Origin of the sequence: Marinoscillum pacificum, from assembly GCF_024714495.1 — a bacterium.
In the GTDB taxonomy this organism is placed as follows: domain Bacteria; phylum Bacteroidota; class Bacteroidia; order Cytophagales; family Cyclobacteriaceae; genus Marinoscillum; species Marinoscillum pacificum.
Genome location: NZ_JAMZMJ010000007.1, coordinates 115,343 through 230,685, shown reverse-complemented (window position 1 = coordinate 230,685; position 115,343 = coordinate 115,343). Strand labels below are relative to the sequence as shown.

80 protein-coding genes and 1 riboswitch (2 of these 81 running past the window's edge) are annotated in these 115,343 nt (G+C 38.0%); of the genes, 35 read left to right on the top strand and 45 right to left on the bottom strand.

Annotation, left to right across the window (positions count from 1 at the left end; translation table 11 throughout):
• The 3 genes from NXS00_RS17220 to NXS00_RS17210 form a co-directional block, all read left to right on the top strand.
• Window positions 1-1,309, top strand: the 3' portion of a protein-coding gene (locus NXS00_RS17220; protein WP_258100493.1) for an NAD(P)/FAD-dependent oxidoreductase. 251 nt of this gene lie to the left of the window's left edge; 1,309 of the gene's 1,560 nt are visible here — the last part of the coding sequence; its start codon lies beyond the left edge, outside the window; it ends in the stop codon at window positions 1,307-1,309.
• A gap of 119 nt (window positions 1,310-1,428) precedes the next feature.
• Window positions 1,429-1,638, top strand: coding sequence for a hypothetical protein (locus tag NXS00_RS17215; protein ID WP_258100492.1), 210 nt, complete (start codon window positions 1,429-1,431; stop codon window positions 1,636-1,638).
• 136 nt (window positions 1,639-1,774) lie between these two features.
• Entirely contained in the window at window positions 1,775-2,182 is a 408-nt protein-coding gene (locus tag NXS00_RS17210; RefSeq protein WP_258100491.1) for a SiaC family regulatory phosphoprotein, read from the top strand.
• A 4-nt stretch (window positions 2,183-2,186) separates the two neighbouring features.
• Here the strand turns inward: NXS00_RS17210 and trhA are convergent, their stop codons facing one another.
• The 4 genes from trhA to NXS00_RS17190 all read right to left on the bottom strand — a co-directional run bounded on the left by trhA (window position 2,187) and on the right by NXS00_RS17190 (window position 10,254).
• Window positions 2,187-2,828: a PAQR family membrane homeostasis protein TrhA gene (gene trhA / locus NXS00_RS17205; RefSeq protein ID WP_258100490.1), complete on the bottom strand. Its 642-nt coding sequence runs from the start codon at window positions 2,826-2,828 to the stop codon at window positions 2,187-2,189.
• Window positions 2,829-2,878: 50 nt separating this feature from the next.
• Complete coding sequence (locus NXS00_RS17200; protein WP_258100489.1) at window positions 2,879-4,033, bottom strand: MFS transporter; 1,155 nt, start codon at window positions 4,031-4,033, stop codon at window positions 2,879-2,881.
• A gap of 144 nt (window positions 4,034-4,177) precedes the next feature.
• Window positions 4,178-5,095, bottom strand: a complete 918-nt coding sequence (locus NXS00_RS17195) for a HEAT repeat domain-containing protein (protein WP_258100488.1) — start codon at window positions 5,093-5,095, stop codon at window positions 4,178-4,180.
• Window positions 5,096-5,097: 2 nt separating this feature from the next.
• The gene (locus NXS00_RS17190; RefSeq protein ID WP_258100487.1) at window positions 5,098-10,254 is read right to left on the bottom strand and encodes a coiled-coil domain-containing protein; all 5,157 of its coding nucleotides are present in this window, start codon (window positions 10,252-10,254) and stop codon (window positions 5,098-5,100) included.
• Between the two features lie 95 nt (window positions 10,255-10,349).
• Between NXS00_RS17190 and NXS00_RS17185 the strand changes: the two genes are divergently transcribed.
• Window positions 10,350-10,484: a hypothetical protein gene (locus NXS00_RS17185; RefSeq protein WP_258100486.1), complete on the top strand. Its 135-nt coding sequence runs from the start codon at window positions 10,350-10,352 to the stop codon at window positions 10,482-10,484.
• A gap of 37 nt (window positions 10,485-10,521) precedes the next feature.
• Here the strand turns inward: NXS00_RS17185 and NXS00_RS17180 are convergent, their stop codons facing one another.
• From NXS00_RS17180 to NXS00_RS17150, 7 genes are all read right to left on the bottom strand, one after another.
• The gene (locus NXS00_RS17180) at window positions 10,522-12,228 is read right to left on the bottom strand and encodes a hypothetical protein (protein ID WP_258100485.1); all 1,707 of its coding nucleotides are present in this window, start codon (window positions 12,226-12,228) and stop codon (window positions 10,522-10,524) included.
• Complete coding sequence (locus tag NXS00_RS17175) at window positions 12,225-13,658, bottom strand: PorP/SprF family type IX secretion system membrane protein (RefSeq protein ID WP_258100484.1); 1,434 nt, start codon at window positions 13,656-13,658, stop codon at window positions 12,225-12,227. Before NXS00_RS17175 ends, NXS00_RS17180 begins: the two co-directional genes overlap by 4 nt.
• Window position 13,659: 1 nt before the next feature.
• Complete coding sequence (locus tag NXS00_RS17170) at window positions 13,660-19,770, bottom strand: PKD domain-containing protein (protein WP_258100483.1); 6,111 nt, start codon at window positions 19,768-19,770, stop codon at window positions 13,660-13,662.
• A 59-nt stretch (window positions 19,771-19,829) separates the two neighbouring features.
• A complete protein-coding gene (locus tag NXS00_RS17165; RefSeq protein ID WP_258100482.1) occupies window positions 19,830-20,924 on the bottom strand; it encodes a zinc-dependent metalloprotease in 1,095 nt (364 codons plus the stop codon).
• Window positions 20,921-30,898, bottom strand: coding sequence for a PKD domain-containing protein (locus NXS00_RS17160; RefSeq protein ID WP_258100481.1), 9,978 nt, complete (start codon window positions 30,896-30,898; stop codon window positions 20,921-20,923). Before NXS00_RS17160 ends, NXS00_RS17165 begins: the two co-directional genes overlap by 4 nt.
• A 39-nt stretch (window positions 30,899-30,937) precedes the next feature.
• On the bottom strand, window positions 30,938-33,001 hold the full coding sequence (locus NXS00_RS17155) for a fibronectin type III domain-containing protein (protein WP_258100480.1): 2,064 nt from the start codon (window positions 32,999-33,001) through the stop codon (window positions 30,938-30,940).
• A gap of 195 nt (window positions 33,002-33,196) precedes the next feature.
• On the bottom strand, window positions 33,197-35,710 hold the full coding sequence (locus NXS00_RS17150) for a triple tyrosine motif-containing protein (RefSeq protein WP_258100479.1): 2,514 nt from the start codon (window positions 35,708-35,710) through the stop codon (window positions 33,197-33,199).
• 196 nt (window positions 35,711-35,906) lie between these two features.
• On the opposite strand from NXS00_RS17150, the gene NXS00_RS17145 reads away from it, so the two are divergent.
• From NXS00_RS17145 to NXS00_RS17125, 5 genes are all read left to right on the top strand, one after another.
• Window positions 35,907-36,458, top strand: coding sequence for an RNA polymerase sigma factor (locus NXS00_RS17145; protein ID WP_258100478.1), 552 nt, complete (start codon window positions 35,907-35,909; stop codon window positions 36,456-36,458).
• Window positions 36,459-37,943 carry a hypothetical protein gene (locus tag NXS00_RS17140; RefSeq protein ID WP_258100477.1) on the top strand — a complete coding sequence of 495 codons (1,485 nt, stop codon included), beginning with the start codon at window positions 36,459-36,461 and terminating at the stop codon, window positions 37,941-37,943.
• A 541-nt stretch (window positions 37,944-38,484) separates the two neighbouring features.
• Window positions 38,485-39,255, top strand: coding sequence for a SprB repeat-containing protein (locus NXS00_RS17135; protein ID WP_258100476.1), 771 nt, complete (start codon window positions 38,485-38,487; stop codon window positions 39,253-39,255).
• Window positions 39,256-39,275: 20 nt separating this feature from the next.
• Window positions 39,276-39,818: a YceI family protein gene (locus NXS00_RS17130; protein WP_258100475.1), complete on the top strand. Its 543-nt coding sequence runs from the start codon at window positions 39,276-39,278 to the stop codon at window positions 39,816-39,818.
• Window positions 39,819-39,825: 7 nt separating this feature from the next.
• Entirely contained in the window at window positions 39,826-40,698 is an 873-nt protein-coding gene (locus NXS00_RS17125) for a DUF5777 family beta-barrel protein (RefSeq protein WP_258100474.1), read from the top strand.
• Window positions 40,699-40,825: 127 nt separating this feature from the next.
• Here the strand turns inward: NXS00_RS17125 and NXS00_RS17120 are convergent, their stop codons facing one another.
• The 3 genes from NXS00_RS17120 to NXS00_RS17110 form a co-directional block, all read right to left on the bottom strand.
• On the bottom strand, window positions 40,826-49,441 hold the full coding sequence (locus NXS00_RS17120) for a T9SS type A sorting domain-containing protein (RefSeq protein ID WP_258100473.1): 8,616 nt from the start codon (window positions 49,439-49,441) through the stop codon (window positions 40,826-40,828).
• A 432-nt stretch (window positions 49,442-49,873) separates the two neighbouring features.
• Window positions 49,874-53,260 carry a BspA family leucine-rich repeat surface protein gene (locus NXS00_RS17115; protein ID WP_258100472.1) on the bottom strand — a complete coding sequence of 1,129 codons (3,387 nt, stop codon included), beginning with the start codon at window positions 53,258-53,260 and terminating at the stop codon, window positions 49,874-49,876.
• Between the two features lie 208 nt (window positions 53,261-53,468).
• A complete protein-coding gene (locus tag NXS00_RS17110) occupies window positions 53,469-54,743 on the bottom strand; it encodes a UDP-N-acetylmuramoyl-tripeptide--D-alanyl-D-alanine ligase (RefSeq protein WP_258100471.1) in 1,275 nt (424 codons plus the stop codon).
• Window positions 54,744-54,774: 31 nt separating this feature from the next.
• Between NXS00_RS17110 and NXS00_RS17105 the strand changes: the two genes are divergently transcribed.
• On the top strand, window positions 54,775-55,158 hold the full coding sequence (locus NXS00_RS17105) for a hypothetical protein (protein WP_258100470.1): 384 nt from the start codon (window positions 54,775-54,777) through the stop codon (window positions 55,156-55,158).
• 27 nt (window positions 55,159-55,185) lie between these two features.
• On the opposite strand, the gene NXS00_RS17100 is transcribed toward NXS00_RS17105, so the two are convergent.
• From NXS00_RS17100 to NXS00_RS17085, 4 genes are read right to left on the bottom strand one after another with little or no spacing between them, the layout of a single operon-like run.
• Window positions 55,186-55,977, bottom strand: coding sequence for an amidohydrolase (locus NXS00_RS17100; RefSeq protein WP_308709349.1), 792 nt, complete (start codon window positions 55,975-55,977; stop codon window positions 55,186-55,188).
• Window positions 55,974-56,522 (bottom strand): peptide deformylase, encoded by a 549-nt coding sequence (def, locus tag NXS00_RS17095; protein WP_258100469.1) that lies wholly within the window; start codon window positions 56,520-56,522, stop codon window positions 55,974-55,976. Before def ends, NXS00_RS17100 begins: the two co-directional genes overlap by 4 nt.
• Window positions 56,519-56,932, bottom strand: coding sequence for a Holliday junction resolvase RuvX (gene ruvX, locus NXS00_RS17090; protein WP_258100468.1), 414 nt, complete (start codon window positions 56,930-56,932; stop codon window positions 56,519-56,521). Before ruvX ends, def begins: the two co-directional genes overlap by 4 nt.
• Complete coding sequence (locus NXS00_RS17085; protein WP_258100467.1) at window positions 56,932-57,648, bottom strand: hemerythrin domain-containing protein; 717 nt, start codon at window positions 57,646-57,648, stop codon at window positions 56,932-56,934. Before NXS00_RS17085 ends, ruvX begins: the two co-directional genes overlap by 1 nt.
• An 82-nt stretch (window positions 57,649-57,730) precedes the next feature.
• Between NXS00_RS17085 and NXS00_RS17080 the strand changes: the two genes are divergently transcribed.
• From NXS00_RS17080 to NXS00_RS17065, 4 genes are all read left to right on the top strand, one after another.
• The gene (locus tag NXS00_RS17080) at window positions 57,731-59,404 is read left to right on the top strand and encodes a S41 family peptidase (protein ID WP_258100466.1); all 1,674 of its coding nucleotides are present in this window, start codon (window positions 57,731-57,733) and stop codon (window positions 59,402-59,404) included.
• A 15-nt stretch (window positions 59,405-59,419) separates the two neighbouring features.
• Window positions 59,420-60,580, top strand: coding sequence for a homogentisate 1,2-dioxygenase (locus tag NXS00_RS17075; RefSeq protein ID WP_258100465.1), 1,161 nt, complete (start codon window positions 59,420-59,422; stop codon window positions 60,578-60,580).
• Window positions 60,581-60,747: 167 nt separating this feature from the next.
• Window positions 60,748-61,344 (top strand): outer membrane beta-barrel protein, encoded by a 597-nt coding sequence (locus tag NXS00_RS17070; RefSeq protein ID WP_258100464.1) that lies wholly within the window; start codon window positions 60,748-60,750, stop codon window positions 61,342-61,344.
• A gap of 26 nt (window positions 61,345-61,370) precedes the next feature.
• Window positions 61,371-62,486 (top strand): DUF2911 domain-containing protein, encoded by a 1,116-nt coding sequence (locus NXS00_RS17065; RefSeq protein ID WP_258100463.1) that lies wholly within the window; start codon window positions 61,371-61,373, stop codon window positions 62,484-62,486.
• Window positions 62,487-62,489: 3 nt separating this feature from the next.
• On the opposite strand, the gene NXS00_RS17060 is transcribed toward NXS00_RS17065, so the two are convergent.
• On the bottom strand, window positions 62,490-63,494 hold the full coding sequence (locus tag NXS00_RS17060; RefSeq protein ID WP_258100462.1) for a helix-turn-helix domain-containing protein: 1,005 nt from the start codon (window positions 63,492-63,494) through the stop codon (window positions 62,490-62,492).
• 152 nt (window positions 63,495-63,646) lie between these two features.
• Here NXS00_RS17060 and NXS00_RS17055 point away from each other — a divergent pair, with 152 nt between their 5' ends.
• The gene (locus NXS00_RS17055) at window positions 63,647-64,780 is read left to right on the top strand and encodes an MBL fold metallo-hydrolase (RefSeq protein WP_258100461.1); all 1,134 of its coding nucleotides are present in this window, start codon (window positions 63,647-63,649) and stop codon (window positions 64,778-64,780) included.
• Here NXS00_RS17055 and NXS00_RS17050 read toward each other — a convergent pair.
• Window positions 64,777-66,615, bottom strand: coding sequence for a glycosyltransferase (locus NXS00_RS17050; RefSeq protein WP_258100460.1), 1,839 nt, complete (start codon window positions 66,613-66,615; stop codon window positions 64,777-64,779). The genes NXS00_RS17055 and NXS00_RS17050 overlap by 4 nt on opposite strands.
• 489 nt (window positions 66,616-67,104) lie before the next feature.
• Here NXS00_RS17050 and NXS00_RS17045 point away from each other — a divergent pair, with 489 nt between their 5' ends.
• Window positions 67,105-68,016 (top strand): hypothetical protein, encoded by a 912-nt coding sequence (locus NXS00_RS17045; RefSeq protein ID WP_258100459.1) that lies wholly within the window; start codon window positions 67,105-67,107, stop codon window positions 68,014-68,016.
• A gap of 68 nt (window positions 68,017-68,084) precedes the next feature.
• Here NXS00_RS17045 and NXS00_RS17040 read toward each other — a convergent pair whose 3' ends face one another.
• Entirely contained in the window at window positions 68,085-68,972 is an 888-nt protein-coding gene (locus tag NXS00_RS17040) for a DMT family transporter (RefSeq protein WP_258100458.1), read from the bottom strand.
• A gap of 13 nt (window positions 68,973-68,985) precedes the next feature.
• Complete coding sequence (gene dusB / locus NXS00_RS17035; protein ID WP_258100457.1) at window positions 68,986-69,978, bottom strand: tRNA dihydrouridine synthase DusB; 993 nt, start codon at window positions 69,976-69,978, stop codon at window positions 68,986-68,988.
• Window positions 69,979-70,016: 38 nt separating this feature from the next.
• Between dusB and NXS00_RS17030 the strand changes: the two genes are divergently transcribed.
• The 6 genes from NXS00_RS17030 (at window position 70,017) to NXS00_RS17005 (ending at window position 74,641) form a co-directional block, all read left to right on the top strand.
• Window positions 70,017-70,961: a CPBP family intramembrane glutamic endopeptidase gene (locus NXS00_RS17030; protein WP_258100456.1), complete on the top strand. Its 945-nt coding sequence runs from the start codon at window positions 70,017-70,019 to the stop codon at window positions 70,959-70,961.
• Complete coding sequence (locus NXS00_RS17025) at window positions 70,954-71,160, top strand: hypothetical protein (RefSeq protein WP_258100455.1); 207 nt, start codon at window positions 70,954-70,956, stop codon at window positions 71,158-71,160. Before NXS00_RS17030 ends, NXS00_RS17025 begins: the two co-directional genes overlap by 8 nt.
• Window positions 71,153-71,971, top strand: a complete 819-nt coding sequence (locus tag NXS00_RS17020; protein ID WP_258100454.1) for a phosphatidate cytidylyltransferase — start codon at window positions 71,153-71,155, stop codon at window positions 71,969-71,971. Before NXS00_RS17025 ends, NXS00_RS17020 begins: the two co-directional genes overlap by 8 nt.
• A gap of 150 nt (window positions 71,972-72,121) precedes the next feature.
• A complete protein-coding gene (locus NXS00_RS17015) occupies window positions 72,122-73,396 on the top strand; it encodes a Glu/Leu/Phe/Val family dehydrogenase (protein ID WP_258100453.1) in 1,275 nt (424 codons plus the stop codon).
• A 2-nt stretch (window positions 73,397-73,398) separates the two neighbouring features.
• Complete coding sequence (locus NXS00_RS17010) at window positions 73,399-74,055, top strand: phosphatidylserine decarboxylase family protein (RefSeq protein ID WP_258100452.1); 657 nt, start codon at window positions 73,399-73,401, stop codon at window positions 74,053-74,055.
• A gap of 109 nt (window positions 74,056-74,164) precedes the next feature.
• Window positions 74,165-74,641, top strand: a complete 477-nt coding sequence (locus tag NXS00_RS17005) for an RDD family protein (RefSeq protein ID WP_258100451.1) — start codon at window positions 74,165-74,167, stop codon at window positions 74,639-74,641.
• Between the two features lie 2 nt (window positions 74,642-74,643).
• Here the strand turns inward: NXS00_RS17005 and msrC are convergent, their stop codons facing one another.
• Together msrC and ribD are read right to left on the bottom strand one after the other, a co-directional pair.
• A complete protein-coding gene (gene msrC / locus NXS00_RS17000; protein WP_258100450.1) occupies window positions 74,644-75,123 on the bottom strand; it encodes a free L-methionine (R)-S-oxide reductase MsrC in 480 nt (159 codons plus the stop codon).
• On the bottom strand, window positions 75,116-76,138 hold the full coding sequence (ribD, locus tag NXS00_RS16995) for a bifunctional diaminohydroxyphosphoribosylaminopyrimidine deaminase/5-amino-6-(5-phosphoribosylamino)uracil reductase RibD (RefSeq protein ID WP_258100449.1): 1,023 nt from the start codon (window positions 76,136-76,138) through the stop codon (window positions 75,116-75,118). The genes msrC and ribD overlap by 8 nt, the downstream gene beginning before the upstream one ends.
• A 43-nt stretch (window positions 76,139-76,181) precedes the next feature.
• On the opposite strand from ribD, the gene prmC reads away from it, so the two are divergent.
• Window positions 76,182-77,024 (top strand): peptide chain release factor N(5)-glutamine methyltransferase, encoded by an 843-nt coding sequence (prmC, locus tag NXS00_RS16990; protein WP_258100448.1) that lies wholly within the window; start codon window positions 76,182-76,184, stop codon window positions 77,022-77,024.
• Here the strand turns inward: prmC and NXS00_RS16985 are convergent.
• Both NXS00_RS16985 and NXS00_RS16980 read right to left on the bottom strand, forming a co-directional pair.
• Window positions 77,021-78,463: an energy transducer TonB gene (locus NXS00_RS16985; RefSeq protein ID WP_258100447.1), complete on the bottom strand. Its 1,443-nt coding sequence runs from the start codon at window positions 78,461-78,463 to the stop codon at window positions 77,021-77,023. The two genes, prmC and NXS00_RS16985, sit on opposite strands and share 4 nt — an antisense overlap.
• Complete coding sequence (locus NXS00_RS16980; protein WP_258100446.1) at window positions 78,453-79,022, bottom strand: RNA polymerase sigma factor; 570 nt, start codon at window positions 79,020-79,022, stop codon at window positions 78,453-78,455. Before NXS00_RS16980 ends, NXS00_RS16985 begins: the two co-directional genes overlap by 11 nt.
• 115 nt (window positions 79,023-79,137) lie before the next feature.
• On the opposite strand from NXS00_RS16980, the gene NXS00_RS16975 reads away from it, so the two are divergent.
• On the top strand, window positions 79,138-80,985 hold the full coding sequence (locus NXS00_RS16975) for a YfbK domain-containing protein (protein ID WP_258100445.1): 1,848 nt from the start codon (window positions 79,138-79,140) through the stop codon (window positions 80,983-80,985).
• Between the two features lies 1 nt (window position 80,986).
• Here the strand turns inward: NXS00_RS16975 and NXS00_RS16970 are convergent, their stop codons facing one another.
• Complete coding sequence (locus tag NXS00_RS16970; RefSeq protein WP_258100444.1) at window positions 80,987-81,610, bottom strand: hypothetical protein; 624 nt, start codon at window positions 81,608-81,610, stop codon at window positions 80,987-80,989.
• Between the two features lie 86 nt (window positions 81,611-81,696).
• On the opposite strand from NXS00_RS16970, the gene NXS00_RS16965 reads away from it, so the two are divergent.
• A complete protein-coding gene (locus NXS00_RS16965; protein ID WP_258100443.1) occupies window positions 81,697-82,269 on the top strand; it encodes a DUF4136 domain-containing protein in 573 nt (190 codons plus the stop codon).
• A 44-nt stretch (window positions 82,270-82,313) separates the two neighbouring features.
• Here the strand turns inward: NXS00_RS16965 and NXS00_RS16960 are convergent, their stop codons facing one another.
• The 3 genes from NXS00_RS16960 to pnuC all read right to left on the bottom strand — a co-directional run bounded on the left by NXS00_RS16960 (window position 82,314) and on the right by pnuC (window position 86,091).
• Entirely contained in the window at window positions 82,314-84,776 is a 2,463-nt protein-coding gene (locus tag NXS00_RS16960; RefSeq protein WP_258100442.1) for a TonB-dependent receptor, read from the bottom strand.
• A gap of 67 nt (window positions 84,777-84,843) precedes the next feature.
• Window positions 84,844-84,958: riboswitch (TPP riboswitch) on the bottom strand.
• 13 nt (window positions 84,959-84,971) lie between these two features.
• Window positions 84,972-85,490, bottom strand: a complete 519-nt coding sequence (locus NXS00_RS16955; protein WP_258100441.1) for an AAA family ATPase — start codon at window positions 85,488-85,490, stop codon at window positions 84,972-84,974.
• On the bottom strand, window positions 85,483-86,091 hold the full coding sequence (pnuC, locus tag NXS00_RS16950) for a nicotinamide riboside transporter PnuC (RefSeq protein WP_258100440.1): 609 nt from the start codon (window positions 86,089-86,091) through the stop codon (window positions 85,483-85,485). The genes NXS00_RS16955 and pnuC overlap by 8 nt, the downstream gene beginning before the upstream one ends.
• 87 nt (window positions 86,092-86,178) lie before the next feature.
• Here pnuC and guaB point away from each other — a divergent pair, with 87 nt between their 5' ends.
• The 7 genes from guaB to NXS00_RS16915 all read left to right on the top strand — a co-directional run bounded on the left by guaB (window position 86,179) and on the right by NXS00_RS16915 (window position 93,692).
• Window positions 86,179-87,645, top strand: a complete 1,467-nt coding sequence (gene guaB / locus NXS00_RS16945) for an IMP dehydrogenase (RefSeq protein ID WP_258100439.1) — start codon at window positions 86,179-86,181, stop codon at window positions 87,643-87,645.
• A 127-nt stretch (window positions 87,646-87,772) separates the two neighbouring features.
• A complete protein-coding gene (locus tag NXS00_RS16940) occupies window positions 87,773-89,818 on the top strand; it encodes a GAF domain-containing SpoIIE family protein phosphatase (protein WP_258100438.1) in 2,046 nt (681 codons plus the stop codon).
• A gap of 4 nt (window positions 89,819-89,822) precedes the next feature.
• The gene (locus tag NXS00_RS16935) at window positions 89,823-90,164 is read left to right on the top strand and encodes an STAS domain-containing protein (protein ID WP_258100437.1); all 342 of its coding nucleotides are present in this window, start codon (window positions 89,823-89,825) and stop codon (window positions 90,162-90,164) included.
• Window positions 90,154-90,570 carry an ATP-binding protein gene (locus NXS00_RS16930; protein ID WP_258100436.1) on the top strand — a complete coding sequence of 139 codons (417 nt, stop codon included), beginning with the start codon at window positions 90,154-90,156 and terminating at the stop codon, window positions 90,568-90,570. The genes NXS00_RS16935 and NXS00_RS16930 overlap by 11 nt, the downstream gene beginning before the upstream one ends.
• Window positions 90,567-91,421 (top strand): peptidyl-prolyl cis-trans isomerase, encoded by an 855-nt coding sequence (locus NXS00_RS16925; RefSeq protein WP_258100435.1) that lies wholly within the window; start codon window positions 90,567-90,569, stop codon window positions 91,419-91,421. The genes NXS00_RS16930 and NXS00_RS16925 overlap by 4 nt, the downstream gene beginning before the upstream one ends.
• Window positions 91,402-92,721: a peptidylprolyl isomerase gene (locus tag NXS00_RS16920; protein ID WP_258100434.1), complete on the top strand. Its 1,320-nt coding sequence runs from the start codon at window positions 91,402-91,404 to the stop codon at window positions 92,719-92,721. The genes NXS00_RS16925 and NXS00_RS16920 overlap by 20 nt, the downstream gene beginning before the upstream one ends.
• A gap of 5 nt (window positions 92,722-92,726) precedes the next feature.
• Window positions 92,727-93,692, top strand: coding sequence for an AAA family ATPase (locus NXS00_RS16915; RefSeq protein WP_258100433.1), 966 nt, complete (start codon window positions 92,727-92,729; stop codon window positions 93,690-93,692).
• 14 nt (window positions 93,693-93,706) lie between these two features.
• Here the strand turns inward: NXS00_RS16915 and pheS are convergent, their stop codons facing one another.
• On the bottom strand, window positions 93,707-94,717 hold the full coding sequence (pheS, locus tag NXS00_RS16910) for a phenylalanine--tRNA ligase subunit alpha (RefSeq protein WP_258100432.1): 1,011 nt from the start codon (window positions 94,715-94,717) through the stop codon (window positions 93,707-93,709).
• Window positions 94,718-94,776: 59 nt separating this feature from the next.
• Window positions 94,777-95,868, bottom strand: coding sequence for a glycosyltransferase family 4 protein (locus NXS00_RS16905; protein WP_258100431.1), 1,092 nt, complete (start codon window positions 95,866-95,868; stop codon window positions 94,777-94,779).
• A gap of 171 nt (window positions 95,869-96,039) precedes the next feature.
• On the opposite strand from NXS00_RS16905, the gene xrtX reads away from it, so the two are divergent.
• Both xrtX and NXS00_RS16895 read left to right on the top strand, forming a co-directional pair.
• Window positions 96,040-96,597 (top strand): exosortase X, encoded by a 558-nt coding sequence (xrtX, locus tag NXS00_RS16900; RefSeq protein ID WP_258100430.1) that lies wholly within the window; start codon window positions 96,040-96,042, stop codon window positions 96,595-96,597.
• Window positions 96,590-97,075, top strand: coding sequence for a hypothetical protein (locus NXS00_RS16895; protein ID WP_258100429.1), 486 nt, complete (start codon window positions 96,590-96,592; stop codon window positions 97,073-97,075). The genes xrtX and NXS00_RS16895 overlap by 8 nt, the downstream gene beginning before the upstream one ends.
• Window position 97,076: 1 nt before the next feature.
• Here the strand turns inward: NXS00_RS16895 and NXS00_RS16890 are convergent, their stop codons facing one another.
• The 4 genes from NXS00_RS16890 to NXS00_RS16875 all read right to left on the bottom strand — a co-directional run bounded on the left by NXS00_RS16890 (window position 97,077) and on the right by NXS00_RS16875 (window position 101,542).
• Entirely contained in the window at window positions 97,077-98,462 is a 1,386-nt protein-coding gene (locus NXS00_RS16890) for an undecaprenyl-phosphate glucose phosphotransferase (protein ID WP_258100428.1), read from the bottom strand.
• A gap of 214 nt (window positions 98,463-98,676) precedes the next feature.
• Entirely contained in the window at window positions 98,677-99,636 is a 960-nt protein-coding gene (locus tag NXS00_RS16885; protein ID WP_258100427.1) for an NAD-dependent epimerase/dehydratase family protein, read from the bottom strand.
• Window positions 99,633-100,421, bottom strand: coding sequence for a glycosyltransferase family 2 protein (locus NXS00_RS16880; protein ID WP_258100426.1), 789 nt, complete (start codon window positions 100,419-100,421; stop codon window positions 99,633-99,635). Before NXS00_RS16880 ends, NXS00_RS16885 begins: the two co-directional genes overlap by 4 nt.
• Window positions 100,418-101,542, bottom strand: coding sequence for a glycosyltransferase family 4 protein (locus tag NXS00_RS16875; RefSeq protein WP_258100425.1), 1,125 nt, complete (start codon window positions 101,540-101,542; stop codon window positions 100,418-100,420). The genes NXS00_RS16880 and NXS00_RS16875 overlap by 4 nt, the downstream gene beginning before the upstream one ends.
• A gap of 151 nt (window positions 101,543-101,693) precedes the next feature.
• On the opposite strand from NXS00_RS16875, the gene NXS00_RS16870 reads away from it, so the two are divergent.
• Window positions 101,694-102,848, top strand: a complete 1,155-nt coding sequence (locus tag NXS00_RS16870) for a T9SS type A sorting domain-containing protein (protein WP_258100424.1) — start codon at window positions 101,694-101,696, stop codon at window positions 102,846-102,848.
• 8 nt (window positions 102,849-102,856) lie between these two features.
• On the opposite strand, the gene NXS00_RS16865 is transcribed toward NXS00_RS16870, so the two are convergent.
• The 9 genes from NXS00_RS16865 to NXS00_RS16825 form a co-directional block, all read right to left on the bottom strand.
• Window positions 102,857-104,164 carry an O-antigen ligase family protein gene (locus tag NXS00_RS16865; protein WP_258100423.1) on the bottom strand — a complete coding sequence of 436 codons (1,308 nt, stop codon included), beginning with the start codon at window positions 104,162-104,164 and terminating at the stop codon, window positions 102,857-102,859.
• The gene (locus tag NXS00_RS16860) at window positions 104,164-105,345 is read right to left on the bottom strand and encodes a glycosyltransferase family 4 protein (RefSeq protein ID WP_258100422.1); all 1,182 of its coding nucleotides are present in this window, start codon (window positions 105,343-105,345) and stop codon (window positions 104,164-104,166) included. The genes NXS00_RS16865 and NXS00_RS16860 overlap by 1 nt, the downstream gene beginning before the upstream one ends.
• A 15-nt stretch (window positions 105,346-105,360) precedes the next feature.
• Window positions 105,361-106,428: a glycosyltransferase gene (locus NXS00_RS16855; RefSeq protein WP_258100421.1), complete on the bottom strand. Its 1,068-nt coding sequence runs from the start codon at window positions 106,426-106,428 to the stop codon at window positions 105,361-105,363.
• A 16-nt stretch (window positions 106,429-106,444) separates the two neighbouring features.
• A complete protein-coding gene (locus NXS00_RS16850) occupies window positions 106,445-107,554 on the bottom strand; it encodes a polysaccharide pyruvyl transferase family protein (protein ID WP_258100420.1) in 1,110 nt (369 codons plus the stop codon).
• Window positions 107,555-107,676: 122 nt separating this feature from the next.
• A complete protein-coding gene (locus NXS00_RS16845; protein WP_258100419.1) occupies window positions 107,677-108,525 on the bottom strand; it encodes an SDR family NAD(P)-dependent oxidoreductase in 849 nt (282 codons plus the stop codon).
• 17 nt (window positions 108,526-108,542) lie between these two features.
• On the bottom strand, window positions 108,543-110,024 hold the full coding sequence (locus tag NXS00_RS16840) for a lipopolysaccharide biosynthesis protein (RefSeq protein WP_258100418.1): 1,482 nt from the start codon (window positions 110,022-110,024) through the stop codon (window positions 108,543-108,545).
• A gap of 74 nt (window positions 110,025-110,098) precedes the next feature.
• Window positions 110,099-111,838: a 2-succinyl-5-enolpyruvyl-6-hydroxy-3-cyclohexene-1-carboxylic-acid synthase gene (gene menD, locus NXS00_RS16835; RefSeq protein WP_258100417.1), complete on the bottom strand. Its 1,740-nt coding sequence runs from the start codon at window positions 111,836-111,838 to the stop codon at window positions 110,099-110,101.
• A gap of 38 nt (window positions 111,839-111,876) precedes the next feature.
• On the bottom strand, window positions 111,877-112,941 hold the full coding sequence (locus NXS00_RS16830; RefSeq protein WP_258100416.1) for a Wzz/FepE/Etk N-terminal domain-containing protein: 1,065 nt from the start codon (window positions 112,939-112,941) through the stop codon (window positions 111,877-111,879).
• A gap of 2 nt (window positions 112,942-112,943) precedes the next feature.
• Window positions 112,944-115,343: the 3' portion of an SLBB domain-containing protein gene (locus NXS00_RS16825; RefSeq protein ID WP_258100415.1), read on the bottom strand. Its footprint extends 102 nt past the window's final position; 2,400 of the gene's 2,502 nt are visible here — the last part of the coding sequence; the start codon falls outside the window, past its right edge — the gene reads right to left on this strand; the stop codon is at window positions 112,944-112,946.

Sequence of the window (115,343 nt, the reverse complement as noted above, 5' to 3'; positions counted from 1 at the left end):
CATTGTAGGAGCAGGTCCTGCGGGTTTATTCGCAGCGCTAAGAGCCATAGAGCTCGGTTTTAGACCGATAGTACTCGAACGAGGCAAAGATGTACAGGCCAGGAGAAGAGACCTTGCCGCAGTTAACAAAGAACATACGGTAAATCCAGACAGTAATTACTGTTTCGGAGAGGGTGGAGCAGGCACGTATTCTGATGGCAAATTATATACGCGTTCTAAAAAACGTGGAAGCGTCAGACGCATATTTGAAATTATGGTAGCCCACGGAGCCACCGAAGAAATTCTTGTAGATGCTCATCCTCATATTGGCACGAATAAACTTCCTAAACTAGTCGCTGCTTTGCGAGAAGCTATCATTGAATCTGGAGGAGAAGTACTTTTTGACAGCAGAGTTACAGATTTCATCATAGAAGGCAACCAAATGAAAGGTGTTGTGCTGGCTGACGGGACTAAACTTACAGGAGTAGCTACCATCCTCGCCACGGGACATTCGGCTAGAGACATATTTCACTTATTAGACAGAAATAACATCTTAATCGAAGCGAAGCCTTTCGCATTAGGCGTGAGAATTGAACATCCGCAGCAAGTAATAGACCAAATTCAATACCATTGTGAAGATCGTGGACCTTACCTTCCTGCTTCTTCTTATAGTTTGGTCAGCCAAACTCAGTTCAAGAATGTAGAACGCGGTGTATTTAGTTTTTGCATGTGTCCTGGAGGATTTATCGTTCCTGCAGCAACAGCCCCAGGAGAAGTAGTGGTCAATGGAATGAGTCCCTCAAGAAGAAATAGCAAATTCGCTAATTCAGGCATTGTGGTAGCTGTTGAACTTGAAGACATCAAGGAATATGCTAAACACGGTCAATTAAGCGCTATGGAGTTCCAGGCGGCAGTAGAAAGGAATGCCTGGAAATTTGGTGGAGAGACTCAAGTCGCTCCTGCACAGCGTTTGGTTGATTTTGTAGATGGAAAGACCTCTTCCTCTTTGAATGAAACCTCCTATCAACCAGGGCTTAATTCAGTGAAAATGGATGAAGTGTTGCCAGAATTCATCGCAAATCGACTAAAACAAGGTTTTAAGGCGTTTGGCAATAAAATGAGAGGCTACCTGACCAATGAAGCTCAAATCATTGGGGTAGAAAGCAGAACCTCCTCTCCAGTACGTATTCCTCGAGACTCAGAGACCTACCAGCATCCACAATTAAAAGGATTATATCCATGCGGAGAAGGTGCAGGCTATGCAGGAGGTATTGCCTCCGCAGCGATGGATGGTGAAAAAGTGATGGAAGCAGTTGTGCGGAATATATGAAGTAATCACCAATCATCTCTCAGAGTTTCACCTATTTAATAAACATGGTGAAATGCTCATGTATTGAAATTGAGGCTTCTCTAATTTTGTTAAATCCATCAACAATAATTTTTTAACTTATGCTTGGTGAGTCATTTTTTAGCGAAGGAGACGAAGTAATCGTCAAAAGTGCAAGACATCCTATCCCGATGATTATCAGACAAATATACCTGAATCAAAACGACAACTCTGTCAAATACAAGTGTTCATGGGAGTTATTTGATGGACGTATTAGCAATACGATATATGATGAATCGGAATTAGAAACTCTAAAGAACTCAACTATCTAACCCCCTCCCCAAAACTGGGTACTCCTTTTAATTAACCATTACGCGTTACCCTTAATTTACCATTTTACGTATTCCTCGCTTATACAAGCAACTTATCATAACCAACTTTGCATCATCAAATTAACAAAGATTGGATATGACTACTTCATTTGGCAATTTCACTGACTCACAGCAATCAGCCAGTTGGGATGACACCAAAAAGACACCATTTATAGTTTACAACAAAATACACAGTAAACTATCTATTAAAGGGCATTCATTTTTAGAAAATGCTGACTCCTATTACCAGCCTTTTATCAGTCTTATTTACCATGACCTTACAGAAAAGGGTGCCGCCACGGTGGAACTTCAATTTGAAAGCTTTGGTCCAAAAACAGCCAAAGTATTGTTCAAATTCTTTGAGAACCTGCGCTACTTCAAAGTGAGAAAAAAGGCTGCAAGAATTATCTGGAAATATGAAGCTGGAGATGACAACTTAATGGAAATGGGCGAAGCATTCTCCGATCTTTTTGATCTTGACTTTGAATTGAGAGAAGTCGACTAATCTACTACCACAAGAAAAAGAAAATTGCCACAAAGTGTGAAATGCTTCCTAATAGCACCCATAAGTGAAATATCGCATGGTTGAATTTCAATCGGTCCATTAGGTAAAACACAGCACCAATCGTGTAACTCACTCCTCCAATTATTAAAAAAGACAGTGCTCCTGTACTCAATTGTTCATAAAGCGGCTTAGCAGCTAAGATGGCGATCCAGCCCATGGCAACATAACCAATTGTTGAAATCAGGTTAAATCTTCCTGTAAAGAAAACTTTCAATACCACTCCAATAGCAGCAAGTCCCCAGGTGATCCCAAATAAGGTCCATCCTACCCATCCATTTAAGGTGACTAAGCAAAACGGCGTATAGGTACCTGCTATTAGCAGATAGATCGCCGAGTGATCGAAGATATTCAGTCGTCTTCTGAGGTTTCTACTTTTTGCGGAATGGTACAATGTAGATGCCAGATACAATATCACCAGTGTGGCACCAAACACAGAAAAACTGACAATGTGCCAAACGGAACCGTATATAGAAGCAAAAACTACCAACAAAGCAAGTCCTGCTACACTTAAAATCAATCCAATGAGGTGAGTCACCACATTCATGATTTCCTCTCCTCTTTTATAGTAAGTAATCGAATTAGCCATATGCACAGTTAACGATAATCGTCTGCAAATGGTGCGTCAACTGATTTAGATCATGAAGATTTTTTCCAAATCCATAGCACAACAAACTGTACAACTATCAGCGGAAGTGTTAAAAGCAACAATGTCTCCCAGCCAAGTGCATATACTACCCACCCTGCACTCAATCCGGCAACAGCTTGTGTGGAGAAAATAATCAATTCATTAATTCCCTGGACCTTATAGCGTTCGGCTGGTTTGTACACGGTCGGCAATAGGGCTGTTCCTCCCACAAATAGGAAATTCCAACCCAAGCCCAGCAATAATAGAGCTCCAAAATAATGATGGAAAGCATGCCCTGAATAAGCTATGGCCACGCAAATAATATAAATCACCAGCCCAACGATCATCATTCGAGCAATACCCAATTTCTTAATCAGCCAACCAGTAATAATGGAAGGCAAAAACATTGCTACTATATGGCTTTGAATGGTCCACTTGGTATCTGAGAGACTATGCCCATCCATCACGTGCATGCTTACAGGTGTAGCCGTCATGATAAAGGACATCACAGCATAGCCAACCGTTGCACCAAGTACGGCTACCCAAAAGGCAGGATTCTTACTAATCTCTTTGAGTGAACGTGCGCTTCCTTCCTGGGTGGAATTGTCTACAAGTGTATTCTGATAAGCTAACAACACGATAAATCCTAACCCAAACAATACAGCAAGCATCACATAGGAGCCCACAAACTGCTGAGGCATCCAGTCTTTACCAAGCAATGCCACTTCCGGTCCAAGAAAGGCAGCCACTATTCCACCCAGCAATACAAAAGAGGCAGCCTTAGGCAGTAGTTCTTCTGATACGCTTTCCATCGCTGCAAAACGAAACTGAAGCAAAGCCGCACTATTGAAACCAAGTAAAAACGTACATCCTACAAAGAAGTAGAAATGCTCCAGAGAAATGGCATAAGCTGCCAACAAAGCAATAACAATGGAATATAGGGCTATGGCCAAAAAAGAAGCCTTTCGACCGATCTTCTTCATCAACATGGTGACAGGAACCGTTGAAAGTGCGGTACCCACCACGATACTTGCTACCGGCAGTGTCGCCAATTTCTCATTGGGTGCCAACTGGCTACCAACCAATCCTCCCACAAACACATTGAGGGAGTTCATAGACATCATAAGTGCTTGCGCAACTGTTAGGATCCAGACGTTCTTATGCATCTGGTAAAAGTAGATAGAGTCTTGAAATTAAGTGTACAAAAATAGCCAGCATGAAGACACACTGGCTTTATAAATACTTTTAGTGTTAATAACTACTTGTCTGGATTCTAGCCAACCTAAATATCATATGATATTAATGGATCTTTATAGAATTTGATAATTAGGATTAACAGCAAACCATTCTCTTGCAGTCTCGAGTGCTTTTCGATAATTATTCGTTTCTATATCTCCACTTGCACCAATTGTCAGAGGAAAATCAACAATATGAGGCGTTATATATTCTAGAATTCTATAGGCACAATTAATAGCCCTAGTTTGGTCCGGATCAGCTGGTTCACAGTTCTTTTCCTCTTTATTCAGTTCTTCAACCAGATAATCATATAATTCTTTTTGATTAGTATAAATCAATCCTGGTACGATGTTGTAAACCACATCGCTATCAACCTGAAGGTTGCTAACCTTATTTTTTACTTTAGTAATGGCACTCTGATCTCCCAATCTCGCCAACGCAAGGTATGTAGCCCAACGAATTTTAGGCGAATTTCCTGGTTGCGAAAAATTCCGTAAAGATTCAATTGCTGATTGTTCTCCCATCCTACCAACCAATTCAATTAGAACTTCCTTATTTGACACTTCTTGATTCAGCAATTGAATTAATCGCTGTTTTTGAGGATTGGTGAATAGATCAGGATCCAAATCGTTCATATTATCTAAGGTAATACTTTGAATTTCAAATGATGAGTCCTCTAAACCCTTAAATTGAATTCCCAGAATACGTTGTTTTTCTATTTTTTCATCAAAAACCCGATGAAGAACATCTAGTGATTGAAAGCCTAATCGTCTTATGATAACCAGTGTATCACTTAAACTTCGGTCTATTGCAGGTAGAACTCTATCCAGGTTCTTTTCACCTCTCAACAGTTCATAAGGTAACGATGGAATTTCCCCTTTTATGGCCTTTGGTCTCGCTTCCTCGACGTACTTACCAAAAGCTTTATCAAAGGACTGGGCCTGTGAAATATAAGAGATAAATATTATCAGTAAAAAACATAAGTATCTCATAGCTACATGTTCATTTCAAAGTTTTTATTAAACCCAAAGTTCAAGAAAAGTATCTTAATTCTTCCCTCTACTTTTCCATAGAGAACGGTTGGTTGCGGATTAAACCTCATGATAGCGTCAGCTGCTATATAAATATCAGCTAAAGTGACGGACCCACTCTTTAAAGCCGTTTTGTAAGATAAGTAGATTTTAGCCCATAACTCCAACCAGACACCGGCTTCCATGATCATGAAATCAGGGCTATGCTGAATTAATGCTTGTATACCAATAGCAGCACCCGCATCGAATACCAATCCTACTTTGGCGATACCCACATTGAGATCTATACTGGTATAGAAAATAAACTCTAAGCCCAGCCCAAGAAATGCTGTATTCTGGTTAATATCCAGCCAACCTGTTGGTCCAAAACCAGCGCATGCTATAATGAAACGAATCTTTTCTTCTTTACTACCAACGGCAACACGCCAAGCTCCTGGCCTGGTATCAACAAGTAAGCTTCCACTAGCACATAGCGTTCCTGTCTTATTAACTTCTGCAGCTGCATATCCGAAGAAATGCCTTTCAGCTGAGTTATAACTAAGTGTCAAAGTTGCTTTTATTACCGCTTTATCATCAATAGCATTAACCTGGGGATTGGTACTGATAAACTGAGCATTTCCATCAAAATCCCAGGTATAATCGCCTGTAGCAAAGGTGCTCATAGCAGCATCCACTTCCAGACGCATCTTAGTACCTTTTTTTGGTCCAAACATGATCAGATGTAGAAATGCTCCATAATTCACATTTGCATCTGGCGTTAGTTCACCAAAACCTTCTGCAGACATGTGATGATAGATTCTACCCCGTAGAGCCATTATCTCTAGCGGCCCTAATTTCAAACCATCAGGTGGAGGAGCATTGTTATCATCCATTCCAGCTTTACCTACATTAGACATATCTGTAGTAGGCTCTGATTCATTAGAAGGCTCTGTCGCAGTAGCAGCTCCTCCAACCTCTGCCATCCAATAACTCAAACCATCTTTACGACCGTTGATATATGCTAAAGTTATGGTGAATTGATTCGGTTTTTTAATGAATGCCTCAACGTCACCTGCAAATCCGTCGCCATATATTGGATGATCTTTCATAAAATGAATCAATCCATTAATTTCTAGCACGTTAGATCGCACTTTAATTGGTATTGGATCAAACAACAATTCCTTCGGATTTCCTTTCGCCAAGGCCTTCAATCCTGCTGCAGCAAAATCTACAGGTACTTCAACCCCTATTTCATCCCCTAGGGCATTGTTAGCAAATTCTTCAAACTTCTGTGCAGCCGCATCTGCGACTGCTGATGTAATGGCCTCCTTAGCCCCTTGTGCAATTCTTGCTGAGATTCTTTTAGGATCTATATTCCCTATCGCATCTTGTCCTAAACTCTTGATGGTTTCCAGCATCTTATCCGCATCTACCTTTGACGCCACTTCTTCCCCAAGATTCTTGAATTCATCCTTGAAGCCATCTAATACTTCATTCATGATCTCTTTCGGGTCAAGATCACCACTTAAAGCACCCATTGCTACTGACTTTGCAGTGTTATCTACCAATCTATGAGCCCGTTCAGAAATACTTGTAGAAATGAATCCAGTTACAGGAAATACCACATTTTCATTGACCGAGTTGGTGACAGAACTCATCACTTCATTAACTACAGCTCTTTTCGTCGTAACTGCAATCTCTCCCACTATCGCAGCAATATTTGGTGCCTTATCTGATAACGAAGCAATGACCTGGTTAGCGGCATTATCGACTACTGTACCAACTGCGGTTTCGACAAGGTTTTCAACCTCATCAGTCAAACTCGATGCTGTATTAATAATTCTGTTATTGATAGCAAGCGTCACACTATCCACCTGCTTTAAAACCGGATCAGCAAGAGATGCCAATTGCTCAGCTGCAAATTCATCACCAAAACCTTTGAGCTTATCTATTATAATCTGGAGCTCTTCAACTTCATCTTCTATTTTTTCAATACCATCAATAATGGCTTGAATTTTTGCGTATTTCTCGTTGTAATCAGCATCTGTTTTAGCAATAAATGGAAGAGCGTCCTGTAACGTCTTCAAATAGAAAATCACCTCTTCTTTTACGCTAGCATAATCTATTTTTGGTTGATCTTCATCTGTTTCATTAATCAGTTCTTCGGCTTCATATTGCTGACCTCCTATGCTTGAAGCTGCCGCAGTTAGAGCGTCTGAGGTAACACTCTCTAAAGCCGCTTCCTCTTCCTCAAGCTGACTATTTAAATCTTGTTCTAGAGAAGCCAATTCTTCTTCAATCTGAGCCAACCCAGATTGCGCAGAACCAAGATCAACCGCACCCTGTACTTTAGCTGGCTCATAGCTTTCGTCAAGAGAAGAATTTTTAACAAGGCTATACAAGTTAAAAGCTGGAGCACCTTCATCTCCACTCACATCTTCGCCCATCACTACCTTGCCAGAGATGGCAATTCCGTATTGATCTTTATTACGTCCAGCACTTAAAGCATCGATGGTAACCGGAAAATCCTTGAACTTTGTTTGAATCTGTTCGGCAAGCGCTACAATTCCTTCAGGAGTAAAAAATCCAATGGAATAATTACCCCATACCATAAAATTAGGTACTGATTTAAAGGAAATGTCCAACGAAGGCCATTCCAAATCAAGGGTCATACGAATACTTTCCTTATCTACAATTTCCGATTTCAAAATAGATACGTTCAATTTCAAATCTCCTCCTTCTGGATTATGAGTGAAATCTGTACCCGTCAAGTTGGAAATTGTCCCTGGCCTAAACCCTTTATCATGTACCTGAACTTCAAAATCAAAAGGTATGGATTGATCTACTATTGGAACTATTATAGAACCCTCTAGCATACTGTTATCCTGCACGTGATTATTGTGTATATCTAATGTTAGATTAGTATACTCAGCAGGAAAAGTATTGAAATATGCTTCTGATCCACTAAAGTCAATTGATGCATTGAATTCAAGACCTTGAACATCAATCCAGCTCTCAGATGTCGAAGACTGATTATGAGTCATCGTTCTATCAAATGGAGAATCAACAGCCAGTTGATCGTCCTTATCAAAGTCATTGTTAAATTTGATTTTAGATTCTACTAAATAGATACCTTTCCAATAAACATCAGCAGATTTCTTTCCAGGTGATTCATTATCTGATAAGTCAATTATTCCTATTTGTGGATGAATTTCTATACCTGCATTTTCAAAGGCCAAAATTGGCTGTGTAATGGCTGTATTAATGATGGATAATTGTTCTGCATCAGTAAAAGCCCAGGTTGAAGAACCTCCAGAAATAGATTTAATCATCTCGGGAGCGATCAGGGTACCATTAATTGAAAAATCAAACTTGTCTTGATTAATAAATACTTTACTTGACTTAGATAGTTTCAGTGTAAAATTAGACGGATCAAAAAGGTCATAACTCAAGTCCTCCAAATCAACATTTCCAAACACTCTAAAACCATTAAAAGAGAGCCACTTTTTCTGGCTTTTCACATAGGTTAAATTGCCCTCCTCCACAGCAAAAGGAACATCCCATTTGAAATATCCTTTGACCTGCATGCCGTCCTTGTCCAACTTGAACTCATCATATAGGAATTCACCAGAACCATTGTCTTCAAAACGAGCAGCAAGTGGGTATGAACGTTGAGGTATCTCTGTAATGATATTGCCTGATTTCAAATAATAAAGACCAGATCTTTCTTCAACTTTAAGATGTTCAAACTCCACTTCATACCAGTCATCGTCACTATCAGACAGTTGTACTCTTCCTCCCCCTGACAAGTCATTTAAGTCTTTATTTGATATAAAATCAACTAATACTTTATAGTTTCCTGCATAAAAGGCCTCTACCAAACTGGGACCAAAAAAAGTAGACACATCACTTTTTGCCACCTCAACATCATTTGCAAATGCTTTGACTTGCCAGGCATATTTCTGCTCAATGTCAAGCTTATCTAACAAACTTGATTGCTCAATACCGATTAGAATTCCAGTTTTTGTGGACCTTTTCCATACTGGATTGGCAATAATCGCTGATTCAGGATCCTCATTCTCCCCTATTTCCTTTACTATCAACTCATAGTCAATGGCATAATTTGGAACCCAATTACTTGGTCTACTCCATCTCACTCTTTGTGTCATTCCTCTCCTAAAACCTGCATCATAATCAGGAAACAGAGGCCTAATTTTTCCACCAACAGGATATCCATAATGAAAATAGCAGAACTCACTATATCCATTATTTTTAAAATAACTCCGTCCGTTCTCATCAACCGCTTGAATCCGGTAGATATAGGTTTTACCTAGGTCCAACAGGGGTTCTGAAGGACCATAGCTCAATGTTGTGTTAGTAACTATTCCTGATTGATATACCTGTAAAGCCTGTCCATTGGCCACTGCACTAAGTGGATTCGCTGTAGGGTCCAGCATCTCCCATATTGTCAATTGAAATTCAGGAATAGACCCTCTTGGTGTTCTGGTATTGTACAATTGCCACGTGATTGGAAAGGTGATCTGAGTAACTGGATTTATGATTGTGTTACATAATGGAGAAACTACTAACGGAGGGTCCAACAACTTGATATAAATACTTGCACAGATTTCCTCTGAAAGTGGATCACCGGTTGCATAATCTAGCACTTGTAAACAAAATGAATATTGACCTTCAGGAAGCCTACCACTACTCATTACTCCAGACACATCTCCGCGTATGTCCAAATTGGCAAAATTGAAATATTCTGTCCAGTCAGATCCTGAAAACTTGTAAAGTTCACCTGGCAGAACAGTAATTGGAGCACTTGGTGTAAAAGTTGACTTAGTAGTTAACTGAACATCAGAACTTTGAATGGTCATTTTTAACTTGAAAGTCCAGGATGCTTCATTAAAGTCATTGAACAGAATATTCCCGATAAATCGTTCACTACCCACCTCTACGTAATCGCTGATATATACAGAAGCGGGCTCACTTACAAATGGAGTCACATTCGCTGGATACCTATCCAATTGCGCAGAAGCTGAATGCCAAAAGAGCAAAACCAGCACCAAAAGGAATGGTCTTTTTACCTGTTTACTGATTCTGTTTAGGTTCCATATGTCGGTCATGTTCAATTTCATGAATTGCTCTTTATTGGTAACATGTAAATTGAAAATCCCAAGATTTTCAATAACCCTAATTTCTTGACTATATAAATTGATCTCAATTCGAAAAGGTGAGTCAACTCTACTTCTCTATTCTTTCTATATCCTTCTCTATCTCCTATAATCCTTATGATTACATAGGTCAATATTTCTTTAATCTGCACTACATTAATGGCTCTATATCGAATACAGGACCAAACATCTAAAAATACCATACAATAAGAAAGTTTACTCATAGCGTTCCTATATCCTAAAACTATAATTCACAGTTACTCGAATTTCTTGTATTGTATTACCATCTTCTCTTTGGGTGGTCTTGTAAATGTAAAAAGTGTTTAATGCGAGCGAATGTCTCTTACCAGGTTGATAGGTCGTTGACCACCTTACATTGTTAATGTTGCTATCCAGATCTCCATTTAAATGACTATTGAGTAAGCTCAATGAGACATTCGACCGAACCTTATTTTTGAAAAAGGGTCGTGATGCACCAATGATTGGACCATATGTCGTATTGGTAAATTCAGCGGACTTTGATTGATTAAACGACATTGAGGTCGTGAATTGCAAAGTCTTTCCCAGTGCAAATGAATATCCAGCGTTCGCACTCTGAAAATTGGATCCATTTCCCTGATTATCACTAGCATCTTGGAAGTTCCCTGTCAGAAATAACGCACTTTTATTCTTCTGACTCAATTGGTAATTAGCAGTTACCATTGCTGATCTAGTCACCTGAAAAAACTCCAAAGTATCAGATAGGATATCTGTACGGATCAATACTTGTCTGGTACTAGTACTAAAATTTGAATAATTAAGACCTAGCATCAGCTTTTCACTTGCTGTGATATTAGCTGAGGTGCTGAATATAAACCTTCTGAGTTCTGCGGCATTTTGATTTTCCAGATTATTCTTTTGCACACCTCCATTAGCAGATAAATTGACTTTATTCCTCAGTAATGGTATTGTTACCCCAAGAGTGATGTCTTCCAAGTCATTGTTTAAAAATGAGGAACCATGAGTGGTGTATCCAGGATCTACCCTGCGATACCTCAAATTTGTCTGAAACATTTCTCCTGAATAAACGACCTCACCTTTAAAAGCATTGGTAAAAAGTGAAGACGCATTAGGAGTAAATAACCCTGCTAGGTTATTAACAAATGAATAATCATTAATCAGCAACTCTGGTATCCGCGTATCTCTAGTAAATAAACTATAAGCATATTCTCCTTGGACTTTAACTCGTTCTAGCAATTTGAAACCAGTTTCAAGCCCCATCACTAAATTCTCCTCAGGAGTAGGGTTGTAGTCTATTGAAGTTGAATCTTCTAGTGATATGGAGTTTACATCATCAGCGGATTTAAAAAACATTGCGGCAGCATGATGATCTCTTGTCTCAAAACCAACTTTTAGACCATATCCAATTCGCTTATAGGTTGGAACGGCATAAATCTGACCTTCCTGAGAAAATTTATCCACAGGCTTTGCGAAACGGCCATACATGGCACTTACTCTCAATGGATGGTGCTCGGGCTTGAACTCAACTCCTATTCCAAAAAACAAATTACCAGCCAGTGTAAAATCTGAAAATGTTAACGTCCTATGCCCCAAATGAACAGTCCACGCTTTATAAGTTGGACTAATGCCAAATCGATTAAATGGTTGAGGCTGAGAAAAATTCCTATTTTGTTGTGATATTGTGAAGGAAAAAGGTGCATTAATAATGTCTAAAAAAGTTAGGTTCATATTAGCATTGACCTGCCAAAAATAGGGATCTCTTTGGCTTGGAGCGCCAATAGAATGATAGAAGGTGTTGGTTACAGCAATACCTCCACTATACTTAAAAAGGTCCTCCTTTTTTATGTTCTCAATATCTTGAGCAGACACTAAAGTCATCAGACAGAAGAAGGCCAAAACAGCAAGAATCGGGCGATATGTGAACCCAGATTTCATCATCTTTCTTCCTTCTTATAAATCCACGGCTCTTCGATGATAAATGGCATCGCTGGTCCACTCTTTATTACTTCTAATTTTTGTAATGCCTCTTTTACAGAATCCGTATTATCAGAATAAATAAAATACCATGTCTTGTTAGCATTTTGCACTAATCTGGTATCCAGATTTGCCTCACGCTTCATCACTTTCTGAAATATTTTGGCATTTTCCATTTTATGCAGTGCTCCAACCACCACATAATATCCTTGAAGTTGGTCGATATCATCAGGCTTGGCTTGTAGCTCTTCTATTGTTTTTTTGAGGTCACTTTGATAAGTTTCTACCACCTCTCTAAGTCTCTCTATTTCTTGATTCTGAGTTCGCAACTGTCTTTCAGTTCTAGATAACTGATTAGATACTTGCTCATTTTGCTGCGCCAGCGCATCAATTTTTTCTTGATACACACTGTTTTCCATTAGCTCTTTAGCCTGATCCTGGCTAATGTTAGAGATCCCCCCAGATCCTCCGCGAATTTTGATCCCAAGCATAAATTCATGGGTAGAGCTACCAACTATATTTAAGTCAGTAGTCGGAAATTCATAAGCATAACTAAATACGTATTGATCATCTAGTTTGAAACCAAGAGATGCTCCTGCTCCAATGTCATGGCGGTACATTAGGTTCGTCCATATGAAATCTTTGTACCCAACTTTCACATAGCCATCATACTGAGATTTCAACCCTTGAATTGTTCTGATAAGTACCTGAGGAGTGATTGTCACATTTGGCCCTACCTCAAACAGGTATTGAGCAGTGGTATAATAATGTCTGACAAGGGTGTAATCAAGTGTCCTAAAAGCTGCCTGCTCATCATGATCAAATGTATTTTGAAATAATTGATCTCCAGAAAAACCAATTCTAAGGTTCTTTATACTATAAGACAAACCTACAGCTCCTTCAAAAACTGTTCTTGCATCTACATTTTCAAGCAAATTGGGATCAGAAATGTCCTCAGCTCTAATTCGATCAAAGAAGACCTTATTTCGAATCGCTTGAAAACTCATTCCGAATCTTAAGGTCTGTATTGGTGTAAGGTTCACTTCATATGAACCTGTAAGTGCACCTCCAGTTCTACCCAAAATATTGGTCACATCATTTATAAATGTCACACCTAATCCAACTGGATAATTCTTCAAATTACCATCAAGTGTGAATACTTGAGTTTCAGGTGCTCCGTCTACTCCTGCCCATTGTTTTCTATACAAAAAGTAAGCGGATGATTGCTCCGCGTAACCTGCCATTGCAGGATTGTACAGATACGGGTTCAGATAATAATGAGCATATAATGGCAACTGTTGTGCTCGAAGCTCTTGTGACCACAATCCTGACAACAGAATCAAGAATGCTATCACACTCCCATTTGAGTATTTCTTATTCGTTAATTCAGTCATCTCACTTATTTCTTATAATTGTTAATGCTCCTTGATATTTCCTATCTGACCTGGAGAAGGTAATGACATAGAAATAGGTGCCATCAGGTAAAATATCAGAGCCTGAAGTGCCTTTCCAATCATTTTCATAAGCCTCTTCTTGAAATACAAGAGAACCATAGCGGTCATAAACTCGTACATTCACGTCGCCAAAGGTTTCTACATTATTGATAACCCAAGTATCATTTTGTCCATTATCATCAGGAGTAAACACATTATTCGCAACTATTTTGAAATCTTCAATTACGTTTACTCGTACGGTATCTTTATTTCTACACCCGAATTGATCAGTTACAGTAACTTCATAATCTGTGGTAGTTAATGGTCTAGCAATTGGATTAAACACATTGGAATGATCAAGACCTTCCAGTGGATACCAGCTATACCGCACTCCGCCTTCTGCAACTAACTGAACTGTGTACCCTTGACTTACAGATGTATCTTCACCTGCACTAACCTCTGGAGTTGCGTATATTTCTACAGTTCGTGTGATCACATCTATACAATTATTTCCAGAGGTTGCCGTCAATGTAATGTCATAGAAGCCTGGGGCGTCGTATAAATAACTAGGATCTTTGGAAGTAGAAGTTTGACCATCTCCGAAATCCCAATGATAGGTCATACTTCCATTGGCAATTTGAGACGAATTTTCAGCAGTTATTTCAAATCCGAAACAGACATTCTCTACAGAGAAGTTGGCAACTGGAAAATCATAAATTATCACCTCTTTCGTGGTGTCACGTTTACATCCAAACTCAGAGGTAAGTTTTAGCACAGCATCGTATGATCCCGGGTTGAGGTATTGGTGCTCTGGATTTGGTAAAATGGAATTGGATTGATCTCCAAAATCCCACAAATACGATTCAATAGAACCACTATTGATGGAGCTTTGATCGATGAAATAAGTCATAAACCCATCACAAACTGCTTCAGCAACAAAATCAGGAACTGGCAACGGATGTATGACAACCTCTTCTGTCAACTCAACAACACATCCGTGGTTAGACGTAGCTGTTAGACTGACAGCATATTTGCCATCTTCAACATATATATGATCAGGACCAAACTCTGTACTTTGATTTCCATCATCAAACAGCCATAAATATTCCAAACTTCCGGAGGCCACTGTACTGTAGTTAACAAAACTTACGCTCTCTTCAAGGCACACATCTTCCATTTCAAAAGCTACCACAGGCATAGGAGCAACTCGAATGGTTTTCGAAACTTCACTGTTACAACCGCTTTCATTTTCGATTGTCAATGTCACTTCATATAATCCTGCGGCTTCAAAATCATGAGACGGACTTACTACATCAGAACTTTCACCATCACCAAAATTCCATAGATAACTTAGATCATTCCCAGTTGAGTTATTTGTAAATACTGCAGTCTCATTTCTACATATATTTTCAAATGAAAAATCTGCTACTGGTTGCTCAAAGACATTTACAATCAATGTATAATCAGTCTGACAACTTTGATTACTTGTAGTTTCAAGGTTAACACTATATGCCCCGCTTTCTTCATAATTATGTGTTGGGTTCACAGCAGGTGATGTATTGCCATCTCCAAAATTCCAGGCATAGGTAACTGTTCCAGAAGTAATCCCAGAGTTATTAGCAAACGTGGTAGTTTCTCCAAAACAAACATCTATTGATGTGAACGTTGTAGTTGGCAGCGGAAATACTTCTACTTGTTTTGTGACCTGATCACTACAGCCTTTATCAGTTATTACTTCAAGTTCTACACGATACTCTCCATCCGTTGCATAGTCATAGCTAAAATCAGCTTCCGTTTGGGTCGTGCCATCATCAAGATCCCAGTTGTAAGAATCAATTGTTCCAAGGGCCACAGTTGAAAGATTGGAGAAATCCATTGGAACGTCCAAACAGACATCAGATTGACTAAACCCTGCAACAGGATTCGGGTTGACTGTGACATCTCGCGTTAAGGAATCAATACAACCTGCTGTGGATTCGGCAACCAGTTTCACAGCATAGGTTCCATAAGAACTGTAAGTATGGCCAGGGTTTGAAATTGTAGAAGACTCTCCATCATCAAAGTACCATTCATATCCAGAAATTACTCCTCCTGAAACTGCTGTATTATTCACAAAAACTGACTGTGTACCATCACAAACTTCTGCAGCAGAAAAGTCAACTACAGGGAGTGCATTTACCTGAACAAAAAACGACTCACTCTCGAGTACTGTACATACTCCATTTTGAACCTGTGCCCTGTAATAAGTTGAAGAGATAAGATTTGTAAATGTTAATTCATCTGTGATATTAGACACATCGATCCAGGTAGTATTATCACTTGATGTTTGCCACTTTAAAATAGATCCATTGTAACCCTCCAAAGTAAGCGTTCCAGAATTCAATTCTGCACATACTTCATCTACACCTGTAATGGTCCCTGGATCGGTTGGAGTATCCACTGTTATTTCGACAACATTACTGATTTCAGCGTCACAAACACCACTTTGTACTACAGCTCGATACCAGGTTGACTGTTCCAAATTATCATAGTCTAAAGTAGTTGTCGTTAAATTAATTGGAGCCCAAGGTTGTTGTCCCGTAAGTGAAAACTCCCACCTGACAACATTCCCAACAATTCCTGAAAGAGTAATTTGACCACTATTATCACCTTGACAAACAGTAGCGTTACCAGATAAAATCCCTGCATCAGTTTCAGGAATTACAACAACACTTGCAACTGTAGAAGAATCGACACTACAAACTCCATTCTGCACCAAAGCTCTATAATATGTTGTGCTGTTCAAATTGGAGGCAGTATAAGTATCTGAGGTAACCCCAAGTCCGACCCAGGGTCCTTCAGGATCACTTGAAGATTCCCAATCTATAACATCCCCATAGTAATAATTCAAGTCTAGAACTGTAGCATTTGATCCAGAACATACTTCCGAACTTCCTTCAACTTCACCTCCTTGGCTGAGTTCATCAATCTGAATTCTAGCAGAGGAAGATGGTAAGGCGTCACATCCGCCGCTTTGAACTATTGCTCTAAAATAGGTTGTTTCACGTAAGTCGCTATAATCAAGTGTCGGAACTGTGATATCAATACTTGTCCATTGATTGGTTCCGGTCAAAGATCTCTCCCAGCGAATCACATCTCCGACATGTCCAGAAAGAGTCAAGGTATAAGTAGCATCATCATCAGCACACCGGGTAATTGTTCCATCAACGGTACCTCCTACTGTTCCCGGAATCACTGTAACTCCAGCAATTGAAGAATAATCAGGACTACACACTCCATTTTGTACTTTTACTCGATAAAAAGTGGTGCTCGTTAAATTAGTCGGAGAATAAGTTTCTGTGGTGACTCCCAAACCTGTCCAAGGGCCTGATTGGCTCGGAGCAGATTCCCAATCCTCGATAACTCCAATATAATTAATTACTTCAAGCTCCGTAGAATTAGCTCCAGAACATACGTCAGTACTTCCTGCCAATTCTCCACCATCACTCAATTCATCTATTTGGATTCTTGCACTTGTAGAAGGTTGCTCATCACATACACCACTCTTCACCACTGCTCTGAAATAAGTGGTCTCTTGTAAATCACTGTAATTAATTGAAGTCGTGGTAACATTGATACTGCTCCACTGATCATTTCCAGTCAGTGAGCGTTCCCATCTAATGACCTCACCCGTGTGTCCAGACAATGTCAGCGTATAAGTCGCATCATCATCCGCACATCGTGTTGTTGTTCCCGAAACAGAGCCTCCTACTGTTTCTGGAATAACATTTACAGTAGCTATTGAAGAATAATCCGAGCCACATTCTCCATTTTTCACCTCTACCCTATAATAAGTTGTTACAGTTAAGTCGGTGGCAAAAAAGCTTGATGTAGTAGTTCCTAGCCCAGTCCACGGTCCGGTAGGATCAGGAGCGGATTCCCAATTCTCAATATCTCCAGTAAAATTTGACAATTTCAATTCTGTGGTATTAGTACCACTACAGACATCTGTACTTCCAGAAAGTTCACCGCCTTCGCTAAGGTCATCAATTTGGATTTCCGCACTTAGAGATGCCTCTTCTTCGCAAACCCCATTTTGAACGATTGCACGGAAATAAGTGGTCTCTTGCAAGTCACTGTATTCTAATGTCGTTGTTGTATTGGCAATACTTACCCATTGATCAACATCCGTAAGAGAGCGTTCCCATCTCACAACACTGCCTACATGACCTGACAATGTAAGTGTATAAACAGCATCATCATCAGCACAACGGGTAATTCCTCCGGACACTGAGCCTCCAACTGTTTCAGGTGTCACTGTTACAGTAGCAATTGAAGAATAATCAGGGCTACAGACTCCATTAATTACTTCTACTCTATAATATGTTGTTGTAGATAAATTGGTTGCTATGAACGAAGTAGAATTTACGCCTAAAGTATTCCAAGGCCCAGATGGATCGGTGGCAAATTCCCAGTCATTAATAACTCCATTATAGTCGCTTAATTCGAGTAAGGTAGAGTTTGTTCCAAAACACACTTCTTTGCTTCCAGATAGCACTCCACCATCACTTAGCTCATCAATTTGAATTCTCGCTGATGAAGATGGAGCTTCATCACATATTCCACTCTTAACAATGGCCCTGAAATAAGTTGTTTCCTGAAGGTCACTGTAATCAAGAGATGTAAGCGTATTATCAATTGAAACCCATTGATCAACTCCTGTTAATGAACGTTCCCAACGAATGACATCACCCGTTTGACCTGTTAAGTTGAGAGTATAGGTAACATCATCATCTGCACACCGTGTAGTTGTACCAGATACACTTCCTCCAACACTTACAGGGTGAACTCTTACTTGTGTGCTATACGTATCTTCACATCCAAAGTCTGATTCTACATTAAGCAAGACGGTATATAATCCAGAAGAGGAATAGGTATGAGAAGGATTAACCAGTGGAGAACTATTTCCATCACCAAAACTCCAACTATGTACCAAACCACCTGAAACTGCCGTTGACAAAGACGTAAAATCAACCGCATCTCCTAAACATACCTCAGTCACGGCTTCATACTCAGCCGTTGGTAATGGACTGACATTAAGTTCTTTTGTCAATGTTTCAATACAACCGTTATTCGATGTTACCGTGAGTTTGACTTGATAACTTCCTGGGTTGTCATAAGTATGTGATGGGCTAGCCAAAGTCGAAGAAACACCATCTCCAAAAGTCCAGGCATGAGACATGGTACCACTTGAAATGGTAGAGTTATTAGTAAACAGTGCGGTTTCACCAATACAAATATCACTAAAGGTAAAATCTACTTGAGGTACCGGATGAATGGTTATTGGCTTGGTAATTTGACTTGGACAGGATCCACTTTCTGAAGTTACTGTTAGTGTTACGCTGTAAGTTCCTGCAGAGGCATATGTGTGAGTTGGATTGATCTCGGTAGAAAGTCCGCTCCCATCCCCGAAATTCCAACTATAATTCAAACTTCCTGACTCTATGAAGCTATTATTTGTAAAAGACACGGTCTCTCCAAGACAAGCAGATGTAGGAATAACAAAATCGGCAACTGGATTTGGGTAGATTGTTAACTCTCTTGAGAAGGACTCCACACACCCATTATTAGAGGTCGTGGTGAGCGTCACAGTATAAGTTCCTGCCGAGGTATAAGTATGAGTAGGATCAGTTAAAGTAGAAGAACTCCCATCTCCAAAACTCCATGAGTTAGAACTTATACTTCCACTTCCAATAGTACTAATGTTATCGAATGATTGACTTATTCCCACACAATGATTTGTCGTGGTAATGTTGAAAGAAGTACTTGCTTTAGGATGAACTGTTACGGACTGAGTTAAAGTAGCACGATCACCATTATCGTCAATCACTGTTAACTTTACATTGTAGTTTCCTGTAGCATCAAATGTATGAATTGGATTTCTCACTGCAGATCCTTCCCCATCCCCAAAATCCCACGCATAGCTTGCAATTGGAGAACCGTTCGCAGTTGATGAATTAGAAAAAACCATTTCTGAATCCACACAAGTAGGACTTGCTGTCCAGTTTACCGTTGGTTGTGCAAGCACAGTCATTGAGCTTCCTATTAACAAAGCCCAAAGAAAAACCTTAGCCATTATAGTCTTTCCTCTCCTCATTTCTTGTAAATCACTCTTTTGGTATAAATCCGTCCGCTTATGTCTATCTGCAGTATATATTGCCCATCAGCTGTAAAATCGGCTATTAAATTCCAGACTTCATTGGTCCTAGATAGTCGAGTCGGAATATTTCTCCCCACAATATCAAATACCTCAACTTGTACTTTATCATTTTCACGTACACTGATATGTATTTCGCCATTAGAAGGGTTTGGATAAACCTTTAACTGGCCAGCCAATTCTGATCGTAATACTGGTTGGTCATGTATATAATTTGGCAACTCAGTTAAGATGTAGTTTCGCATAAACTCTTTTTGCCCTGCTGAAAAGAAGGTCATGCATTGATCCTCAGCCAGATTCATAAAATTTTGAGTCATGTCCAAACTACCACAGCTAACATGGTCTAATTCACATTTTGTAATTGGTGAATCCATTTCCGGAGTATCTTCAATGTTATCACCATCACCACATCCATTCAATCCCCAGAGATGAGCTAATCCAAACCAATGTCCAATCTCATGAGTTAATGTCCTTCCACCATCGAAAGGATACTTAGCGGTGCCTTCTGTTCCGAAATATTCATAATCCAACACAACACCGACTTCCTCTATTGGATGGCTGGTCAACGACTGGCTATAACCAAGAGCATCTCCTCCCAGATCTGCCACCCAAATATTTAGAACCTCTCCAGAAAGGATAGCACTACTTCCACCCAAATCTTCATATTGCAGATCATTATTAACAAAATCACCGTGATTGGTCTTTTGACGGACTATTCCCTCCTCTGAAAATTGATCATGGTTCTGATCATATAAATAAAACTGCACTCGACAGTCCGCAGCAAGATCTTCGAATACTCCTATGGTTTCCCCAATATTCGAGTTTCGTCCATTAAAATCTTCATTGATCACGTTAAGCTGAGATAGAATCTGAGCATAGGAGATATTCTGGAGTTCGTTTTGATAAACGACATGAACAATGACAGGAACATACAACATCTGATCATTATCTTCTATCACGAATTCTAAACGATTGTGCGAACTGAATAATGATAAAAGAGGAAGAGCGATATGTAGATTAAATGCCATCATTTCATCTTAATAAATCGCATTTTCTTTATATCTGATCCAGCTCTCATGATCACGATGTAAGTGCCAGAAGCGTAGGTTGAAATATCCATCTGAAGGGCAACCTCCTTATTATCGAAAGCATGGTGAGCTACTAAAAATCCACTCAAGTCATAAACTTGAATATCTACTGTAGCCTCTGTTGTGAGTTCATATTCTAGATTAATGAATTCACTAGCAGGATTTGGATAAACCTTAAGTTCTTCGAAACCAACAAATTCTATTTTATCCTCTCCTGCCTCAAATGTTCTCGCTTCTACAACCTCAATATCCTTACTTACTTTATGCTCACATATACCATTTGAGACTGTAAGACTTACGGTATAGGTACCGATAGCCTGATACCTGTAAGTCATGTTAAACATGTAATCAGTTACAACACCATTACCAAGATCCCACTCAAACCAAACAGGTTCTGGCTCTGTCAATTGAATGAATTTAACTCGATCTCCTAATGCTACCACACTAGGCACTAAGAAACTCGCTTCTATACTCTCAGTAGTTGTAACTACATTCATGGCATCCGTCTCACTACATCCGAATGGATCAGAAACAGTTACATAATACAGTCCAGGAATTTCGCTATCAAAGAAACGATCAGTTCCTGTTTTACCATCTGGAGATTTCCATTCATAGCTATAATCCTCACCAGCCACCCCAGCATCCAGAGTAAATTCAGAACCTTCACAAACCAAATGTTCATCAGGTAAATCCAGGCCTAATGAAGGTCTAATGATGACTTCTATTTCATCTGTTTCAACACACCCGTATTCATTGGTCACCTCAACTTCGTATATCCCGGAAACACCCACATCGAGATATCTTCCTCCTTCTATTCCATTCCACTTATAAGATGTGAAGACACCAGCATCAAGTGTTACTTCTTCTCCATAACATAATTCTACATCTGGGCCAAGATCAGGATTTGGAAAATCAACGATCTCAACAAATGTGGAATCTATGATAGAGCACCCAGCTCTGGTTCTAATTTCTATCCAATAGGTTCCAGTAGTTGTGATGTCCAAATAAGGTCGAATCTCCCCGGTAGACCATAAAATTGCATTGTCAGGACTATCCACTTCAAGCCTTAAACTAGCACACCCCAAATAATAATCCTCAAGAACAGACTCCGGAAGCTCATTAATAGTGACATCAATCTCATCAGTATAATCACATCCTTCTGCTGTAGTGAGAGTCGCAGTATATGAGCCTGTTGTACTTATTGTGACCTGTGATGTCGTTTCACCGGTTGACCATAAATAAGCAACTGCCTCTTCCGTACTATTTGGAATCAAGGTTACTTCCTCTCCTTCACATAAATCAATGTCTTCACCAAGATCGAATTCAGGTAGAGGATTAACAATCATATCAATAGTATCTCTACTGAAACAAAAGTCATCACTCACAGTCTGCACCCAATAAGTTCCCGTTTCATTAATGGTGATAGTTGGTGAATCGTCACCTGTCGACCATTCAAACGAAGCCGCCTGAGCGTTCGGATCTAAAATAAATTCACCACACACTTCTAAATCTTCACCAAGATCCGCGTGATCATACTCGTATATCTCAACCTCAACAGAATCTATTGATACACACCCATTTTCACCGGTTACCCTTACCCAGTATGTCCCACTTTCAAATACCTCCAATATCTGATCTGAACTATTATCTGACCAGCGATATGCTTCACCATAAGATCCAGCATTAATAACAATAGATTCTGAGCAACTTTCCAGGTAATCTCCTAAATCAAGATATGGAGCATCTCGAACCTCCACATTTTTAGTGATATATTCAAGACAAGAGCTCTCGTTTGAAACTTCTAATCTTACTAAATAAGTCCCTGAGGAGATATAAGTATGAGCAGGTTCATATTCTGTAGATGTAGTACCGTCTCCGAAGTACCATAGGTAACTTAAAGAATCTGTTCCAGCGTATATCGAAGCATTCGTAAAACTGATTGAATTTCCTTCACAGGCGGTTCCAAAAGCAAAATTCGGTTGGATTCTCGGTGAAACAACCATTGTTTTAGAAGTACTCACAGAGCATCCTGTTTGATTAGTGATGGTTAATAAGACTTCAAAGCTCCCTGATGTACTAAATATCTTGGAAGGTGAAGCATTCACAGACGAAGTGCCATCACCAAAATTCCATGAATACGAAATATCATTTTCAACTCCAGTATAAGTAAATACAGTAGCTGCTCCGCTGCAGGCCTCTGTAAACTCAAAATCGATATCCAACTCGTCTAAAACAGTAACTGTGATCGTGTCGCTTAAACTACACCCGCCATAATTTACCTCTACGGCATATTCTCCAGTCTCTGCTATTTGAATAGTTTTAGTTGTATCACCTGTAGACCATTTATAAACAGCTCCCGCATTTTCAGCGTCTAATGTTATTTGAGACCCTGCGCAGATCACCTGATCAAAACCAAGATCTACAATTGGTGTCGTAGTTATGGTAACGGAAGTGGAATCAATTATGGAACAACCGTCTGCGCTATTGATTTGCACCCAATAATCTCCTGAATTCGTAATTTCAATGGATGATGATGTTTCTCCAGTGGACCAGACATATGAGCTACCAGCATTGTTGGCGAATAACTCGATACGTTCACATGCTGCATAAGTCTCTTCCAAAGGTGACTCAGGAAGCTCATTAACATACACATCAATGTCATCAGTATACTCACAACCATCAGTACTTATCAATACAACAGAATAATTTCCGGACTCGGAAACTTCTAAAATCTCCTCTGTTGATCCATCACTCCATGAATAACTATCAATGGCGATGGAACTATTAGGGTTTAATACTACAGATTCTCCTTCACAGAATTCCAACGGATCACCCAATTCAAATTCCGGCAATTCATGAATTGTTACTACAATGGTATCCGAAGCTGGACATAAATCAGCACTTCTTGTTTTTACCCAATAGGTTCCAGAGGTTTGAATATCGATTGTTGAAGAGGTTTGACCTGTAGACCACTCGTAAGAGGCAGCGACAGCAGATGGATTTAACTCTAGGGTTCCACAAGCCTCAATATCTGCTCCTAAATCAGGTTGGTCATATTCAAAGATTACCACTTCAGCTGTATCAGTGGCAAAACAACCATTAACATCTGTTACCATTACAGCATATGAACCACTAGTTGTCACCTCTAGAGTCTGCTGAATACTATTATCAGACCATAAATAGGTACTACCTATGTTCTCAGCATCAAGGATTGTACTTGATTCACATGTTTCAACATCGGCAATTGACACCTCAGGGCTTTCTAAAATATTAACCGCTTTGGAAATCGAAGCACTACACCCAAAATCATTGGTAACTTCTAATCGAACAACATAGGTATCAACTGAATTGAAGACATGACCCACAGAAGATCCAGACGCCGACTGACCATCACCGAAATACCATTGGAAACTTAAATTATCCAAACCTGCGTATGAAGAAGCTTGTAAAAATTCCATCTCAGCTCCTTCGCAGGCATTTGAAAAAGTAAAATCTGGGATAATCCCGGGAGTAATATCTACTGGCTTTGTTATTGTAGCACTACAGCCATTAGCATCTGTTATGGTCAGACTTACATATTGGATACCAGAAGAAGTAAAGATTTTTTGTGGAGAAGCTTGAACCGAAGTGGTTCCATCACCAAAATCCCACAAGTATTCCAAATTGGATTCAGAACCAGTATAATTAAAGTTGGTAGCTGCTCCACTACATACTCCATCAACTTCAAAATCATTGGACAACTCACCCTCAATGGTTACATAAACAGTATCTGAAACGCTACAGCTACCCAGCTCAACTAATACAGCATATTCACCGGATTGATTAACCGATATAGTTTGAGAAGTGGCTCCATTAGACCATAAATAGGTAGCACCTGAATTACCAGCATCCAATATCAGTTCTTCTCCAAAGCATAAACTTTGATCAGGTCCAAATTCTAGGGTTGGAGCTGTTTCCACTGTAATAACAACAGCATCGGATGTAGTACAACCATTTTGATCTGTAATATCTACCGAATAAGTACCAGAATTTATTATCTCTATGGTTGGTGAAGATGCTCCCGTTGACCAAAGGAATGTAGCTCCAGGAAATGCCCCAGGGTTAAGAATCACCGATTCACAAACTGTCCGGTCCAAACCTAAGTCTGCCTGAACTGTTGAATTCAAATGAACTGTCACTTCTTCAACTACTGGACAGCCACTAACTGAAGTGTAAGAAAGGCCAAGCAGCCTATCTGTATTTTCAGTATATGATTGGGTAGTCGCCAATGTGGTGTTAGAACCAACATCGTACCATCTATAGTTAGAATTTTCAACTCCTGCATCTAGAAGCATGGAACTACCACAAGTGAAAACATCCTCTGAATTGAAAATAGGATCAGAAGAAAGTACCGATATATTATCAGTATATGTTGCCTCACAGGCATTATTGAGAGTTAATGAAACTGAATAAATACCTGCAGCTTCATATAGGTGACTAGGATTTTTCTCAGAAGAATAATGACCATCACCAAAGTCCCATGTATAGTCTTCATTCGATGCATTTATCGAAGCATCTACGAAACTCACCACCTCTCCAAGACAAACATCTGACGCACTAAATGCTGGTGAAGGAATATCATCAACGCTAATACTTTTGGTAAAAGTATCAGTACAGCCATTTTCACCCGTGACTGTTAATAAGACCGAAAAATTTCCAGAAGAAGCATATGACTTATCAGGGTTCTCAATTGTAGATGTCGTTCCATCTCCAAAATCCCAGGCATAGGCAATGATGGCATTATCCAAATCATCTGAGAATGAGATATTCTGGAAGGCAACTGTACTATTTATACAAACTTCATTATCCGCTGTAAAACCAGCAATAGGAGTAGAAGCATCTACAACTTCTACTGTACCGGTTGAATTACAAGTTCCTGAAGAGGTTTCCAATTGGTACAATCCAGACTCGCTAACAAGCTGAGTTGAAGCACTCCCTAAAGTGGTGTTGGTAGTCAGATTCTTCCATACATAAGAGTCTGCATCGACATTACTCGTCAGCATAACCGTACTTCCTCTGCAGAGATCGATAGTTCCTCCCAAATCAATTGGATCTGAAGGTTCTTGAACATTAATGGTAATATCGTCAGAATAAGATTTCGAAGGATGGCCCGTTTCTGTCAAAACAGTTAACACCACATCTACTCGATAATTAGCAGATTCTGTCACTAACAACTCTGGCTCTGTGACATCCAGTGAAGCTCCATCCTTAAACCACGAATAACTAATATCAGACCCCGGAGGAGCATCCAATACAGTCGCATCCAAAAGATACTCTCCACATACAGTTAAATCACCGCCCAATTCATTTGGGATAAGATTATAAACCGTAATTGAACCGCTAGAATCACATCCTTCAGGACTTTCAATTGTCAGGTGATATACTCCGTATTCACTTACTTCAAGTGTTGGGTTGGTTGAAACTTCACCATCCTTATCAAACCATCTAAAGATTGATCCAGCCGGAATATAGCTGAGAGGATCAGCTGCAGGGTCAATCAAATAGGAACCACTTACTGACAAGACATATTCGTCAAGATCGAACTCGGGTTTTCGATAGATTTCAACTGATTTAGTGAGAGAAGCCGCACACCCTTTAGTTGTCTCAACTGTAAGTGTAATATTATAAGAACCATATGTATTATAGGTGTGATCAGGGCTTTGCTCTTTGGAAGTATTCCCATCTCCAAAATCCCAATAATATGACTTGATAAACGCACCTGCATCAAGCGTTGTATTGTTTATGAAGCTTATGACATTTCCATCACAAACAGGGGAGAAATCAAATGCCACTTCAGGAACTGGTCTTACATGTATTGTATTTTCTAAAGTGTATTCACAGCCTTCTTCAGTTGTGACTGTTAAGATCACTGGATAACTGCCGCTGTTTGCGTAGCTATATGTGGGATTTGGTAATATAGATGATTGCCCATCTCCAAAATCCCAACTATAATCTAATACTCCACTATTTGGATCAATTGTGTTGTTAATGAAATAGATAAGTTCATTTTCACAGGCACCTGTAATGATATCATTGTCTTCATTTTCAAAGTGAAAAGAACCTGTAGGCTTAGGATGAATAGTAATACTTTGACTTTCGGATAGTATACATTCATTTGGGCCTTCAACACTCAATGTAATTACATAAGTACCTGGCTGGCTATACGTTTTATCCGGGTTAAATAAGGTTGAGCCTGTACTATCACCAAAATCCCAAGTATATTTCAAGGTTCCTCCTCCTGCAATGACCGTGTTATTCACCAAACCTATTGACTGATCTTCACATGAGGATGCAAAGTCAAAATCCACAATAGGATTGGGATAAACTGTGACATCAGAAGAATAAGAGTCACTACAACCTGATGAAGATGTCACTGTGAGCGTGACAGTGTAAATACCATGGTTTGTAAATGATTTATCAGGGTTCTGCAAACTCGAGCTTGTACCATCTCCAAAATCCCACAGATAATCAACAATATGATCACCTTGAGATGCATTCACCTGACTCTGGAAGGTAATCTCCTCATCTTCACAAACCTGACTTTTTGACACTGTGAATCCTGATTCAGGGGCAGGATATATTGAAACCTTAACTATAGTCGAAGACTCACAAGAATCCTTTTTTATATCCAAACGATAGGTATCTGCTAAAGAAGCATGGTAAACAGAATCTGTACCCACTACTTCTTGCTTTGAATTATACCAGGTCCAGGTGGTATTGCCTCCATATACATTGCTTTGAAGAATGGCTATTTCACCTTCACAAATCGATTTGTCTCCTCCTAAATCAAGGATCGGTGGACTATCTACCGAAACCTGGATAGTATCCCGATGAATATAATCAGCTCCGTTATATCTAAATACAACTTCAGAGACATATTCCCCACTCTCAATAGCTTCAATTCTTGCTTCATTAGCAAAAGGTGCTCCATCATAATACCACTTGTAGGTTAGAGTTCCTTCTGTTGTTGGATAATGGTTTACCGTGGCATTCAGCTCTACGTTATCACAATCAGACTTTTCAGAAGGAAAATCGTGTGGAGCCACAATGAAGACATTAATTGTTTGCGCATCATAACAACCGTCAACAGTGTAGATATGAAAGTTATAATTATCTGACTCTTCAGCTAATAAGTTGGAAGAAGTCGAAACCGTATCATTTTTGTAAATCCAATAAAAAGACCCTGTACTTAGATTCGGATAGCTACCTGTTACTACAGGATCAAGCTCATAACTTCCTGTCATCGATATAGCATAAGAAGGTAAGTCAATATTTGTAGCTCTGCTGATTGTAACTGTTCTGGTAGTATCATCTGTACAGCCAGCTATGCTATCTGTTACTGTGAGTAATACATCATAAGAATATTGGTTATCTGTAGGAAATTCATGAGATGGGTTTTGTAATTCAGAGGTTTCCCCCGATCTAAATATCCAGTCAAACAAGTAATCTCTATTAGGGTCTTCATACCCATAGAAATTAACTGCATCTCCATCACAAGTAGCATCAAACTGGAAACTTGCTAAGGGATTTTCATGAATTGTGAAAATACTGTCTGTTAATATTTCATTTCTACATCCATGGTCTGACCATAGTTCTTGCACAATGTTATAGTTACCTGAGGATGCAAAGGAATGATTGGCTGTCACATCATCGCTATATTCATAATCACCAAAGTTCCAACTCACCGAATCAATAGAACCGCTCTGTATGAATGAGTTACTCTGGAATTGAATTTGCTCATCAATGCATGCATCCCAAACAGGATAGCCGCCTGGATCATACATAAACAATTGATCTCCTTCTGGTGCTGGGTGAATCAACACTGATCGAATCGAATCATCTACACAGCCAAATTCTGTGGTAGTCGTTAAAGTTATATTATAGGAAGTTGATATGTCTGGAGTGAAACTATGGTCTGGAGACGCTAAAGTGGTATCTTCTCCATCACCAAACTCCCATAAATAAGTCAATGGGCCGTTGCGAGGCTCAAAACTTTCATTATTCATTGTGATTTCAACCCCCTCACAAACCCCGACACCTGTTTCATCAAATGTTCCTCCATCAATTAACATCTCAAATGATGCTGTTGGAAGAGGTTTTATATCTATTAGTTCGGTAGTATCGTTTACACAGTTTCTTGCATCTGTAACTTGTAAGTATACTGATTTGACACCTTCAGTATTGTAAGTGTAAGTTGGTGTTCGAATACTTGAAGTTCCTCCGGATTCAAATTCCCAACTGTAAGTTAACTGCGAAGTAGAGGTCTGACCTCCTGCCTGAACATCTGTACCATAGCTATTATTAATTATTTCCAAGGCAGAACCTTGACAAACCGTATCTTTAAGATCAAACGAAACAAATGGCAACTCATTTACCAGAACATCATAACTATCCTCATCAGAACAGTTGTGTTGGTTTGTTACAATCAAAGTGACATTGTATGCATAGCTAGTATCAGAAAACACATGACTAGTTACTTCATCACTTGATGTATTACTCGAGCTTAATTCATCATCGAAATTCCAGTCATATATCAATGTACCTGCCTCGCCATTAAGAGAACTTGCGGATCCATCAAAAACAACAGTATCCAAATCACATACGCTTGTTGGATATTCAAATGAGGCTGTTGGGTATTCAATAAGATCCAAGATGTAAGTGACCTCTTGCTGACAACCATTTATACTTCTTTCAAACAATTTAATCGTCTCTAAGTCACCATTATTGGTTTCGTCAGACAAGTCTGTATTGTCAATGGTTAGACTACTAGCATAGGTAGTATCTCCCTGATAGATCCATCTTACAAAATGTTCATCTGATGACAGTATTAGCTCAGAAGCATCACAAATACTAATAGTATCTCCATCCAAAACATCTGATTGAGAGGTTGTTGGTATAGCATCAGGTACTTCATCACAATCTTTTTTAGCCAACACCAACTCCAATTCCTGGTCAGGAACGAAAGAAAAATCTTCCACCCGAATCAAAGAGTCAGAAATTGTACCAAAAGTCTCAAGACGTACCCATGCTTCAACATCAGTAGTATCTCTGACATATATTGCCAGAGGTGTATCTATATTCTCAACCTCATCCTGGTAATAGTTGAATCTAAGCTCTGGAATGGTAATTAGGTCAATATTTTGTCCCTCATCTAGAGGAACATGTATTGTGTAATAGCGCTTAGAATGAAAAGAGCCATCCGTCACAGAGAATTTATCTTGATCATCATAGACACGCTTAATTTTCAATTCTGGCAAACTTGAACTTCCATCTAGAATAAAACCCAATCCAGTACCTCTGAAATTTACTTCATTAACTCCTGTGGAATCATAGTAACTAGGAAAAGTTAAAACACCAGTCCCGCTGAACGTATGATTAACACTTTCATTAATAATGGCTTCTCCTACTGTCGCACTTACTTGATACTCTTCATATTCTATATTTTTTTCATTGAGCAAAATAGAGCCTCCTGCCAAATCAATGTAGGACTGCACCTCCAAGTCATCTCCCAACGTCAAATTCACTGATCCAGACAATGTCAGAGAAGGAACATATAATGATCCATGATCCCCATCAATACTTACGTTTCCTCCGGTCATAATCAATGACCCATAATCATTAGGATCATTTTTCTGATCAGCATTCAATAACTTATTTTCAGAGTTATTGATAAAATCTCCACCTAGCACTAATTTTCCATTCAGCAATAGGTAACGCTGTGTACCATCAGAGTCATCTTGATAGTCACCCGAAATGTACAATTGAGCCTTTTCTGAAATAGTTAGTTGAGTTTCTTTATTATAAAGATTCGTCTGGCCAAAAAGCATCTGGGCCATGGTCAGTAATACTAACGATATGACAACCGAGACTAGACGCATAGCAAATTAGTAGATGTTAGTGGGTAGAAGCAGCTCATATCAATTCATTCTAGTTTCTAGGATTTCTGAATAAATCACCTGACCTGATGTGGTATAGGCTCGTACCTGATAGAAATATTCCTTTCCCTTTTCTACCCGATCATTGTAGCTAAATTTTTCATCTAGAACGTTGGTTAAAGGCTTCACTACACGTTTACTCGGACCTCTGAAGACCATGTATCCTTTGATGGAATTATCATCAATCAGATTCCACTCTAGTCGATTGGTTTTCGCTCTTTTCTTTGTCTTTATTTTCAGAGTTAAACTTTCTTCTACTTCTTTTAATTGATACCAAAAAGCTGAAGAACTCTGCTCTTTAACAGATTTATTACCTGTTTGATCCACTGCTTGCATGACATAGAAATATTCTTGATTTGGATTAGCAGATCGATCTGTGTAACGTGTTGAAAAAGTTGGTAGAGGTTCTAAATTTATCTGTCTGAATTCTCCTTTTGCACTATCTGCACGGAGCACATTGTAACCAGACAAATCCAATTCAACATTTCGCGTCCAGTTGATAACTATACCCTCCTCAGTGTAGTCAATGCTCTCAATGAATGGTTGCTCCGGCGGAGTGACATCTGGAAGTACGGCTGTAGCAAACTCAGAATCTGGACTTCTATTAAACGAGGTATCTATAGCAACAATGTAATAATAGAAGTCATTCTTCACTACTTTAGGCAACACCTGAACATAAACGTTTGAATCAATCGGGTCACCATTCATCAGGACGTAATTCCCTTTCAAATTGGCATCAACAGTTCGATAGATGTAGTAACCAAATAAATCGGGCTCCTCATTCATTTGCCAACGCAAAATGAATCTCCCTGTATCCGATTCTATTGTTAAACCTTCAGGTTTAGCTGGAGGGAATACATCTTGTGCTTCTACGAACGCCAAAGAGGATCGAATGGGATTATTAGAATGATCGACAGCCTCAACCGTGTAATAATAAGGACCTGGCACCTCTAGCCTTTCTCTAAAACTGCGCACACTTTCACCTATTAATGCGGCATTTACTTTCTTATATGGACCTGTGCTAAGTGAAGATCGATAAACATTAAATCCTTTGAAATCAGGAACTAGATCTTGTTCCCAAGTAAGAATAACTCGTAATGAATCTGCATTCCCTTGAACATTGTATGGAACTGGTGGAGGTGTTGTGTCATCATAGGTCATAGTGATGCCCTCTGACAGTTTTGTTTCTTCCCCAAAATAATCCACACCTTCAACGAAAAAGCTATATGTTTCAAGCTCTTTGAATCCATTTGCCTTGAACATAGGGTCTGGATAAGCATAGGTTCCTGTACTATCCGGAACCATACTTAAGATAACAGGCTGACTATTTAACTGAGTAGTATCACTATTTGAATCAACCGCAAATAAGTTTACTCCATAAAAAGACTGCTCATCTTGCGCCCAATTAATTGCAACAATTTTGCCATCCTGAAACAATTCAACACCAGAAACAGGTTCTGCTTTTTGGTAGACCGATGATTGTATTGGCCTTGATTGATTCAAAAATCTTTCACTGCCACCTTTAATCACGCCAACTCGATATTCATAAGATACTCCATAGCGAACCCCACTATCATTGTAGAAGATTCCTAAAAAGCTAGCCAGCTGATTACTTTCGAACGTTTTAAGCAGTAAGTTCAGGTATAAGAATTCTTCCTTAAGATCCTCAGGAGATTTAGTAACAACATCAACCAAAAAGTCAATTTCTGGATCAGCAGCTCTTACTCCTGCCGGCATCACTCCTCTTGTGATTGGCGAATTATTTATTTTATTCCATGCTAAAGCACCTAACTCTCTTCGGTAGAGATTAAACCCTTCTGGATTTAGAATATCATCACTGAACCATTTGACCTGAATAACTGGTCGCTCAGAAGTAGCTGATGGTGCATTTCTAACAAACACAAAGGAAGGTGCTTGAGAAAAACCAGAAAAAGGCACCAAAAGAACGCATAACAGCATGGCTATTAGATAATATTTTCTAATAACGTTGTTAAACGCAAGTAGACTTGCTACGTATTTTGGCGGTTCTTCGGTGATGTTAGTCATTAGGCCGGCTGGGTTGGTTGGGTGACAACTAAGCTCGTTTACAGCTTATTCCGTCATGTAAAATAGCTGTATTTGCAAGAATAAATCAAATTTTATCTAAAACAAATACTATTTGATTGATTTTTACCGCTTAATAAATTTGAATACCTATCGTAAGACTAAATTACCATTTATAAGAAACAGGAAACCAACCCTCTATTCAGAATCCTTTGAAATCGTTTCTTTTGGTCGTTTAATCTTAACTAATACCTTCCCGCTTTTAATGATTCGTTTGAGTAAAATCTCCAATGGAAAAATCACTAGGGCGATGCATAGGTTCACCAAGAAGTCGATAAAAGGTGAGGTAGCAAACTGCACATAAGATCCTGCTGCAGACTGAAGTGTTTCGATAATGATGACTATAGTCAATACTGTCAAGCCCTCGGTAAGGAATCTGTTCGATGCTTTTGCCTGGTTTAGTCTAGTGGAAATCAATACCAAACTTGCAAAAAAGACTACCTCTAAGAAATAAAACCAGGTAGTTTGCCAGTACGGTGGATCTACCACCAGTAATATTGGATCAATGTTCTGAACTCTTCCAAAAACATCTCTAGATCTCACTTTTAATGTATACTTTCCCTCAGGCAAGAAATTTAAATTGATTCGGTTATTATCAGACCAATCAGACCAATCTTCATCCATACCCTCAAGTTGATACTGATACTCTACTTTCAATAATCCCAAATAATCTGGCTGGGTGACTTCCGCTTTGAGATAGTTTTGGTCATAATCCAAATGAACCTGCTTCAGATAAGGCGTATAGGAGGACTTGGCAAATAGATGTTTGTAGAAAATATTGCTATTATACATTGTGTCATCAGAGTCCTTAGGGTGATAGTAGTAAAACTTGTTATCACTATTGATAAAGTAAACTCCACCATCTGCACCTAAGTGAATTGACCTTAAGTCTGGGAATAAACTTAAATAAGGATACGTAGTGGCTTCAGCATTTTCATCGACATGCTGCCAAAGCTTTCCATCAAAAACCCAAAATCCTCCATTTGGATCTTCTAAATGCTGGGATGGTTTACCAAGTTTTGAAGATAAATCTTCATCCAAAATCAATTCATTCTTTTGATAATTGTATTTGAAATATCCCTGACTCGTGATAAAATACAACCCTTCCTTGAGTTCGCAGATAGTAGGAGTCTCCATAAAACTGTTAGAAAAATCCACTTCCGCTAACTCTGAAGCACCTTGATATGTAAGCCCTACACCTCTCAATTTCTCTGTCCCTACTAGCCAAACCATAGATTTACGATCTCCAAAAGCAGTGACAACTACATTTTCATCCAATCCAAATGGCAGTTCGGTGTACACTCCATTCCTATATACAAAACGACTAACTTTAAAATTGTCAACCGTCACAAATTCAGAAGTTCGAGGAAGAGACTCGATATGACTAACCGGCTCTCTTGCGATTTTCTTCAATCGAGCACTATCATATTCAAAAAGGCCTTCATTGCTACCTACTAACAATATCCCATTGTGAATTTGAAGATCGTTCACCTTGTTAGTTATACCAGAAATTCGTTTATAAATCCACTTTACTTCCTTTAGAATCGGCTTATTATTAGACTCACCACTCTTTTTGGAATCATCCTCCAGCCTCTTGCCTACCACTTTCATTTCGAAAACACTATCAGGCATAGATTTAAAAAGTCCTGAACTGGTGCCTATTAAAACTTCTCCATTGTGCTCTATAGAAGTGATCAAATTACCTTGTAAGCCTTCTTGATTACTCAGACATGAAATAGGAGAATTTGGATCTACTCGACTAAACCCAAATTGATGTGCAAACCATACTCCATGATTCCAATCAACCTCTATTGCTTGCACCTCATTATCAGGCAATCCCGTATGGTAATTAATCTGACCAACTTCTTCCAGGGTTTCGATATTGAATAACAGGCTCCCATTATTTCTACTGCTTACAACGAAAATGCTATCGTTGACCCACATAAAATCAGAAGCTTCAAAGTTCAAATCTATTAACTGTAATCGGTCATTTGACTGATAATATAGATCTCCATCATAACCCAAAATGATTGTACTTTTCTTTCTGGTTTCTACCTTAATCGGCAATAAGGAACCACCAAACAAGTTCGCTTCTTTATAGCTGTTCCCATTCCATTCGTATGTGGCAATTCGTGTAGTAATGTAATATTGACCTTCATAATGAATGACCGATTCAATTGTCCATCGATCCGGAGATTTATAAACTGACGAATTGTTTGTAGCAGGATGATAAACGCTGATGATATCTCCATTAACAAAAAGCAAACTATCTCCAGCGTCATAGATATTGCGAAACTGATGGTTGATCAATGAATCCGACCCTAATTCCACATATTTCAAACCTGATTCAGTAAGTGCCAACTTACCATAGCCACCCATTGCACCTACATAAATCTCATTATGGTGATCTACCAATACTGAAAATGTGGCAGAAGGGGTCTCAATGTAATCCCAATAAACACCATCGTAACGAAGCAATCCAGAACTAGTAGCCGCATACATCAGCCCTACATGATCAAAAGTAAGATCATATGCTTTGAAATCAAGTCCTTTAATATTTGCCTTGTGATGTGTGATTGGGAAATCACCTTTTTGCCCATAAAGCACCAACGTACACAACAGTGCAAGAATGGCGGCAAATGATTTGAACATAGCGAGTAGAAATTGGTGGTAAAAAATACTCAAACCAAAGGTCTGAGTTCATGCAAGATAGCTCTTATTCAAAAGAAGGAAAATGGGTAAAATGTTTTGGAAAGATTAAATTTCTTCTTGTATTTATTTATCGTCAGGCAACCTTTTCATTAAAACCCAAGGTACTGACTATAACTGGCCTGAACTCAACCACAGATTGCATCTTGACAATCAACATATCGCCTCCACTCTGAAAGGGTGCGCTCAACAAAAGCGTGAAGCCCAGAAAATCCTGTACAAGGAGTTTCATGGCTATTGCATGAGCGTATGCCTCAGATATGGCCAGACAAGAGATGATGCTGTGGAAATTATGAATGATGGATTTTTAAAAGTCTTTAAATACATCAAAACATTTGATACGAAACAGCCATTTAAGCCATGGATCAGAAAAATTATGATTAATAGTGCTTTAGATCATGTGAAGAAATATCAACTCAAATTGGAACAATTAGAAATAGAGGCGGGGATCAGAGAAATGGTGCAGGAGTCGCAATTAGATTCTCTGAACTATGAAGATCTCCTTGAACTCATTAGAAAACTACCAATTGCCTATAGAACTGTGTTTAATCTTCACGCAATTGAAGGTTATAAACATGAAGAAATCGCTGAGATGCTGGAGATTTCTATAGGAACTTCTAAAAGCAACTACCATAAAGCAAAGAAAAAACTACAGGAACTACTAAAAATCTATTTTGAAGTGGAAAGCTAAGTGAGCGAGGAAAATAACCATATCGAACAATTCTTTAAAAAGCACCTTGAGGTTGAGCAAACTTCTTTCATGGAAGAAGACTGGACTAAAATGGAGGCCTTATTAGATGCAGAAGGGTTAGGGGCATCTACTACTGATGATGGCGGAATCGGTATAAGAAGAGGTCTGGTTATTTTACTCCTCGCAACAAGTCTCGCTTTTATTTTGGGATGGTTCTTGAAAGACTCTTTTCAAAGTCAGTCAAAAGATACAACATCCAACCAAGGCTCACAGGAAGTTTCATTAGCGGATGAGCAATCTTCTCAGGATTCAGAATTGATTGCGAATAAAAAGGCCACTTTAATTGCATCGAAGGAAGCTGAAGAGAATTCAACATCTAGACCAGTCTCATCAGAAGAGAATCAAATTTTAGATAGCGATCAATCACAAAAGAATCTTGAAGGCACCTCCTCGAAAAATCCGTCTTCATCCACCAAATCAGAAGTAATAATTAGCAAATCTACCAATGCAAAAACGGCAGATTTACATTCAGTTGATAATGAATTGAATGTAAAATCCGCAGAAGAAAACACTCCTGATTCAGTGAATAAGACAAACAGCACCTCTTCCTATGTATCACCATCATCAAACAGACCATTAACCAAATCAAATGACCAACAGGATTCTGTAGAAGGACTATTTCCTTTTCAATCAAACAAAACGGAAGAAAATTCTGCGACCTTATCAGAACAGGTGTACTTTCCTATTTATTCTATCGAATCACTAGATTCAGAATCTAAAGCTTTTATAATTCCTTTTAATACTCCTGACAGTATTGAGAATTATTTATGGTCCGGTTCACTACCGGACTCTTCAAGTTCCAAAATGACTCAATGGAATCGAATCGCTATTGGTTTGGCATACGCTCCTGATTTCAATAGCCTAAATTTTAAAGGAAAATTAAGAGCGACCAATAAGGTAGGGTTGCGAATATTTTGGAAACCGCTCAGCAGATTCGAACTACAATCAGGAGTATTCTTCAACAAGAAAAAATACACTTCTCCTGGCGAAGAATATCATCCACCAGCAGGTTATTGGGGACAAAATACTGGAGGACTTGTACCTACCTGGGTCAACGGATCTTGCTCAGTTATTGATATCCCAGTCACCGTAGGATTTGACTTTATTCAGTCACGAAAATGGAATTGGAAAATCAACGGAGGTCTTAGTAACTACTTCCTATTAGATGAAGAATATCAATATCAGTTTAATCAGCCTAACCCAACATATTCTCAGGGTTGGAAAACTGATGAAAATACTACGTTAATGTGGTCAATTATGAATGCGTCTGTTGCTGGAGAGTTTTTATGGCGTTCAAAAACTTCTCTGGTGATAGAACCATTCATTCAGATGCCTTTGCAAGAAATCGGCTGGGCTCAAGTTTCACTTTATGGTTACGGAGTTTTGTTTACTGTCAAGCAAAACCTGTTTACACAAACACCTTAAGATTTTGTAATTAAACAGTATCAAATATGAAGTAAAGATCAAAAAACTAACATGTGTTAGACAGGATTTCTATGTCTAAAATAGTTGCGAAACTTATTCCATCTACTTAACTATCAATTAGTTATAAATGTCGGAAAATGACAAATCACCTTTGAAAACACATGAAATTGTCGGAAATATTCTATGATTTGACGGCTGTGTACTAGTCAGTTGAAATAATTGCCTTGAAATTTGCATTATTCAATTTAAGAGCGCCACAACAAGTTTAGCAACATCTAGACTATTTCATTTCTTTAACCAAACTCTACATTCAAATGAAATCTCTAAAAACAATTTCCGAAGGAGAAAAACTCACCGGATACATTTAAAAAATCTACAATTAAGGGTATTGATCTGGCAGCCAATCATCAAACTTGAAGCGATGACAAGTGATCGCTTTTTGCTCTGAAATCTCAGCTAGGAGATCCCAAATATCAAGATTCAAGAAACTAAACGATTACCGCGGGTCGTATATAGACCCTCTTTAACTAATTTATTAACAATGAAATACAGATACCTAATCATCGCAGGGCTCCTATGGAGTTGTGAAGCAGAGAAAGTCAGCCTTGAGTTTGACTGTGCAACTACTCCAATTGTCATAACCAATGAAACCACTGATGCAGCATGTAACTCAAACACGGGATCAATTGATGCTTCAGCTACTGGCGGAACAGAGCCATATTCCTATTCAATAGGAACTGAAACCAATGGAACAGGGCTTTTTACTTCGCTTCCAGGAGGAAGCTATACACTTACAGTAACAGACGCTAATGGATGTTCTTCAACTGAAACCATCACAGTTGCTAATGCAGATGGAGTAAACTTTTCTGAAGTAGCGGCAAATGATGCAGGATGTGGCACTTCAAATGGCACTATAACTGCTACCGTTTCTGGAGGAGCAGAACCATATAGTTTTGAATTAAGCGGCGTAGGCACATCAGCTGATGGAAGTTATTCCGGTTTGACGGTTGGGAGCTATGACTTGACCGTAACTGATGACAATGGATGTTCTTCCACACAAGAAATTGATATTCTATCGGGAATTTCACTTGGCGATGACATCATGCCAATTATAGAAGCAAACTGTGCTACTTCCAGTTGTCACGGCGGGTCACAGTCTCCGAATATGAGCACCAAGGAAAACATAATTAACAGTGCAGCGAGAATACTCGCTAGAGCTTCGGCAGGAACGATGCCTCCTTCTGGCAAAATACCTGATGCTGACATCTCAAAAATCAACTGTTGGGTGAGTGACAATACCCCAAATAACTAAATCACTAAACTAATACGACTATGATACGACTAACCATACTCAGCCTTTTGATAGGCCTTACATTTATCGCTAACGCACAGCGTAAAATGGACAATCAGGGATACGCTAGATTTTTCTCAGAAGCACCTTTAGAAGATATCGAAGCAATCAACGAAAAAGCTCTCGGAGTACTAGACTTCAGTACTGGGAAAGTGGCTGTTGCAATGAACATGAAAGACTTTCATTTCGAAAAATCGTTAATGGAAGAGCATTTCAATGAAAATTACATTGAATCAGACAAATACCCGAAAGCAACATTTGCAGGAGAAATAGCAAATTTCAAAGCATCTGACTATGAAAACATCGCTGATTCATTAACTCAATCAGTGAAAGGAAAGCTAACGATACACGGCGTTACAAAAGATGTGACACTTCCAATCACTTTTAAAAAGGAAGGTGATGTGTTAGTTGCTAAATCTGAATTTATCGTCAAGATTGAAGAATATGATGTGGAGGTTCCAACGCTATTGATCAAAAACATTGCAGAGGAAGTTCTAGTAACCACAATTTTCCGACTTAAATAAAGAGATCATGCTGAGAGTTACCTTAATCATACTGCTTACTATTACTGGTTCATTGGCTTTTGCACAAGATGATCTCCTTGCAGATCTCATGGCTGAGCAAGAGCCTTCTGAAAACCTAACCACATCAACATTCAAGGGAACACGAATTATCAATGGACACAGTGTTGAAATTCGTAAAAAGGGAACCCTGGAGTTTATCATTTCTCACCGATTCGGAACGTTAAACTCTGGTGGATACAATTTGTGGGGCCTCGACCAGTCCAATATTCGTCTTGCTTTGGAATACGCTCCTTCTGACCGATTTATGTTTGGTGCAGGGAGAAGTTCATTTGAGAAAACCTACGATGGGTTTATCAAATACAAATTTATGAGACAGCAAACAGGTGCTAAAACTGTACCATTTAGTATGGTATATTTTGGTTCCGCTACGATCAAAACGTTGAAGCGATTTGATGACTATGAAATCAACTTATCTGATAAAATGGCTGTCACACATCAGATCTTGATCGCCAGAAAAGTGACTCCAGCATTGTCTCTTCAGCTTACTCCATCCTATTCATTTTATGAATTAATAGAAGCCAATGAAACGGGTTCGGAAGTCATAGCTCTTGGAATGGGTGGAAGACTAAAAGTAACTAATCGAGTAACGATCAATATGGAGTACTGGCCTCAGTTTAAAGACAAAGGAGACCAATACCATAATGCTTTTGCAGTAGGTGTGGATATTGAAACAGGAGGACACGTTTTCCAAATTCAATTAACCAATGCTACAGCGATGTTGGAAAAAGGATTTATTGGAGAGTCTACGAATGACTTCTTCAATGGTGACATCCACTTAGGTTTCAACATATCCAGAGCATTCCAGATCGCAAATCACTAAATATTATAGATGACAGATGTTTAGGTAACTGTCGATAAGCATTGCCGAGCTTGTTGTGGGGTTTGGCTTTGCTTATCACTTATCTAAACGAAAAAAGGCTTGCCGTTGGCAAGCCTTTTCTGCTTGTTTATTTCTTGATGATTTTGACATCCTTAGATTCTTCTCCAACCCATATTCGGAGAATATAGACACCGGAGTTCCAATTTCGGGTGTTTATGACTCGATCCTTTACCGTCTCAATCATTTTAACCCCTGTCAAATCAAAGGCTTCAAGCTTTGTGATTCTTTTGTTTTCAACATGAAGTTCATTCATGGTTGGGTTTGGATATACCACAATATTCTCATCTTCGATACCCAATTCCACTAAATCAATAATGATCACTTCAAAATCAAACTCACTACGAGCTCCCCATTCATCCTCAGCAATTACAGAAAGTGGAAGGTGAAGCTCCTCGTCGATATCAAAGTAAACACCAGTAAACAACTGGTTGTCTACAACATAGAAGCTATCCCTTTCAAATCTGTATATAAAAGTATCATCCCCAGGATCCTCATCAGTAGCAGAGAATGTAGCCACTAATGATCCATATTCAACATCCTCATCAATCTCCTCAAGTATGATATCCATGGAAATCGGAGGTTCATTCACATCATATATCTCGATAGTTGTTGCTAAACTAGCTGTATCACCAGATGCCTCAGTTACTCTCAAGTGCAGATCAAAGAAATGCTTCTCTGTCTCATAATTTGGATGAATAATCATTAATTCATCATTTTCAACGATGAACATTTCATTATCTAATCCCAATTCATCATCAATAAACTCGTATGCATAGATATCATTCAAATCTTCATCTACAGGCTGAAGAACAGCAACCACCACAGTATCAGTGTTATTTTCATTCACCCAGTATTTAGACAGTCCTAAACCGCTCAAAGAGTCATTCAAATCAATCAGAGTAAACTCAAAAGGCTGATCTAAATACGCTCCTTCTGTGTCGATCACTCTAATATTTATATTCAAAACAGAATCTGCTTCATAACTTCTATTTTGATACATAAATAGACTATCACTTCGCATATAGAATGAACTGTTATTTTGCGAATCTTCATAAACATTGTAATAAATATTGTATTTCAGAGTAAAGTACTCATCAATATCTTCACCAATTACCCTTCCAACATATTGAATAGAGTCTGTATCTTCATAAAGAGGCAGTGGATCTTCCACAAATGCTAGTGTTTGAGGTGCTAGATTATCAGCAGTATTGAACAAATAAATATTATCAAATGAGATACTGGCATTACTATAACCACCTCCTTCAAAAAATAGCCTAATTTGGACTTGATCTGAATACTGTTGCTTCATCCTTTTCAGTTCTGATTGAATATCAATCATGTAACTTCCGGAATAAATGTACGAATAACGTATCCAATCAAGGCTTTCATTTGAACGAATCCATAATGAAACAGATGGATAGTCATTTCTTTCTAGAGCATCAAATCTTAATTTGATCACATCGGTCAGTGTATCATACTCACTCAAATCCAACGTGAAAACCAGATCAGCTGTGGCGCTTCTATCTGAATCAGATGTTTGCTTCAATTTCAAAACCTTACCATCTCCGCTTGATGGACTTTCAACAGACAGATCAATTTTGCCAGATAGTTCGTAACTCAAACCTACAAAATCAGCAAATTGATAACTCTCTTTACTTCCCACCTGGCTTACATGATCATCAAAAGTCAGCATCATCGGTAACTCTGATGAATAAGTAGAACGAACAATCATCGTTCTACTTAATGTGTCATTGTAATGACGCTCGTCATTGGCAAGATCAAAGTATACTTTGACCGTATAATTTCCTGGATTAGGTAAATCAAAAAAGCTATCAAACACAACTGTATCAGTAGTCAGTGGAGCTAAATCCAATGTAGCATTAAAATCAATAGTTTGAGATGAGCCATCTTCAGCAAAAGCAGTAGCATACAAAGGCAAACTACTTATTGTATTTTGTCCTTCATTCATCAGAACAATTTTAATCTGAGAGTTCTCATGGTGAATGGATGCTGCAATTGGTTCTAAAACTTCAATTGCCAAATCTACTTCTGGTGCCTCATACACCTCAATAGAAGATAGCTCAAAGAAACAGCCGGAACAGTCAGCTCCTTGTGTAAATCTAACTTGAGTCATGGTTCCGAATTGCTGACCATGAGCAGCCAAAGTATCCGCAATTGCAAGATATTTAGCCTCAATAAAATTGGATGAAGACGCATTCTCTACCCAATCATACAAACGTAACCAGGCTTGTGAAGTATCACCTCTCACTTCTACATATCTTGATATGTCATAATAGTCATACCCTTTAAACTTAAAATCAAGTTGAATGGGATCTGAAGTACTATATGCAGACAAGTCCATTGATAGAAGTAAATTATTTGTACTTGATGAGTTAGTATAATCTGATCTCCACATTCTTATAGAGTGCGAATCTTCATCTACAGTCAAACGGCCAACATTTGGCACAGCGTTAAAGGATAACCCACCTATAGCTCCCAACTTCCCTCTACTATGATCATAAACAGAATCAGTAAGGCTTGTAAAATTCTCATAATATGGAAGAGAGCCCGAATAAATAGATTGATGCGCTACATATGCAAGTAAAGAATTATTTTCAGAAACCGTATCGGCTGTTAACTCTGTGCTTACGGTTATTTGATAAGTCCCCTCTTCTACAAAAGTGTTGGTAGAATTAATTGAAAATGTATCAATTTCATCTGTAGCTAATGTGACATTACTTGAAGACTCTGATTGGTTAACTCCAGACGGCCCCAGAATTCTTAATCTTAATGGAACAGAATTGACTGTTGTAATACCATTATTTCTTACAACTGCTTGAATAGATTCATTGGACTGAATAACAAATCCAGATTCAGGAATACTAACTGAAATAAGTTCTAAATCATGCGAACTTCTCTCATAGATTGAAAAGTTGTCGATATAGGTCTGATTCCATCTCCCAGAGTTAAAAACCATAATCTGAGTAGTTGCAGAATATTCCTGATTATGCTGCTTTAACAAAGCAGTCAAATTTACTCTTAAATCACTCCATGTAAATGAACTTAGTGATTCTGAAGATACAGCTAATATCCATTCTTGATCATGACTTCCCCGCACATAAAGTCCATTAATTTCGTCAGGATCAGAATTTAAATATTGAAGATCCATCATCAAAACATTCGATGATGTGCTCATTGTTGATAGATCCATAGTTAAGAAAGCTTTACTTACGTTATCTAAAGAACTACGGTTATATAAGTATAGTGAGTGTTTGTGCTCAGAGTTATAGTTCGAAATGGTAAGCTCTCCTGATGCACCTGATTCAAAACTGAACCCATCTAGCCCTTCAATTAAAGCAGTACTGACTCTTTGTCTAGTAATGTATACTCCATTCAAATCTAAAACAAATGGCAGTTCATCAATACTATTCTGATGATACAGCCAGGAAGAAATCGAATCGTTTTGACTATTCTGTTCTCCTGTAGTAGAAACATAACCCCAAACATAGTAATCACCGACATCTGACAAATCTAACGAGCTCGCAAATTGATAAGAAAGCGTATCATATGACCCAAGGTTTATTGTACTTGTTTCTTCCAATTGTATCGTGTCTCCAGCTGGATTTACAATATTCAGAACTAGATCAGCAGACTCAATCATTTGAGTACCTTCATTTACCAATTTTATTGATAAATATTCTGCTTCACCAAAATCAGGAGTCATTGATTCTCCTTCCAACATCAAGAATGCCAGGTCTCTATCTAATGGGCCTCTTACCACAAAATTATCAAATTGCAACCCTTCTCGATTAACAGATCCATCCGTAGACAAGGCCAACCTAAATATGACTTGTGAATTACCAAATGATTCTGGTATATACAATGAGCGCACTTGAATATCTTGATTTCCATTCCAACTAGTTGATCCTGCTTGATAATGGAGTTCTTCACTATCAATTTTATCAAAAGTCTCTCCATCGAGAGACATCTCTAACCATGCGAAATCATAGCTTTCTTCCAAATTAACAGAAAGATCAAATTCAAAAAATATCCCCTGATTATAGCTTGATAAATCAAGAGTGGGAAACTGCAAATATGACCTTTCATAGTTACCATACCCAGCATTACCATCTACTTTAGTCAACCATCCTTTCGTCCCATTTTCTAATGAATCATAAGTCCAACTTGAATTTGAACCATACGTGCGGAAATTGGCTGAGTCTTGCTCAAAATCAACTAAAATCGGTATCTCTTCATTAAACCTAAAATCTTTATAAAGTGATATGCTAGTAGTATCTCCGTCATTATAAATATCACCAGGCAGAGCAACAAAAGCCTCGATTATATAATATCCACCGGTCGAAAAATCTAAATCAGCATCAAACACATAAGTCACAGTATCTCCTCGACCAATATTAATAGATGCTAACTCAGTAACATCCTGACTTACAGAGCCATTGGTCGCAACGAAAGTAACAGGAACACTTACAATCTCCTCAGTTCCATTATTGTAAATATCCAATGAAACTCTCTCTCCTTCTGCCCCCTCTATTTGCACAATATCCATTGCGAGTAATTCGGCATCTTGTTCTAGTTTAGGGTATAATTTAAGGTTATCTATTATGTATCCGTTTCCAGAATCTACTTCAAAGTCTTGAAATTTCATTTGAAAGGTCTCTGAAATAGTCTGTCCATTTTCAATTAAAACTTCAGTGATATTTAAACCGGTAAAAGAGCTCCAAGTTAAATGAGAAGGACGGTTAGAATTCCAATCATGTAATAACACCCATGATTCATTCTCATTTCCTCTAACATAAATACCATTGTCTGAATTTCTGTAGCTCATCCAACTCTGGCTTAAATCGTAATCAAGCATCATTTCACGATTTATATACGCTGATAAATCTGCCGAAAATATCAGTGAATTTGTAGCCAAAACATCTGTGTATCCTCTTGATAAAAACCCTACTTTTGATTTATTACTGTTTGTTAAGCTATCTACAATTCGGAATATTCCATTAGGATCTGTGGTTGTGAAACTAAATCCAGTCAATTCGGTAGAAGGTGTAATTCCATATGTAGCTTCTGCTGCTGATTCAAAGTCTTCAAAGTATGGAAACTCCCCCGTATATCTGCTAATTCTGTAAAGATCCAAGTTAAGTTCATCATTAGTTGGATCTCCATCCTCTGTGATACTTACTGACATGGATACGGAATAGTCACCAAAATCACCAAAATCTATTGGTTCCGAAAATTGAATAGACATTGTGTCTTGTGCTGGAATAGTCACATCAAACACTTCGGAAAGGTTTTGGAGACCAGATGGTCCATCAATAGTAGCATTAATGGTATATCCTGTTAAGTCCGATACACTATTGTTAAAAATATCTACTTTAAACTGTTGACTTTCACTTAATCCTGCAGATTTACCTTCCAGGTCTGAAGACACAATGGCTAAGTCTGTATCATACTGGAGATAGACTTTAATGTTATCAAACAATACTGAGGACGTCCCATACCCATATTCAGAAAACTTGATTTGTGTTTCGCTTGAATATGTTTGACCATTAGCCTGTAAAGTATCAAACAAAGGGAGTTCTCGTATAGAAATCCACTTATTACTATAGTAACTAGTAGTATCAAACCAATCATAAACAACAAGCCAATCATCATCTGTATTGCCTCTTACATAAATTTTATTAACATCGTAATCATCGGCACTGTAGCTATAAACTTGAAAATCTAATAGTAACCGATCTTGAGTATCATCTAAATCACTTAAGTCCAATGATAAAACCATTTCATTGGAAGAATAAGAGTAGTCTCTTCTATCAAATTTTAGTGCCTGTGAACCCGTTCCATAATAATAGTTTGCGTCCAATATGGATAATCTCGACTTAGAAGTTGACCCTTCAAATGATATTCCGTCCAATCCATCCATTGTATACTGTCCGGGGGCATATGTAGTATCGGCTAATCCTTCTAAGGTCAAGTAATATGGCAATTCACCTGTATATTTTGAGTAGCTACCCACAGTCACAGTAAGAGTGTCGTTTTCTAACCACTCATCACCACTTAAACCTAAAGCACCTGTAATTGAATATGCTCCAGGCACACTAAAATCTATTGATTCCGCAATATCCAAAAGTGTTGTGTCACCTTCAGCTAAGCTACCAACCAATACTTCATTAAAAGTGGAAGAGCCATTGGGTCCTTCTATATTGAAAGAGATTGGTATACTTGTTTGTGTTGCTGTTCCATTATTAATTACTTCTACCTGAAGAGACTCAGAGCTAGAATAAAATGGCCCCTCGCTAACGACAATATTGAGCAATTGCAATTCATTAACAGGCTCAGAATATATACGTATATTATCAAAAGAGACGTAATCATATGGGTATTCAGAATTACCAATAGATTGAACCTTAATCTGCGAAGTGGAACTAAAATCTTGACTATTTGCAACCAGGACAGCTGAAATATCTAATGATTGATATTTTTGCCAAACACTATTTGCCGAATAATTGCGATCCCATTGATGTAGTAATACCCATGGGTCACTCTCACTTCCTCTAACATATACACCAGCGCTAGAAGTCCCTTCATAATAAGTTCGAACATTATAGTCGAACAACACTTTATCCGAGCTTGCAGAATAACTAGATAGATCCGCAGAAATTAAAAGCTGATTTAAAGTTCCCTGATTACTATATTCTGATCTGCTAAGTATTAGTGACTTTCCATCTTCTGCATATGTTGAGTTGACCCTTAATTGACCATTTATCCCTTCAGACAAATAACTTACCCCAATTAAGTCTTCAGTTCCAAAAAAAGCCGTACCATCATAAATAATAGTATCATTCTCAGCATTAAATGAATAGAATAAAGGCAAGTCCCCTTCGTACTTTCCTTGATGGTAACTTCTTTGATTTCGTATGGTATCTAACTCATTATATGTATCTGTTGCAAGGGATGTATAAGCAGTCACAGAATAATTCCCAACCTCAGAAAAATCGAATTGTTGAGAAAAAGTGTAGGTAATTGTATCCCCTGAAGATATAGCAGGAGTATTCTCAGAGTAAGTCTGTACACCTGAAGGACTAGTGAATACTATAGAAATGGGAACAGAACTCTGCCCCCCTGTACCTAAATTAACTACATCTAATGATATTGATTCGGTGGATGATAATTCTGTGGATGCTTGAGGTAATCCTATAGCTTCTAAGGAAACGTCATTAGCCGGTTTACTTGTAATAGTAAAATTATCAACTTCAATTCCAGGATTTATTACTGATCCATCCGAATCAAAAGCGATGCGAAGCATTACTTCAGAATTACCTCCAGTCCCAGTAATAAGCATTTCACTAAAACTTAGGCTCCCTACTCCATTCCAATAATTTTCGTTTGACGTATATTGAAGCTGAGGAGATACAACTTTTGAAAAAGTTATACCTCCATCTAAACTAACTTCTAGCCAAAATTCATCACAACAAGACTCAGTATTAAAGTCTATATCGAATCCGATATAGGGATCTGAGGTTTCGGCGGATAAATCAAATATTGGTGATAATAAATAAGAATATTCGCTATTGTTATAATTACCAGAAGCATTAGTTACCCAACCTTTGGAGCCATCTGATAAGTCACCATACTCCCAACTACTATTATTACCATAACCAATAAATCCACCATTATTTGATTCAAAATCCTCTGAATATGGCAATCCTGCACTATACGTGGAATACTTATAAGTGACACTAAAAATCGTATCATTAAAATAACTAGTATCTCCTGCAAGTGAGCTATACGCTGTTACATCATAGGTTCCAGGCTCTGATAAGTCAAATAAATGACTAAATGTATAGGTATAAGTTTCGGATGTTGAAATGGCACTCATAGACGCTGTTTCCGAGATTGTCTCCGTGACTCCAGGACCTTCCACCTTAATAGTGAGTGGAACACTCGTCAAATCACTTGTTCCATCATTAATAATAGAAACACTTAATTCTTCAGCAGATGTGAGCGAACCTGACGCAGATGGTAAGTCAATTTCAGTAACACGCACATCATTAATTGGACGCTCATATATAGTTACTTCATCAAAATAGAAAGCATGAGTATTACTATACGACCGTTCAACGAACCTAATTTGAGTAGAGTCAGAAAAATTTTGGCCTGCATTTCTTAATGCCTGACTCAAATTGAGTCTTTTGACATTTTTCCATTCTAAATAATTCGGAAGATTAGCATCCCAATCGTATATCACTATATTGTTTTCTGATGGTGAGCCTTTGATTCTTACATTATTACTATTCGAATAAGATAAATTCCCTCTAGTAAAGCTGAAATCCAAAAAGATATCAGTCGTATTCGCATCATAGCCAGAAAGATCTAAAGTTAGGACAGCTGAATTGGTTACATATTGAGAATTATTATGATCAGTATTCCTGCTTAGATTAACGGATTGTGACCCTTGAAATCCATTAGTTGAACCTATCATAAGTAAACCACCTAATCTTTCTGAATCATCTCTTGCGGCAGCAAAGCCCCATTCATTGATTTCGTTAAGAGTATCGGTATCCGTAGTATAGGATATTTCAGCTACACCATCAAAATTTTGATAGTATGGAAGACTTATTTGCGAAAAAGCTTTCGTAAGGAAGAAAAATGACGCTAAGATCATTGAATATCTTAGGTTGGGCATAGACATTCTCATGAGAGTTGGTTAAGAAATACTGGTTAAGAAAATATGTAGTTGGAATATAAGGTATGCGAAATGCAGTTATTCCCTGAATTGTAGTGTATAGTTAATCATAGCTGTTGGCGTTGTTTAAAACAAAGTTATCCACAAGGATAAATCAAATTTATTCTTCTTCAAATACAACTACCAAAGAATTTTTCGCCAATCAAACTACATTTCAACCATTGATCATATCAGCAACCCTATGCAGCTTGCCACCTCGCGAGCCATTTATTAAGGCTTTATGATCTTTGAAATATAGCTGTGGTAAGAATAGATGTGGAGCTTCTACACTAACCTAACTTATATGAGCAAACATATATTCACTTATCTAAACGAAAAAAGGCTTGCCGATGGCAAGCCTTTTCTGTTTGTTTATTTCTTGATGATTTTGACATCCTTAGATTCATCTCCAACCCATATTCGAAGAATATAGACTCCGGAGTTCCAATTGGATGTATCGAGGAATTTCTCCTTGTCACTCTCAGCAACTAATATACCAGAGAGATCAAATGCTTCCAATTTAGTCACTCCATCATATTGTACATGGAGCTGGTTTTGAACTGGGTTAGGGTAGACTAATAGCTTATTAGTTTTATCACCTAATACAACTGGCTCTGCCATATCAATCACAAGTACTTCAAAAGATTTTGTGAAGGAAGAATCTCCCTGATCAGTACTTGTAACTGTAATAGAATACGTCTGATCTGATAAGAAATCAAATTCTGCTTTTGTAAATAACGAGTCATCAACAATTTCAAATGTATCTGATGGAACATCAAACGTATAAGTAAAGGTCTGATCGGCATCTTCATCGACCGTCTCAAATGTTCCCGCAAGAGTTCCAATGATATCTTCTTCGAAAATCTCCTCCACAGTGAATAGAATGTCGGTTGGAGATTCGTTGAGGTCTGTCACATCCACTACAAAAGATTGTGCTAAAATTAGCCCTCCAGCATCAGCAACTTCTATATTCACCAAATATCTAGCTTGCTCTTCATAGTCTGGATTGATCAAAGAAAGCTCATCATCCGTAATTGTAAACTGATCATTATCAACATCATTAGTGCCATCACCAGACACAATAGTATATGTGAAAGTGTCGCCGTTATCTTCATCCTCTGATGAAAAGGTTCCAACAAGTACCGTCTCAGTATTCGATTCCTCAACAGAAGTATTGGACAGGGATATAGAGGTTGGCGCTTCATTTACATCACTAACCACTATCGTAAATGATTCGACATAGGTCTCTCCGCCACTATCAGTTACTTCTAAATTCACCACATAGCTTGATTGTTCCTCAAAATTTGGACTAATCAGTGAAAGCTGATCATCCGTGATCGTGAACTGATCATTATCAACGTCATTAGTACCATCACCAGACACAATAGTATATGTGAAAGTATCGCCGTTATCTTCATCCTCTGATGAAAGGGTTCCAACAAGTACCGTCTCAGCATTCGATTCCTCAACTAAAGTATTGGATAGGGATATAGAGGTTGGTGCTTCATTCTGATCATTTACATAAATTGAAATGGCTTTATCAAAAAAACCTCCTCTAGAATCACTTACTCTCAACTCAATATTGTAAGAAGAATCTAGTTCATAGTTAAAAACTATTGAAGAGAATAGTGAATCTCTAGAAATGGTAAAGTTAGCTCCTTCAGATGTTGTATTTAAAATACTATATTCAGGTAGACGAACCCTATCGCTATCAAAACTTGATAAAGTTCCTATATATTTCAAAGAATCAGAATTTTCATCTACCAATGAATCACTTAAATAAAGTTCTGATGGATTTTCATTCTTATCCACAAAACTTAGAAAATCCATCAAATAAAGATCACCAGTATTGTATTTGTTGCCCCAACAAAAAATGGCACTATCTTCAGAAATAAAAACTAATGGATCCGTCAAATTGGAGCCTAGAGATAAGGTATCACCAAAATCAATCAATTCATTGAAAAAAGCATTATACCCAACTATTTTCCGAGTGTTCCCATAAGCAACATATCCTATACCGTTCATGTCAAAAGAAGCCGCATTACTTAAACCAAGCATTGTTTGATTTTGTAATTTAAATTCCCAAATTTCAGTGTTTGGATCATACTCATGTAAATCAAATAGTTGTATTGATGTGTCTCCATAAAACCCTCCCCCAACATAGGCCTTATTATCTAAAACAAAAGAAAAAGCCCCTTGTCTAGCGTTTTCACCCCAATCACTTAATTCTTCCCAAACATCCTTTTGAACATCGTATCTCCAAAAATCTGCTAATTCTCCACCCTCGTTAACACCAGTTCCAATATAAGCACTTCCATTTAGAACAAATTCAGTAGCATTCGCTCTTTCTGCCCCTGAGAATTCAGATAATTCAGTCCAAACATCAACCCTAGTGTCATATGCAAAGAAGTCACCAAGATAAAGACCGGTTGAATCTTTTCCCAACCCAACATAAATTATTGAATCCAATGAGAAAATTGATGCTTCTCTTCTAGGAACTCCTGGAAAAGAATCTCTAAATGTTAAAGGGGAACCGAGCAGAAACCAATCAGAAAAATATTCGTCATTATTACTGCCTAAGCCAAAATAAACTTGATCTCCAACCTGAGTCATGACACTTGCACTTCTTCCTTCTAATGATTCAAAATAACATTCCTGGGTATCTCCAGAAAATGTCCAACCGAATTGCCTCATTAATAAAAGCCTAGCATGCGTTCCATGACAAAATCCCAATCCTTGAGCTCCGAATGACACATCATTTTGCAAACTATCTAACTGTGACCATGACATTAACAATTGATCATAATTATCACTTCCAAGCCCACTATTATCAAAAATATTGTTAAATCTCCAAACATTTGAAATATCCCACTGACTAAGGTCCTGATCAAATTCTTCGGCTCCTGCAAACATTAAATTCATCTGCTCTACGGAAGAAACATCCCATGAACTGAGGTCTTGGTTGAAATTTTGAGCATCTCGAAACATGCTGTTCATATATTTGACATTGCTTACATCCCATGTATCTAATGGCTGATTAAACCCACTGTTCCAAAATACACTTGTCATTATTTCTACATTGCTAACATCCCATAAACTGAGATCCTGATTAAAACTGCTTGCGCTACGAAATAAATAATTCAATGTATTTACCGAATCAACTTTCCATTGTCCAATCGGTTGATTGAAATTTGTGGCTTCACTAAACATCCCCTCCAGAACTTCTATATGACTTACATCCCAATGTCCAATTGAGTCGTTCATCGAAGTGGCATTACTAAACATGTAACTTAACGAACTTACCTCTGTTAAATCAGGAGAATCAATAGCTGTAATTCTTAGATTTTTACAGTGAGCAAAAGCAAAAGACATGGTTTGCCACTCTATTTCTCCCCACTGCTCTATTGTTAGAATTTTTTTAGAGTCGTATTTGTTTAATCTTCCAAACTCAATCGCAGGAAATTGTCCGGTAATCTCTACCCTATAGATACCTGAAGAAGGAAAGTCAATTGTGTAATTACCAGTAATACCAGTGACTACACCATTAATGGAAGAATCGTCAATTTTTTCCCAATAAATATTATAATCATAGATAAAGGTTGGTGCTGATATTGTTGGAATTATAATCTGGTTATCCTCAGAAGGCCCATCATTATCAGTCTTCCAGGTGGTTATGAAAGCACGCTGCTCCTCTTGAGCAATTACTAAATGTGATAAAAAAGAAAGTCCGAAAATGAATAATAAAGAAAATCTTTTCATAGAAATGGCTGGTTGTATACCAATCAGAAATGCTTAAATGAACTTCCAGGTCTACTTAAGGAGTTGCTGATTTGGTAAGGTTAAGGCATTAGTTATCATTAAATGACATGAAGTGGATTTAACTAAATCGCACTTAACTACAAGGATAAATGAAATTTATTCTTGCTCAAATACAACTAACCACAATTATTACCAGTCAAACTAATAATCAGCCACTGACCATATCAGCTACCTTATCCAGCTTACCACTTCGAGAGCCTTTGATTAAGACTGTGTGATCTTTAAAATTTCGCTTTTCCAGGAATGGACGAGCGGCTTCTACGGTTTCAAACCAGTAGACATTTTCCAGCAATTGCTCAGCGGCTATCATGTGGCGCCCAACCAATATCACCTGATCAAAATTTGCTTGCTTGATCCAGCGGCCTACATCCAAATGGCGGTCCACAGCATCTTGTAATTCTTTCATTTCACCGAGAATGACCGCTTTTTTTCCTGTCATCGACTCCAGATTGTCCAAAGCAGCTTTCATGGAAGTAGGGTTGGCATTGTAGCAATCATTGATGATCGTTACCGAATCTTTTTTAATGACCTGAGATCGTTGATTTTCTGGAATGTACGACGCGATTGCTTCTAGAATCTGATCATCAGCAACACCGAACTCTCGACCAACAGCTACTGCCGCAGCGATGTTTCCATAATTATATCTCCCTACCAGATTGGTCTGCACTTCCTTTTCACCCAACTTGATCATCAAATAGGGGTTAGCATCAATGAGTTTTAAGTCTTCCGCCGGGAACAAAACCGGATCCGCAAATCGCTTAGCCATATTCTCCAATCGGAAATCATCCACATTAATAAATGCTTTACTGCCTGTTTGGCGTAAGTGATCAAACAACTCACTTTTCCCTCTCAGGACACCTTCTATACCTCCAAACAACTCGGTATGTGCTTCGCCAATGTTGGTAATCAATCCATGCGTCGGGTTGGCATAGCCGCACAGCTCTGCTATTTCTCCCACATGATTCGCACCCATCTCTATTATGGCAATTTCTACTTGTGGATGAATGTGTAAGAGCGTTAGAGGCACACCTAAATGATTGTTCAGATTACCCTTTGTCGCATGAGTAATGTATTTAGTAGCTAAAACCCGATTTACGAGTTCTTTGGTAGTAGTCTTCCCATTCGAGCCAGTAAGACCTAAAACGGGTCTTTTGAATCTGCTTCTATGAAAAGTCGCCAGATCTTGTAAAGCCTTCTGTGCGTCATCAGCAAGAATGATTCGCTCATCGGTAACATATTCTTCTTCATCTACTACAGCATAGGCTGCACCAAGTTCTAGTGCTTGAATAGCGTACTTATTCGCATTGAAGTTTGGTCCTTTCAGTGCAAAGTAGAGATTCCCTTTAGTGATAGTTCGTGTATCGATGGACACACCGTCACTCAATAAAAACCGAGAATATAGAAATTCGATGAAGCTTGTCATAGATTAGCAAATATATCTCTCAACATTCGTAATGAGCCAACATCCATCCAGTTTGATCATCATTCACTTCTTAACTGATGCTCATGCATTCAATTTTGATGATTCATTAGTTAATCAAATTAAAGAAGTGATCGGATCAGAAACGAACATATTGGAAATGGACAACTTCTCTGACGCAGTAACATTGAGTTACGCCTCAGATCTAGTCAAATCTGAGAAACTGGCAATTATACTAACTGGTGAAGAATCTGCAACCCTTGGGAAAGCTTCAACCATTCTGAACCAAACCATCAGACATCAAAATCTCCAATTATTGGCGCTGAATGATATTCAAGCTACGAAACCATTTATGATAAGAATGAAAGGAAAAATTATTAATCGAAATGAACTAAACAAGGAGATTGAAAAATATTAATTCTCTGTTTTCTTAGCTTCTCTGTGGTTACTTCAACTCAAAGTCATCTGCATCTGCCTGGAAAGGAAATCGCTTCCTGAATGCCAATAGATCTTCTTTGGTTAAAATAGCGTAGAGTATTTCTTCCTCCACCGAAAATGCCAATTGCTCTCCTTTATAATTGTAGGCTGCCGAATGCCCAACATAATGCGCACCTACTCCATCTTCTCCTACTCGATTAACACCTATACAATACGAAGTGTTTTCTATTGCTCGAGCTGTCAACAATGCATCCCATGCATTCACTCTTGGCTCCGGCCAATTTGCGACATAGATTAGGGCATCATATTCAAATAAGCTTTCTTGTGAACTTCTGGATCGAGCCCACACGGGGAAACGAAGATCATAGCAAATCAAAGGCATGATTTTCCAGCCTTTCACGTCGATAATAACCCGACTTTTTCCAGCAGTATAATCCTGATCCTCTCCTGCTAAGCCAAACCGATGTTTTTTGTCATAGTGATGAAAACTACCATCAGGATATACGGCATATAGTCTATTGTAGATGGGCTCACCTTCTTTAATAATAGCACTTCCAATGACTATAGCTTTGGTCTGAGCAGCTTGTTGCTGCATCCACTTAAAGGTTTTCGTCTTATGAACTTCCGCTAACTCCTTTGCATTCATAGAAAACCCAGTGGTAAACATTTCCGGTAGCACTATTACATCTACCGGATGTTTCAATGTCCAGATCTTCTCTTCAAACATGGCCAGATTGGCCTCCACATTTTCCCAATGCAAATCAGATTGGATCAGTGCTATCTTTAGCTCATCAATCACTTTTTAGGTACTTTCACTCGGTAGTCAGCATCCACTTTGCCTTTGCTGATACTCGCCAACTTACCTTTTAGCAACCTTTTCTTGAATGGAGTCAGGTAATCCGTGAAAAGAATTCCTTCTATGTGATCGTATTCGTGCTGGATGACACGAGCATGGATATCATCAAATTCTTCTATATGCTCATTCCAGTCTTCGTCGTAGTATTTGATTTTCACAATCTCTGGACGCTCCACTTCACCTCTGATACCAGGAATACTCAAACACCCTTCTTCAAAAGCCCAATCATCACCATCCTCTTCAATTATCTCTGGATTGATGAACGCCTTTTTCATTCCTTGTTCGCCTTCTTCCATCATTGGGTTATCATCCACTACAAAAAGTCGGATGGACTTACCAATCTGCGGAGCGGCCAAACCAACTCCAGAAGCAGCATACATGGTATCAAACATATCCTGTACTAGCTCTTTCACATCTTCTCCATGCGGTATATCACTCGCCTTTTTCTTCAAAACCGGGTCTCCAAAGAGCACAATTGGATAAATCATATTCGTGTTTCTAAATAAGATTGTAAAATGATGGCCGCACTGACTTTATCAATGTTGCCTTTATTCTGACGGTCTTTCTTCTTCATGCCTCCGGCAATCATTGCGTCCATAGCCATTTTGGAAGTAAACCGTTCGTCATGCAAAAATAGTTTCTTGTCGGGAAATAGTTTCCTAAATCTATTAACAGCTGCTTCTACCAATGGAGTGGCGTTGGTTGGAGTACCATCTGTGTTCTTCGGCATACCTATTACTACCTCAGAAACATCCTCTTTCAGAAAGTATTCTTTCAAGAAATCAAAGAGATCATGTGAACGAACAGTATCCAATGGAGACGCTATCATTCCCAATGGGTCAGTCACTGCAAGACCTGTTCGTTTTGCTCCATAATCAATAGCTAAAACTCGAGCCATTAATTCAGTTTAGAATGGTTATTGATTTTATCTTTTACAATCGCTTCTAAGGCAATCGCTTTAGGGAAAAGTATCTTGTTCTCAATCTCTGCGTGGTACCACATTTCCCGATCAAAGGCTTTCACTTCTTTAGAGATCACCTGACGATGTAGATCATTCACATTGTAATCTTCTACTAATGCTCTGATTCCGGCAAGTTCGTCCTCTTCCTTATGTTCTTTGTGAATTGATTTGAGGGAAATCGAACCATATTCCATTTGGAACATCTGTGGATTGACATATTTACCTTTTTGGTAGTCAATCAATGTGCTGATATACGAAAACACATGATCCTCTTCCTCATAGATGTGACTGATAAACTCCTCAATAAATTCAGGAAATATCAATTTCAAATCATCTTGTTCAGGGTATTGATTCACCAATCGGGCGATGTATGGCAAACGGTCCTTGATAAATGAATGGTGGGTATGTTTTAGGTATTCGATCACAATCTCCAGTGGATATTTCTTCAATTCCTGGAAAGAAAACCGGTGCGATCGATCAAACAAATAGAAGGCATTTAATACCTGACTTTTGGTCAAGCCACGTTCTGCGCACAATTCTCTCAACTTACGATCTGGATATAAATAAAAATCCACGCCCAAATAGCTCAAAGCACGAGCATAGACATAGTTTTCATCTACCAGAGATCTTATGGTCAAATCAAATACACGCATTATCTTCAAAGATACCAATATGAATCAAAAAGGCCAGCTTCATTTTACATAGAAACGATTTTAGTCTCCATCTCGTTAACAAATGATTACAAAGGGACTAATTTTAGGAATTAAAGTTGACAAAGTGAGCGAGACCAAGAATACAAACAACGCCATCAGGCTTCCATTATTTATCGGTGCAGCTATTGCATTGGGAATTTTTATCGGTGCCAACATGGCTGACGGAAGTGGAAACAACTCCGAAGGATTGTACCAAAGTATCTACAAATTCAGACAAGTAATTTCCCATATTCAGAATGATTATGTGGATGATGTCAATACAGATGAGTTGGTAGAGACAGCTATCGAGGAAATGCTCACCAAACTAGATCCTCACTCAGTCTACATTCCTGCAGAAGATCTTAAAATCTCTCAAGCTCAATTGGAAGGTAATTTCGAGGGAATCGGTATTGAATTCAACATTTTCAAAGACACCATTCATGTGGTATCACCTTTAAGTGGTGGGCCTTCTGAAAAACTCGGCATCATGCCTGGTGATCAAATCATCACAGTAGATGGAGAAACAGTAGCCGGGGTTGGCATCACCAACCAGGATGTGGTGAAAGCATTACGTGGTGAAAAAGGCTCAGAAGTAACCATTGAAATCAAAAGAAAAAATAATAGTGAACTTCTCGCTTACACAATTGAGCGAGATGTGATTCCTCAATATTCAGTGGATGTTTCTTACATGGTCAATGATGAAATTGGCTACATCAAAGTGAGCCGATTTGCTGCGACAACTTATGCTGAGTTCAAAGACGCCCTAACAAAACTTAAAAAAGCAGGAATGCAAAAGCTAATTCTTGACCTATCTGGAAATCCAGGTGGTTATATGGATCCTGCTGTAAAAATGGTTGATGAGCTACTGGGAGACAATCAGATGATCGTTTACACCAAAGGAAAAGACGCTAACCATAATTCACAATATTACTCCGATAGAAAAGGGGATTTTGAGCAAGGTCCAGTGATCGTTCTTCTAGACGAAGGTTCTGCTTCTGCTTCAGAAATTGTATCCGGTGCTTTGCAAGATCATGACAGAGCATTGATTGTAGGAAGAAGATCATTTGGTAAAGGTCTTGTGCAAATGCCGATCCAGCTGAATGATGGATCTGCTATGCGACTGACCATTTCCAGATATTACACTCCAAGTGGCCGATGCATCCAAAAACCATACGACGGGTCTTTGGAAGACTATCACATGGAATACTATGAACGTTTTGCCAGTGGTGAAATGTACTCGGCTGACAGCATCAAATTCAACGACAGTCTGATTTTCAAAACAGACAAAGGTCGAGAAGTGTATGGAGGTGGAGGTATCATGCCGGACTATTTTGTGCCACTTGACACTGCAGAAAACTCTAGCTACATGACTCGTTTGTTCAACACCAACTCTGTGGCAGAATACAGTCTGGTATATGCTGACGATCATCGTTCGGAATTAGAAAAAATGTCTTTACAACAGTTTATCAATAACTTCAAAGTGTCTGATAAGATGTTGGCTGAATTGGCTCAAATTGGAGAACAAAATAATGTTAAACCCAATGCGAAACAGCTGGAGAAGAGTAAAGATTTAATGAAGATTTACTTAAAAGCATTTATCGCGAGGAATATCTGGAGCAATGATGGTTTCTACCCGGTATTCAATGAGCAAAACGAGATTTTCCAAAAAGCATTGACATTGATGGATGAAGCCAATAGATTGGCAGAAAAGAATTAACCCCAAAACAACAACATGACCTATTATCATCGACTTGGAGAAATCCCACCCAAGCGACATACTCAATTTAGGCAACCAGATGGCAGTCTGTATGCGGAAGAATTGGTGTCGTCCAAGGGATTTTCAGGCATATATTCAAACCTGTATCACATCACTCCCCCTACCCGAATAAAAGGGATTAAGGATCCGGTTCCATTCGGCTCTAAGATCGCCGAGGGGTATGGATTGAAACAAACGCACTTGAATACCAATGGCGTTGGTGTGACGGGAGAAGACTATCTAGGAGCACGCAAAGTGCTGCTAAAGAACAAGGATGTCAGCATGGCTCTGTGCAATCCATCTAGCAGAAAGATGGATTATTATTACAAAAATGCTGAAGCTGATGAAGTGGTATTCATCCATGATGGTAGCGGTTATTTGATCTCTCAATTCGGAAAGTTCAAAGTTCGTTCAGGAGATTATGTGGTAATTCCAAGAACAACTATTTACAAGTTTGAATGGGATGAAGGTCCTTTGAGATTACTAATTATTGAGTCTGTAGCTCCTGTGGAAACAGTCAAGAGATACCGAAATGAATTGGGCCAACTACTAGAGCATTCTCCATATTGTGAGCGTGACATCCGGCCTCCTTCTGAGTTGGTCACCGAACCTGAAAGAGGTCATTACTTGATGCAAATCAAAAAGGGTGACATGTTGCATCAGTATGAATATGATCAATCGCCTTTTGACGTGGTTGGTTGGGATGGTTACTTGTATCCTTATGCCTTGTCGATTCATGACTTTGAACCCATAACAGGACGAATCCATCAGCCACCACCAGTTCATCAAACGTTCCAGGCATATGGCTATGTGATCTGTTCGTTTGTACCAAGACTATTCGATTATCACCCGAAAGCTATTCCTGCGCCATACAATCACTCGAATATTGACAGTGATGAAGTGCTTTACTATGTAGAAGGCAACTTCATGAGTAGAAAAGGAATAGATCGAGGATCATTTACGCTACATCCAGGAGGATTACCACATGGACCTCACCCAGGTACTGTGGAGAAAAGTATCGGCGCGAAAGAGACCGAAGAAATAGCGGTAATGCTGGACACCTTTGGACCAATCTATGTAACTGAAGAAGGACTAAACTATGTGGATGACAAGTATCCAATGAGCTGGACCGAATAACACCAGAGTTTTAAGAAACTGATTCAAATCCCTACTAGAGCACTCTGGTAGGGATTTTTTATTTTCACGCCTATCGAAATTTCTCCAAATTCCAAGAATCAGGACATACTCACTCTTACCTCCAGCAATTTTCGCCGTATGCTTGCATGAGGATCAAACCACAACTCATGAAGCATTTTTACATTATCCTTTTGTTGTTTTCAACATACTCTGTCTATGCTCAAAAAGAATTTCAAGGAGTATTCATCGGGCTAGATATCAACTATCTTTATTTATTTGGCGGAGCTCAAGTAAACGGCCAAGAAACCATTGGAGATGGAAACAGAAGCGCTTTTGGATTAACAGGTGGCTATAGATGGCATTTTGACAATGACCTTGTCTTCGGAATGGAAGTACAACTCAACAAACCATTCGGAACCTTTAAAAATACTTCGAATCCTGCCCAGGCGATTGTTAACTATTTCATCAAACCACAGTCTGCTTTACAGTTTCAATTTGGCAAAGTGCTAGGTGTTGAAAACAACCATCTAATCCTGGGATATTTCGCCTTCAACCAAACCAGATTTGATATTGACATCACCATGCCAGATGGAAGTACCTTTCAACAAACCGACTTTGAAAACTTTGGCCGAGTTGGTCTCGGATATGAAGGTCGATTTTCCAGTCATTGGTCCACACGATTCCAAATTGGGACGAGCATGGACGCACTTCCAGATACTCATAATGGCATCGACACCAAACTCAATCTGCTCTACGGATTTTAGATCAAAAACATAAAACTTAATCAATCATGAATCAAAAACTCAGAAACTGTGTGCTTCTGATAGCTATGCTATTGGGAGTTCAAAGGATGACTTATGCTCAATTTCACACACTCAAAATACCTCAGGCAAGCAATTTTGTGACGGAAACACAAACTCTTGGTGTCACCGATATTACCATTACCTATCATAGTCCAGCTGCACGTGGCCGGGAAGTCTGGAATAACCCCAATATCATCCCTCAAAATGGCGAACCAATAGCCTGGAGAGCTGGTGCCAACATGAACACCACGATTAGCTTCAGCACTGACGTGATGATAGAAGGGCAACCTCTTTCAGCAGGGACTTATGGCTTTCATATAATCCCAAGAGAGGATAAATATGAGTTGCTATTTGCTCATGCTTCTGAGCAATGGGGCAGCTATTATTTGGATGTAGAAAATGACGTTTCTTTAAAAGTAGAAGTTTCTTCGGAAGAGGCTCCTTACTCAGAAAAGCTGGACTATGAGTTTTTGAGCTGGCAAGAAAATGAAGTAATCATCGGCTTGGAATGGACAGATAAACGGATCCCTTTCAAAGTATCAGTTGACCTCAATGAAACGGTGATCACAAGCTTTAGAAGAGAACTTCGTGGGCTCAATACCTATCGATGGGAAGCCTGGAATGATGCTGCAAGATGGTGTTTAAACCATGACACGAATTTGGAAGAAGCTTTGGAATGGGCTAACCGGTCAATTAATGGAGGATCTAATGGATTTGCGGCCAATAGAAATGCCAGCAACCTCCAGACTAAAGCCGAAATCTTAGCCCAACTAGATCGTAAAACCGAATTGAAGCAAACCATACAAGAAGCGATCGCAACGGACATGGATCCAGGACAAACCAACTACTTCAGTATCTTCCTGTTGAAAACTGGTAATTATGAAGATGCAATTACTCTTCTCAACAGAACACTTAAGAACCATCCTGACACCTGGTTCCTAGAGCTAAATAAAGGAATTGGTTATTACTTTCTAGATAAAAAATCAACCGCGCTAAAGCTGTTAAAGCAACTAAAACCTAATGCTCCAGAATACTTTGCTGAGCGTCTTGGTCAAATCGAAAGTGAAATTCAAAACGGCACTTACAAACTTCCTGGAACTTAAAAATTAGGCCGTTTTTAACTGGGATGATTCCATGTATTCTGTTGGAGTCATTCCGGTTTCCTTCTTAAAAGCAGTGTAAAACGAACTGGTTGTTTTAAAACCAGATTGCTCCGCTAAATACTCAATGGTAAAATTGCTCTGCTCAGGATCAGAGATCAATTCTTTAAAAGCTATCACTCTAAAATGACTCAATGCTTCCGGGAAGGATTTATTGTAAAGTTCACGCACAGCTTTTGTCACCTGATAAGCAGGCACATTAATTTGCTCCGACAATGAATTAACCGAAATGCCAGTTTGCAGAAACACTCTATCGAGTTCAAAACTTCGCCTCACTTCTGCAAGTACTTCAGTGGAAACGGCAACTTTTTTGGTCTTCATTCCAAAAACTGGCGGATTCTGCAGCACTTTCATAAAGAGATAAAAGATAAAAGCAGAAGCAACCAACGAACCGTAAGCATAAAAGACAATAGTTCCTGCCAAATGCTGTAACACAAAAGCAGACCAGGCACCCCATCCAACAAAGAGCGTTGTAGATATCCATCTTTTCTCCTCTGAAGTTTCATACTGAAATCTCAAGTGTCTGTACAATATAACACCCAAATATCCCGACAGCAATAAAGTAGCCGATTCATATAAAGTTGTTTCCAAAGGATCAGGAGTGATCACAAAACAAGTAATCGCACCAACCACAGGTATTAGAAAATGCAAGAGTATTGACGAGCTAATCTTCTTATCTCTGTGACGAGATTTAGAAACATAAGTAAGAAACAATGGACCAATGCTTGCCAATGCAAAAAAGCCGATAGCCAAACCAATTGGCGATATTTCGTAAAAAATGAAGAAAATGATGGATTTAGCTATACGTAGACCAATCGCCAAAACAGCCAACCCCAGCCACACTACCGCTGAATTTTTCTTACTAACCTGTACTATCAAGAAATAGGCTAAAAAGAATGACATGGCCACAGCTATTCCCGCAAATACTCCTAATACTCCTATTTCTACCATCTTTTAAAATACGGTGGTCGAGCTTTGAAGTTGAAAAAATATTTTCGATTTTAAAATATCGTAAGCTGCTAATCGTCTAAGCTGCAATGAAGCGATCTGAAATCAATTGGTAGATTTCACAGTTTCAAAAAAGAAAGTATCAATTCAAACCAATGGCAATCCTAAAAAATCGCTTTTTAAAAGTACTGGCAATTATTGCCTCGGTAATCATCGTATTTGTAGTAGCAGTTATGGCATTTATCAAATTCGCCCCACAGTTTGGCGCTAAGCCGAGTGGTGAGCACCTTCAAAAAATAGCTCAATCATCTCATTATGAGAAAGACCAGTTCGTCAACCTGATTGAGACCAAAATGGATATGAGTTTTTCCAATTCCTGGGGAATGCTCAAAGAATCTCTTAGTTCAAAAAACACTTCTCCAAAAGAGGAACTTGACACCTTCTTTGGTACAGAGAAACCAGCAGCTAATGATTCCAACATTGTGGTCACCTGGTATGGACATTCCGCATTACTTTTAGAAATAGAAGGTAAAAAGATCTTTCTTGACCCAATGCTTGGACCTTATGCTTCGCCCGTTCCAATCTTTGGAAAGCGATTTAAAAACGCTCCAACATTTGATTTTGATAATATCCCACAACTCGATGCTGTGATTTATTCTCATGATCACTATGATCATCTGGACTACTATACCATCAAAAGAATCAAGGACAAGGTTGGTCACTTTTATACTCCTTTGGGACTCGGATCACACCTAAAAGCATGGGGAGTTCCAGAAGAAAAAATTACTGAATTGGATTGGTGGGAGGCTGCTCAATTAGAGCAATTCACTTTCACCGCTACTCCTGCACGACACTTCTCAGGACGTGGAACAGATGACAGAAACAAAACACTGTGGGCATCTTGGGTAATTCAAGGTGAGCATAACAAAATTTACTTCAGTGGAGATGGAGGTTATGGTCCGCACTTCAAAGAGATTGGAGACAAAATGGGGCCATTTGATTTTGCGATGATGGAGTGTGGTCAGTACAACCACCGATGGGAACCGATCCATATGATGCCAGAGCAAACCGTTCAAGCATCTTTGGACATTCGCACCAAATCCATGATGCCAATTCACTGGGGAGGATTTTCTTTAGCTCCTCATGAATGGTATGAGCCAGCAGTCAGAGTAGCAAAAGCTGCTTCTGAAGCCAATCTGGAATTAGTTACACCGAAAATAGGTAAAGCGTTTAGCCTGTCACAGGATCTTCCACATGTACAATGGTGGGAAGATTATATGAAAAATTAATCGGCATCCATTTGCATGGCCTGGACATAGGCCTGCTCATAGTACTTGACCAGGTTACTCCAGTCAAATAAAGTAGAAGAGCTCTCCGTACGGTTTCTCAAATCGATGCGATCTCTTCTACTCAACCGTACGTAGTTGTACATTTTGTTTGCAAGTTGCCCAGCAGCCTCATCGAAGGATTTCTGATTTCTTCTTACCAGGTAGATCCCTCTTCGATCATGGTCAGGCACATTTTCCTGCACATAATCTCCAAATCCTGCTAAATCACTTGTGATTGTTGGCACTCCTGATGCGATACATTCCAAAGGCGTATAACCCCACGGCTCATAGTAACTAGGGAATACCCCCAAATGACACCCTCTCACAAACTGCCCATAATCCATACTGAACAATGGGTTAGTATAATTGATGAAGTCTGGGTGATAAACCACTTTCACACGATCGTGCTTGTTATTTACCATGTTACTAGTTCTCAAGAAATTGAGAATCTCATCACCAGAATCGTCATGCAGATTATGTGTAATTACAGGAGGAAGGCTATCACTTTTCCAACTTTGTAAGGTTCTTCGGAACCTTAATTTCCAGTAATCATCCACAAACTTATTCAGCTCAGGCATTTTGGTATCCTTATGACTCACTGCTTCGAAAAGCATGCGCTCACCAACCTGACGCTGTATTGCATCTATAGTGTGTCTGAATTCTTCTAACAATGCACGACTCTGCAATATCTCAGGGTTCATGCTATAGTAAGGACGCTTGGTAATGAAGAACATCACCACGGTTAAATCAGATTTTTCTGTCTGGAGTCTGTGATTTAGTCTCGCCAGTGCCTCCAAAGTCAAATCATAGCCTTTGTTTAAATACTCATATCGCCCTGAAGTGAAGAAGTACAAAGTCTTATCCAAATCGAATGTATAGCTCGAAAAGAAGTGGGACATGGTAAATGAGTGAATCTTATTCTTATTCTCCAGATGGAGGTTTTGAAACTCATGAAGTGCTTCAAAACGCTGGTTATTTATGCCATTTGGCAAAATAACGTCTGGGTTTCTACCTAGCAACTGCCTACACTCTGCAGCTGTTACTTCACTCACTGTACTAAATATATGTGCGCCATGAGCAGCAGCACGCTCGATCATGACATTGGATTCAATATTGAAATGCTGCGCCTCCTTTTGCCAATCCATAAACGGTAAATGATCATAAAACTGCGGATCATTCATTGCCAGATATCTACCAAGTAAGGTCGCATGCGTGGTGAAAATGGTTTTCACTTTCACTTTATCTCTTCTCAATCCGGGAAGGCCAGTTGCTGCCATCCATTCATGAAAATGCGCAATTAGTTCTTTTTGTCCTTTGTTAACTTCTGCCAATTCGGTCAAAAAGATCTTAACCATTTCTCCAAAAGCCAGTACATCATTGAGCAAGAAATCATCGCTTGGGGTAGAAATACCATGATGCTCCCAAAGCAAATACTTGATATCCCCTAAACGGTGTATCACACTTCCCAAATCAAACAATACAGCCTTTGGTCTACCGGAAACAAGCCATACTCCATAATGCACTACATAACCTGCGTCACGCATTTTTTGAACGACTTTACCATACGGATCAGAAGAAGAAACATCTATGGGTTCAAACTCTGCTGCAACATTTCCAGGCATATAAGGACCTAACAAGCAATAATGACTCCCCCACTTTGGGACTACAGTTGGTACCTTAGAACGAATCACTGTGTAGATACCTCCTACCTGATTTAGGACTTCCCAGGCAATCTCTACTAAGAGGGCGTTGTTCGTTTGACTTTTGGTCAGACGTTTAGATGTTGCTTTAGGCATATGATCAAATTTGGCTTGTTATTAAAATAAAGCAATAATTCCTTTATTTCTAAAGTGACTGCAAACTATTTAACCCTAAGAGTAACTTTTTGATTTTCGGAAAGTATTTTTTTCGAATATGATGCAACCAACAACAGGTCAACAGCATCTAATAGATAGAATGAAAAAGAGTAAAATCATATCGCTACTTCTCCTGATGACTCTGTTTTCCTTTATTATGGAAACAGAAAAGCAAGCTCTCAAAAAATGGGACCAAGTAAAAGATGTGGTGTTGTCCGAAATGTACACTGATTCGATTGATTCCGTTGATTTCACTCCTACAAACCAATTTGTAACGCAAGCAGAGTATTGAGGTTTTAGAGGCTTTTAGACCCCTGTCAACTGTCGTAAATACAAAACTTTGACGACATCATACAATAATCTTGAGTAAATAGGATTATTTTAGCGTGAACAGGAATATTTACTATTTAAAAGCTTATTTAAAATCTTATGAAAGATAACGAGACTTATCAGGTGTTTTTGGATATATGGCATGATGTCATGCTCTATCTTTTTATCGGATCAGTAGCTATAAGTGCTCTTATATTTTTGATTTATATATTCCGCTACCTTGCCGCCGGAAGTGCTAAAGCCAAATATGACTTAGCTAATGAAAGAGAAATCAAAACACTTTTAATTACCAACTACATCCTGGCATTTGCCATTTTTTGTTTGGTCAACCAGACCTACGTGGAGATGGTCTCTCTAGGTATCACCTGGAAACTTACCCGAATATTCATCGGAATTTTCATTGCCACTTTACATGCATATGTAGCTTTCTTGGTTTTCAAATACTACTACCCAGGAAAATTGGAAAAGAGACTTAAGAAATTAAGATTCACTCCAAGAATTAACCCAAGCACTGGTAACAAAATGAAGTTACTTAGTGAAGATGAAGAAGATTCATACCTTGATGAAGGAATGCAAGCAGAAGAAAATGCTTTCTCTGTAGATTATGATGTATGGATTGATGAAGCAACTGGTGAAACTAAAATTGAAAAATACAAAGGTCACCTTCACGCGCTTGAGTGTGATAGATGTGGATTCCAAACATTGAAGCTTGAAAAAGAAGAAGTCTTGGTACAGCCAACTGATACCACAGATGGAGAGATTCTGAAGGAATACAAATGTTCATATTGTGGCCGAATCAAGCGTAAAACAACGAACCTTACTTCCAATGTGGATAGAGAAAGAGACCCTAGTAAGTCTTCAACTGATCCATTCAAAACGGGTAAGAAAGTGGAATCAATAGTAATGGAGATTCACACAGCCGATGGAGACAACAAGGTATTTGAATTCCAGGGAATAGAACAGGCGAAGGGTTTCTTGGCTGAGTTCACTGTTGAAAAACTTCGACATTAACACCTAACCAATAGAACATTAATGTTCAATGAATCTAACGCCATCTGCTTTTGTAGATGGCGTTTTATTTATTTCCGTCTTGCCGTATTAGCAATATAAACTCCAACCAATATTCCGGAGATTCCTATGATGTGTGACATGAGCAAAACCTCACCATCAATCAATCCCCAGCAAATAGCTACAACAGGAATGATATAAGTTACCGAAGAAGTAAAAACTGGATCGGTAAGGCTTACCAGTCTATTAAAAATCAACAAGGCAATAGCCGTACCCAACACTCCCAGAACCAGAATGAATGAAGTGGCCATCATTGTGCCTTCTACATGCATCAACTTGTGAGAGAAGTCTGTGAAGAATAAAAGTTGAACTGCAGCTATTGGCCCGACAAATGCAAGCGAAATGCTTGTAATCGTTACTGCCTTCAAATCCGATAAGTGATACTTGATCAAATTAGTATTTAGTGCATACATGATAGTTGCTGCCACCACAAAAAAGGCATAGAAGTTAAAGTTGGAGATATCTCCACCTGATCCGGCAAGAACTAAAATAGTCGTACCAACAAAACCAACGAACACCCCGATAAAGACTTGTGCCTTTTGCTTCTGTGCATAAAATATCAATCCAACTAGAATAGTGAAGATTGGGGTTAGAGCATTCAAAACTCCTGTAATAGAGCTCTCCAGTCTCGTTTGTGCTATTGCAAATAGAAATGCAGGAATAAAGCTCCCTACGAAACCAACAGAGATCAAGTATTTAACATGCTCTCGTCTTACTTTCTTAAAATTACGAATGGCAAAAGGAAGCATAAACAAGGAAGCTGAAAGTATTCTGACAGCTCCAAGTTCTATCGGTTCCAAGCCAACAAGGCCCTTTTTAATAAGAATAAATGAGCTCCCCCATATCAAGGATAGGGTGAACAAAAGGCCCCAGGCCTTTAGAGGAATTTTCTGGGTCATTAAATACTATTGGTTATTCCATTTCTACTTCTGCAAAAACAGAAGCTACTTCATCCAAAGTTGCCTGAAGTTCTTCATACGAATCAGTTTCTACCAACCTTGTTCTGAATGGCTTGAAGTTAGGAATACCTCTGAAGTAATTGGTATAGTGTCTACGCATTTCAAAGATCCCTTTCAACTCACCTTTCCACTCTACAGAAAATGATAAATGCTTTTTGGCAACTCTAACTCGCTCTTCCAACGTCGGCTTTGGCAAATGCTCACCTGTAGCCATGTAATGTTTGATTTCGTTAAAGATCCATGGATACCCGATAGCTGCCCTACCAATCATAATCCCATCAACACCGTATTGCTCTCTGTATTCTACTGCTTTCTCAGGGCTATCAATATCACCATTTCCAAAAATAGGAATGTGTATATCTGGATGATTTTTTACTTCTGCAATTTTGGTCCAATCCGCCACTCCTTTGTACATCTGCTTACGAGTACGTCCGTGGATTGTCAATGCAGCAATTCCTACATCTTGTAGTCTTTTAGCAACTTCAACTATTCGAATGGTGCTATCATCCCAACCAAGTCTAGTCTTGACAGTCACAGGCTTTTGCACGGCTTTGACGATTTCCCCTGTCATCTCCTGCATCTTAGGGATGTCAAGCAAGATACCCGCACCGGCTCCTTTACAAGCCACTTTCTTCACGGGACAACCGTAATTGATATCTATCAACTCAGGATTGGCCTCCTCTGCAATAGCTGCAGCCTGACGCATGGAGTCAATTTTATCACCGAATATCTGAATTCCAATTGGACGTTCGTAATCATAGATATCCAATTTTTCGACACTCTTTGCAGCATCTCGAATCAATCCTTCAGATGAAATGAATTCAGTATACATTAAGTCGGCACCATTCTCCTTGCATACTGCACGAAATGGTGGGTCACTCACATCCTCCATCGGAGCCAACAGCAGCGGAAATTCCGCAATTTCCAAGTTTCCTATTTTGACCACAGCCTAATCTTTAATTTTGCCGTAAATTTAGGCCAATTATGCAGAATATCCTGAAAAACACCGCGGGAGGTGAAAACAGTGCGGCTCCGTGGATCTTATTATTAATACTTACTGGCTATATCGTAGCTGCTTTTTTTGCATTTTCCATTCTCTCACAGGTCTTGATTGTTGTCATCTATGGACTGGATTTAGCCGAATTAGCCTCCATTTTGACCAACCCAAAAGAGACAGAATATGCGCGCAGCGCCATAATGATGATGCAAGCCATTACGTCAGTAGGTATGTTTATAATCACTCCATTATTCTTTTTATATAAGAACCTGCATCTTAAATTCAATGAATTTCTGAACTCTCCAGAGTCACCTTTGAGACCCGCCTTCATGACCATATTGATCATGTTATGTTTCATGATAGCCAATAGCATTGTGATAGAGTGGAATCAAGGGATCAAGATGCCCGAATCATTATCATGGTTTGAAAACTGGGCGCAGGAAAAAGAATTACAGCTAGAAGAACTAACTGAATACTTAACCAGCTTCGCGAATATTGGACAATTTTTAATCGCCTTAATCGTCATAGCAGTAATACCTGCTGTTGGAGAAGAGCTACTATTTAGAGGATTAATTCAAAATCTTTTGAGCAAAGCCTTTTTCAATCATCATGTAGGTATATGGTTTGCTGCCATACTTTTTGGAGCAATGCACATGCAGTTTTACGGAGTAGTACCAAGAATTCTGTTAGGAGCACTTTTCGGCTACCTCTATTATTGGTCAGGTAGTCTTTCGGTTGCTATCTTAGGCCACTTTATAAATAATGGTTTGACTTTAATTCTTCTGTATCTAAGTCAACTTGACATTCTGGATTTTGATCCAACAGACGCTGAAACCTCTCCACCATTTTATGTGATTGCGATATTCTTAGTAGGTGGTTCTGCTTTGCTATATTTATTCAAGAACTACTTTCAGCAACCAAAAGATGCGTGATTGGCAAAGCGTATATAGTAACCAATTGCAGTACCGAGCAGAAATTGTGAAGGCGGTACTGGAAGATTATGAGATGAATCCTGTATTATTGAGCAAAATGGACTCTTCCCATCACATTGGTCACTATGAAGTATGTGTTGCCCCAGACAATGTGATTAGAGCAATTAAAATAATAAACGACGAAATCCAGTTTGAATAAGTTTTCAGAACTATACCAGCGAATTATATCTGCAGCAGCCGGAGCTGCAATCATTATCTCCTCCTTGATAATTGGAGAATGGAGTTATTTCATTGTGTTTTTAACTATTTCATTATTGGCACAATGGGAGTTTTATCGTTTGATCAAACTTCAAAGTTATTTACCAATTCGACTGTTGGGAGTAGTAATCGGCTGTTCTCTCTTCGTACTTTCCTTTTTTGTAGCACGAGGAAGTATTGATCCAAAATATTACTTTGCAATTTTCCCGGTTGCCTCTTTGATTTTCCTGGTGAAGCTCTATAAAAAGAATGACAACAACCCATTCTTAAGTATCGCGCTGTTCTATCTGGGCTTAACTTATGTAGCACTTCCATTTGCTTTGATGAATGTTGTGGTTCATTATCACGGATACTACAGCTATGAGATATTGCTTGGTCTAATGCTCATCATTTGGGCAAGTGATACTGGAGCCTATTTCTCAGGAATCCGCTTTGGAAAACGTAAACTATTTGAAAGACACTCACCTAAAAAGTCCTGGGAAGGCGCCATTGGTGGGGCAATTACAGCTGTGGCTTTTTCAATTCTAATTAGTAGATATTCCACAGGTCTTGCTCAATGGCAATGGATGTGTGTGGCCATGATTGTAGTAATCGCCGGAACATACGGTGACCTGGTAGAATCCATGTTTAAGCGCACCATGCAAATCAAAGATTCGGGCGCTTCAATCCCTGGTCATGGTGGATTTTTAGATCGCTTCGACAGCCTAATTTTAGCTGTACCATTTGTCGTCGTTTTCTTGAAATTGTTTTAATAGAAACACATCATTTTTGCAACCAATCTCCTCATTGTCGTATAACATAACATATTGACGAAAAGAGCATTGACTAGCTAGGTAAATTACAGGAAAGAGCTAGCTTTGCTGCCAAATAAACAAATAACCCATTTTAATCATTATATAAGCATGGCTTACATTGAACCGGCTCCCATTAAGGATAAAGGAAATCCTTTCGAGTCAATGATGTCAAGATTTCACATTGCAGCACAACACCTCGGTCTGGATGATGAAGTCTACAATGTATTAAAATCTCCAACTAAGCAAGTAATCGTATCGCTTCCTATCACGATGGACAATGGTTCTATCAAAGTGTTTGAAGGATATCGTGTAATTCACTCTAACATTCTTGGACCTTCAAAAGGTGGTATCCGATATGACATGGATGTTCATCTGGATGAAGTAAAAGCACTTGCGGCATGGATGACCTGGAAATGTGCAGTAGTTGACATCCCTTATGGTGGTGCCAAAGGTGGTATCAAATGTAATCCTCGCGAGATGTCTGCTGGTGAGATTGAACGACTTACCCGATCGTTCACTCAAGCGATGCTAGAAATTTTCGGTCCGGACAGAGACATCCCTGCTCCAGACATGGGAACAGGCCCAAGAGAAATGGCGTGGTTGATGGACCACTACTCTCGTGCTCAGGGCATGACTGTAAACGCCGTTGTGACAGGTAAACCACTTGTACTTGGAGGTTCGCTTGGCAGAACAGAAGCGACTGGACGTGGAGTAATGATCTCTGCTCTTGCAGCAATGGAGAAAATGAAAATCAATCCTTTCAAAGCTACATGTGCTGTACAAGGATTTGGAAACGTAGGCTCATGGGCAGCAAGCTTGCTTCATGAAAGAGGCGTCACTGTAGTATCTGTTTCAGATTTAAGTGGAGCCTACTACAATAAAAATGGCATCAACATTCAGAAAGCAATCGAATACAGAAACAACAACAATGGTACATTGGACGGATTCGAAGGTGCTGAAAAAATCAGTCCAGACGAATTACTGCTACTAGAAGTTGATGTTTTGGTACCAGCAGCGGTAGAGGATGTGATCACCGAAGAAAACGCACCTAAAATCAAAGCGAAATTGATCGTAGAAGGTGCTAACGGACCAACATCTGCAAAAGCTGATGCTATCTTAAATGACAATGGTATCATGGCTGTGCCTGATATTCTTGCCAATGCTGGTGGTGTAACTGTCTCATACTTTGAGTGGGTACAAAACAGACTAGGATATAAGTGGACTGCAGAGCGCGTAAACCGCAGATCTGACAGGATCATGAAAACAGCTTTCGATAAAGTATATGAAACAGCTCAGCAATACGATGTATCATTGCGTATCGCTGCGTATATTGTTGCTATTGACAAAGTAGCGAAGACTTACAAATTCAGAGGAGGATTCTAACAATGACTATTCACAAAGAAGGATACAAGATTATTCCAATTGCAACGCTGGTTCTAGTGTTGCTTTATGCACTATTATATTGGTTGATTCCATTTCAGATCGTTCAGATCATTTTGGGAGTTGCCGCTGTGGTAATGTTTATCCTCGTTGTGAGATTTTTTAGAGATCCAGAAATTGCTATTGAGCTAAACGATAAACACATCATTGCTCCTGCAGATGGAAAAGTAGTTGTAATTGAAGAGACTGAAGAAACCGAATATTTGAAAGAAAAGAGAATTCAAGTTTCGATATTCATGTCTCCTCTTAATGTTCACGTAAACAGAAGCCCAGTAGCTGGTGAAGTATCTTATTTTAAGCATCACCCAGGTAAGTTTTTGGTAGCTTGGCACCCAAAATCAAGTACAGATAATGAAAGAACATCCATTGGCTTGAAGTTAAAGTCTGGTGTAGAAATCATGATGCGTCAGGTAGCAGGTGCGGTAGCTAGAAGAATTTGCTTCTACTCTGAAACTGGCAATCCAGTTGTTCAAGGAGAAAAATTTGGATTCATTCGTTTTGGAAGTAGAATTGACTTGTATCTACCACTGGATGCGAAGATCAAAGTAAATATTGACGATATCTCATACGGAGGCAAAACGGTTATTGCTGAGTTACCTTAAGTATTTACAAAATATACTAAAAGCCATTGTGATTCCTCACAATGGCTTTTTTCATTTAGGGCAATCTTAGTATCTTAATCATCAAATTAAAAAACCTAACTACATACAAATGTCAACAACAAACTACGCTGGATTCTGGCTACGATTTGTAGCAATGATCATTGATTATATAATCATAGGCGCACTTCAAACCATTGTCATATTTCCAATTCTTGGAATATTTGGTATCGACATGGCAATGAATATGAGCAACGGAAATATGTCTGATGAACAAGCTATAGCGGCTGCCTTTGCTGCAATTAGTACTATGGGCAGTGTTTTTTTGGTTTCAAGTTTAATTTCCATCCTTTACTACACCATTCTTGAGGCGAGTAAATTCGAAGCAACATTCGGTAAAATGGCTCTAGGTCTTAAAGTCACTGACACAGAAGGAAGACCATTAGATTTTGGGAAATCACTTTTGAGAAACTTAGGAAAAATAGTTTCTCAAACAATTTTATTCATTGGCTATATCATAGCTGGCTTCACAGATAAGAAACAAGCTCTTCATGACATGATCGCTGGAGCATTGGTAGTGAAAAAATAATCTTAATTCTTAGAGAGGCTGTCCATCAGTCTCTCTAGATACTTTTGATCAATGTCATCGAATGATTCCAATTGATCACTATCCACATCAAGGACTCCTATTACTTCTCCATCTTTCTTGATTGGAACAACAATCTCTGACTTACTATCCGAACTACACGCAATGTGACCTGGATACTCGTCTACATTAGGGACAACAGCAGTAATCCCCTTTTCCCAAACAGAACCGCAAACTCCTTTTCCTTTATTGATTCTGGTGCATGCTATCGGTCCTTGAAATGGACCAAGAACCAACTGATCTTCTTTAACCATGTAAAAGCCCACCCAGAAGAAGTCCATTCCATAGCGCAAAGCCGCTGAGATATTGGCAAGGTTTGCTACCATATCAGATTCACCTGAGATCAAAGCCTCAATCTGTGGAATCAGAGATTCATATTTTTCAATCTTATCTGTAGATGTAGAGATGTGTAATTCCTCAGCCATGGTTTCTTATAATTCTAAGTTGATCTTGTTGTACGTTCTCCTCTGAAATAATGTTTCCATTTATATCAGGTGCCTTAATTCCCTTTTCGAAGCGCGTTTCAGAAGTAAAAACACGCGCTTCATCCCAAAGGTTTGCATCAATGAAACTTTGTAAAGTTTTTGATCCTCCTTCAATGATAATTGATTGAATCCTTCGATTATGCAATTCCTGCAATACAACCCCTGGTGTAATTTCAGCTACCTGAATAAATTCCATGTTTGCTGAATCAACTTCCTCTAAAGTTGTAAAACAATAGGTCTTTACAGAGCCATCAAATAAATGCATTGATCGGTTTAGCTCCAGCTTCTTATCCAAAACTACTCTTACAGGATCAGCACCATACCAGTCTCTGGTGGTTAATGAAGGATTATCATAAAGTGCCGTATTCTTTCCAACCAATATCGCGATTTCTTCTGAACGCCACTTATGAACCATCTGACGCGAATACTGATTGCTGATCCACTTGCTATCAAAATTTTCTCGAGCTACAAAGCCATCAGCTGTTTGAGCCCACTTCAAAATGACATAAGGTCGTTTCTTCTCAAAAGATGTGAAAAAGCGTCTATTTAACTCCAACCCCTGATCAGACAGCAATCCTATTTCCACCACTATCCCTGCTTCTTTCAAGCGTTGGATTCCTTTACCAGCAACCAGGGGATTTGGATCATCATTGCAGATCACCACCTTCTTTACTTGATGATGCACCAATAAATCAGCACAGGGAGGTGTTTTACCATAGTGAGAACATGGCTCAAGGGTTACATAAACAACGGCCTCATTCAGCAACTCTTTATTGGTCACATCTGCCACTGCATTAACCTCTGCATGTGGACCACCATATTGCTCATGATAGCCTTCTCCTATGATTTTGTCATGATGAACAATCACACAACCTACCATCGGATTTGGGCTAACCTTTCCTATTCCCAATTGAGCCAACTGAAGTGCTCGTTGCATGTAGTGTTGATCCGACATGTCGCGAATTTAATTTGTTTAGCCTGATTATCTAACTTCGAGTGTGAATCAGACCATATCAAAAGCTTTTAGTCAATTAGTAGAATCGCTCACTCCAGCTTATGACGCTGGAGAGGCAGAATCCATTGCCAATATTCTCTTCGAAGATCTGCTAAAAATTTCCAGAACTGATAGACTAGTTAATTCTGAAAAAAGTCTCTCCGAGCTTGAATTGGAGCAACTTGAAAGCGCAACAAAAAGACTTTTAAGTTATGAACCTGTTCAGCACATTGTTGGCTTTGCTTATTTCTGTGAACACTTATTCAAAGTAACTCCAGACACCTTAATCCCACGACCCGAAACGGAAGAACTGGTTTACTTAATTGCCAACGAAAACAAAGGAGCTATTAAAATTCTAGATATAGGAACAGGAACTGGTTGTATTCCAATCAGTTTAAAATTGAAGATCCAGGAAGCTCAAATCTCAGCTTGGGATATATCTCCAGAAGCTCTTTCGGTTGCAAAGTCAAATGCAGAAAGTCTATCAGCCAATGTCCAATTTGAATTAATGGACGCCTTGAACATCACCTCGGAGGAGAAATTTGACATCATCGTAAGCAATCCACCGTACATTCCCTACTCTGACAAGGCTTCCATGCACCAAAATGTACTGGATTTCGAACCTGGATTGGCGCTTTTTGTAGAAGACAAAGATCCATTACTTTTTTATCAGAAAATCGCTGAGTTTGGAACAACCAATTTGAATGAAAATGGTAAACTCTACTTTGAAATTCATGAGCGATTGGGTCAGTCAACTAAAGAAATGCTTCTCCAATTAGGATATGAAAACGTGGAGATTCTTCAAGATTTGAATGGAAAGGATCGAATGGTGAAAGCGCAACGCTAATCCTCCAACTCAAACTTCACCTTCACTCTTACTGTAGAAGAAATGTTTGAACCGTCCTTTTCTGCAGGGAGCCATTTTGGACCATCCTCTACCAGGCGGATTGCTTCCTCATCACACCCAAAACCCAGATTTCTCTTCACATCGATTTCTTCTATTTCACCGAAGCTATTGATGGTCAGTTTGAGAATGACTTTACCCTCAATTTGTCTTTCTTGAGCCTCCTCCGGATATCTCAGGTTGCGCTCCAGATAGTCTTTGTATTCAGACATACCCATTTGTGGTCGTGCACTTTGGTAGCTTTCTTCCACTTCATCCGCTTCTCCGTAGCCAACCACCACAACCTCACTGAGGGATTGCACGTCTGACTCCATTTCTACATTGATTTCCGGCTGATCTCCAACAGTAATATCTGTTGATGCCAGACCAATGAATGAAAAGTTCAAAACCATTCCAGGAATTCGAACAATCTTATAATTCCCTTCAAGGTCCGAAGTAGTCCCGGTTAATGTTCCTTTGATCACTACATTAACTCCAGGAATAGGTTCGCCGGTATCATCAGTAATCTGGCCCGTCACATAAGCCGAATTATTGCTGTTAATGCTGCTCATTCCCCGAATCATTATAGGCTTTTTCGCCTTTGTCTCCTCAATATCAACAACACTATTAGTCATGGACTCTTCTGCTTTTGATCGCTTTCCAGAAATAACTACTCCAGCAACTTTACCCGCTAAAGCGTCTTGCAAAGAGTTTGTATCAATGACCATATCAGCAACTACTTCTTCCTCAAGCATGTAATCCTCAGTCATCAGCTCAAGAGCCGGCAATTCTGCATCTTCCTCCACAACTACTTCGGCTAAAACGGGCTCTTCAACAATTTCAAGTTCCTCCTCAAAACCTAAGTCCTCCTCAATTCGAACTTCTGCAATGATTTGTTCTGCCTCCTTTTTAGTTCTGAGTTCTACTGCCTTTGTTGGTTTTGGAATGGCTTTGGTCTCAGCTTCTTCTTTCTCTTGTATCAGAAGTGGTTCTTCTTGTTCAACTACGTCTTCTTTCTTTGGGATAGTTTCTGTTACTGACTCATCAGCATGCAGCTCATCCTTTTCTGAATTAATTTGTTCCTCATAGGATAAAGTAGAATCATCATTCACCTGATCCATCAAGAACCAAACAGTACTCAACGAAACGATCAGAAGCGCCACCGCAGCTGCCACATAATAGAAAAACCCGTTGCGTTTTTTGCTGGCAACTCTCGCCTTAAGACGGTTAATATCCGCATCAATCAATTCCTGATCAAATCCTTCAAACCCATCCATTGCCTCATCGGCAAACTCATTTTCCAGCAAATGACGCTCTACCTCATGCGCAGCTTTCCCTTTCAGTTTACCCTCCAGGTACTGTCGCATTTCCTCTCTCGATATGTCACGTTTCTTAGCTGACATGATTCTTCTCCAGGCAGATTTTTAAATTTCGTTTCCCGTTTTGAATGTAGCTCTTCACTTTCTTCAAAGCAAAAGCCGTCATTTGACTTACCTCTTCATAGCTGTGCTGCTTCAGATAAAACAACCTAACACATTGTTGTTGGTCATCTCTCAGTTGCTTCAAGCACTTTTCCAAAGCTGATAAATCTTCATCAATTGGCTTCTCTTCATCTATAGGATGCATGATTAACTCATTTTCCATAATTGTGCCATTGATTTTTTCAGTTGGTGTATGTTTTCGCAGATACATCAAACAATGGTTCTTCGAAACCATGTATAACCAACTCTTGAAATGCTGCACTTCATGAGTCTTCAACTTCTTTTGTAAAGACTCAAATATTTCCATCACTGCATCTTGCGCTTCATCTCGATCCTTCAAATACTTCAAACAAAGACCATAAACCAAATGCACATATCTATTGAAAAGCACACCAATGATCTCACTATCAAAACTAGATTGATAGGAGCTCAACAGGTCTTCATCTGTGCGCTGGTCGGTATTTGATGAATATAATTTCAACTATTAACAACTGATTATCAGCGATATACGAATTTTATTAAAAATTTCTCGCAGTATTTTATGGAAAACATAGTGCATCGGCATCTCAACAATACAAATCAAAAATGATACCGACATGCAAAAGTTTATTTTTCTTATTACCATACTCTTTGCTTTCACAGCGAATGCAGAAGATTTGACCATCACAGGCTCTATTTATGACGAACTTGGAAATCCAATTCCAGGTGTAAGCATTCTAGAAAAAGGAACCCAAAACGGATCCATTGCAGACATGAATGGACATTACACCATCAAGGTCACAAATGAGCAAAGCACATTATCCTTTTCCATTGTAGGTTTTGACACTAAAGAAGTCAAAGTAGGAAAGAAACGAAAAATCGATGTGGTGCTATTACAAACACTTCAAAAGCTGGAAGAGGTTATTGTAATGGAAGATGCTGAATATGAAATGCCTCTTCAAGAAAGGCTAGCAGGTTCTGTAGCCGAAATAATGATTAGAGGTCAATCTTCTTTAAAAAGAAGTTCACCAATGATGACCTACGAACAAATGCCTGTTCACAATACTGAAGAATATGATGCCATTGAAGAAAACATCTTTCATAACAGCAAAGACAAACCACTATCTACTTTCTCCATAGATGTAGATGCCGCATCATACAGCAACATGCGTCGTTTCCTAAACATGGGGTCTATGCCCCCAAAAGACGCGGTTCGAATAGAAGAAATGATCAATTACTTCCATTACGACTATGATGGCCCAACAGACAGTAAGCCATTTGCGATTCATACATCTAAAACCAAAGCTCCCTGGAATGACAAGCATTTACTTGTAAAAGTGGGGATTCAAGGAAAAAAACTAGATATGGATGAATTACCTGCTTCCAATGTCGTATTCCTTCTAGACGTAAGTGGCAGTATGAGTGCTCCAAATAAACTACCTCTATTAAAAAGTTCAATTAAAATGTTAGTCAACGAACTACGACCTCAAGACAAAATCTCTATTGTGGTCTATGCGGGAGCTGCAGGTCTCGTATTGGAACCAACAGATGGTTCTGACAAAAAGAAAATTCTAGAAGCTATTGAAAAACTGAATGCTGGAGGATCAACTGCAGGTGGTGAGGGTATTCGATTAGCGTATAAAGTAGCTCAGGAGCAATTTGTAAAAGGTGGAAACAATCGCGTGATCCTTGCTACAGATGGAGATTTCAATGTAGGAGTTTCTAGCAATGGCGAGATGCAGCGATTAATTGAGGAGAAAAGAGAAAGTGGAGTATTCTTAACCGTGCTAGGTTTTGGAATGGGTAACTATAAGGATTCCAAAATGGAAACATTGGCCGATAAAGGAAATGGAAACTACGCTTATATCGACAATATCATGGAAGCCAAGAAAGTATTGGTTACCGAATTTGGTGGAACATTGTTCACTATCGCAAAGGATGTGAAAATTCAGGTTGAGTTTAATCCTAACGCCGTTCAGGCCTATAGATTGATTGGTTATGAAAACCGTAAGCTAAATGATGAAGACTTCAATGATGACAAAAAAGATGCCGGTGAGTTGGGTAGTGGCCATACGGTGACAGCTCTATACGAAGTAATTCCTGTTGGAGTAAAAAGTCAGTTTATCAAAGATATCGATCCATTGAAATATCAGGATGCTTCCACCACTGGCAATGCTGATGAATTGCTGACAGTTAAGTTCAGATACAAAGAACCAGACGGAAGCAAAAGCAAATTAATAACTCAGACTATTGCCAACGATGATCATATGGATCAAGATAACAATTTGAACTGGGCAGTAACAGTAGCCAGCTTCGGAATGCTACTTAGAGACTCTGAATTTAAAGGCAACTTAACTTTTGATCAGGTACTGGCTTCAGCTAAGAAAAATAAAGGTGATGATGAATATGGATACCGTACAGAATTTATTCAGTTGGTAGACATGGCCAACAGATTACAACAATAAACTATAATTCCTCAATTACGAGAAAGGGAGGCTTGTTACTTTGGATGACAAGTTCTCCCTCTTCTTGTTTAATGAGTTCTAGCTCAATCTCATCACTTTGCTCCAATTCTACTCCTTCAAAGTTCCACTGTACCGGGCTTTGCATACTTACAATCTCCACTTTCGAATTAGCCGGAAGCCACTTTTTAAATACTGTTTCCTTAACCAACAAGTACCTTTTGGATTCGGTGTAAACAACGAGATCTAGCAGATGCATCCATTGCGACAGTAACTCCAACACCTCAGGAGCTGATTCTTCATCAGTCACCACATTGATCGCTTGATGATTATCCTTTTGCAGGACGGTCAATGCAGTCATTAAAAACTCATTCCCATGAATAGCGATGATCTTAACCGGCTGCTGATCTGAAAGATTTTCTTGCCATTTTGTAAAATTCTGAAAACCAACTAGTACGACATCTAGTTTATGCCCCAAACTCGTAAATCTATCGATTGATGTCTCACAAGAAAGTACGGTGGGCGACCATTCTAGCAGAGAATGAAGAATGTGTGTAGGGAAGTTACCTATTTTATGTAGGATTAGTGCTGGTTCTTGTTCGTCTCGTACGATATGATGTGAAGACATTCGGAATTGTAATAATTCAATGTTAACTTATAAGACTCTAAGATGATGAAGCTCACTGTCTTAACTCTAAATTACTTGCAAAGAAGATGAAAAATTACTTACCGCTACTACTTATTTGTGTTTCCCTGATGGGATGTGTTGCTGAAAGAGATTTCATAGTAGAATATGACTACTCTTATCGAGGCAAATTCAAACAATACAACACCTTCAACTTCCTTAATATTGGCGACACGGTCAATTTTAATGGCTTAAGCGACAAATTAATCCGTGATGAAATTGAGAGAAGAATGATCTCTCAAGGCTACAAAATAAGCAACAAACCTTCCTTGTATGTTGCTTACAAAGTGTTCTCAAATGATATGAAGTTCAAAGGATACGAACAAATGGAGCTAGAAAGCTGGGATCAGTTCTTTGCCTCCAAAGCAGAAAACGAACGCAATCTTGAATACATCAAAGAAGCACAGTACAACACTCGCGATTATGAACTTAAAGAAGGTACACTTCTAATCGATTTTATAGACAGAAAAAGTCATGGAGTAATTTGGCAAGGCTATGCAAGCGGACTCTTTGACGACAAAACATATTTTAGCAAGGATGTAAAATATGCAGTTAGAAGCATACTAAATCAGTATCGACTTCTGGCAGCTAGCTATCAATAGCAAAACAGTAAAGGGTAGACATTGCATCTACCCTTTTTTATTTATTAGAACTTCAACCCAACAGAAAGCAAGAAGTTCGTTCCTGCCTGTGGGTAATAGTTGTTTTGTTGATAGAGATTACCCTCCTGATAACCATAATAATAACCCCAGGTATATCCGTTTGACTCGTATTCCTTATCCAATAAGTTATTAACCATTAATGAAAAAGATAATTGCTTCAATCCCGGTAAAGCTGTCTGATAACTCAACAACCCATCCATCAAAAAGTATGATCTGATTACTCGATCCTCATTACTCGTGTTGTCTAGATATTGCTTCCCAACATACTTACCCAAAAGCTGGAATGACAATCCTGAAATCGGCTGGAATTCAATTTGTCCGCCAGCAATCACATCTGGAGAAAAAGCGATATCGGTATTTTCATGCTCTATGGAAATAACATTGTACTCACTGAAATCTGCACCATAATCATAAACCACTTCAGTGAAGTTAGCGATCTTGTTTTGACTGAATGTCAAATTACCTCCAACACTGATCATTTCATTGAGCTGATATCCACCAACTAGCTCAATTCCTCTTCGATAACTATTATCCACGTTGGTACGAATACCCGATCCAACATCATTCAATGCTCCTGTAAGCACTAATTGATTTTGGTAATCCATTACATAAATGTTCGCACTAAAAGTAGCTTCTGACGAGTTGAAACGGTAACCTACTTCCAGGTTGTTCAAAGTTTCATGCTTTGGAATCTCACCGCCAAGAGCGTCTACAAAATCATTTCTCACAGGCTCTCTATTACCTACAGCAAACGATGCATATACATTGGACTGTGGATTTAAGAAATATGTGGCTCCAAACTTAGGGTTCAAGAAGGTATAATCTCCTCCAGTATTGATAGGCAACAAATCATTATCAATTCCTTTCGTTTCATAATTGATGTTTCGAACCTGCACATCACCAAATAGATTGAGTGATTCTGATAATTCGTAATTTACTTTGCCATAAAAATTAAAATCTTCTTTACGACCATAGTTGTCATAATATCGATCTCTGATTTGAGAATTGCCCGCTAACTGTGACCATATGATTTCACCGAAATGGTCTCCATCATACCAGTTTAAACCACCACCAAAGGTCACGCTTAGCTCAGAATCAGTATAATTCACTGAAAAAACTCCTCCGTAAAAATCATTGTCCAACCATCTTCTTCTAATCAGGTCTGTTGAACTAATGGTTTCACCACCTATGGTTACATCATCAAGTCCATAATCCGCAAAATCATCATCTGCACGATACTGCTCATAGTATCCTTCTCCATGCGTATAATGAAGAGCCCCTGTCATGTTTAATGCTTGAGAGAAGGTATGACTCAAGTGAAATTGGTAATGATCCTGGCCATAGTTATCAACTTCTCTGTCGTACAAGTAATAATTGAATGTTCTTCCCGACTCAAACAGGTTATTCAATTCATCTTCCGTACTGTATTCACCTCCAAAATCAACAACTGCCTGCAGGTCTTCGTCATTACCATAAAGTTTCGCCTCTGGGGTTCCATACCATGACTGATAGGTCACTTCTTTGCCAGAAAATGTCAATGCCTTCACAGTGGTTTTGTCACCATAATATCCTCCAGATACATAATACGATTTCAAATCGGAACTAGCTCTATCGATATATCCATCGGAAGCAATTCTAGAAAGCCTTCCTTGAAAAGCCCATCGATTATTGATCAACCCAGAATTCAACTCCACTGTATTCTTCCAGGTATTGAATGATCCAAAACTGTTGTTGATAGACGCGTAGGCATCTTGATCCGGCATATCGGTTTGAAGGTTCACTGATGCTCCAAATGCTGCTGCTCCGTTTGTTGATGTTCCCACTCCTCGCTGAATCTGGATATTGTCTACCGATGAAGTAAAATCAGGCATATTCACCCAAAAAGTACCATGTGACTCAGAGTCGTTCAACGGAATACCATTTACCGTCACATTGATACGAGTGGGATCACTTCCTCTAATACGAATTCCAGTATACCCCACTCCATTTCCTGCATCTGAAGTCACCACTATGGAAGGAGTATACCTCAATACGAAAGGAATGTCCTGACCAAGATTACGCTTTTCAATCTCTTCAGAGGAAATATTCGAATAAGTTGTTGGTGTTTTCTCGTTGGCACGAGTCGCGTAAACAATCACTTCTTCTCCTTTGATCACGCTTTCTTTTAATTCAAGATCCAATCGAACATCTCCATCTATTGGAAGCTGATCACTGAATGATTCATAGCCAACATAGGATACTTTTAGTCGATATGTACCGTCGGAAATATTGGAGATTCGATAATTGCCGTCCACATCTGTTGCTACGGCATAGTTGGTTCCTTCCAGCCATACATTGGCGCCAACAAGAGGCTCACCTTGATTGCTGGTAATAGTTCCGTACAATGAGGATTGACCCATTGCACATACAGACAGTGTCAACACTGCCAGCATTGTCAAAATTTTCATTTTTTGTTAAGAAATAAATTCAACCATACGGAAAGCGGGGAACTCCCCTACTGGTTATCATACACGGATCTTATATGATCCTTATCCCTACGCCGGTACTAACCGGATCAGGTCAATGGGTATGATCTCAGCCCGATAGAGCAGTCATTGACTACTCATGTAAGGCACCCCTTTTGCTGCAAACTTAGAACAAAACTATTTTTTGAAAAAATCCTCGATCAAATCCTGTGCACACTTTACTCGGAGATCCTCAATACCCGACACAATTCCATATGGCAAATTGTGTTCCTTCAGGTAGTTTTCATAGATATCGAAGAAATGCTTGCGCATCTTTGGATGCTCACGCTGAGGATCAGGTCGCCAGATGAGGTCAATATTTCCTAGCAGGTAAAAATCATAGTGACGCTTTTCCAGTTCCTCTAGTATCCAGGGATCTGTATCTCCATACTTATGATCACTCCAGACCTTCATGACTATCAGATTGGTATCACAAAAGAGATATTCTCCAGCCTCCTCAGCTTTATCATCCTCCCAGGCCATTTGCCCCTGAGCAATCAACTTAAGGTCCTCTTTTTCATAGGGCCTATCCATTCTGTCTAGATGGAAACGAGCGTATTCTGGCACCCATTCTGTTTCATAGATACGAGCCAAATGCTGACATACTTCACTTTTCCCTGTAGATTCTGGACCTATTACCGCTATTCGCTTAGTCATTCTTTTCGTATGATTTCTTCCACGCAAAGTAACCCCAAATTGCCAAGACAGTAAAGATTAAATACTGGACAGCAGTAAATGGCAATCCCTTGTAGATATAAAGCGGAACTGAAACTATATCGGTTATAATCCAGGCAATCCAGTTCTCTATTTTCTTTTTAGCCATCAACCACATCCCGACGAGTGCAAATGAAGTAGTAGTAGCATCCCAGTTTGGCACATCACTGTCAGTAAATGATATAAGTACCCAACGAATAAGTAGAAACGAACAAGCCAGGAATAACAAACTCAAGTGATTTTCACTTTTACTATTCCAGGTAATTGGTAATTGCTCTGAGGTGACATCATCCTTCTTCAGCCAATTGTACCAGCCATACACGCTCATGACAAAATAGTAGGAATTGATACCTGTATCAGCATACAGCTTGTATTGGAAAGTGATGTAGACATAAATCAGAACAGAAATGATACCTGTTGGGTAAACCAAAATATTTTCTTGCTTGGAATACCAGACACTCAAGAGTCCAAAAATCACTGCAATTGCCTCTAACCAAGTGGTTTGATAAAATTGCTCTACTAACTGGGAGAAGAATTCGTTCATGTCGTGAAATTATAAATCACATTTAGTTTTACAATCTTACTTAGACCAGTTAATTTTGCCCGGCAAATAATAACAAATATTATTTGCATGAATCTCGACGACAAATTCTTATTCGAAGCACTTACATACGATGATGTATTGCTTCTCCCCGGTTACTCTGAAGTACTTCCCAGAGATACAGATACCACAAGTTTAATCACAAGAAACATTTCGCTGAACATTCCATTTGTGTCTGCTGCAATGGATACTGTTACTGAAGCTAATCTTGCTATTGCAATGGCTTTGGAAGGTGGTCTTGGATTTATTCACAAAAACATGCCTGCTGAGAAACAAGCGGCTCAGGTTCGTAAAGTGAAAAGATCGCAAAGTGGAATGATCCTGGATCCGATCACTTTGGCACATGATAGCGTGGCTGGTGATGCAGAAAAAATCATGCGTGAGCATAAAATTGGAGGTATTCCAGTAGTAGATGCTAACAAAAAACTTATTGGGATCATCACCAACCGTGATTTACGCTTCCAGAAAAACATGAAGCGCCCAATCAGCGAAATCATGACCAAAGAGAACTTGATTACTGCTCAAGTCGAAGTTGGTTTGAAAGAAGCTGAAGAGATTCTGCAAGAACACAAAATTGAAAAACTACCAATCGTAGATAAAGACGGAAAGCTTACAGGTTTAATCACCTATAAGGATATCTTGAAAAACAAAGACCGTCCGAATGCTTGTAAAGACGAGTATGGTAGACTAAGAGTTGGTGCTGCTGTAGGTGTAACACCAGATATGAATGACAGAATTCAAGCATTGATCAATGCAGGAGTAGATGTAGTAAGTATCGATACAGCACATGGTCACTCGAAAGGAGTTATTGATGCTGCTAAAAATGTAAAGAAGCAGTTCCCGGATCTTGAGTTGATCGTAGGGAACATTGCTACCAGAGAAGCTGCAGAAGCTTTAGCAGCAGCAGGTGCTGATGCCATCAAAGTAGGTGTAGGTCCTGGAAGTATCTGTACAACTAGAGTTGTAGCTGGTGTAGGTATGCCTCAGCTTTCTGCTGTATATGAAGCGGCTAAAGCTGTAAGAGGCAAAGTGCCAATCATCGCTGATGGTGGTATTCGTTTCTCTGGTGATGTGGTTAAAGCATTGGCTGGGGGAGCAAGCAGCATCATGATCGGATCTCTTCTAGCAGGAACTGACGAAGCTCCGGGAGAAATGATCATCTATGAGGGACGTAAGTTTAAAACGTATCGTGGAATGGGTTCTGTAGAGGCCATGGAAGATGGCTCTAAAGACAGATACTTCCAGGATGCCGAAGACGATATCAAAAAATTAGTACCAGAAGGAATCGTAGGTCGAGTTCCGTACAAAGGAATGGTTTCTGAAGTACTTTATCAGTTAGTAGGTGGTTTGAAGGCCGGTATGGGATACTGTGGCGCATCTACTATCGAGAAATTATACGATGCAAAATTTGTGAAGATTACTGCAGCCGGGGTTGCAGAGTCACATCCTCACGATATCAATATTACGAGAGAAGCACCTAATTACAGCAGAAGGTAATCTCTCAATGACACATCCAAATTGACCTTTTATGTTAATTTGGGTTAAAATGACAAAAGCCATGCAGACGATACTGTCAGCATGGCTTTTTTATTAGCAGGAAGCCCGTATTTTTGTATTGATCCGAATGCTAACCAATAAACTCAAAATAAGGCTTAGTCTGCTGGCAGGAATTCTCTCCTGGCTGCTATTCACGTTCTTTGATCTATATCTCCTATTTGTAGAGAAATATGATCTGAATGTGAACCTATCGGAGGTATTGCCCCAGATATTCTTGACCACCCTTATTGTTTCTACCTTATTCTTCTACAGATACACCATTACTAAGGCGGATAGTGTCAACTTTCTGGATTTATTATGGCGAGTATTCATCACAGGATTAGTTACCACCATTGGTTCGCTATTCATTCGTGCTTTCTTCTTCGTTTTCAAAAACAGTACGATCACGGAGAATGCACTCACCATAAATTTCCTTTACAACATCCTGATTGGACTTGTTGTCATCTTTTTGGTTTCAACATTCGTGGTATGGAAGCGCCTGATCTTGTATCAAAAGACTAAGAGTCTCATTCAGGTTTGGACCATATTTGAATATTCTCTTTTTGCCAGCTTGTTATTTGACTGGTTTGGATACAAGTTGATGAGCATCAATTTCAACACTGCGCTCATCTTCTTATGCATATTCGCTTTAGTATTGTCATTCAACCTAAAGTGGATAGCTTATCTCAATTTTAAGCAGAAGTGGAAGAGTATATTATTCATCTTGCTTTCAGGAATCTACGTTTACCACTTCCTGATTAACCTGCACAATTTCACTGAAACAGAAGCCTTAAGCCTTGACCTGTTGGATAGAGTATTCATGGTCTCTCTATTCATTTTCATCATACTATATGCAGCGATTGCGGTTTTGGTTACGCTCTTCAACCTTCCTACATCAAGTGTGTTTGAGCGAAAGCTACAAGAGGCAATAGACTTCCAAAAGCTGAGCCAATCCATTCCTGCAGGACAAAATGCAGAGCAGACCTATGACATCCTATTAGAAAGCTCCATGAGTGCGGTATTTGCTGATGCTGCCTGGCTGGAAATCAAGGATACAGAACCTGTACTTCTCACACGTGGACTTACCGAGCCAACCGTAAAAGACATTAAAGATCTGGTGAAGCAAGATTACATCAAAGAAGTACTCAACTATCGATTCAATGGTGAGTTTTCATCAAGCAAAATCATAGGCTCACTTCATCACCCAGATTACAAGTCAATCATTGCCGTACCGGTAATGATTCAAAACAAGCAGATTGGCGTTTTGGTATTGCTTCAGGAAGTTGGTGAAGCTTTTAATCGGGAAATGGTCGATATCATTTCAACCTTCGTAAACCAGGCTGGGATCTCCTTAGAAAACTTCCACTTGATCAAAGAAGCAATAGAGACAGAGCGATATAAAGAAGAGTTAAAGATTGCCAAAAGCGTACAAAAAAGCTTGCTTCCAGATGAGATGAGTCACAATGACCGTTTTGGGATAGTAGGCTACAGCATGGCTGCCGATGAAGTAGGCGGAGATTACTATGATGTTTTGGAACCTTCTGAAGGTGTCTTTAATCTAATTATAGGAGATGTTTCCGGTAAAGGAACATCAGCAGCATTTAACATGGCGCAGATGCGCGGCATCTTCCATAGTTTAGCTCAAAAAGATGAATCTCCCTCCGCATTCATTAAGCAAGCTAATGCTGCAATGAGTCGTTGCCTTGAAAGATCTTCATTCATTACAGCAATGTATTTTAGAATTGACACTCGAAAAAGTGTCATAGATTATGTTCGTGCAGGTCACTGTCCGGCGTTGTTTTACTCCGCTTCATCCAAAAAAATCTGTCGTTTAGAGAATAATGGTCTGGGTTTAGGCATTCTAAGAAACTCAGAATACGACCAATACGTTGAAGAGTATACAATTGCTTATGAGCCTGGAGATTTATTGCTTCTATACACTGATGGAATTGTAGAAGCAAAGAACGATGATAACCAACAATTTGGATTAGAAGGCTTGGAACCCTCGCTGCTTAACCACATCAATAAACCGCTAGAAGAAGTAAAAGACGGGATTATTGATGATCTAATGAGTTTTTTAAATGGAAATAAACTAGATGACGACTACAGTCTAGCTATAGTCAGATTCAGCTAATAATATGGTCAAAATAGACACGATATCAGAAGATAATTATCACTTGATTCAAGTTAATGGAGAAATTGATGCGAGCTCATCTATCGAGCTTGATGCTGCGCTGAAAGAAGCCTCTGAAAACACTTCCAAAATTCTTATTGATCTGACGAGTCTTGAGTACATCTCTTCAGCTGGTTTAGGCGTATTTATATCCTACTTAGAAGAATTAAAGAAAAAGGAAGTGAGTCTGGTCATTTTTGGTCTGAAAGAAAAAGTTCATGAAGTTTTTGAAATCCTGGGATTGCAACACCTCATGAATATTGTTGAAACGAAAGAAGAAGCAGTTAAAGCGGTTAATGAAGCATAAGCTATCCATATCGTGTAGCAAATCGAATCTACTAAAGATTCGTCATTTCGTTGCTGATCAATTGGTATCGATCAACCTCAGCGAGGTTGAACTTCACAAATTAGTTCTAGCTGTTGATGAAGTATGTGCCAATCTCATCATTCACTCAAATCATTGCAATCCAACAAAAAAAATTGATGTGATCATTGATCTTATAGGATCAGAACAAATTCAGTTTACCATTAAAGACAAAGGCATCAGTTTTGATTTAAATAAATATCAAGAGCCTTCCATGAATGAAATTGTGTCATCAGGCAGAAAAGGGGGAGTTGGGCTTATCCTTGTAAAGAGAATAATGGACAAAATTGAGTTCTCAACCGAGAAGAATTATAATATTTGCAGGTTGACCAAAAATCTAGGAAAATGAGGTATTGGTGGATTGCCATACTTGTAGTTTTATCAGCCTGTGAGTTTTTCAAACCTAAGGAAAACACCACAGAAGAGCCTTTAGCTAAGGCTCGAGAAAATTATCTTTACCCATCTGATCTGGCAGGCTTAGTAGCGAGTAATATTTCATCTTCAGATAGCTCTAAATTAGCCGAAAAATACATCCAAGATTGGATTAAAAAGCAATTAATGATTGCTAAATCTTCAGATGCCATTGGGTATAATGAAGCAGAAATAGAGCGTAAAGTTTTAGATTATAGATACGCACTCATCGTACATGCGTACGAGAAGCAATACATTGACAAAAACCTGGACAGGAAAGTAAGTAACGAGGATATACTGGCGTATTATGAAGATAAATCTGACAACTTCTTGCTGAAACAAAATATCATTAAATGTCTATTCGTTCAAACGCCTAAGGACGCACCAAACTTAAATCAATTTAGAAGAAACTTTAGAGCATATCCAGATGGCAACATTGAGGATTTATATTCTTACACCTCACAATTCGCCTCCAAATCTTTTCTAGAGGATTCTACCTGGATCATATTCGATGAGCTCATTTATGGAACACCGCTAGAGTCGCTTCAAAATAAGAATGATTTTGTTTCTAAGAACAAATACTCAGAAACATCTGATGATGAATTCATCTATTTTTTAAAAATCTTCGATTATAAAATTTCAGATGAAATTTCACCGTTAGAATTTATAAGAGAAGACGTAGAGAATATCATAATCAATAAAAGAAAAATAGCCCTAAAAAAGAAGCTAGAAGAATCAATATATGAGGATGCAGAGAAAAATAAGGAGTTTGAGATATATAATCGCTAGTATCATTTTATTGGCAGGAATAGCCTCCAATGCTCAAGATGTGGTTATTGATAAGATTATCGCAAAAGTCGATGATTATATCGTTTTAAAATCCGATTTGGAAATAGCCTACATGGACTACCTCTCAAAAGGTCAGTTCCGTGATGCGAATGCGAAATGTCAGATTTTAGAGCAGCTTGTAGTTAACAAAATGCTGGTTGCAAAAGCTCAAATTGATTCCGTAGAAGTTTCTGATTTTGAAGTTCAGAATAGCTTGACGCGGAGAATGGAATACATGATATCCCAGGTCGGCTCAGAGGAAGAGATTGAAAAGTATTACGGAAAAACGCTTGCACAAATTCAAGAGGAGACTTTTGATGAAATGAAGGAGCAACTGATTATCCAAAGGATGCAGGAAACCATTATTTCAGACCTTAAAGTATCACCCGCTGAAGTAAAGAAGTTCTTTAAAAACATTCCTCAGGATAGTTTACCTTTTTTCTCTACTGAAGTTACCGTCGGTCAGATTGTTGTTTCTCCGAAACCAGGAAAAAAACAAAAAGATGATGTAAGAGCTCTAATGTTTCAACTTAGGGATAGAATCCAAAATGGTGAATCGTTCGAATCACTAGCAAGACAATATTCTGAAGACCCTGGCTCTGCATCAAGAGGAGGTCAACTTCCATTTTACAAAAGAGGGGACCTGGCACCAGAGTTTGAAGCAACTGCGATGACCTTAAAAGAAGGTGAGTTATCCATGCCTATAGAAACTCAGTTTGGTTATCACCTTATCGAGTTACAACAAAAAAGAGGAAACACTTTCCAAACTCGTCACATCTTAGTTTCTCCAAAACCTTCTGCACAAGACGTAATTAAGGCTGAGAAATATTTGGATAGCCTAAGAACAGTAATCATTGCAGACAGTATCAGTTTTGAAAAAGCAGCTAAAGAATATTCAGATGACAAAATGACTTCTACGAATGGAGGATATTTTTTGGATCCAAATGAATCAAACAGAGTATCCGTGGAGCAACTGGATCCAACAATTTTCTTCACTCTAGACACTATGACTGTTGGAAATATCACTGAGCCACTTGAATTTCAGCAAGCTGACGGTTCAAACGCATTTAGAATTTTATATTTTAAGAATCGATTAGCACCACATCAGGCAAACCTCAATGATGACTACCAAAAAATAGCAAAAGCCGCTTTGAATAATAAACAAAACAAGATTTTATCTGAGTGGTTTGAAGATGCCAGAGGCAACGTCTATATTGAGATCGATCCGGAATTTGATAACTGTAATTTACTAGAGCAATAAGCGGAATGACAGAGATAAATAATGAAGTAGAGGTAGCCAAAGAACTCAGTGCTGCATATACCAAACTTGAGAGTGAAATCAGCAAAGTAGTAGTAGGGCAGAAAGAGACCGTAAAACTTCTAATTACTTCTATCTTTTGTGGAGGCCATGCACTACTAGTTGGTGTGCCCGGTCTTGCTAAGACGCTTTTAGTGCATACGATGACCAAGGCGCTAGGCTTAGACTTCAATAGAATCCAGTTCACTCCAGACTTAATGCCATCAGATGTTCTTGGAGCGGAAACGTTAGATCAAGAACGTAATTTTAGATTTATCAAGGGACCTATTTTCGCTAATGTTATTCTAGCAGATGAGATAAATAGAACTCCTCCAAAGACTCAATCTGCTTTGCTTGAGGCGATGCAAGAGGGAGCGGTTACTACAGGAGGAAAGAACTATAAGCTAGATAAACCATTTTTTGTTCTAGCAACACAAAACCCTATTGAACAAGAAGGAACTTATCCTTTACCTGAAGCACAACTCGATCGCTTCATGTTCATGATCAAATTAGAATACCCTTCATTAGAGGAAGAACTAAATATCATCAAACAAACCACTTCAGGCAATGAAACTGAAGTGAACGAGATCATTTCTCGAGAAGAGATATTGAAATATCAGGCCTTGGTCAAAAAGGTGCCAGTACCTGATAACGTGTTCGAATACATTGTGAATTTAGTTCATAAAACAAGACCCTTTACGGAGCATGCTTCTGATCATTCCAATGAATACCTGGAATGGGGAGCAGGACCTAGAGCTAGTCAGTTCCTAGTACTAGCAGCCAAGTGTAATGCGCTATTGAAAGGTAAATTCTCACCAGACATAGAAGATGTGAAAGAAGTGGCTAAGCCTATTTTAAGGCACAGAATAGTCCGAAACTTCAAAGCCGAAGCTGAAGGTAAAACAGAAGAAATGATTATACAGAGCCTATTGTAATAGGCTCTTTTTATTTAGAACTGCTTCAAGAACCTCAAATCATTCTCAGAAAAGAGTCTCAAGTCTCCAATTCTGTATTTGAGCATGGTTATTCTTTCTATACCCATACCAAATGCGAAACCGCTATATTCTTTAGAATCAATTCCACAGGCTTCCAGAACATTAGGATCAACCATTCCAGATCCACCTATTTCTACCCATCCGGTGTGTTTACAGATTTTACATCCATCACCTTTACAGATGAAGCAACTAATATCAATTTCCGCACTTGGCTCAGTAAATGGGAAGTAAGAAGGTCTAAATCTAATTTGAGTATCCTTACCAAACATCTCTTTTGAGAAGTGATAAAGCGTTTGTTTCAAGTCTTTGAATGAAACAGCTTTATCCACATAAAGTCCCTCTACTTGATTAAAGAAGCAGTGAGCTCTCGCAGAAATAGCTTCATTTCGATAAACTCTTCCTGGCATAATAGATCTGAATGGAGGCGTTCCATGCTCCATCAATCTTATCTGCACATTAGAGGTATGAGTTCTAAGAAGCGTATCAGGATTTTTGGTAATGAAATACGTATCCTGCATTTCTCGTGCAGGGTGGTTTTCAGGAAAGTTCAATGCAGTGAAATTATGAAAATCATCCTCTATCTCAGGACCTTCCGCAACACTAAAGCCTTGTCGCTCAAATATCTGAATAATTCTATTCCTGGTCTTGGTTAGAGGATGTATCGTACCATCACTTTTGAAAGATGGTAGAGTTACATCAATTGAACCTGACTCTTCTTTAGAGTTTGAATCATTTATCTGTTCGATCAAAGATTGAAATTGAGCCTCCGCTTTCTGCTTCAACACATTCAGCTTCGCTCCTAGTTCTTTCTTTTGCTCGTTAGGAATGGTTTTAAATGAATCGAAAAGCTCAGACATGACTCCTTTTCTGCTGATAAATCTTAGTCTGAATTGCTCTAATTCATCTTTCGATTTAGCAGTGGTATTCTCTATCTCCTCTAAGTATTGTTGGATCTTTTCTATCATAATGCCTGTATTTCACTTCAATATCGTGAAGAAAGGCAAAAATAATAAAGCAGCTAAGATTAAGCGGATTTTGATACGTAAAGATTACGATCTCTGGCTACGGATTTTTTGAGATACTTTAGCTTGCTCAGCTTGTACTCAAAAAAGATAGTAATCACCGCAACAATAGAAGCTATGGCTAAAATCAATTCTCCGTTTTTTAAATAGAAATTAAGTACAATGGCAATAGCGAGTATAATCACATTGAAACTCAATAAGATTAGTGTAGCCTGAGCGTGATTGTACCCTAATTTTAATAACCCATGATGTAGATGATTCCTATCTGGATCTAATGGGTTTTTACCATTCACAAATCGAATTGTAAAAACTCTAAGAGTATCATAAATGGGTAAAATCAACAATGACATACCCACCCCTACAGCAGACTCTATTGGCAAAGTAAATCCGCCATCATTCGCAAGGTTGATGAAATGAATTACCATACTAGATATCACAAAGCCCATTGATAGCGAGCCTGTATCACCCATAAATACTTTCGAAGGAAACCAATTATAGAACAGAAACGCAAAGAGTGCTCCAACCAATGAAATACAGATGACAGAATAAGCAATGTGCCCTTCAGCTAAAAATGCCCATCCTAAAAACCCAAGAATTAATATTCCAATAGAACCTGCTAACCCGTCTATTCCATCAATAAGGTTAAAGGAGTTCGTCAAAGCAACAATAACGAATACGGAAAAGGGAATATCAAACCATACAGGCATATCATTAACACCAAAGATTCCATAGAACCCATCGAGTCTTATCTCGGAGAAGTACACTACCATAAGAGCTGCAAAGATCTGGATAGCCAATTTATGCTTAGCAGTCATGTTGGCCACATCATCACGTACTCCTAGAAAAACCATGATAATAATACCAAATAAGAAATAGCGAATGGCTCCAAGATCCGCTAATGGAACAGTAATTAGAACTGCTAAACTAAAACCAAGGAATATAGCTATCCCCCCAAGAGATGGAGTACTAATTGAGTGAATCTTACGTCGATCTGGATTATCCAATAGATCGATCGATCGACTTACCTTTATGATAATAGGCAAGACGATGAACGTCACGATAAATGAAGACAATACAGCTAGGACGATTTGCATACGTTGCGAATAATTATGACACTAAGCTAATACGCTCTATTTTAGAATGAGCTAGAATTTCGTTAAATATGCCTTAATGCTGGATAGATGTGTAAATCTACACTTTAATGGGATAAATCTAATAGTAGATTTCATTATTTCAATTCAGAGTTTACAATTACATTTACTTTAATGAGTACCAACGACAAAGTTCAATCCATTCTTAAGCTATTTGCCATTAGAGCACTAATACTCCTTGTTGGATGGATGATAGTGTATCATGGCTTCATCAAACCTGATGGCAGAGCTAATGAGTGGCTAACAACTAAAGTTGTACAGGGAACAAGAATTGGTTTGACAATACTTGGGTACGATACGAGTCATGGATGGAAAGATAAAGAAAGTGGAGAGTCTGCAAGATACATCTATATAGACGGCCAACCAGTGGTTCTTGTAGCTGATCCATGCAATGGACTTGAGCTGATGGCTCTTTTCATTGGATTCTTACTTTGTTTTCCTGGACCTTGGAAATACAAAATAATAATCATCCCTATTGGTACACTTGTAGTGTTCCTCATCAATGTAATTCGCGAAATCATTCTAGCCCTCAACTACAAGTACTTCCAAGAGACATTTGATTTCAACCACAAATACACCTACGTCTTCTTCGTGTACCTGATTATATTTCTAATGTGGAGATATTGGCTAAATAGATATTCATCAATTGGTAAGAAAACAAGCCATGCTTAAGAAGTATCATCGTTTTTTTGCAGGAATTACTTTGTTCCTAATTATTGTATATGGCATTCTTAAAATTTGGGTACTCAGACTTTATGCTCAATTACTCGATGGTGTGGCTAATTTTATTGGAGCAGCTAATAATGATTTCTATGAGCTTGTTAGAAATCAAGCAAAGCAGGATGAATTTCGTGAACAAACTTTGGGCTGGATAATATATTACCCTACCTATTTCCTCTTGCACATAGTATTCATCTATCTACTTTTCGATAATAATGTCAGAGTGAGAAATTATCTCATGCTAGGGCTAACAGCATTAATATGTATGCTTGTATTCCTTTGGGTTCTATTCACAAGCATACATATTCCTGAAATAGGTAATTTCTTTAGGGATCAGTTCAAAAACCTATTTGGTTTGCCATTTATATTACTTGCAATTGAAGGAGGACGAATTCTTTACACTGATATAACTAAGCTTAATAAAAAATGAATCAATAAGCATTTTCACTTCCTTTGATAATTGAAATAACAGTCAAAACAATAATCTTAAAGTCAAGAATCAAGGACCAATTCTTTACATAAAATCGATCCAACCGAACCCTACCACTCATATCCGAAAAAACTGCAGTCTCACCTCTAAAACCTTTAGCTTGCGCAAGGCCTGTGATTCCTGGTTTAACAGCATGCCTCTGAATGAAACGATCAATCTGTGGTTGAAACTTTTCATTCAATTTAATTGGGTGTGGCCGTGGCCCTACAACTGACATATCGCCCAGAAACACATTGACAAATTGCGGAATCTCATCAATACTCGTTTTTCTGAGAATTGCTCCAATTTTGGTTATTCTAGGATCATTTTTGGTTGCTTGCCTACTATCAGACTCCTTATTTACAACCATCGTTCTAAATTTCCAGCAGAGAAATGGATGATTATCCCGACCATTCCGATATTGCTTAAAGAAAATTGGACCTGGCGATTCTAATTTTATAAGAAGTCCAACAATCGGAATTAACCAAGAGAAAATAAAAATAAAAACCAGTGACGCAAAAATAACATCGAATACACGTTTTATAAACTGATTAGCCTGACTATCTAACGGAATAGCACTAACATTAATAACAGGTAAGCCGCCATATCTTTGAATAGTCAAATTTCGATTTCCAAGTCTACTAAACTGAGATATGATTTTTATCTTAATTAAATTGTTCTCTGCAAAATCAATTAATTCTTTAATATCATTTTCAAACATCCGCGGTAAACAACAAAAGATGATATCAACTGGATTACTGATAGAATACTCTTTTAAATCATTAACACCACCTAGATATTTCCTTTCTACATCTTCCTTTTTGTTATCAAAATAACCGAGAAACTTATATCCGATACCTGGGTTTATTTTGAAATATTTCTCCAACTCAACACCCAATTCACCATACCCTACGATCACCACATTTCGAATGTTGAACCCTTTGGTTCGGTAATAGCGAATAAAGTAATGCCATATTGTTCTCCAAATTATCAGAAGAAAGGTAAAACCGAGGTAGGTAACAAATAAATGCTGTCTTGAATAGTAGAAGGGCTTGGCAATAAACCAAAGAGCGAAAACAACAGACAAGTTGATAACCAAGGCTGTAAGCACCTTATTCAAATGGTCAATTAATCGATCCTCTCGACTGATTTCATGAAGTTTTGTGGTAAAAAAAATAACTAACCAAATAAGATTTATAGCAAATTGCAAGGTTAGATACGATTCATTGGTGTATATGAATTGACCAAACCTATCGTAGTTTGCTATAAAGACACCAAAATTCAGACAGAGAAGATCAGCCAAAAAGAAAAGTACCGGAAAATATTTAGAAAATCTATGCCCTGTCATTTAGAATAAAATAAAATGTAAAAATACATCAACACATACCCTTTTCAAACTATTAAATTGTCACAATTAAATATTGACTGGATCTATCTGATAAAGAAATATCTTAGTATAAACAAAACTCTGAACCAACTATACATCAATTATAGGTTGTGAACAGAGCGAATGCTTGATTTCTTTACATAATGCATTCAAACACTAGCAATTCATTACATTGTTATTTATTTAAATCTCCAGACTCTTTCCAGTCCCTTAAAGCTGATTTCAAATCATAACTAAAGTTATAACCGATTTCTAAAGCTGATTTTGGGTGAATGTAAGTAGAGAAAAATAACTTTTGTATTCGTCTATGATGCACTGAATTTTTAAGACCTATAGAGTTTAACAACTCAAACCCATAACTAAGCAATAGCAATAACCTATAAGGAATAACCGGATTAACAGATCTAAGACCAAAAACTTCTTTAAATGTTTGTACAATTTCCTTCATAGGCTGCTTCACAGGAAAAGCGAAGTTGAAAATTCTGTTTTCTCCTGAATATGCGAACAAATAATCAACAAAACAAACCAGCTCCTTTACGTAGATGTTTGATTTCACCGTACTGGATTTACCTACATATGGGAAAAATCCCTTTTTTAATGCTTGATACAATCTTGTGAAATTGGCATTTTCATTCTCCCCAAACACCACTGCAGGTCTGATAATCTGCAATTTACCTTTATTCTTGGTTTGCCAAGTTAACAATTCTAACTCCCCTAGTAATTTTGAAATCCCATAAGCAGTATCTGGTGCTGTTACATCTGTTTCAACTTTAACACTTTCTTCAGCTTTAAACACCATCATAGTGCTAGTGAATATTATGTGATCAATAGCCAACGTCTCACAAAGTTTTATTATCTGTTTAGTGCCAAAATGGTTAGTAACAAAATATTCATTCCAATCAAAACCAGGTTCCTTACAAAGCGCCGCCAAATGAATACAACAATCGAAACCTCTTTCCTCTAGATGAAGCACTTCTTCCTGCCTTATATCCCAATGTATTGTGTTAACGCGAGAATCATTAATCGGTGAGGGGTTCAAATCAATATTTAAAACCTGAATATCGTCCTTTTCAAGTAGATATTTAAGTAAATGAGTCCCAATAAATCCGGATCCGCCAGTGATTAATACTTTCATTTAATAGGTCTATTATTGAATATCTTGTTATGAAAATAGAAAGGTAAGAAAATTAAAAAATGAATTATCGCTCTTAAAAAGTTTCCCTTGAACAGATAGCTTTTAAAAAACACAAAATTAGGCTTTATTAATTTCCATCTATTAGAACTTAATGAATTTGAACTTTTCCTATAATGAACGAGACATTTATCAATTGCATAAGCATGCTTAGTATTTTTCAACAACTCCAGAAAATAAACCCAGTCTTGTCTGCGACGCATTAGCGAAAACTTTGAACCAAGTGCCAAGTCTCTAGTGCACAAAACTGAAGAAGTAAGGATATAATTATTGTATTTAAGCAACCTAAATGAAATTTTCTTGGGCGTTACAAACATTCTAATTTCCTGATCATTTTCATCAATTTCAGAGTACCAAGTATGGGAAAATTCAATGGAGACATTTGACCTCATAAACTCAACCTGAGCTTGAAGTTTGTTAGCCAACCACACATCGTCGCTATCAAGAAAAGCCACATATTCTCCTTTTGCTTGTTTCAAACCAAAATTACGTGCATAACCGGCACCCTGATTTTCTTCTAAAAAAAAAGGTCTTACCCTTTCATCAAGTGATGAATAAAACCTCATAATCTCAGGAGAACTATCGACACTACAATCATCAACCAGAATCAGCTCCCAATTTTTATAAGTTTGATGTATAACAGATTCAATAGTTTTAAATAAATAATCTGAAATATTATAAACAGGTGTTATTATTGATATTAGTGGCTCAATATTCAAATTGCTCATTCAATTAAATCATTTATTTGTGCCACCATAAGTTCTAAATCAAAATTCTCCTTAACCCTTTGCATACCATTATTACCTAACTTGGCCAACTGCCCTTGATCCAACGCCTTTTTGTTTATTATTTCTTTGAAAGACTTCACCGTCGGATCAACTAAATAACCTGTTACTCCATCTTTTACAACCTCTAACGGACCACCGTTCTTTCCAGCAATGACTGGTTTACCGTGATAACCAGCTTCAGCAAAAACCAAACCAAACCCCTCAAAATCTTCTTCACTCTCCATTTTATTCAAAAGCACAAATAGATCACATGAAGAATAGTAATAATCCAACAACTCAAAATCAACAAAACCAGTAAATTGGACTAAATGATTCACTTTCAGCGCTTTTACTCTCTCTTCTAGTTGTGACCTACACGGACCATCTCCAACGATAAGGTATTCAAAATTATTTCCAAATAATTTTCCCAATTCAGTCAAAGATTCAATAACTACATCATGCCCTTTCCTATTGTCAATACGAGATATAGTCAGAAAATAGATTTTATCTTGATCCAATGAAAGACGGTTACGAGCTTCATTGGTTTCATAGCGCTTAATACTTTCAAAATTAATTCCATTATGAACTACAAATACTCTATTAGTGTCAATTGACGGGCAATAGTTAATTACTCTTGATTTAGTAAACTCACTCACACAAATGATTTTCTCTGCCGATCGAAGAATACCCCTCATTAATAGCATGATAAACCTATTACTCCGGTGACGAGTAATTTCTGCCCCATGTGCAGTAATCACATAGTCTATCCGACCAAATTTTTTAATCAAATAAGCAGGAATGGCAACTTTCCATGTAGTCGCAAATATTAGATTAGGCCTCCAGTTTATTGTGAGTTTTATCAAATACCCTAAAAGCTGAATGGCCATAACAAACTCAAGATTACTCCATGGTTTAACTCTTACCACCTCTACGTTATCCTTGAAATTCAAAGGCTGTTTTGAAGCAAATGTTAGAACTTTTACCTGCTTATAGTTACTAAGTCCTTCAGCAAGATTTTTACTATAATTTTCAACTCCACCGACAGTTGGTGGATAGTCTTTTGCTAAGATTAATATCCTCAATTGATAATTATAATTAAATATTATGTAGTTTAACTACAAACTTCAACTTAAACAGCTTAAAGTTAAACCGGATAATTTGTTATCTAAATTAGAATTTGTCAAAAGTCTTATTAACAGAGTATTAAATAATCTTCATTCAAAATGATAGAACATGTTTAGATTACTTTATATCTCTGTTTTATTAACAGTAATTACTAATTTACATGGTCAATGCACATATGATGACTTCTTTTTAAATGGCTACAAACAAGTTGGATATAAAAAAGGGGAAAAACCTATCCCTTATAACAATAACAATATATCCGGAATTATAAACTTTGATGAAGGAATTCACATTATTGAATCACCTCTATCAATTAGAAGTGGACAAGTATTGAGAGGTGCCGGACAACATAAAACAATACTTTACTTTCCAAATGGGTTAAAGGGAATGCATCAACCTTGTGGTCATTCAGGGGGCGATTGTTATGACTGGCAAAATGCTGTTATTGAACTCACTGGAATTGAAACAGGAATTGAAGATTTGACCATACTTTTTAATCCACATGAGTGGTGTCATCATTGTGGTGAAGACAATTTCGGCTATAATGGTATAGAATTAGACCATTGTTCAAACTGCTGGGTGAAAAATGTAAGCATTAAAAACGCTGACAATGGATTGTTTATTCGGGAAGGACATTACAATACTGTTGATGGATTAAACGTTCATGCAAATCCTAATAATTCCCATCTCCACATTGCCGTATCTCGTTTCTCCAAATATAATTTAATAATAAACTTCAATGCATTTGGATCAAGTTTTCACGGAATAACAGCTAACTGGGGTGTCGATTATTGTGTTTTCGCGAATGGGTGGGGAGAAGACCTTTATATAGAACCAGACCATAACTGCAATGGTGTGGGTGGCGAGGTGTCATGTTCTTCAAACATTCTATACTCTAACATTTCGGGAAAAATCAGAGGTATTCAATCGGTAGATCGGCTTAACAAACCACTTGAAACTATTCTTTGGAACATTGGAAATAAGAATTGCTCTCCAGACGACCTTTACCTAAGTATAATTTCTGAACCTATAAAACTTTATCCTAACCCCTGTAATCTCAATTATATTAAAATATTAAGTTCTCTAAGTTTTAAAAACTGGAAGGTTAAAATCACTAATTCAATTGGTCAACAAATTCATTTGGAGCCAGTCACACATGATAACGTAATTTTACTACCTGAACTTCCTCCAGGCCTTTACATTATTGAATTGAATAACGTAGGATCCGAGACAATCAAACAAAAACTAATAATTACACATTAATTCAATATTTACTCAAGCCTAATATTTTCCAAGTCAGTTTTAACACTATTGAGTTCACGTTTGAATAGCAAACAAACAATTAATGTACAAAAAAACCAAAATGAGGGCAAATTCATATTAAAGAAGGAAATCCATTGAACAGAAGTAGATATCAAATAAGCCAAAAATGCATATTCAAAGATTCCTGTATTTTTTCTTTTATACAGATTTACAATCAGATAAATCAAAAAAGCTAAAAAGACCAATAAAAATGGAATTCCCATTTCAGTGGCAATTGATAAATACATATTATGTATTACCTCAGTAGAGACGAAATAGGGACTATTACCAATTCCAATACCTATCCACGGGTGTGCACTAAAAGCTTCAAATCCTTCAATGTAAGACTTAATTCTAACATAACCTTCATCAAAACTTATTACCGTCTGCAATCTTCTAAATAGCATTGCCTTATTAATAAATACAAATACGCTAAGACCAAAAATCACGACAATAAAGATGAATATGTTGCGAAGCAAGATACTTGGTCGCAAAACACGTTTAAAGCGAAATAAGCTATTTTTATATATTACGAATCCAACTATTAGACCAACAAACCCGGAGGTAGCTTTAGTAAGAAAAAAAGCTAACAAGTTAATGGAGATCACCAAAATGAGTATTTTTCGAGGTATCTGATCAAATTGTTTCAATTCATATAAACGAAATGATAAGAATAATACACCCATTAAATAAAATGAATAATATAGTGGTTCCCTTTCAAGCGATGCACTTCTTATTGCTTCAGGACCGTACAAATATTCAGGCTTCAAGATATAAACTAACCCCATACTTGAATCACCAAGAACCGAAGTAATTATATATTGATATAAAGCATAAACTGCATAAAAAACTGATGAATACAATAATACTTTAATAACCTGATTAAACTTTGGTCTCGAATCAATTTCGAAGTATAAGCTTAAGACCATCACTAAATTAAATATGGTCCACAAAAAGTATAACAAACTACTTTTCCCATATTCTCTTATTGGAAATTCGCCGCTAATATATTTTATTTCGTTTTTTGAAGGCAGAAAAACATACGAATTGAACGAAATAAAAATGATCAATGCAAAAAAACACATTATAATTTTTGGAACATATGCATTCCTTGGATTGCCGCGGGAGAGAATTAAACCTATGAATTGAAGTCCAATCAAAACAATAACTGCAATTTGCAAAGGAGTCCAATTTCTTCCAATGGGAATAAGTAGACCATTGGCAGGCACCAAAGCAACGATAAAATACAATGCAATACTTCTTTCTTTGAGCAGCATTAAGTTATGTTTGTAAGACTGTCGAAAAGACTAATGTAGTCTTGTGCAATATCTCGATCCTGAAAGGCAGATAAAACTTCAGAGATATTCCAATCATAATTTGAATAATTCTCTTTAAAAGAAACTAACACCTTTATCAATTCAGTTTCATTTGAATACAGTATTCCAGACTTCTCGTGTTTTACCAATTCTGGAATTGCTCCATTCTTTGAGCCAATCACAGGCAGATTATATTGGTATGCCTCAAGTATTATTCTACCAAACGGCTCATCCCAAATAGAAGGCACAACTAATGCGTCGATTTTCTTGAAGAATAAATCTTTGTCTACATGGCCAATGTATTCAATATTCTCTCCATCATACTTACGTTTTAAATAATCGACGTAATTTTTATCACCATTCCCTCCAATAATAAGCCTTACATTTTCATCTGTTACAAAACTAAACGCATTCAACAATACCTCTATGCCCTTATGAACAGATAATCTACCTAAATAACCAAATACCAATCCAGCATGCTTATTACTTCGAACTTCTTTTTCCCTCAACCTATGCAATTGATTATATATCAACACATTAGGCTGTGTGATGTATCCGTTGGATTCATGAACCTCAATAACCTTATTACTTATCCCTGCGATGACATCAATATTTTTAGCTCCTATTCTCCTTGTTGCAGTAAAAATTCTACACATTGAACATTGTTTTTCACATTTGACACTATGTCGTAACATATTGGAATTGGAACATATCAAATAGTAGTCCCTTATGGTATGGACCACAGGAATTTTCAAGTTCTTACAGATAAACCATATAATAGGGGAAAAGCCTGTGATATTATTGGTATGAACAACATCAGGAGCTTCATCTTTAATCAATTTCCTCAATCTGTGGTATTGAAATATGTTGAAGGCCTCTATAAGATGCCATATATACTTCAATAATCTATTGATTTTACGATTTTTATTCGACTCATCAAAAGCCCAATAAACGTTTCTATTCTTCAAGTATTGAACGAATACCCCATTTTCTGAGGCCTGAAAACTACGTTTATTGGTTAAAGCCACAACAGTGACGCTAACATTATTGTTAACAAGTGATTCTGCTAAAAACTTGACAGATCTTTCCGCCCCCCCTTTAACAAAATCTGTGTAAAGCGAATTAAATATTAAAATTTTCAAAGATTTGACTATCTTCTATTTTCGAATTATTAACTCATAAAAGGATAAAGTTTCCGATGCCAATATCGAATTATCCAATTTAGATATCCCATAATTAATTGGTTCAAGTATTCTCAAAGTTTTAGCTTTTTCCTGAGCCACTTTAAGGGCATCAGCACTCAATTCTTGATAGGTACAAACCCAATCTTTCCCAACAATATCACTAAACTCTGAAAACACAGGCCTATCAGGCACCAGAATTGGCTTATTCATGGACAATGATAATATAGCTGATCCAGAATTATGAATATTTTTATAAGGGAGAACAGTCAAATCACACGCTGAAAAAAAACAACTAACTTCGTGGTTGGTCAACCTTTTTTCTAAAAAGTAAATATTTTTTTCATTTACAATCATTTCTTCAATTGCTCTAACTTCATCTAGATCCTCTGGACTACCAGCAATTATCAATTGAGAATTGACATCATTTAAATTAATAAAGCATTCAACTAAATTTTTAACATTTTTATACTTTCTTATTATTCCGAAGTATCCATAGGTAAATAATTGCTGATTTAAATTCAATTCTTTTCTCGCAAATTGTTGGTCCATTGTCTTATAAATCCCTCTATAATTAGGATGAGGTATTTTAACGAATGTCAACCTACGGTTTTCACCTATATTATAAAGAGTCTTTATCATTGACTCCGTCTGGTCATTCAAAACTATAATAGCATTAATGAAGTACTTAATAAATATTGAAATATGAATGCGTTCCAATACCTGATTTAAATGGCTATTCTGACTATACTCATGCGATCTTAGATTATGGGCAGTCCAAACAATTTTAGTTCCTGCTATTTTCAATATTATTAAATCAAAATAAAACAATACCAACCTAAGCGAATTTAGAAAAAACAAACTCTTAGCTCTTATAATTGTATCCGGCCAATGAATATGGAAAATATGATATTTATCTTTTAAAGATTGAAATCGATAAAACTCTTCAACCTTGTGACCTTGTTCCTTAATAAAATTATATAGCCTAGAATTATAAGGATTTTTATGTTCATTTCGAAATGCTGGAAATGCTAATATCTTCAAACTGCTATCTTTAAATTTAACTAGTGATAAAATCACTAATGAATGATTTCGAAACTATCCTCAATTCTTCTATTTTTTTATTAATAAAATCCCAGTTTATTCTGCGTTCTAAAATTTCATCAAATTTTGATTTATCAAACTTAATCATTAAATGATCCTCCATATTTAAAATTGATAACATGCTTTCTATCCGGTCATTCATTCCTTCAGCACTTCCAGTATTAGGTAATACAATAAAATTCGTATTATTCAAAATACAGAATATAATCCCATGAAAAGACGTTGTTATTACTAGCCTGGATGTGCGAATATAATTAACCCACTCTTCTATGGTAGGAAATAAATTCCCTGTAAAATCGCTGTTAGCCGTAGAATGGATTACATTATATTGATCCATCTTTAAAGCATATGAGATGAACTTATCTTTGTCATTAGTTTTGCTATTTCCCAATGTGTATATGAATATCGATTCTTTTCGCATTTTAACCTTCAAAGAATCAAGGTTTAACATCTCATTCCATTGAGCTGAATTAAATAACATTGTGGGGTCCAATACCCAAACCGGATTAAACCCTAGATTTTCAACAAGTTCAATTCCACTTCTTTCCCTGACACCAATTTTATCGAATTTACGCAGATGTTTGATAAACAATTTCTTTGTTAACGGATCTTGCTCTCTAACACCAAAACTAGCAGCGTAGGCAACTCTTTTTACATCATCAGAACCAAAACACAACAAAAATGCTTCTGGTGACACTGTAAAGGTGTGATTCCATACCTGGTCACTACCAGTTATATAAACATCCGCTAAGGGAGGATTTTCCTTAATCTCATCTAATGAGAAATACTCATTAGGTCCAAATTCTATATTTTCTCTTTTAAACTCTTCAAATTTACGTGCTTCATCAATCTCATCTGCCTTCTTTTTATTGAATTTGCTTTTCAAAATTCCTAAAACACCCTTTCTAAGTAATTTTGTTAAACGTGAGGAATTGTCCCTTCTATAAAATCGTATCAAATATGCTTCATGCCCAACACTTTTCAGGTACCGTTGTAAGGCAAATAATTGAAGAATCTGACCATAATTATTCTTAGACTCCCAAAAAGTCATAATTCCAATTTTCATACTTTAGTTGATTTTTGTTTCTAAACCTATGCCTTGAAACAAATATATTTCACTCACATTCTAGTTTAAATCGTAATAGCTCCAAGTACTAGAAGTTCCTTAGACTTGTCAAGATAAGAATTTTAATCACCCTTTAACCCAAGAGATCTACCCCCATCTACTACAATATTTTGTCCCGTAATAAATCTTGCTTTACTCGACAATAAAAACAAAATTGAATCGGCAATATCTTCAGGCTTACAAAAATCATTTAAATAGTTAGATTTTTTTATTCTTTGCAAATCTCTTTCCGTAATTTGTCCTCTTTGAACAATCCCTGGAGAAACACAATTCACCCTGACCCCATATTTGCCCAAATCCATTGCAATTGATTTTGTGAACGATATTAACCCCGCCTTTGACGCAGAATACTCTGAGAAGTTCTCTTTTCCATGATCTCCAATTATAGATGAAACATTAACTATTATTCCTTTGCCTTGATTTTTCATCACAATTGATGCTTCTCGACAAGAGAAAATCGCTCCTTTAAGATTCACATCCAAAATATCATTAATAACGCTAATCTCTTGTTCAAAAATAGGAGCACTTTTACCTCTTGCACTCCCACCTAAACAATTTATTAAGTAATCTAATTTTGATTCCTGCTCAAGCACTTGATTAAATAAATCTTTAATACTTTCAGGATTAGTGGCGTCCAACACGTAATTACTTGCTTTGCCTCCTAAAGCTTGAATCTCTTGTGTAACCAAGTTAGTTTTTTCAATAGTAGTTCCGCACACATAAACATGAACACCCATAGCTCCTAAATGACAGGCTACTGCCCTACCAATGGCGCCACTACCACCAGTAACTATAGCTACATCGCCTGAAAATTCATTCTGTTTATCTTCAATTCGTATATCGTAAGGAACCGATACTTTGTGTATTACAATATACTTTGCAAGAATTTTTTTAATGATTTTTTTTATCATCTACAATGCCTCTTTTACTATTTCTTGTTTAATGACGGTAAATGAGCAATGGCCATTACCTTTTTAATAATAAGCTGTCTTTCTTGTGTAGTTATGCCAATGATAAACACCATACAAAGTACGGATAAAATTGACACTAATAATGACAAGACGTTCATTATGAAGCCGCCTCTAAAATATAAATGAAACACAAATGCGAACGAAGTAGCTAAAATGGCAACCAGAAAGCATTTTCCCATGACACCAAAAACAAAGTCTCTTGCATTTATACCAACAGAATTAGACAAAAAAAGTACTCTGACGATACCCACGAATAAGGATATAACGATACCTGTCTTTAAGGTACTTTCTGGACCAAATCCAAAGTATAATAATGAATAACTAATAGGAAGGTTCAATAGCCCTATTAAACTGAGAGTAAGATGATAATTCTTTACCCGCCCAGTTGCTCCTTGTGCTGTTGCCATTACACTTGCAAAAGAATCAATTAATGCTTGTATTAATATCAATCTAATAAACACAATAGCAAGATCTGGAATTTCCTTTAACCAGATATTTAAAATAAATTTCGTCTCAATAATAATTGGTATTGCAATTATCGATACCAAGTAAAAGGAAATACGAGAACCAAAATAAATTAGCTTTTGCATTTGATTTATGTCGCCAGACGCATAGTTTTTTACGATTTGTGGATTCAGCGCCTTTGTAAAGTTCATAACAAAATTTTTTACAGCCATATTTACCTGATTAGCGATCCCCATACTGGCATTTAAAACTGTGCCGAAAAAAAGGTTTAAGATTATCTGAAGTCCTTGGGTTCTGAGGGCTATAGATAAATTGCTACTTAATGACCAACCCGAAAAAGACAGCAACTGCCTTAGTTGTCTTGGATTATAAATGTAAAACACTCTACACTCAGGAAAATACTGTAAACAATAAACTATATTGAATAGTCTAACCAGAAATGAAGCAACAAATAATAAACAACCGTATGTCATTAGATGATCGTATACAAAACTATCGATCAAAATAACCGCTATAAGCTTTAGAAATACTTCCAAAACGTTCAATAAAGCATAGATCGACATTTTTTCGTTTGCTATAACCAATGCATTGTAAGGAACCGTCAGGATGGTTACAAAAAGCGTAATTAATGACAATTGATACAACCATATTGATGCAACTTCTCGCCCTTCAGGAATATTTAATGAATTTAAAACAAACCATAGACCCAGGGACTCTCCGAGCATCAATATTACTATACCAACTAAAAGGTGGGCTAATAAGCTAGATCCAAATACTTGTTTTAAGTTATTTAAATGACTAGTTCCACTCTCATAATTTAGAAACCTTTGTGTTGAAGATGTCATTGCATTATTAATAAACCCAACTAATAAAACAACGCCTCCTACTAGATTAAATAAACCAAAATCACTTACTCCAAGTCTATCGAGTAGTAAGCGAGATGTATATAAATTAATTAGGACAGTAAATATCATCCTGAAATACAGGATAATTGTATTCTTAGCAATCCTACTATTGCTTTCTCGCATATAAATAGTATAAACTGATATTAAAGAAAAGAACCTTTTATAGAATTCTTAAGTTTTTGTACCACTTTATCTTGAAGTGTATCTCTATTTAACTTCCTAAAAAAGGATCTATAATCAGACACATCTCTCTCTTTCTTGGTGAAAACTTCAACAATTATCGGCTTTTCACTATTCGAAATCAATAAATCTAAACCATTCTCCAACTCCTGTTCTTGAGTAACAGGAAAATAATTAATTCCAACTGATTCTGCCCAACCTCTCGCATTGGTTGAATGTCCAGCAGATACATGTTTGGATATATCCTCAGCTTGCTCGTTCTTCAATGGTAGGTGCATCACACCTCCACCTTCATTATTTAGGAGCAGAACCCTTAAATTTGAAGATAGGTGTCTATTCCACAATGCATTCATATCATAAAAAAACGTTAAATCACCGATCAACAAAAATACCAATTCGTCCGAGGCTGCTGCATAACCTACGGCTGTAGACATACAACCATCTATTCCATTGACACCTCTGTTACAATAAACCACCACAGATTTATCCAATCCAAATAAATGCGCTATTCTTATGGGAAGACTATTTGCTATTTGAAGACAGGAATTGGAAGGTATTCGCTTCATAAGTTTTCCAATTGCAGCTATTTCGCCATACGAGTCCTCCGGCTCAATTAATTGATTCTCAACATTTTTCCAATCCTTAAAATATTTACCAGCATCAGGATTGACAAAATCATTTTGAGCCAGTATCTGATCAAAAAAATCAACCTCAGACATTTCAAAAATCCTACTCAATCGACCAAAAGGATCACAAACGTCCCCTTTACATGATATATCCCAATGTTCAACCTTTGTTAAATGTCTTTTCAAATAGCCTTTTACATCATTATTAAAAGTACTATTCCCAAACATTGTTACTACAATATCTGGAAATAATTGATCTTTTTCTAATGAATTCATAGCCTTGAAAATTGGGAACCCGAATTCAATGGAACTACTATGGTGACAGTTAGAAAGCTTATCAGAAATTATGACACAATTGAACTTTTCACAAAATAAATCTAACTTATTTCTTAGAGAATGGCTCATTGGCTCACTTTGCCCCCAAAGAATCATTAGTTTCTTTTTGGATAGTTCCTCAGAAGCCTGACTAATAGGATCCCTAAATCGATCTGAAGAAATACCATGTAATTTTATCTTTCTAGCAAGAGGTAAAACCTTCATACTAAATGTGTCAAGATCGTGCCTTTCTATAGGCAAATTGATATGGACAGGTCCCTTCCCAAATCGATACAATGCAAGAAGCGATTCGTTTAATACTCTATTACAATACCATTCACTTATTGTATCTTCAACAGGAGGTATTTGGGCGTGAAACTTTGTAAACCCTTTAAAAACGTCATCTTGCTTAAACATTTGCTCCTCTTTTTGACCTAATAATTGAGGCAATCTATCAGCCGTAATTACAAGAAGAGGAAGTTCCTGATAATAAGCTTCAACTGTCGCTGAAATATAATTAGCAGCAGATGTTCCTGAAGTGCAACATATCGCTACGGGTTTCTTTAATTTTTGAATCAACCCTAAAGCAAAGAAGGCTGCACTTCTTTCATCAACAACAGAGTATAGGTTGAATTCACTGAGAGATTCGAGCGATTTAGTAATTGAATAATGCCGGCTCCCTGGTGAAATAACAACATCGTAAATTTCATTCTGTTTCATTAAAGATAGAAGTTGTTGAACAACCTTATTATCTGAAAACATAGACTTTTAAGTTTAGTGTTAGAGCTGAAAATAATGGCTTATCCCATTTGGAATTTGAAAAGAGCGATTAACACTCCAATTACCGTACCTAAAATCCCAAAAACCAAAACAATAAGTAACCTTTTCGGACTAGATTTCTCAGTTGGTATCAAAACTGGCTCCAACATGGTAAATACTGGTGTCTCTTCATTCAAGTGAATCTTAGCTTGTTCAAGTTGAGTCCCTAAACTCGTGTATATCTGATATGCACTATTATATTCCATTTGGACATTCTCAATTTCAATTCGAGCTGAAGCTGAGGATATATTTAAGTTTCTATCACTTACTATTGCCAACTTATTTTTCAAAGCAGTAAACTTTTCTTTTGCATTCAGATATGCTCCTTCGATAAAATCTAAATTCATATGAGCTTTGCTTGTTTTATACCCAACAACTGACTCAGTAATTTTGACCTTAACATTATTTGCTAGTTGAGCAGCTGCATATGGATCAGGCATTTCCACCATGATTTGAATCAATCCAGTTCTTTCATCTATATTTAACAAAATGCGCTCACGCATTGACTTTATTAATTTCTTATCAGATTTAGACAAACTAAAAACATTAGAATTTTCTTCGATCAGCTTATCTGTTTTCGGTTGCATAAACATGGATTTTATCAATCCTGGCAAGCCAATCGTATACTGTAAAAAATAACTTGATATCGAAGGACTATAAATCTCTTCAAAATATTTTTTAGGAGTTAATTTAACATCATCATTAGAAAAATATAAAGTATCGTTTATAATTTCTATAATGAAAGGGGTACTACCAACGATTTCAGCATATAGAGTTGGAGACAAAGATTTCCCATTATTCGAGGACAAATCAATTCCTGCTAAACTTGCAAGACCGCTCAGGCCATTCATTCCTCCCATGCTACTACCTTGATTTTCAGGAATCAATCTGCAAGAAGCCTCGTATTCTACAGGAAGGCTAAGAGCAACCAACAATCCAATAATTGCTCCAGCAATACCAACCTTAATAACTGTATATCTTTTTTTCCAAACACCATGAAATACTTCAATCAAATCTATCTCATCACTAACCTTAGGTTCGCTCATAATTATCTTGTTAAATTATTGATAATCAATGCTAACGTTCCCAAGCCGCTAGCTATTCCAATAACTTCTTGAGGACTTAACTTCCTCTTCTCAGGTTTCCTAGGTATAATAACTTCAGCTCCCGGATCAACCCTTGGATAATTTTTGAACCATAAAAAGGACTTTGTTCGTTCAGCACTTCCATTAGGGTAAACTACGTAAGACTTTCCTTTTTTTGCGTCATCTGAAAAGCCCCCAGATTGAGAGATGTATTGTCTGAAGGTTCTATTATTATCAAACCTTACCGTACTTGGATATAATACTTCTCCTCTTATTCTAACGGTCTGTAATTGTCTTGGGATACTCAATACGTCACCTTCCTTTAATATTAAGTCATATTTAGAACCAGGGGCTTTAAGTATTTCATCTAGTTTAATTCCTATTGATTCTTGAGTTTTAAAAACCTGATCTCTTTGATCAACCAATGTATCCCTTTCTAATAATGATTTCAGATCTTCTTGTCTAATTTTTGCTGCGGCATCAGTAGACTCGTTAGAATCACTTTCACCCTTTCCTTTATTAACGAAATACTCAGTTCTTCTTATAAGCGTCGCACCTTTGATATATGCATATTTAGTTGTGCCTCCTGCTCTAGTTAAAACATCTGAAATTCTCTCATTCTTACTTGCCAAAGCATATTTACCTGGGTATTGAGCTTCGCCTTCTACTTCTACAATATTTTGCTTTTCATAAAACGGAGATTTACGAATCACTACCAAATCAAATGGTTTTAACTGAAAATCCTTATCTCCATCTTTAATAGATAGATTTTTGTCAATTGGAAAATTATAAATTGTTGCCGTGGCAGATCCATCGCCATCTTCATCAGTTACTCTCCTAGCAACTTCGACAAAAGATTTAGCTGCGGTTTCCTTAAATCCATTCGCCAGATAAATTAGGTTTTCAACAGTCATGCCGTCAGCAAAAGGATAGTCCCCTGGAGTCAATACTTCACCTTGTATAGACACCATATATTCCTCTCTTAAGTCGAATATGGATTGTATTTTTATCAAATCCTCCGACTTCAACATTAAGTCTGATTCTCCAGAAACTATTTCCCTAGGACTAAACGAAATATTCGACAAGGTTAAATCGTCATTTTGTCTTATAATAATCCCTCTTTGTAAAAATGCGTCCGCTCTTAATCCATCCACATAATTAATGAGATCTTTAAGAGTCATCCCATCACTTAATTCAAATTCACCTGGATGATTTACCGCACCTTCAACTCTGACTCTGTTTACAAATTGATTCTGAATTTTTCCAACTTCAAGATCATCACCATCTATTAGACCGGTCTCAGGAAACCTATTTGCCAAAACAGTAACCACTGTTTTTCTATTATCCAGATTTCTACGTATTGAAATACTTTTCTTGTAGGCCCACCCTGTAAATCCCCCAGCAAATGAAACCACATCATTAAGACTTTCTCCTTTTATTACCTCATAGTAAGCAGGACGTTTTACTTCACCTCTTACAGCCACCCGATTTTCATATGGCTTTACCATTACAACATCCTGATCCTGTAACATGATATTTTGACCAGTCCCGCTAATCAAAAAATTATATGCATCAAGAACGGCTACTTCCTTTCCAGAGCGATAAATCCCAATACTTCTAAATGATCCATTTTCTGTCGGTCCCCCGGCGTTATATAGTGCATTAAATGCTGTAGTAAAAGATGATACTTGATAAGTACCTGGCTGAGCAACTTCACCGAGCACATTAACACTAACAGTTCTGATCTGACCAAGACTAACTTGTGCAAAAGTATTCTGCCCTAATGTACTGTATATATTTTTCAGTCGACTTTTAATCCTAGTTTCTGCTTTTTCAACAGAAAGCCCATTCAAATAGATTGGCCCCAAATTAGGGATGATAATTGAGCCTTCAGGTGATACTTGCAGCTGATAATTCTGTTCTGACGCTCCCCATACATCAATTACAATTTGATCTCCAGGACCAATTTGATAATCTGCAGGAGTGGCAATATTTAAACTTGGATCAAATGAAATTTCTGGGTTATTAAAAAAATCTAATCCAAATATTTTCAATTCACTAGGATCAACTAAAGTGTCCTCCGGAAATATTGTCTGGAACGGGTCAAATCCGGAAGATCTATTTGCATCAACTTCTTCTTGATTAGGAGAAACTCTAGATCTATCAACTGATGAAATGTTTGATGATTTAGAGGAACTTCCATTCCTTACCTCATTGATCCTTTGGCGTAGTTTAGAAATTTGAGCGGATGACATTCCTCTAGACCTAGCCATAAACTCTAATTGCTGTTCAGTATACCCTCCTGACTCGGCTTGATCTATTATTCTTTGTATTTGATCATCACTTAACTCATCGACATTTAC

What these genes read in the sequence shown, in the direction of transcription:
- NXS00_RS17215 (WP_258100492.1), top strand. Translation starts at nt 1,429, where the DNA reads ATGCTTGGTGAGTCATTTTTTAGCGAAGGAGACGAAGTAATCGTCAAA.
- NXS00_RS17210 (WP_258100491.1), top strand. Translation starts at nt 1,775, where the DNA reads ATGACTACTTCATTTGGCAATTTCACTGACTCACAGCAATCAGCCAGT.
- trhA (WP_258100490.1), bottom strand. Translation starts at nt 2,828, where the DNA reads ATGGCTAATTCGATTACTTACTATAAAAGAGGAGAGGAAATCATGAAT.
- NXS00_RS17200 (WP_258100489.1), bottom strand. Translation starts at nt 4,033, where the DNA reads ATGCATAAGAACGTCTGGATCCTAACAGTTGCGCAAGCACTTATGATG.
- NXS00_RS17195 (WP_258100488.1), bottom strand. Translation starts at nt 5,095, where the DNA reads ATGAGATACTTATGTTTTTTACTGATAATATTTATCTCTTATATTTCA.
- NXS00_RS17190 (WP_258100487.1), bottom strand. Translation starts at nt 10,254, where the DNA reads ATGAAATTGAACATGACCGACATATGGAACCTAAACAGAATCAGTAAA.
- NXS00_RS17180 (WP_258100485.1), bottom strand. Translation starts at nt 12,228, where the DNA reads ATGATGAAATCTGGGTTCACATATCGCCCGATTCTTGCTGTTTTGGCC.
- NXS00_RS17175 (WP_258100484.1), bottom strand. Translation starts at nt 13,658, where the DNA reads ATGACTGAATTAACGAATAAGAAATACTCAAATGGGAGTGTGATAGCA.
- NXS00_RS17170 (WP_258100483.1), bottom strand. Translation starts at nt 19,770, where the DNA reads ATGACTGTGCTTGCACAACCAACGGTAAACTGGACAGCAAGTCCTACT.
- NXS00_RS17165 (WP_258100482.1), bottom strand. Translation starts at nt 20,924, where the DNA reads ATGATGGCATTTAATCTACATATCGCTCTTCCTCTTTTATCATTATTC.
- NXS00_RS17160 (WP_258100481.1), bottom strand. Translation starts at nt 30,898, where the DNA reads ATGCGTCTAGTCTCGGTTGTCATATCGTTAGTATTACTGACCATGGCC.
- NXS00_RS17155 (WP_258100480.1), bottom strand. Translation starts at nt 33,001, where the DNA reads ATGACTAACATCACCGAAGAACCGCCAAAATACGTAGCAAGTCTACTT.
- NXS00_RS17150 (WP_258100479.1), bottom strand. Translation starts at nt 35,710, where the DNA reads ATGTTCAAATCATTTGCCGCCATTCTTGCACTGTTGTGTACGTTGGTG.
- NXS00_RS17135 (WP_258100476.1), top strand. Translation starts at nt 38,485, where the DNA reads ATGAAATACAGATACCTAATCATCGCAGGGCTCCTATGGAGTTGTGAA.
- NXS00_RS17130 (WP_258100475.1), top strand. Translation starts at nt 39,276, where the DNA reads ATGATACGACTAACCATACTCAGCCTTTTGATAGGCCTTACATTTATC.
- NXS00_RS17125 (WP_258100474.1), top strand. Translation starts at nt 39,826, where the DNA reads ATGCTGAGAGTTACCTTAATCATACTGCTTACTATTACTGGTTCATTG.
- NXS00_RS17120 (WP_258100473.1), bottom strand. Translation starts at nt 49,441, where the DNA reads ATGATCTTAGCGTCATTTTTCTTCCTTACGAAAGCTTTTTCGCAAATA.
- NXS00_RS17115 (WP_258100472.1), bottom strand. Translation starts at nt 53,260, where the DNA reads ATGAAAAGATTTTCTTTATTATTCATTTTCGGACTTTCTTTTTTATCA.
- NXS00_RS17110 (WP_258100471.1), bottom strand. Translation starts at nt 54,743, where the DNA reads ATGACAAGCTTCATCGAATTTCTATATTCTCGGTTTTTATTGAGTGAC.
- NXS00_RS17105 (WP_258100470.1), top strand. Translation starts at nt 54,775, where the DNA reads ATGAGCCAACATCCATCCAGTTTGATCATCATTCACTTCTTAACTGAT.
- def (WP_258100469.1), bottom strand. Translation starts at nt 56,522, where the DNA reads ATGATTTATCCAATTGTGCTCTTTGGAGACCCGGTTTTGAAGAAAAAG.
- ruvX (WP_258100468.1), bottom strand. Translation starts at nt 56,932, where the DNA reads ATGGCTCGAGTTTTAGCTATTGATTATGGAGCAAAACGAACAGGTCTT.
- NXS00_RS17085 (WP_258100467.1), bottom strand. Translation starts at nt 57,648, where the DNA reads ATGCGTGTATTTGATTTGACCATAAGATCTCTGGTAGATGAAAACTAT.
- NXS00_RS17080 (WP_258100466.1), top strand. Translation starts at nt 57,731, where the DNA reads ATGATTACAAAGGGACTAATTTTAGGAATTAAAGTTGACAAAGTGAGC.
- NXS00_RS17075 (WP_258100465.1), top strand. Translation starts at nt 59,420, where the DNA reads ATGACCTATTATCATCGACTTGGAGAAATCCCACCCAAGCGACATACT.
- NXS00_RS17070 (WP_258100464.1), top strand. Translation starts at nt 60,748, where the DNA reads ATGAAGCATTTTTACATTATCCTTTTGTTGTTTTCAACATACTCTGTC.
- NXS00_RS17065 (WP_258100463.1), top strand. Translation starts at nt 61,371, where the DNA reads ATGAATCAAAAACTCAGAAACTGTGTGCTTCTGATAGCTATGCTATTG.
- NXS00_RS17060 (WP_258100462.1), bottom strand. Translation starts at nt 63,494, where the DNA reads ATGGTAGAAATAGGAGTATTAGGAGTATTTGCGGGAATAGCTGTGGCC.
- NXS00_RS17055 (WP_258100461.1), top strand. Translation starts at nt 63,647, where the DNA reads ATGGCAATCCTAAAAAATCGCTTTTTAAAAGTACTGGCAATTATTGCC.
- NXS00_RS17050 (WP_258100460.1), bottom strand. Translation starts at nt 66,615, where the DNA reads ATGCCTAAAGCAACATCTAAACGTCTGACCAAAAGTCAAACGAACAAC.
- NXS00_RS17045 (WP_258100459.1), top strand. Translation starts at nt 67,105, where the DNA reads ATGAAAGATAACGAGACTTATCAGGTGTTTTTGGATATATGGCATGAT.
- NXS00_RS17040 (WP_258100458.1), bottom strand. Translation starts at nt 68,972, where the DNA reads ATGACCCAGAAAATTCCTCTAAAGGCCTGGGGCCTTTTGTTCACCCTA.
- NXS00_RS17030 (WP_258100456.1), top strand. Translation starts at nt 70,017, where the DNA reads ATGCAGAATATCCTGAAAAACACCGCGGGAGGTGAAAACAGTGCGGCT.
- NXS00_RS17025 (WP_258100455.1), top strand. Translation starts at nt 70,954, where the DNA reads ATGCGTGATTGGCAAAGCGTATATAGTAACCAATTGCAGTACCGAGCA.
- NXS00_RS17015 (WP_258100453.1), top strand. Translation starts at nt 72,122, where the DNA reads ATGGCTTACATTGAACCGGCTCCCATTAAGGATAAAGGAAATCCTTTC.
- NXS00_RS17010 (WP_258100452.1), top strand. Translation starts at nt 73,399, where the DNA reads ATGACTATTCACAAAGAAGGATACAAGATTATTCCAATTGCAACGCTG.
- NXS00_RS17005 (WP_258100451.1), top strand. Translation starts at nt 74,165, where the DNA reads ATGTCAACAACAAACTACGCTGGATTCTGGCTACGATTTGTAGCAATG.
- msrC (WP_258100450.1), bottom strand. Translation starts at nt 75,123, where the DNA reads ATGGCTGAGGAATTACACATCTCTACATCTACAGATAAGATTGAAAAA.
- ribD (WP_258100449.1), bottom strand. Translation starts at nt 76,138, where the DNA reads ATGTCGGATCAACACTACATGCAACGAGCACTTCAGTTGGCTCAATTG.
- NXS00_RS16985 (WP_258100447.1), bottom strand. Translation starts at nt 78,463, where the DNA reads ATGTCAGCTAAGAAACGTGACATATCGAGAGAGGAAATGCGACAGTAC.
- NXS00_RS16975 (WP_258100445.1), top strand. Translation starts at nt 79,138, where the DNA reads ATGCAAAAGTTTATTTTTCTTATTACCATACTCTTTGCTTTCACAGCG.
- NXS00_RS16970 (WP_258100444.1), bottom strand. Translation starts at nt 81,610, where the DNA reads ATGTCTTCACATCATATCGTACGAGACGAACAAGAACCAGCACTAATC.
- NXS00_RS16965 (WP_258100443.1), top strand. Translation starts at nt 81,697, where the DNA reads ATGAAAAATTACTTACCGCTACTACTTATTTGTGTTTCCCTGATGGGA.
- NXS00_RS16960 (WP_258100442.1), bottom strand. Translation starts at nt 84,776, where the DNA reads ATGAAAATTTTGACAATGCTGGCAGTGTTGACACTGTCTGTATGTGCA.
- NXS00_RS16955 (WP_258100441.1), bottom strand. Translation starts at nt 85,490, where the DNA reads ATGACTAAGCGAATAGCGGTAATAGGTCCAGAATCTACAGGGAAAAGT.
- pnuC (WP_258100440.1), bottom strand. Translation starts at nt 86,091, where the DNA reads ATGAACGAATTCTTCTCCCAGTTAGTAGAGCAATTTTATCAAACCACT.
- guaB (WP_258100439.1), top strand. Translation starts at nt 86,179, where the DNA reads ATGAATCTCGACGACAAATTCTTATTCGAAGCACTTACATACGATGAT.
- NXS00_RS16940 (WP_258100438.1), top strand. Translation starts at nt 87,773, where the DNA reads ATGCTAACCAATAAACTCAAAATAAGGCTTAGTCTGCTGGCAGGAATT.
- NXS00_RS16935 (WP_258100437.1), top strand. Translation starts at nt 89,823, where the DNA reads ATGGTCAAAATAGACACGATATCAGAAGATAATTATCACTTGATTCAA.
- NXS00_RS16930 (WP_258100436.1), top strand. Translation starts at nt 90,154, where the DNA reads ATGAAGCATAAGCTATCCATATCGTGTAGCAAATCGAATCTACTAAAG.
- NXS00_RS16925 (WP_258100435.1), top strand. Translation starts at nt 90,567, where the DNA reads ATGAGGTATTGGTGGATTGCCATACTTGTAGTTTTATCAGCCTGTGAG.
- NXS00_RS16915 (WP_258100433.1), top strand. Translation starts at nt 92,727, where the DNA reads ATGACAGAGATAAATAATGAAGTAGAGGTAGCCAAAGAACTCAGTGCT.
- pheS (WP_258100432.1), bottom strand. Translation starts at nt 94,717, where the DNA reads ATGATAGAAAAGATCCAACAATACTTAGAGGAGATAGAGAATACCACT.
- NXS00_RS16905 (WP_258100431.1), bottom strand. Translation starts at nt 95,868, where the DNA reads ATGCAAATCGTCCTAGCTGTATTGTCTTCATTTATCGTGACGTTCATC.
- xrtX (WP_258100430.1), top strand. Translation starts at nt 96,040, where the DNA reads ATGAGTACCAACGACAAAGTTCAATCCATTCTTAAGCTATTTGCCATT.
- NXS00_RS16895 (WP_258100429.1), top strand. Translation starts at nt 96,590, where the DNA reads ATGCTTAAGAAGTATCATCGTTTTTTTGCAGGAATTACTTTGTTCCTA.
- NXS00_RS16890 (WP_258100428.1), bottom strand. Translation starts at nt 98,462, where the DNA reads ATGACAGGGCATAGATTTTCTAAATATTTTCCGGTACTTTTCTTTTTG.
- NXS00_RS16885 (WP_258100427.1), bottom strand. Translation starts at nt 99,636, where the DNA reads ATGAAAGTATTAATCACTGGCGGATCCGGATTTATTGGGACTCATTTA.
- NXS00_RS16880 (WP_258100426.1), bottom strand. Translation starts at nt 100,421, where the DNA reads ATGAGCAATTTGAATATTGAGCCACTAATATCAATAATAACACCTGTT.
- NXS00_RS16870 (WP_258100424.1), top strand. Translation starts at nt 101,694, where the DNA reads ATGTTTAGATTACTTTATATCTCTGTTTTATTAACAGTAATTACTAAT.
- NXS00_RS16865 (WP_258100423.1), bottom strand. Translation starts at nt 104,164, where the DNA reads ATGCTGCTCAAAGAAAGAAGTATTGCATTGTATTTTATCGTTGCTTTG.
- NXS00_RS16850 (WP_258100420.1), bottom strand. Translation starts at nt 107,554, where the DNA reads ATGAAAATTGGAATTATGACTTTTTGGGAGTCTAAGAATAATTATGGT.
- NXS00_RS16845 (WP_258100419.1), bottom strand. Translation starts at nt 108,525, where the DNA reads ATGATAAAAAAAATCATTAAAAAAATTCTTGCAAAGTATATTGTAATA.
- NXS00_RS16840 (WP_258100418.1), bottom strand. Translation starts at nt 110,024, where the DNA reads ATGATATTTACTGTCCTAATTAATTTATATACATCTCGCTTACTACTC.
- menD (WP_258100417.1), bottom strand. Translation starts at nt 111,838, where the DNA reads ATGTTTTCAGATAATAAGGTTGTTCAACAACTTCTATCTTTAATGAAA.
- NXS00_RS16830 (WP_258100416.1), bottom strand. Translation starts at nt 112,941, where the DNA reads ATGAGCGAACCTAAGGTTAGTGATGAGATAGATTTGATTGAAGTATTT.